This is a genomic window from Paraburkholderia guartelaensis (assembly GCF_004353905.1).
Lineage (GTDB): Bacteria > Pseudomonadota > Gammaproteobacteria > Burkholderiales > Burkholderiaceae > Paraburkholderia > Paraburkholderia guartelaensis.
This window is the reverse complement of the sequence record NZ_SMOD01000027.1, coordinates 1-112,538: the sequence shown is the minus strand read 5'-3', so window position 1 is coordinate 112,538 and position 112,538 is coordinate 1. Positions and strand designations below refer to the sequence as shown.

The 112,538-nt window shown below is 63.4% G+C and carries 87 protein-coding genes and 9 pseudogenes; 50 read left to right on the top strand and 46 right to left on the bottom strand.

The window, feature by feature from the left end; all coding sequences use genetic code 11:
• The 3 genes from E1N52_RS29490 to E1N52_RS29480 form a co-directional block, all read left to right on the top strand.
• A partial coding sequence (locus E1N52_RS29490; RefSeq protein ID WP_133184843.1) for a transposase occupies positions 1 to 228 on the top strand: 228 nt, incomplete at its 5' end.
• A 209-nt stretch (positions 229 to 437) separates the two neighbouring features.
• The gene (locus tag E1N52_RS45335) at positions 438 to 1,904 is read left to right on the top strand and encodes a methyl-accepting chemotaxis protein (protein ID WP_133186459.1); all 1,467 of its coding nucleotides are present in this window, start codon (positions 438 to 440) and stop codon (positions 1,902 to 1,904) included.
• A 52-nt stretch (positions 1,905 to 1,956) separates the two neighbouring features.
• On the top strand, positions 1,957 to 4,068 hold the full coding sequence (locus E1N52_RS29480; protein ID WP_133186457.1) for a putative bifunctional diguanylate cyclase/phosphodiesterase: 2,112 nt from the start codon (positions 1,957 to 1,959) through the stop codon (positions 4,066 to 4,068).
• Here E1N52_RS29480 and E1N52_RS29475 read toward each other — a convergent pair.
• From E1N52_RS29475 to E1N52_RS29460, 4 genes are read right to left on the bottom strand one after another with little or no spacing between them, the layout of a single operon-like run.
• Positions 4,065 to 5,087: a CaiB/BaiF CoA transferase family protein gene (locus E1N52_RS29475; protein ID WP_133186455.1), complete on the bottom strand. Its 1,023-nt coding sequence runs from the start codon at positions 5,085 to 5,087 to the stop codon at positions 4,065 to 4,067. The genes E1N52_RS29480 and E1N52_RS29475 overlap by 4 nt on opposite strands.
• A gap of 44 nt (positions 5,088 to 5,131) precedes the next feature.
• Entirely contained in the window at positions 5,132 to 6,262 is a 1,131-nt protein-coding gene (locus tag E1N52_RS29470; protein ID WP_133186453.1) for an acyl-CoA dehydrogenase family protein, read from the bottom strand.
• A gap of 41 nt (positions 6,263 to 6,303) precedes the next feature.
• On the bottom strand, positions 6,304 to 7,851 hold the full coding sequence (locus tag E1N52_RS29465) for an AMP-binding protein (RefSeq protein ID WP_133186451.1): 1,548 nt from the start codon (positions 7,849 to 7,851) through the stop codon (positions 6,304 to 6,306).
• A complete protein-coding gene (locus E1N52_RS29460; RefSeq protein WP_133186449.1) occupies positions 7,830 to 8,678 on the bottom strand; it encodes an IclR family transcriptional regulator in 849 nt (282 codons plus the stop codon). The genes E1N52_RS29465 and E1N52_RS29460 overlap by 22 nt, the downstream gene beginning before the upstream one ends.
• A gap of 341 nt (positions 8,679 to 9,019) precedes the next feature.
• On the opposite strand from E1N52_RS29460, the gene E1N52_RS29455 reads away from it, so the two are divergent.
• Genes E1N52_RS29455 through E1N52_RS29445 form a run of 3 tightly spaced genes read left to right on the top strand, consistent with a single transcriptional unit; the run spans position 9,020 to position 11,804 of the window.
• Positions 9,020 to 10,213 carry a thiolase family protein gene (locus E1N52_RS29455; protein WP_133186447.1) on the top strand — a complete coding sequence of 398 codons (1,194 nt, stop codon included), beginning with the start codon at positions 9,020 to 9,022 and terminating at the stop codon, positions 10,211 to 10,213.
• Positions 10,214 to 10,247: 34 nt separating this feature from the next.
• Entirely contained in the window at positions 10,248 to 11,027 is a 780-nt protein-coding gene (locus E1N52_RS29450; RefSeq protein WP_133186445.1) for an SDR family NAD(P)-dependent oxidoreductase, read from the top strand.
• A gap of 12 nt (positions 11,028 to 11,039) precedes the next feature.
• A complete protein-coding gene (locus tag E1N52_RS29445) occupies positions 11,040 to 11,804 on the top strand; it encodes a crotonase/enoyl-CoA hydratase family protein (RefSeq protein ID WP_133186443.1) in 765 nt (254 codons plus the stop codon).
• A gap of 13 nt (positions 11,805 to 11,817) precedes the next feature.
• On the opposite strand, the gene E1N52_RS29440 is transcribed toward E1N52_RS29445, so the two are convergent.
• Entirely contained in the window at positions 11,818 to 12,579 is a 762-nt protein-coding gene (locus E1N52_RS29440) for an aldolase (RefSeq protein ID WP_133186441.1), read from the bottom strand.
• A 59-nt stretch (positions 12,580 to 12,638) separates the two neighbouring features.
• Positions 12,639 to 13,118, bottom strand: a complete 480-nt coding sequence (locus E1N52_RS29435) for an Lrp/AsnC family transcriptional regulator (RefSeq protein ID WP_133186439.1) — start codon at positions 13,116 to 13,118, stop codon at positions 12,639 to 12,641.
• Positions 13,119 to 13,233: 115 nt separating this feature from the next.
• Here E1N52_RS29435 and E1N52_RS29430 point away from each other — a divergent pair, with 115 nt between their 5' ends.
• From E1N52_RS29430 to E1N52_RS29420, 3 genes are read left to right on the top strand one after another with little or no spacing between them, the layout of a single operon-like run.
• The gene (locus E1N52_RS29430) at positions 13,234 to 14,448 is read left to right on the top strand and encodes a diaminopropionate ammonia-lyase (protein ID WP_133186437.1); all 1,215 of its coding nucleotides are present in this window, start codon (positions 13,234 to 13,236) and stop codon (positions 14,446 to 14,448) included.
• Between the two features lie 19 nt (positions 14,449 to 14,467).
• Positions 14,468 to 15,643 carry a M20 aminoacylase family protein gene (locus tag E1N52_RS29425; RefSeq protein ID WP_133186435.1) on the top strand — a complete coding sequence of 392 codons (1,176 nt, stop codon included), beginning with the start codon at positions 14,468 to 14,470 and terminating at the stop codon, positions 15,641 to 15,643.
• A complete protein-coding gene (locus E1N52_RS29420; RefSeq protein ID WP_133186433.1) occupies positions 15,640 to 16,881 on the top strand; it encodes a Zn-dependent hydrolase in 1,242 nt (413 codons plus the stop codon). Before E1N52_RS29425 ends, E1N52_RS29420 begins: the two co-directional genes overlap by 4 nt.
• An 18-nt stretch (positions 16,882 to 16,899) precedes the next feature.
• On the opposite strand, the gene E1N52_RS29415 is transcribed toward E1N52_RS29420, so the two are convergent.
• The 3 genes from E1N52_RS29415 to E1N52_RS29405 are packed head-to-tail and all read right to left on the bottom strand — an operon-like array spanning position 16,900 to position 19,639.
• On the bottom strand, positions 16,900 to 17,928 hold the full coding sequence (locus E1N52_RS29415) for an acyl-CoA dehydrogenase family protein (RefSeq protein ID WP_133186431.1): 1,029 nt from the start codon (positions 17,926 to 17,928) through the stop codon (positions 16,900 to 16,902).
• A gap of 13 nt (positions 17,929 to 17,941) precedes the next feature.
• Complete coding sequence (locus E1N52_RS29410) at positions 17,942 to 19,108, bottom strand: acyl-CoA dehydrogenase family protein (protein WP_133186429.1); 1,167 nt, start codon at positions 19,106 to 19,108, stop codon at positions 17,942 to 17,944.
• Between the two features lie 60 nt (positions 19,109 to 19,168).
• Complete coding sequence (locus E1N52_RS29405; RefSeq protein WP_133186427.1) at positions 19,169 to 19,639, bottom strand: MaoC family dehydratase; 471 nt, start codon at positions 19,637 to 19,639, stop codon at positions 19,169 to 19,171.
• 310 nt (positions 19,640 to 19,949) lie between these two features.
• On the opposite strand from E1N52_RS29405, the gene E1N52_RS29400 reads away from it, so the two are divergent.
• From E1N52_RS29400 to E1N52_RS29350, 11 genes are all read left to right on the top strand, one after another.
• Positions 19,950 to 21,257 (top strand): MFS transporter, encoded by a 1,308-nt coding sequence (locus E1N52_RS29400; RefSeq protein WP_133186425.1) that lies wholly within the window; start codon positions 19,950 to 19,952, stop codon positions 21,255 to 21,257.
• A gap of 61 nt (positions 21,258 to 21,318) precedes the next feature.
• Complete coding sequence (locus E1N52_RS29395) at positions 21,319 to 22,674, top strand: CaiB/BaiF CoA transferase family protein (RefSeq protein ID WP_133186423.1); 1,356 nt, start codon at positions 21,319 to 21,321, stop codon at positions 22,672 to 22,674.
• Between the two features lie 96 nt (positions 22,675 to 22,770).
• Entirely contained in the window at positions 22,771 to 23,607 is an 837-nt protein-coding gene (locus tag E1N52_RS29390; protein WP_165979466.1) for an IclR family transcriptional regulator, read from the top strand.
• A 509-nt stretch (positions 23,608 to 24,116) separates the two neighbouring features.
• On the top strand, positions 24,117 to 25,073 hold the full coding sequence (locus tag E1N52_RS29385; protein ID WP_133186419.1) for a chemotaxis protein CheV: 957 nt from the start codon (positions 24,117 to 24,119) through the stop codon (positions 25,071 to 25,073).
• A 198-nt stretch (positions 25,074 to 25,271) separates the two neighbouring features.
• Positions 25,272 to 26,711 (top strand): DNA-binding protein, encoded by a 1,440-nt coding sequence (locus E1N52_RS29380; RefSeq protein ID WP_133186417.1) that lies wholly within the window; start codon positions 25,272 to 25,274, stop codon positions 26,709 to 26,711.
• A gap of 313 nt (positions 26,712 to 27,024) precedes the next feature.
• Positions 27,025 to 28,254 carry an ABC transporter substrate-binding protein gene (locus E1N52_RS29375; protein ID WP_133186415.1) on the top strand — a complete coding sequence of 410 codons (1,230 nt, stop codon included), beginning with the start codon at positions 27,025 to 27,027 and terminating at the stop codon, positions 28,252 to 28,254.
• An 85-nt stretch (positions 28,255 to 28,339) separates the two neighbouring features.
• Positions 28,340 to 29,551, top strand: a complete 1,212-nt coding sequence (locus tag E1N52_RS29370) for an ABC transporter substrate-binding protein (RefSeq protein WP_133186413.1) — start codon at positions 28,340 to 28,342, stop codon at positions 29,549 to 29,551.
• A 28-nt stretch (positions 29,552 to 29,579) separates the two neighbouring features.
• Complete coding sequence (locus tag E1N52_RS29365) at positions 29,580 to 30,452, top strand: branched-chain amino acid ABC transporter permease (RefSeq protein ID WP_069266856.1); 873 nt, start codon at positions 29,580 to 29,582, stop codon at positions 30,450 to 30,452.
• A gap of 5 nt (positions 30,453 to 30,457) precedes the next feature.
• Complete coding sequence (locus E1N52_RS29360) at positions 30,458 to 31,447, top strand: branched-chain amino acid ABC transporter permease (protein WP_133186411.1); 990 nt, start codon at positions 30,458 to 30,460, stop codon at positions 31,445 to 31,447.
• Positions 31,434 to 32,174 (top strand): ABC transporter ATP-binding protein, encoded by a 741-nt coding sequence (locus E1N52_RS29355; RefSeq protein ID WP_133186409.1) that lies wholly within the window; start codon positions 31,434 to 31,436, stop codon positions 32,172 to 32,174. The genes E1N52_RS29360 and E1N52_RS29355 overlap by 14 nt, the downstream gene beginning before the upstream one ends.
• Positions 32,167 to 32,868 carry an ABC transporter ATP-binding protein gene (locus E1N52_RS29350; RefSeq protein WP_133186407.1) on the top strand — a complete coding sequence of 234 codons (702 nt, stop codon included), beginning with the start codon at positions 32,167 to 32,169 and terminating at the stop codon, positions 32,866 to 32,868. The genes E1N52_RS29355 and E1N52_RS29350 overlap by 8 nt, the downstream gene beginning before the upstream one ends.
• A gap of 773 nt (positions 32,869 to 33,641) precedes the next feature.
• Here E1N52_RS29350 and E1N52_RS29345 read toward each other — a convergent pair.
• A complete protein-coding gene (locus tag E1N52_RS29345) occupies positions 33,642 to 35,228 on the bottom strand; it encodes an MFS transporter (RefSeq protein ID WP_425468152.1) in 1,587 nt (528 codons plus the stop codon).
• A gap of 145 nt (positions 35,229 to 35,373) precedes the next feature.
• Between E1N52_RS29345 and E1N52_RS29340 the strand changes: the two genes are divergently transcribed.
• The 4 genes from E1N52_RS29340 to E1N52_RS29325 all read left to right on the top strand — a co-directional run bounded on the left by E1N52_RS29340 (position 35,374) and on the right by E1N52_RS29325 (position 38,976).
• On the top strand, positions 35,374 to 36,264 hold the full coding sequence (locus tag E1N52_RS29340; protein ID WP_133186403.1) for a LysR family transcriptional regulator: 891 nt from the start codon (positions 35,374 to 35,376) through the stop codon (positions 36,262 to 36,264).
• A gap of 245 nt (positions 36,265 to 36,509) precedes the next feature.
• Complete coding sequence (locus E1N52_RS29335; RefSeq protein WP_133186401.1) at positions 36,510 to 38,009, top strand: SulP family inorganic anion transporter; 1,500 nt, start codon at positions 36,510 to 36,512, stop codon at positions 38,007 to 38,009.
• A 198-nt stretch (positions 38,010 to 38,207) separates the two neighbouring features.
• Complete coding sequence (locus E1N52_RS29330) at positions 38,208 to 38,651, top strand: MerR family transcriptional regulator (RefSeq protein WP_133186399.1); 444 nt, start codon at positions 38,208 to 38,210, stop codon at positions 38,649 to 38,651.
• On the top strand, positions 38,578 to 38,976 hold the full coding sequence (locus tag E1N52_RS29325) for a carboxymuconolactone decarboxylase family protein (protein ID WP_205965679.1): 399 nt from the start codon (positions 38,578 to 38,580) through the stop codon (positions 38,974 to 38,976). The genes E1N52_RS29330 and E1N52_RS29325 overlap by 74 nt, the downstream gene beginning before the upstream one ends.
• 101 nt (positions 38,977 to 39,077) lie before the next feature.
• Here E1N52_RS29325 and E1N52_RS29320 read toward each other — a convergent pair whose 3' ends face one another.
• Positions 39,078 to 40,241: an alpha/beta fold hydrolase gene (locus E1N52_RS29320; protein ID WP_133186397.1), complete on the bottom strand. Its 1,164-nt coding sequence runs from the start codon at positions 40,239 to 40,241 to the stop codon at positions 39,078 to 39,080.
• A gap of 115 nt (positions 40,242 to 40,356) precedes the next feature.
• Here E1N52_RS29320 and E1N52_RS29315 point away from each other — a divergent pair, with 115 nt between their 5' ends.
• Together E1N52_RS29315 and E1N52_RS29310 are read left to right on the top strand one after the other, a co-directional pair.
• Positions 40,357 to 41,274: a LysR family transcriptional regulator gene (locus tag E1N52_RS29315; RefSeq protein WP_133186395.1), complete on the top strand. Its 918-nt coding sequence runs from the start codon at positions 40,357 to 40,359 to the stop codon at positions 41,272 to 41,274.
• A gap of 132 nt (positions 41,275 to 41,406) precedes the next feature.
• Positions 41,407 to 42,174, top strand: a complete 768-nt coding sequence (locus tag E1N52_RS29310; RefSeq protein ID WP_133186393.1) for a class II aldolase/adducin family protein — start codon at positions 41,407 to 41,409, stop codon at positions 42,172 to 42,174.
• A 68-nt stretch (positions 42,175 to 42,242) separates the two neighbouring features.
• Here E1N52_RS29310 and E1N52_RS29305 read toward each other — a convergent pair whose 3' ends face one another.
• From E1N52_RS29305 to E1N52_RS29260, 10 genes are all read right to left on the bottom strand, one after another.
• The gene (locus E1N52_RS29305; protein WP_133186391.1) at positions 42,243 to 42,659 is read right to left on the bottom strand and encodes a cupin domain-containing protein; all 417 of its coding nucleotides are present in this window, start codon (positions 42,657 to 42,659) and stop codon (positions 42,243 to 42,245) included.
• Between the two features lie 100 nt (positions 42,660 to 42,759).
• On the bottom strand, positions 42,760 to 43,581 hold the full coding sequence (locus tag E1N52_RS29300) for an AraC family transcriptional regulator (RefSeq protein WP_133186389.1): 822 nt from the start codon (positions 43,579 to 43,581) through the stop codon (positions 42,760 to 42,762).
• A 101-nt stretch (positions 43,582 to 43,682) separates the two neighbouring features.
• Positions 43,683 to 44,072, bottom strand: coding sequence for a hypothetical protein (locus E1N52_RS29295; protein WP_246089255.1), 390 nt, complete (start codon positions 44,070 to 44,072; stop codon positions 43,683 to 43,685).
• A 36-nt stretch (positions 44,073 to 44,108) separates the two neighbouring features.
• Positions 44,109 to 45,041 (bottom strand): hypothetical protein, encoded by a 933-nt coding sequence (locus E1N52_RS29290; RefSeq protein WP_205965680.1) that lies wholly within the window; start codon positions 45,039 to 45,041, stop codon positions 44,109 to 44,111.
• Positions 45,042 to 45,163: 122 nt separating this feature from the next.
• A complete protein-coding gene (locus E1N52_RS29285) occupies positions 45,164 to 45,421 on the bottom strand; it encodes a hypothetical protein (RefSeq protein WP_133186385.1) in 258 nt (85 codons plus the stop codon).
• The gene (locus E1N52_RS29280) at positions 45,418 to 46,464 is read right to left on the bottom strand and encodes a DUF2955 domain-containing protein (RefSeq protein WP_133186383.1); all 1,047 of its coding nucleotides are present in this window, start codon (positions 46,462 to 46,464) and stop codon (positions 45,418 to 45,420) included. The genes E1N52_RS29285 and E1N52_RS29280 overlap by 4 nt, the downstream gene beginning before the upstream one ends.
• Positions 46,465 to 46,473: 9 nt before the next feature.
• Complete coding sequence (locus E1N52_RS29275; RefSeq protein ID WP_133186381.1) at positions 46,474 to 47,592, bottom strand: HlyD family secretion protein; 1,119 nt, start codon at positions 47,590 to 47,592, stop codon at positions 46,474 to 46,476.
• Positions 47,589 to 49,166 (bottom strand): TolC family protein, encoded by a 1,578-nt coding sequence (locus E1N52_RS29270; protein WP_425468149.1) that lies wholly within the window; start codon positions 49,164 to 49,166, stop codon positions 47,589 to 47,591. The genes E1N52_RS29275 and E1N52_RS29270 overlap by 4 nt, the downstream gene beginning before the upstream one ends.
• A 16-nt stretch (positions 49,167 to 49,182) precedes the next feature.
• On the bottom strand, positions 49,183 to 50,289 hold the full coding sequence (locus tag E1N52_RS29265; RefSeq protein ID WP_133186378.1) for an AI-2E family transporter: 1,107 nt from the start codon (positions 50,287 to 50,289) through the stop codon (positions 49,183 to 49,185).
• Positions 50,290 to 50,625: 336 nt separating this feature from the next.
• The gene (locus tag E1N52_RS29260; protein WP_246089254.1) at positions 50,626 to 50,997 is read right to left on the bottom strand and encodes a hypothetical protein; all 372 of its coding nucleotides are present in this window, start codon (positions 50,995 to 50,997) and stop codon (positions 50,626 to 50,628) included.
• Between the two features lie 503 nt (positions 50,998 to 51,500).
• Between E1N52_RS29260 and E1N52_RS29255 the strand changes: the two genes are divergently transcribed.
• A complete protein-coding gene (locus E1N52_RS29255; protein ID WP_246089253.1) occupies positions 51,501 to 52,229 on the top strand; it encodes a type IV pili methyl-accepting chemotaxis transducer N-terminal domain-containing protein in 729 nt (242 codons plus the stop codon).
• Positions 52,230 to 52,252: 23 nt separating this feature from the next.
• Positions 52,253 to 53,647 (top strand): MFS transporter, encoded by a 1,395-nt coding sequence (locus E1N52_RS29250; RefSeq protein ID WP_133186374.1) that lies wholly within the window; start codon positions 52,253 to 52,255, stop codon positions 53,645 to 53,647.
• Positions 53,648 to 53,703: 56 nt separating this feature from the next.
• Here E1N52_RS29250 and cobA read toward each other — a convergent pair whose 3' ends face one another.
• Positions 53,704 to 54,498 (bottom strand): uroporphyrinogen-III C-methyltransferase, encoded by a 795-nt coding sequence (gene cobA, locus E1N52_RS29245; protein ID WP_133186475.1) that lies wholly within the window; start codon positions 54,496 to 54,498, stop codon positions 53,704 to 53,706.
• Positions 54,499 to 55,126: 628 nt separating this feature from the next.
• Between cobA and nirB the strand changes: the two genes are divergently transcribed.
• From nirB to E1N52_RS29230, 3 genes are all read left to right on the top strand, one after another.
• Positions 55,127 to 57,718, top strand: a complete 2,592-nt coding sequence (gene nirB / locus E1N52_RS29240; RefSeq protein WP_133186473.1) for a nitrite reductase large subunit NirB — start codon at positions 55,127 to 55,129, stop codon at positions 57,716 to 57,718.
• 29 nt (positions 57,719 to 57,747) lie between these two features.
• Entirely contained in the window at positions 57,748 to 58,095 is a 348-nt protein-coding gene (gene nirD, locus E1N52_RS29235) for a nitrite reductase small subunit NirD (protein WP_133186372.1), read from the top strand.
• Positions 58,096 to 58,203: 108 nt separating this feature from the next.
• Positions 58,204 to 62,397 (top strand): bifunctional nitrate reductase/sulfite reductase flavoprotein subunit alpha, encoded by a 4,194-nt coding sequence (locus E1N52_RS29230; RefSeq protein WP_133186370.1) that lies wholly within the window; start codon positions 58,204 to 58,206, stop codon positions 62,395 to 62,397.
• Here E1N52_RS29230 and E1N52_RS29225 read toward each other — a convergent pair.
• On the bottom strand, positions 62,351 to 62,653 hold the full coding sequence (locus E1N52_RS29225) for a hypothetical protein (RefSeq protein ID WP_133186368.1): 303 nt from the start codon (positions 62,651 to 62,653) through the stop codon (positions 62,351 to 62,353). The genes E1N52_RS29230 and E1N52_RS29225 overlap by 47 nt on opposite strands.
• 140 nt (positions 62,654 to 62,793) lie before the next feature.
• On the opposite strand from E1N52_RS29225, the gene cynR reads away from it, so the two are divergent.
• Positions 62,794 to 63,729, top strand: a complete 936-nt coding sequence (cynR, locus tag E1N52_RS29220) for a transcriptional regulator CynR (protein ID WP_133186366.1) — start codon at positions 62,794 to 62,796, stop codon at positions 63,727 to 63,729.
• Positions 63,730 to 63,754: 25 nt separating this feature from the next.
• On the opposite strand, the gene E1N52_RS29215 is transcribed toward cynR, so the two are convergent.
• A complete protein-coding gene (locus E1N52_RS29215) occupies positions 63,755 to 65,143 on the bottom strand; it encodes an alkaline phosphatase family protein (RefSeq protein WP_133186364.1) in 1,389 nt (462 codons plus the stop codon).
• A 229-nt stretch (positions 65,144 to 65,372) separates the two neighbouring features.
• On the opposite strand from E1N52_RS29215, the gene ilvD reads away from it, so the two are divergent.
• Together ilvD and E1N52_RS29205 are read left to right on the top strand one after the other, a co-directional pair.
• Positions 65,373 to 67,232: a dihydroxy-acid dehydratase gene (gene ilvD / locus E1N52_RS29210; RefSeq protein ID WP_133186362.1), complete on the top strand. Its 1,860-nt coding sequence runs from the start codon at positions 65,373 to 65,375 to the stop codon at positions 67,230 to 67,232.
• Between the two features lie 456 nt (positions 67,233 to 67,688).
• On the top strand, positions 67,689 to 68,744 hold the full coding sequence (locus E1N52_RS29205) for a DUF535 family protein (protein ID WP_133186360.1): 1,056 nt from the start codon (positions 67,689 to 67,691) through the stop codon (positions 68,742 to 68,744).
• 114 nt (positions 68,745 to 68,858) lie between these two features.
• Here E1N52_RS29205 and E1N52_RS29200 read toward each other — a convergent pair whose 3' ends face one another.
• Positions 68,859 to 71,102 (bottom strand): NADP-dependent isocitrate dehydrogenase, encoded by a 2,244-nt coding sequence (locus E1N52_RS29200; protein WP_133186358.1) that lies wholly within the window; start codon positions 71,100 to 71,102, stop codon positions 68,859 to 68,861.
• Positions 71,103 to 71,535: 433 nt separating this feature from the next.
• Between E1N52_RS29200 and E1N52_RS29195 the strand changes: the two genes are divergently transcribed.
• Together E1N52_RS29195 and E1N52_RS29190 are read left to right on the top strand one after the other, a co-directional pair.
• Positions 71,536 to 71,952: a MarR family winged helix-turn-helix transcriptional regulator gene (locus E1N52_RS29195; protein WP_133186356.1), complete on the top strand. Its 417-nt coding sequence runs from the start codon at positions 71,536 to 71,538 to the stop codon at positions 71,950 to 71,952.
• A 60-nt stretch (positions 71,953 to 72,012) separates the two neighbouring features.
• Positions 72,013 to 72,261 carry a hypothetical protein gene (locus E1N52_RS29190; protein ID WP_133186354.1) on the top strand — a complete coding sequence of 83 codons (249 nt, stop codon included), beginning with the start codon at positions 72,013 to 72,015 and terminating at the stop codon, positions 72,259 to 72,261.
• A gap of 22 nt (positions 72,262 to 72,283) precedes the next feature.
• Here the strand turns inward: E1N52_RS29190 and E1N52_RS29185 are convergent.
• Positions 72,284 to 72,637: pseudogene (locus tag E1N52_RS29185) on the bottom strand (alpha/beta fold hydrolase); the annotation flags it as partial.
• A gap of 596 nt (positions 72,638 to 73,233) precedes the next feature.
• Here E1N52_RS29185 and E1N52_RS29180 point away from each other — a divergent pair.
• Entirely contained in the window at positions 73,234 to 73,677 is a 444-nt protein-coding gene (locus E1N52_RS29180; protein ID WP_133186352.1) for a hypothetical protein, read from the top strand.
• A 317-nt stretch (positions 73,678 to 73,994) separates the two neighbouring features.
• On the opposite strand, the gene E1N52_RS29175 is transcribed toward E1N52_RS29180, so the two are convergent.
• Both E1N52_RS29175 and E1N52_RS29170 read right to left on the bottom strand, forming a co-directional pair.
• Positions 73,995 to 75,560, bottom strand: a complete 1,566-nt coding sequence (locus tag E1N52_RS29175; protein ID WP_133186350.1) for a tyrosine-type recombinase/integrase — start codon at positions 75,558 to 75,560, stop codon at positions 73,995 to 73,997.
• Entirely contained in the window at positions 75,557 to 76,522 is a 966-nt protein-coding gene (locus E1N52_RS29170) for a DNA-binding protein (RefSeq protein WP_133186348.1), read from the bottom strand. Before E1N52_RS29170 ends, E1N52_RS29175 begins: the two co-directional genes overlap by 4 nt.
• A 252-nt stretch (positions 76,523 to 76,774) precedes the next feature.
• Here E1N52_RS29170 and E1N52_RS29165 point away from each other — a divergent pair.
• The 3 genes and pseudogenes from E1N52_RS29165 to E1N52_RS44910 form a co-directional block, all read left to right on the top strand.
• Positions 76,775 to 77,014 (top strand): annotated as a pseudogene (locus E1N52_RS29165) (ABC transporter ATP-binding protein); the annotation flags it as partial.
• A gap of 532 nt (positions 77,015 to 77,546) precedes the next feature.
• A complete protein-coding gene (locus E1N52_RS29160; RefSeq protein ID WP_133186346.1) occupies positions 77,547 to 79,424 on the top strand; it encodes a PAS domain-containing sensor histidine kinase in 1,878 nt (625 codons plus the stop codon).
• A gap of 248 nt (positions 79,425 to 79,672) precedes the next feature.
• Positions 79,673 to 79,861 carry a helix-turn-helix domain-containing protein gene (locus E1N52_RS44910; protein WP_425468154.1) on the top strand — a complete coding sequence of 63 codons (189 nt, stop codon included), beginning with the start codon at positions 79,673 to 79,675 and terminating at the stop codon, positions 79,859 to 79,861.
• Between the two features lie 133 nt (positions 79,862 to 79,994).
• On the opposite strand, the pseudogene E1N52_RS45560 reads toward E1N52_RS44910, so the two are convergent.
• The 3 genes and pseudogenes from E1N52_RS45560 to E1N52_RS29140 form a co-directional block, all read right to left on the bottom strand.
• Positions 79,995 to 80,102 (bottom strand): annotated as a pseudogene (locus E1N52_RS45560) (FUSC family protein); the annotation flags it as partial.
• Positions 80,103 to 80,108: 6 nt separating this feature from the next.
• Positions 80,109 to 81,065, bottom strand: a complete 957-nt coding sequence (locus tag E1N52_RS29145) for a LysR family transcriptional regulator (protein ID WP_246089257.1) — start codon at positions 81,063 to 81,065, stop codon at positions 80,109 to 80,111.
• A gap of 227 nt (positions 81,066 to 81,292) precedes the next feature.
• Positions 81,293 to 81,989 (bottom strand): annotated as a pseudogene (locus E1N52_RS29140) (IS6 family transposase).
• 122 nt (positions 81,990 to 82,111) lie between these two features.
• Here E1N52_RS29140 and E1N52_RS29135 point away from each other — a divergent pair.
• The 4 genes and pseudogenes from E1N52_RS29135 to E1N52_RS45325 all read left to right on the top strand — a co-directional run.
• A pseudogene (locus E1N52_RS29135) lies at positions 82,112 to 82,501 on the top strand (transposase); the annotation flags it as partial.
• 377 nt (positions 82,502 to 82,878) lie between these two features.
• Positions 82,879 to 84,324 (top strand): IS1182 family transposase, encoded by a 1,446-nt coding sequence (locus E1N52_RS29130; protein WP_133186344.1) that lies wholly within the window; start codon positions 82,879 to 82,881, stop codon positions 84,322 to 84,324.
• Between the two features lie 222 nt (positions 84,325 to 84,546).
• Complete coding sequence (locus tag E1N52_RS29125) at positions 84,547 to 85,992, top strand: IS1182 family transposase (RefSeq protein ID WP_028208235.1); 1,446 nt, start codon at positions 84,547 to 84,549, stop codon at positions 85,990 to 85,992.
• 301 nt (positions 85,993 to 86,293) lie between these two features.
• On the top strand, positions 86,294 to 86,560 hold the full coding sequence (locus E1N52_RS45325; RefSeq protein WP_281282755.1) for a sensor histidine kinase: 267 nt from the start codon (positions 86,294 to 86,296) through the stop codon (positions 86,558 to 86,560).
• 7 nt (positions 86,561 to 86,567) lie between these two features.
• Here the strand turns inward: E1N52_RS45325 and E1N52_RS29115 are convergent, their stop codons facing one another.
• From E1N52_RS29115 to E1N52_RS29060, 12 genes and pseudogenes are all read right to left on the bottom strand, one after another.
• The gene (locus E1N52_RS29115) at positions 86,568 to 87,842 is read right to left on the bottom strand and encodes an MFS transporter (protein WP_133186342.1); all 1,275 of its coding nucleotides are present in this window, start codon (positions 87,840 to 87,842) and stop codon (positions 86,568 to 86,570) included.
• A 37-nt stretch (positions 87,843 to 87,879) separates the two neighbouring features.
• The gene (gene poxB / locus E1N52_RS29110) at positions 87,880 to 89,604 is read right to left on the bottom strand and encodes a ubiquinone-dependent pyruvate dehydrogenase (RefSeq protein ID WP_133186340.1); all 1,725 of its coding nucleotides are present in this window, start codon (positions 89,602 to 89,604) and stop codon (positions 87,880 to 87,882) included.
• A gap of 395 nt (positions 89,605 to 89,999) precedes the next feature.
• Entirely contained in the window at positions 90,000 to 90,188 is a 189-nt protein-coding gene (locus tag E1N52_RS29105) for a hypothetical protein (RefSeq protein WP_133186338.1), read from the bottom strand.
• Between the two features lie 452 nt (positions 90,189 to 90,640).
• Positions 90,641 to 92,455 (bottom strand): FUSC family protein, encoded by a 1,815-nt coding sequence (locus E1N52_RS29100; RefSeq protein ID WP_165979465.1) that lies wholly within the window; start codon positions 92,453 to 92,455, stop codon positions 90,641 to 90,643.
• 586 nt (positions 92,456 to 93,041) lie between these two features.
• The gene (gene cydB, locus E1N52_RS29095; RefSeq protein ID WP_133186334.1) at positions 93,042 to 94,040 is read right to left on the bottom strand and encodes a cytochrome d ubiquinol oxidase subunit II; all 999 of its coding nucleotides are present in this window, start codon (positions 94,038 to 94,040) and stop codon (positions 93,042 to 93,044) included.
• Positions 94,041 to 94,068: 28 nt separating this feature from the next.
• Entirely contained in the window at positions 94,069 to 95,463 is a 1,395-nt protein-coding gene (locus E1N52_RS29090) for a cytochrome ubiquinol oxidase subunit I (RefSeq protein ID WP_133186465.1), read from the bottom strand.
• A gap of 128 nt (positions 95,464 to 95,591) precedes the next feature.
• Positions 95,592 to 96,200: a LutC/YkgG family protein gene (locus tag E1N52_RS29085; RefSeq protein WP_133186332.1), complete on the bottom strand. Its 609-nt coding sequence runs from the start codon at positions 96,198 to 96,200 to the stop codon at positions 95,592 to 95,594.
• Positions 96,197 to 97,573 (bottom strand): lactate utilization protein B, encoded by a 1,377-nt coding sequence (locus tag E1N52_RS29080; RefSeq protein WP_133186330.1) that lies wholly within the window; start codon positions 97,571 to 97,573, stop codon positions 96,197 to 96,199. Before E1N52_RS29080 ends, E1N52_RS29085 begins: the two co-directional genes overlap by 4 nt.
• Complete coding sequence (locus E1N52_RS29075; RefSeq protein ID WP_133186328.1) at positions 97,570 to 98,313, bottom strand: (Fe-S)-binding protein; 744 nt, start codon at positions 98,311 to 98,313, stop codon at positions 97,570 to 97,572. The genes E1N52_RS29080 and E1N52_RS29075 overlap by 4 nt, the downstream gene beginning before the upstream one ends.
• Positions 98,314 to 98,607: 294 nt before the next feature.
• Positions 98,608 to 99,396, bottom strand: a pseudogene (locus E1N52_RS29070) (crotonase/enoyl-CoA hydratase family protein); the annotation flags it as partial.
• A complete protein-coding gene (locus E1N52_RS29065) occupies positions 99,393 to 99,575 on the bottom strand; it encodes a DUF3331 domain-containing protein (protein WP_246089251.1) in 183 nt (60 codons plus the stop codon). The gene E1N52_RS29065 and the pseudogene E1N52_RS29070, both read right to left, overlap by 4 nt.
• A gap of 428 nt (positions 99,576 to 100,003) precedes the next feature.
• A pseudogene (locus E1N52_RS29060) lies at positions 100,004 to 100,660 on the bottom strand (IS110 family RNA-guided transposase); the annotation flags it as partial.
• A 229-nt stretch (positions 100,661 to 100,889) separates the two neighbouring features.
• Here E1N52_RS29060 and E1N52_RS29055 point away from each other — a divergent pair.
• Positions 100,890 to 101,696 (top strand): IS5 family transposase, encoded by an 807-nt coding sequence (locus tag E1N52_RS29055; protein WP_133186326.1) that lies wholly within the window; start codon positions 100,890 to 100,892, stop codon positions 101,694 to 101,696.
• Positions 101,697 to 102,199: 503 nt separating this feature from the next.
• Here the strand turns inward: E1N52_RS29055 and E1N52_RS29050 are convergent.
• Both E1N52_RS29050 and E1N52_RS29045 read right to left on the bottom strand, forming a co-directional pair.
• Positions 102,200 to 102,601, bottom strand: a complete 402-nt coding sequence (locus tag E1N52_RS29050) for a tautomerase family protein (protein ID WP_133186324.1) — start codon at positions 102,599 to 102,601, stop codon at positions 102,200 to 102,202.
• Between the two features lie 46 nt (positions 102,602 to 102,647).
• The gene (locus E1N52_RS29045; protein WP_133186322.1) at positions 102,648 to 103,604 is read right to left on the bottom strand and encodes an alpha/beta hydrolase; all 957 of its coding nucleotides are present in this window, start codon (positions 103,602 to 103,604) and stop codon (positions 102,648 to 102,650) included.
• Between the two features lie 32 nt (positions 103,605 to 103,636).
• On the opposite strand from E1N52_RS29045, the gene E1N52_RS29040 reads away from it, so the two are divergent.
• The 5 genes and pseudogenes from E1N52_RS29040 to E1N52_RS29015 all read left to right on the top strand — a co-directional run bounded on the left by E1N52_RS29040 (position 103,637) and on the right by E1N52_RS29015 (position 112,081).
• Complete coding sequence (locus E1N52_RS29040; protein WP_133186320.1) at positions 103,637 to 104,422, top strand: alpha/beta fold hydrolase; 786 nt, start codon at positions 103,637 to 103,639, stop codon at positions 104,420 to 104,422.
• 131 nt (positions 104,423 to 104,553) lie between these two features.
• Entirely contained in the window at positions 104,554 to 105,024 is a 471-nt protein-coding gene (locus E1N52_RS29035; RefSeq protein WP_133186318.1) for a MarR family winged helix-turn-helix transcriptional regulator, read from the top strand.
• 158 nt (positions 105,025 to 105,182) lie between these two features.
• Positions 105,183 to 105,611, top strand: coding sequence for a nuclear transport factor 2 family protein (locus E1N52_RS29030; RefSeq protein ID WP_133186316.1), 429 nt, complete (start codon positions 105,183 to 105,185; stop codon positions 105,609 to 105,611).
• Between the two features lie 301 nt (positions 105,612 to 105,912).
• Positions 105,913 to 106,115, top strand: a pseudogene (locus E1N52_RS29025) (hypothetical protein); the annotation flags it as partial.
• A gap of 455 nt (positions 106,116 to 106,570) precedes the next feature.
• The gene (locus tag E1N52_RS29015; protein WP_246089250.1) at positions 106,571 to 112,081 is read left to right on the top strand and encodes a trifunctional serine/threonine-protein kinase/ATP-binding protein/sensor histidine kinase; all 5,511 of its coding nucleotides are present in this window, start codon (positions 106,571 to 106,573) and stop codon (positions 112,079 to 112,081) included.
• Positions 112,082 to 112,365: 284 nt separating this feature from the next.
• Here the strand turns inward: E1N52_RS29015 and E1N52_RS29010 are convergent.
• A pseudogene (locus tag E1N52_RS29010) lies at positions 112,366 to 112,538 on the bottom strand (IS5/IS1182 family transposase); the annotation flags it as partial.

Genomic DNA, 112,538 nt, shown 5'->3' with positions numbered 1-112,538 from the left:
CGCAAAGTGATCTACACGACCAACGCCATTGAAAGCGTGAACGCCCAGCTACGCAAGATCGTCAAGACGCGTGGGCACTTCCCCACGGACGAGGCCGCGACCAAACTGCTGTGGCTGGCCTTGCGCAATATCACGGCTGACTGGAGCCGTGCCGCACATGACTGGAAAGCCGCGATGAACCAGTTCGCGATCCTCTACGAGGATCGCTTCACCAGGAATCATTTGTAGAATGCAATTGATGACCTGCCAGACGGCAGGTTTTTATCTGCCTTGCACACAAAAATTCAGACACTTCCGTCGAGCCCGCAAACGAGTCGCGCCGACGCCTTTACGGCGGCTCTTTTTGCAGCCGAATTCAATCAGGCGCATCAAGGTCCACCAGCCGCCGCCGCATTAACGCCTACCTGCAACTTTTTTTCCTCATTCAAGTGTCGTTCATGCTGGCAGATTCGCTGGGTCGCGCGCAGTCGCTTCGACCGTCCGGCTCGCAACCACGCGTGGCCATTCGCGCGCTCGATGACGTCGCGCGCGCCGCCGACGCGGTCATGTATTCCACGCTCGTTCTCTCCGCTATCGCGGCGGTACTGATCGGCTTCATCTATTACGAACCGCAACTCGCGCTCGTGGGCGCCGCGCTGTTCCTCGGCGCCGGCAGCTTCGTGTTTTTCTGCGCGCGCGGCACCGCGCTTTCGCGCGTCGTGCTCACGCTCGCCAATGCCGCGCTCGTCGCGCTGCATATCCAGGCGGCGCATGGCGTCACCGAATTCCATTTCGGCGTGTTCGTGCTGCTGGGCCTGTTGCTCGTCTATCGCGACTGGCGTCCGATCGTGCTCGCCGCGGGATTCTTCGCGGTGCATCACCTCGCGTTCGACCGGCTGCAGGCGCTCAACTTCGCCGTGTACTGCACGCGCGAGGCGAACTTGCCGCGCGTGCTGCTGCATGCCGCCTACGTGGTTGCGCAAACGGCCGTCGAGATCGTGCTCGCGCATCGTCTACGCGTGGCGGCCATCGAGGCGGCGGAGCTGTCGGACATCGTGCGCAGCGTGGTGCGCGAGCGCGAGGTGTGCCTCGCGGTGGACGGCATTCCGGCGAGCGCGCCCACGGCGGTTGCGCTCAAGGGGGCGATTGCCCAGATGGCGCGCGCCATGCAGGAGGTGAGCACGAGCACGGCGCACGTGGAGCAGGCCGCGCTCGAAATCGCGGAAGGCAACGCGAATCTCAGCGCGCGCACCGAACACCAGGCGGGCAGCCTGGAAGAGACGGTCGCGTCGATGGACGTCTTCACGCGCACGGTCAAGGCAAGTGCGGAGCATGCGCGCGAGGCGAGCGCTTTCGCCCGCGAAGCGTCGACGGTCGCGCAGGCTGGCGACGACGTCGTCGCGCGCATGACCACGACGATGGGTGCCATCGAAAGCTCGGCCAGGCGCATCTTCGAGATCGTCGATGTGATCGAGGGCATTGCGTTTCAGACCAACATTCTCGCTCTCAACGCGGCCGTGGAAGCCGCTCGTGCGGGCGAGCAGGGACGCGGCTTCGCCGTGGTCGCCGGCGAAGTGCGCAGCCTCGCGCAGCGCGCCGCGGCCGCCGCGCGCGAGATCCAGCAGCTCGTGGAGAACTCGGCGAACGAAGTCGGCGCGGGCACGCAGCTCGCCGGCGAGGCGCGCGCCGCGATGGAAGGCGTGGTGCGCAGCATTGGCCGCGCGGCCGACATCATGGGCGAGATCACGGCGTCGAGCCACGAGCAGGCGCAGGGCATCGAGCAAGTCAACGCCATGGTCGCGCAGATGGACGACACCACGCGCCGCAACGCCGCTTTGGTGAACGAAGCAGCCGCCGCGTCGTCGTCGCTGCACGCGACGAGCGCGAAGCTGCGAGAGGTGCTCGGCCTCGTCGCATTGTCGTGATAATGTCGTGCAACGCCCGGGGTGAACGAGTGGTGAACAAGGAGATCTTCCCATGATGAGCGTGGTGGGCTGCATCGTCTACAAACACAATCTGTGGCTCGTCGTCGTCGCGCTGCTGATCTGCGCCGCGGGCTCTTGGGTCACGGCACGGCTTGTCCTGCGCTCGTTCGCCACGCGATCGCTGCAGCGCATGGGCTGGTCGTTCATTGCGGCCGTCGTTGCCGCCGCCGATATCTGGTGCACGCATTTCGTCGCCATGCTCGGCTTCGAACCGGGCGTGCCGATCGCCTTCGACCCCGTGCTGACCATCACGTCGCTGCTCATCGCGCTGGTGGGCAGCTTCGCGGGATTCCTGCTAGCGACGAGTCAGGCCGCGAACCGTCTTACGCGCGCGGCGCCCGCGCTAGGCGGCGCAATCGTCGGGCTGGCGGTCGCGCTCATGCACTACGCGGGCATGCTCGCGTATCGCGTGGAAGGCATCGTGGTCTGGAATCGCGTCGGGATCGCCTTGTCGATCGTGTTCGCAGTCACGATCAGCGGCCTTGCGCTGCATCTTGCCGGCGTCGCCGCGAAGCGCCTGCAGGAGAACGCGGCCGGCGCGCGGGCAAGCGGCGATGCGTCCGCGCGCCTCGTAGCGGGCGTGCTCGCCCTCGCCATCGCCGCGCTGCACTTCACCGGCATGTCTGCGTTCGAGGTCGTCCCGATGCCGATCGACGGACACTTTTCGAATCCCGCCGCGCTGCATGCGCTCGCGCTCGCCGTCGCATGCATGGCGCTCGTGATCGCGGGCGCGGGCTGCGTGAGCTTTCTGCTCGACGACAGCGTGCGCGCCGAATCCGTCGAGCATCTGCGCACGATGGCGATGAGCGACATGCTCACCGGCCTGCCCAATCGCGCGAGCTTCAACGCACGCATCGACGCCGAACTGGCGCGCACGCAGGACACGCGCAAGCTGGCGCTCATCGGCATCGACCTGAACCGCTTCAAGGAAATCAACGACCTGCACGGCCATCACGCCGGCGACGAAGTGCTGCGCATTCTTGCGCGGCGTCTTTCGAGCCTGATGCGCGAAGGCGAGTTCGTTGCGCGCGTGGGCGGCGACGAGTTTGTGGCGCTCACGCGCTTCGCCTCGCGCGAGGAACTCGGCGATCTGCTCTCGCGCCTCGAAACCGCGCTGTACCGGCCGGTGCGCTACGACGACGCCGAAGTGCTCTCGGGCGCGAGCCTTGGCGTCGCCATCTACCCCGACGACGCCACCACGAAGACCGTGCTCATCAACAACGCCGACCTCGCCATGTACCGGGCGAAGGCGGACCTGGCGCAGTCGGTGTGCTTCTACGAGCCGGCGATGGACGAGATCGCGCGGGCGCGCCGCTCGCTCACGCACGACTTGCGCGAGGCGCTCGCGCGCGGGCAGCTGAGCGTGCACTACCAGGTGCAGACCTCGATCGCGAGCGGCGAAATTTGCGGCTATGAAGCGCTGCTGCGCTGGGAGCATCCGCGGCTTGGCTTCATCTCGCCCGCCGAATTCATTCCGCTCGCCGAAGAGAATGGCCTCATTCTCGGCATTGGCGCCTGGGTGCTGCGCGAGGCGTGCACGCGAGCCGTTTCGTGGGCGCCGCCTTACAAGGTGGCTGTGAATCTTTCTCCGGTGCAGTTCTCGCATGCGGACCTGCCGAAGCTCGTCGAGACCGTGCTGGTCGAGACCGGCCTCGCGCCCGAGCGGCTCGAACTGGAACTCACCGAGACGACCATTTTCGCGGACCGCGAGCGCTCGCTCGACGTGCTGCAGCGAATCAAGGCCATCGGCGTGAATATCGCGCTGGACGACTTCGGCACCGGCTACTCGTCGCTCGACACGCTGCGCTCGTTCCCCTTCGACAAGATCAAGCTCGACCAGTCTTTCATCAGCGAGGCCGAGTCGAGCCGCCAGGCCACCGCGATCATTCGCGCGGTGCTCGCGCTCGGCAAGAGCCTCGGCATTCCGGTGCTGGCCGAAGGTATCGAAACCGAGGCGCAGCTCACGCTGCTCGCCGACGAAGGCTGCGACGAAGTGCAGGGCTATCTGCTCGGCCGCCCGGCGCCGCTGAGCCATATCGTGGCGAGCGGGCAGCTGTCGCTGCTCGCCGACGACGAAGCAGCGCTGGGCGCGGTGCGAGGCTAACCGCCCTCGTTGCCATAGTCCACGAAACGCGGCGCGCATTGCGGCTGCCATGCGCCGCCGTTCTGGGCGAACGCGCCGCGCGCCGTGTTGTGCGCATCGAGCGGTGCCTCCGCAAGACTCAGCACCGGCGTGACGCACGCATCGCTGCCTTCGAACAAGGCGGTCCATTCGTCGCGCGTGCGCGTGGCGACCGTCTGGGCGATGCGTTCCTGAACGCGCGGCCAGTGCGCCCGGTCGCGCTGCGGTAGTTCGAGCAGGTCTTCGGCGCCGATCCCTTTCATGAACGCCGCGTAGAACTGCGGCTCGATGCAGCCCACGGCGATATAGCGGTTATCCGCGCAGCGATAGGTGCGATAGAAGGGCGCGCCGCCGTCGAGCAGATTCGTGCCGCGCTCGTCCTGCCAGTGCCCCGCCGCGTAGAAGCCGTACATCATGCTCATCAGCATGGCCGCGCCATCGGTCATCGCGGCGTCGACCACGCAGCCTTCGCCTGTCGAACGCGCGCGCAGAATGGCGGCCACCACGCCGAACGCGAGCAGCATGCCTCCGCCGCCGAAGTCGCCGACCAGATTAAGCGGCACCACGGGCTCGCCGCCCGCGAGACCCACCGCATGCAGCGCCCCCGAGATCGCGATGTAGTTGATGTCGTGGCCCGCCGTGTGCGCGAGCGGCCCCGTTTGCCCCCAGCCCGTCATGCGTCCGTAGACGAGCGAGGCGCGCCGCTCGCGGCACACTTGCGGGCCCAGCCCGAGCCGCTCCATCACGCCTGGGCGAAAGCCTTCGATCAATGCATCGGCGCTCGCGATCAGATCGAGTGCGCGTGCCATGTCGTCGCGGCTCTTGAGGTCGAGCGCAACATATTCGCGCCCGCGCGCGAGCGGTCCGGACGGCGCGGGAGCACCCTCGCGGCCGATGCAGATCACGCGTGCGCCCATTTGCGCGAGCAGCATGCCGCAGAACGGCGCCGGGCCCAGCCCCGCGAATTCCACGACGGTAACGCCTTCCAGAGGCTTGATCATGTGTGCTTTCCTGCCTGCTTGCTGGTGTGCCGTTTAACGCGCCTTCACAGCGTGCGCGCGATGATTTCCTTCATGATCTCGTCGGTGCCGCCGTAGATGCGCATCACGCGCGCGTCCACCCATGCGGTGCCCACCACATACTCGGACATGTAGCCGTAACCGCCGTGCAGCTGCAGGAATTCGTCGAGCAACTGGTTCTGCAGTTCGGTGGCATTGAGCTTCGCCATGGCGGCATCCACGGGCGAAAGCTCGCGCCGAAGGTGCCGCGCAATGCAGTGGTCGACATAGGTGCGCACCATCTCCGCCTTCGCGCGCGCATGCGCGAGCTTGAAGCGCGCATTCTGGAAATCGAAGATGGCCTGGCCGAACACCTTGCGATCGCGCGTATAGCGGATCGTGCGCTCGAGCATGCCCTCGATCGACGCGGCAGCGCGCACCGCGATCACGAGCCGCTCCTGCGCCAGTTCGCGCATGAGGTACGAAAAGCCCTGGTTCTCTTCGCCAAGCCGCTGCGTGACGGGCACGCGCACATCCTCGAAGAAAAGCTCGGACGTGTCTTGCGCGCGCAGGCCGATCTTGTCGAGCTTGCGGCCCTTGCTGAAACCGGGCGTGCCCTCTTCGACCACGATCAGCGAGACGCCCTTGCCGCCCAGTTCGGGCGCAGTCTTGCAGACCACCACCACGAGGCTCGCATTCTGTCCGTTCGTGATGAAAGTCTTCTGGCCGTTGATGACGTAGTGGTCTCCCTCTTTGCGCGCGGCGGTGCGCACGGACTTGAGATCGCTGCCGGTGCCAGGCTCCGTCATGGCGATGGCGCCGATATGCTCGCCGCGCGCGAGCTTCGGCAGCCACTCGCGCTTTTGCGCCTCGGTGCCGTACGCGAAGATATACGGCGCGACGATGTCCGAATGCAGCGGAAAGCCGATGCCGCTCGCATTCACGCGCGCCAGCTCCTCGATCATGATGGCCGCGTGCCCAAAGTCGCCGCCGCCACCGCCGTACTCTTCGGGAATCGTGCAGCACAGCAGGCCTTCCTCGCCCGCTCGCCGCCAGACCGACTTCGGCACGATGCCTTCTTGTTCCCATTGATGATGGAACGGCACGATTTCGCGCTCGATAAAGCGCCGGGCCTGTTCGCGGAAAATCTCGTGATCGTCACGGAATACAGTGCGCATTTGGGGTGTCTCCAGTGTCTCTTGCTATTTCGTTATCCGTATCAAGCCGCAGGCTGGCGGTAGCGTTCCTTGAGAAGGCGCCGGAGCAGCTTGCCGTTGTCGTGGCGCGGCAATGCCTCCTCGAAGTCGACCGAGCGCGGCACCTTGATATGCGAAAGGCGCTCGCGACAGAACGCAATCAGCTCTTCGGCGAGCTGCGGGCTCGCGGCGTCGCGCTCGCGCGGCTGCACGACTGCTTTCACGGCCTCGCCAAACTCGGGATGCGGCACGCCGATCACAGCGGCATCGGCCACGGCGGGATGCTCGGCGAGCACGTTCTCGATCTCCTGCGGATACACGTTCACGCCGCCGCTGATGATGAGGTCCACGCGCCGGTCGCTCAGATACAAATAGCCTTCCGCATCGATATGGCCGATGTCGCCGTAGGTCGCCCACCCGTGGCGGTTGTAGACGCTGCGCGTCTTCACCGGATCGTTGTGGTACTCGAAAGCGGGTCCGCCTTCAAAAAACACGCGGCCAATCTCGCCCACAGGCAGTTCGCGATCCTCATCATCGACGACATGGATCTGTCCGTATTTCGAGCGCCCCACTGACCCGCGATGCGCGAGCCATTCGCCGGAGTCGATCGCCGTGAGGCCCACGCTTTCCGAGCCCGCGTAGTACTCGTAGATCACCGGGCCGAACCACGCGATCATCTGTTCCTTGATGTGCGGTGGGCAGGGCGCCGCGGCATGAATCGCCACGCGCAAGCTGCTCACGTCGTATAGTGCGCGCGTGGTCCCGGGCAGATTCAGGAGGCGGATGAACATCGTCGGCACCCACTGGCTGTGCGTGACGCGGTAGCGCGCGATGGCGTCGAGCGCGGCCTCGGCGTCGAACTTCTGCAGCACGATGGCACGGCCGCCCGTGTGCAGCATGCGCATGAGGTAGCGCAGCGGCGCGGCGTGGTAGAGCGGCGCGGTGCTCAGGTAGACGGAATCGGCGTCGAATCCGAACGTCTTGCGCCATGCCGCGGTTTCGGTGTCGTCGGCGTCGCGCTGCTCGAACGGCACGAGCGGCTTGCGGATACCTTTGGGCAGGCCGGTCGTGCCCGATGAATAGAGAAAGTCGCGTCCGCGCGGAAGTGGCGCCAACGGCGCGCTCGCATCGACCCCGGCTAGCGCCGCTTCGAGCGAGGCGAAGCCTGGCAGCGTTTCAGCCGCGCCAGCAACGAAGCAGGCGACGCCCTGCGCGGCGCCTTCGGCCACGAGCGCGGCCGCGAGTTCGTGCATGGCCTGCGAAACGATCAGCACGCGCGCGCCGCAGTCCTTGAGGACGTGCGCGGCCTCGCGTGTTTTCAACTGGATGCTGATGGGGGTGTAGTAGAGGCCGGCGCGCTCGGCACCGATGGCGATGACGGCGAGCGCGGGGTGATTCTCGAACAGCAGTGCGATGCCGTCGCCGGGTTGCAGGCCGAGGCCGAGGAGCCAGTGCGCGATGCGGTCCGCGCGTTCGTCCAGCTCCCGGTAGGTGATGATCTGGTTGAGTGCGGGGAAGCACAGGGCTTCCCGCGTGGGTGCTGCTACAGCTAGTTCGCGGACACGCTCCACGGTCTCGTCTCCATGTCATGCGCGGCCCCAGTCATGCTGCCGAGCGCTGCCTCCACGCGCCTGACGAGCGACATCAGCCGAGGGGCGATGTCGTCGGTCAGCTGGTTGCCGCTGATGTTGAAAACTGCAATCGAACAGCTAAAAACCCAATACTCGTCGTCGATCGGGGCGGACAACGGAATCGCCACCGAATGGATCTCGCGCTGCATGTCGCCATGCGAGAGCGTGCAGCCGTGCGCGCGCAACTCCTGCTGCGCAAGCTCGAGGCGCTGCGCGAGCAACTCGCCCTTGGCGGGGTCGCGCGCTAGCGTTTCCTGCAAGTACTGCTCGCGCTCGGCGCCCGGCACGGTCCACAGATACGCGCGGCCCGATGCCGTGCGCGAAAGCGAGAGCCGCGTGCCCGTTTCCGAGCGATACACCGCGCTGCCATCGCCCTGAATCACTTCGGCGTACGCCATGTTCAGGCGGTAGCCCACCGCGAGCGTCACCTGGCCGTGGCAGTAGTCGGCCAGCTCCTGCATCATCGGCCGCGCGATCTGCCGGATCGTCATGCGGCCCAGCGCCGGGGCGGCGAGGCTCAGCATCTCCGTGCCGAGCACATACTTCGAAATGCGCTCCGAATAGCGCAGCAAGCCGAACTCCGCGAGCGTGTTGATGAGCCGCAGCGCCGTGGGCTTGGGCAGCCCCGTGCGCTCGACCAGATCGCGCGCCGACAGCTCCGCGTCTCCCATCGAAAAGCACTGCAGGATCCGGATGCCGCGCGCGAGCGCGCTCACGAGCTGCGAGTCGGCGGCGTCGTCGGTGCGGGAGTTGGCCTGATCGTGCATGTCGGGTCCTTCGTCGGGGTAAGGGCGCGGCGCGCCGGTGCGGCTCGCGGCAAACCCCGGATTCTAGCTTTCTGCCGCACGCCGGAACAATTTTTTAAGACGGCTGGTTCATTTTTCCGCCTTCTTGATGCCGCGCCGCTCGCGGCCGCGTGCTGATGTCTCCTTTTTCGATCTCTGGGGATCAAGTCACCCAGATAGTGTTGCGGATCGTGATCAATAAATCAATAAAAATGATCCAAGAGTACCGAAATATGTTTACCACTATTGAAATAGTGAGGCAGTGAGGTGTATTTTGAGTCAAGCGATTCATTTTCCCGTCACTTTCAACCGATGAGAGAACCATGACCAACAGCGCGGTAATCGTCGACGCAGTGCGCAGCCCGATGGGCCGGACCAAGGCGGGCGGCGCTTTCGTCGACCTGCATCCTGTGGATCTGCTTTCGCAGGTCCTGCAGCAACTGATCGTGCGCAACGACCTCGACCCCGGCAGCGTGGACGACGTGATGATCGGCTGCGTGAGCCAGGTGGGCGAGCAGGCCTCTACGCCGGGGCGCCTCGCGTGGCTCGCGGCGGGCTTTCCGCAGCACGTGCCGTCCACCACCATCGAGCGCAAGTGCGGGTCGAGCCAGCAGGCGATCCATTTCGCGGCGCAGGCGATCATGGCGGGCGTCAACGAGATCGTCGTGGCCGGCGGTGTCGAGTCGATGAGCCGCGTCCCGATGGGCTCCTCGCGCATCGGCCGCGATCCGTACGGCGCGCTGTACCACGCACGCTATCCCGAAGGCATGGTCGGGCAGGGCGTGAGCGCCGATCTCGTGGCGCAGAAGTGGGCGCTCACGCGCGAGGCGCTCGATGCCTACTCGGCCGAGTCGCACCGTCGCGCCGACGCCGCGCGCGCCGCGGGCCAGTTCGCGCGCGAGATCGTGCCGATCGATGTGCCAGGGCCCGAAGGCGTGCGTCGCGTGGACCTCGACGAAACCATCCGCGCCGGCACGACCGTCGAGCGGCTCGCGGGCCTCGCGCCCTCGTTCGAGAGCGCGGAACTGGCGGCGCGCTTTCCGGGCATCCGCTGGAACGTCACGGCGGGCAACGCCTCGCAAATCTCCGATGGCGCCTCGGCGCTCCTCATCATGAGCGAGCAGAAGGCCGCGCAATTGGGACTGAAGCCGCGTGCGCGCATCGTGGCGTTCGACGTCTGCGGCGACGATCCGCTGATGATGCTGACCGCACCGATTCCCGCCACGCAACGTCTGCTGAAGAAGCGCGGCCTCAAGATCGACGATATTTCGCATTTCGAAGTGAACGAGGCATTTGCCGCCGTGCCGCTTGCCTGGCAGAAGGCGCTGGGCGCGGATGCGGCGCGGCTGAATCCGGCGGGCGGCGCGATCGCGCTTGGGCATCCGCTCGGCGCCTCGGGTGCGCGCCTCATGACCACGATGCTCAATTCGCTCGAAGTGAGCGGCGGCCGCTACGGCCTGCAGACGATGTGCGAGGCGGGCGGCATGGCCAACGCGACCCTCATCGAACGCCTCTAAAGCGCGACCACGAACAACGAAGGAGAAACGACACATGGACGAACAGAACAAACTCGCCGGCACGGTAGCGGTGGTGACGGGCGGCGCTTCGGGGCTGGGTCTCGCGAGCGCGAAGCGGCTGCTGGCAAAAGGTGCACAGGTCGTGATCGCCGACCTCGCCAGCTCGCGCGGCGCGGCGGTGGCCGATGAACTCGGCGCGCACGCGAGCTTCGTGCCCGCCGATGTGACGAGCGCGGATGACATGAACGCCGTATTCGAGGCGGCTACGAAGCGCGGCACGCTGCGCTCGCTCGTGCATTGCGCAGGCCGGGGCGGCGCAGTGCGCCTGATCGAGAAGGACGGCTCGCCGGGCTCGCTCGAAGCCTATGAAAACGTCGTGCGCGTGAATCTCTTCGGCACCTTCAACGCGCTGCGCCTCGCGGCGGCGGCGATGGCGCGCAACGAGCCCGATGCGGGAGGCGAGCGCGGCGCTTGCGTGCTCACGGCTTCGGTAGCGGCCTACGAAGGGCAGATCGGGCAGGTGCCGTACGCGTCGTCGAAGGCGGGCGTGGTCGGCATGACGCTCGTGGCCGCGCGCGATCTGGCGAGCAAGGGCATCCGTGTGTGCACGATCGCGCCAGGCCTCTTCGACACGCCGCTGCTCGCACGTCTGCCCGAGGAGATTCGCGAATCGCTCGGTCGCATGGTGCCGTTTCCGCCGCGTCTGGGTGAAGCCGACGAATTCGCCGCGCTTGCGCTGCACATTCTCGAGAATCCGATGCTCAACGGCGAGACCATTCGCCTTGACGGCGCGATTCGCATGCAGCCGCGCTGAGTGAGGCCGACCATGAGCGACGAATTGCTGATCGAATTCCGCGACGGCATCCAGATCCTCACGATCAACCGTCCCGAGGCACGCAACGCCTGCACGAAGGCGGTGGCCGAAGCGATAGCCGCCGCGCTGGACGAACTGGAACAGCGCGACGATCTGCGGCTCGCCATCATCACCGGCGCGGGCGGCACGTTTTGCGCGGGCATGGACCTGAAGGGTTTTCTCAAAGGCGAGCGGCCGAGCCTGCCGGGCCGCGGCTTTGCGGGGCTCACTGAAGCGCCGCCGCACAAGCCGCTCATTGCGGCGGTCGAAGGCTATGCGCTCGCGGGCGGTTTCGAAGTCGTGCTGGCGAGCGATCTCGTCGTGGCCGCGAACAACGCGCAGTTCGGTTTGCCCGAAGTGAAGCGCGGGCTATGCGCCGCGGCTGGCGGATTGTTGCGGCTGCAACAGCAGTTGCCGGAGCGCATCGCGATGGAACTCGTGCTCACCGGCGACATGTTCGGTGCGCAGCGGGCCTTCGAGTTCGGCCTCGTCAACCGGCTCACCGCGCCGGGCGAAGCGCTGGCGGGCGCTGTCGAACTCGCGCAGAAGATCGCGGCAAACGGTCCGCTCGCGGTGGCTGCGAGCAAGCGTGTGATGCGCGAGTCGCGAGACTGGTCCAGTACGGAGATGTTCACGCGTCAGCGTGAGATCACGGACCCGGTGTTCGCTTCCGCCGACGCGCGAGAGGGCGCGGCGGCGTTTGCGGAGAAGCGCAAGGCAGTGTGGCAGGGGAAGTAGGGCGCCCCGTTCGTCAAGCGTGCGTGAGCGTTCTTCGCAGCGCCGCGAAGAACAACTCCGACTGCAATCGCTCGCCCTGAATCTGGTCGGCCACGCGCTGCGCGAGGTCGGCCGCCACGGGCCGCAACGCGCGCCCGGTGGAGCCCGCGAGCACCTGCGCGGCGCAGGCGCGCTCGAGGTAATAGAGGTCGTCGAACGCGTAGTCGATGCGCTCGCCGCACACCACTACGCCGTGGTTGCCGAGGAAGCCGGTGTCCCTACCGTCGAGCGCATGCGCAATGCGCTCGCCTTCCTCGGGGCCGAGCGCGAGCCCGTTGTACTCGCGGTCGAGGGCGACGCGGCCGTGATAGCGCATCGCGTTCTGCGACAAGGTCGTATCGAGCCCGCAGTCCTCCGTGAGCGTGAGGGCGGTGGCGTACGGCATATGGGTATGCAGCACGCAGGCCTTCTTCGCGATGCCGTGGATGGCGGCGTGGATGAACATCGCCGTCGGCTCCACGGCATGGCGGCCCGCCATCACGTCCCCCTGTGCGTCGACGATGACGATATCGTCGGCCATCACCTCGCTCCACATCAGGCCGCGCGGGTTCAGCAGAAAGAGGCCGTCTTCGCCGGGGAGTGCGACGCTGAAGTGATTGCAGACGCCCTCACCCAGCCCGAAGTGCGCGGCGGCACGCAGCGCGAGCGCGAGGTCCGCGCGCAGCGTCGCGACTTCCGGGTGATGGAACAGATCTTCGCTTTCAATGGCTCCAGCATGATGCACTGCGTTGCTCATGGATCGTGGCTCCTGTTGTTCAGATGACCGCGTTGCGTCTGCGTCGCAACCCGCGTTCCTCATTCGCCGTCCAGCGCGAGCGGCACTTCGAGCCCCACCTTCACGCGGCTCATGCTCACCAGCGTCTTGAACCGCTTCACGTTGTTGTTCGAGAAGAATAGCTCGCGCGTGAGTTCCGTGTACTGGTCCATGTTTTGCACCGCGAGTATGAGCACGAAATCCCACTCGCCCGCGACGTAGTAGCACTGCTGGATCTGCGGGCAGCGCGCAAACGTGCGCTTCATCGTGTCGAGCAAATCGATCTGCTCGCTTTCGACCTCGACGGTCGCGACGATCGTGATGGGGTGATCGACCTTCTCGGGCGAGACGATCGCCGCGTAATGGTCGATCACGCCTTCGTCGGCGAGACGGCGCAAACGCCGGTTCACCGCTGCCGTGGAGAGGTTCACGCGCGCGCCGAGTTCGTTTTGGGGAATCTGCGCGTCGCGCTGGACTTCCATCAGAAGTTTGCGGTCGAACGAATCGAGATGTGTCGCCATTTACGCGGGAGCCTGAAAGTCGATATTTTTTTGCGTGATGTGACCGCATTATGAGACTTTTTCGCAGGGGCTGCGCAATATCATTTCGACATCGCAAGTCCACCGGAGCCGACCCATGCTGTTCGCCAACCCGCGCGCCATGCGCCATGCCTACCCCGAAACGCTCGGGAACATCCTGAACGTGAAGTCGGGCGACGAGAGCCGGGCATGGCTCGCCAGTTGGGAGTTGATCAGCCCGGAGCCCACGCCGCTCTGGGACCTGAACGGTGCGGCGGCGCATCTGGGCGTTGCCCGCATTGGCCTGAAGGACGAATCGTTTCGTTCTCCTCTTGGCAGCTTCAAGGCGCTGGGCGCACCCATCGCGCTGATGCGCCTCATCATGCGCCTGTGGCCCCTGCAGGAGATCGATCCTCGCAAGCTGATCGAAGGTCGCTACGGCGAGATGGTCACGAACCTCACGGTCATCAGCGCGACCGATGGCAACCACGGCAAGGCGCTCGCCGCAGCCGCGCAATCGATTGGCTGCAACTGCGTGATCGTGCTTCATGCGAACGTCAGCGCGGAGCGCGAAGCGGCGATCGCCGCGTACGGCGCGCGTATCGTTCGAATCGCGGGCAACTATGACGAATCGGTCGAGCACGCGGCGCAACTCGCGAAGACGAACGGCTGGCACGTCGTTTCCGATACCTCCTACGACGGCTACGAGGCAATCCCGCGCGACGTCATGCAAGGCTACGGCACCATCGCGGCGGAAGTCATCGAACAGTCTGGCGGCGCGTGGACGCATGTGTTTCTGCAGGGCGGCGTGGGCGGTCTCGCGGCCGGCGTAGCCAGCTATCTGTGGGAGCATCATGGCGCCGCGCGTCCGCGTTTCATCGTGGTCGAACCGCGTCAGGCCGACTGCCTGTATCAAAGCGCTATCGCTGGCCGCGCCGCGAAAGCAACGGGGTCGGTCGATTCCGTGATGGCCGGCCTTGCATGCGGGGAGACGTCGCCGCTCGCGTGGCAGATACTCGAGCAGTGTGTCGACGACTTCATGCTGATCGACGACGAGGACGCGGTAGAAGCAATGCGTAGCCTCGCCACCGGCGCGGCAGGCGACGTGCCCATCGTATCGGGCGAATCGGGCGCGGCAGGGCTCGCGGGCCTCGCGACGCTCATGCGCGATCCCGCTCTTGCGCGTGCAGCAGGGCTCGACGCTACCTCACGCGTGCTGCTGATCAGCACCGAGGGTGCCACAGCGCCTGGCGTGTACGCGGATCTGGTCGGCGCGTCTGCAGAGACCGTGGCGGCCCGTCGCGACGCCTGGCTGAGCCAGATCGCGCAGTAACCGAAAAGAGGACACCCACATGGAAAGCACACTGCAAGGCCAACTCAAAAGCTGGCGACAGTATCTGCACCAACGTCCCGAAACCGGCTTCGAGGAGATCCATACCGCCCACTACGTGGCGAACATCCTGGAGACACTGGGGCTCGACGTGCACCGCGGCATTGGCGGCACGGGGCTCGTGGCGAACCTCACGGTGGGCAACGGCAAGCGCGTGATCGGTGTGCGCGCCGATATGGACGCGCTCAATATCGCGGAGCAGGCGCCGGGCCGAGCGCATGCCTCGTTGAACGCGGGAAAAATGCACGCATGCGGGCACGACGGCCATATGTCGATGGTCCTCGGTGCAGCGCGGCTGCTCGCCGAGCAACGCGATTTCGACGGCACGGTGCGGTTCATCTTCCAGCCGGCCGAGGAGCACGGCCGCGGCGCCAAGGCAATGATGGCGGACGGGCTGTTCGAACGCTTTCCCGTCGATGCGATCTTCGGCGCGCACAACATGCCGGGCATGCCGGCCGGCACGTTCGCCACGCGCGCGGGCGGCATCATGGCGAGCGAGGATAACTTCGTCATCCATATCAAGGGGCGGGGCACGCACGCGGCGCGCCCGCACATGGGGGTCGATCCCATCGTCATCGCCGCGCAAATCGTGCTCGCGCTGCAAACCATCGTGTCGCGCAATCTCGACCCGAGCCTGCAAGCCGTGATCTCCTGCACGGAATTCATCACCGACGGCATTCGCAATGTCATTCCGTCGAACGTGATCATCAAGGGCGATACGCGCAGCTATTCGAAGGAAGTGCAAGCGCTGCTCGAAAAGCGCATGCGCGAAGTCAGCGTCGGCATTTGTCAGACGCACGGCGCCGAATGCAGTTTCGAGTACACGCACGAGTTCGCGCCGACCGTGAATTCCGAGCAGTTCGTCGACATGGCGGTGAACGCCGCGCGCAACGTGGCGGGAGACGCCGCCGTTGACGCCAACGTGCAGCCGATGATGATCTCCGAGGATTTCGGCGCGTTCCTGCAGGTCGTTCCCGGCAATTTCATCTTCATCGGCAACGGCGACGCGCCAGAACGCGGCGGGATTCCACTGCACAACGCCGGCTACGATTTCAACGACGACATCCTGATGACCGGCGCACGCTACTTCGCGGAAATCGCGCGCCTCGCCTTGCCGGTCGGAACCAACCAATCATGAATACGCTGAAACTGAACGGCGAAGTGCTGCTTCGCCAACTGCGCGAACTGGGTGAAATCGGCGCCGATCCGCAAGCGGGCGGGCGCACACGCATCGCGCTCACCGACGACGAAAAGGCTGGCCGCGACCAGGTGGTCGCGTGGATGCGCGAACTCGATCTCGACGTGCGCATCGACCGTATCGGCAATGTGTTCGGCACCCTGCACGCAGGCACCGGTGCCGGCTCGCAACGCCCGCTGATGATGGGCTCCCACATCGACACCGTGCGCAATGCGGGTGCGCTCGATGGTTGTTATGGTGTGCTCGCCGGGCTCGCCGTGGTGCGCGCGTTTCGCGAAGCGGGCGTGAAGCCGGGCCGCTCCATCACCGTGGGCGCGTTCACGAACGAGGAGGGCGTGCGCTACCAGCCGGACATGATGGGCTCGCTGGTCTATGCCGGCGGTCTGGCCGTGGAAGAGGCGCTCGACGCGCGCGGCATCGACAGCACGCGTCTTGGTGACGAACTGGCCCGCATCGGGTACGCGGGTGAGATGGAGCCTGGCGCGATCACACCGCACGAATATTTCGAACTGCATATCGAGCAGGGACCGATTCTCGAAGCGGAAAACGTGCGCATCGGCGTGGTCGAGAATCTGCAAGGCATTTCGTGGCAGCGCGTGACCGTGCAAGGCAACGCCAATCACGCGGGCACGACGCCTACGCATCTGCGTCACGACGCGGGCTGGGTGGCCGCGGCGGTCTCCACGTTCTTGCGCGAACTCGCGGTTCAGAGCGGCACGACGCTCGCCACTATCGGCATGCTGAGCATCGAGCCGAACGTCATCAACGTGATTCCTCGCAAGGCTGTTTTCACGGTCGATCTGCGCGACCCCGATGAAACGCGTTTGCAGGACGCCGAGCGCCGCCTTGCCGATTTTCTGGCGGAGGTGGCGCACAAGGAGGGCGTGAAGATCGAGACTGAACGTCTCGTGCGTTTCGAACCGGTGGTGTTCGACGCGGCGCTCGCACGTACCATCGAAGCCGCCGCCGAACGCCGGGGTTTCTCGAACCGGCGCATGACCTCGGGCGCGGGCCATGACGCGCAGATGATTGCGCGTATCGCGCCGGCCGCGATGATCTTCGTGCCGAGCCGCGGCGGCATTAGCCACAATCCGCGCGAGCACACGGACGACGATCAGCTCATCGACGGCGCGAACGTGCTGCTGGATGTGGTCCTGGAGCGCGTTGGCACGGCGTGAGGCCAGCGTGTCGCGCGGTTACGTTCCCACCGCCGCGGCCTCGTCGAGCGCATCGTAAATACCGATGACCCCCGCGGCGACATTGTTCCAATGATCGATGGCGTGCGTGCCGACCACGTCATCCCAGAACGATTCCGATCCATATTGAAGACGTTGCGCGTGCAACCGTCTCGTGTAGAGCTGCAGGTCGAACTCTGCGGTGATGCCCATCGCGCCCACCAGCGCGTGTGCACCGTTCGCCACCAGCGGCGCGGCGCGGCTCGCACGCGCCTTCGCAATGGCAGCCGCGATGCGCTGTTCCGACGTGTGATGTCCCGCGCAACCCAGCTGCGCAGCGACGCGCGTGGCGGCCACGTGCTCGGCCATGACGCTCAACTGCTGCTGCACGGCCTGGAACTTGCCGAGTGAGCGGCCAAACTGCTGGCGGTCGTTTACGTAGCCTAGCGTGATGTCGAACACGCGCTGCATGCCGCCCGCCATCGTGGCGGCCGTGGCGAGCGCGCCCAGCTCGCCCACGCCACGCACGGTGGCGGGCAGCGCGCGCGCCGCGTGCGCGGGGTAGGTGAGCGTGGCGTCGAGGCTGTCGCCGTGCGCGCGCAGATCGGCGCTGGCGAGCTCGACGAGGCTCGCGCCATCGGCGGTTTCGACGATGAGCGTGTCGGCGACGAGACCGTAGGGCACGAAGGCCGCGCCGTGCCGCGACGCGTTGCCAAGCGCGATGGCGATGGGACCGCGCGGCGCTTCTACACCCGCACGTGCGAGCAGATCGCGCGCGATCATGGTGTGCGCGGCAGGCAGCGGCAGCGCGTGCGCGCCGAATTCGAACAGCGCGCCCGCCGTGGCGGCGAGACGCATGCCCGAGCCGCCTTTTTCCTCTGGTACGAGCGCGTCGAGAAAGCCGAGAGCGTCGAGCTGGTCCCACACGGCGCGTCCCGCGTTGCGGTCGCGCGCCGCTTCCACGGTGCGCACGAATTGCGGCGTGCAGTGACGCGCGAGCACGTGATGTGCCGATTCGGTCAGCATGTCATCCATGGTGTTCTTCTCCATGTTCGTCGTTCGTTTAGCGCAGCCCGAGGCCGCGCGCGATCATGCCGCGCAGGATTTCGCGCGTGCCGCCGCGCAGCGAGTACGACGGTGCGATCTTCGTCACGTAGTCGAGCGTATCGGCTAGCTCGCGTGCCACGGCTTGCTGCGGATGCGCGCCGAGCGCGTCGCCGATCAGCGTGGGCACGCTCTGCTCGAAGCTGGTGCCGAGATCCTTCACGAGCGCTGCCTGTGTAGCGGGGCTCGCCCCGTCGGCAAGCGCCCCCGTGACGGCCACGGACATGGCCCGCAGCGTGGCGAGTTCGGTCACGAACGCGCCGAGCGTGCGGCGCTCGCTTTCGCCAACCGGCGCGTGCGCCGTGCGTGCGGCATCGCGCAACGCATGCGCCCATTCCTCCAGCAGCACGATGCTTGAATAAATGCGCTCGGGACCGCTGCGCTCGAACGCCAGTTCCGCAGTGACCTGTTCCCAGCCCGCGCCTTCGGTGCCGATCAGTGCGCTCTCGGGCAATTCGACATCGTCGAAGGTGACCTCGGAGAAGTGCGCGTCGCCGGTGAGGTCGCTTATCGGCGCGACATGCACGCCCCGCAGCGACAAGTCGACGATCACTTGCGAGAGCCCGCGATGGCGGTCCTCGGGCGCGCCCGAGGTGCGCACGAGCGCGATCATGAAGTGCGAGTGCGGCGCGTTGGTCGTCCAGATCTTGCGGCCCGAGAGGCGCCAGCCGTTGGCCGTGCGCTCGGCGCGCGTGCGTACGCTTGCGAGGTCGGAGCCCGCGTTGGGCTCGCTCATGCCGATGCAGAAAAACGCCTCGGCGCGGCAGATGCGCGGCAAATAGAACGCCTTCTGCGCCTCGGTGCCGTAGCGTGCGATGAGCGGGCCGCTCTGGCGATCGGCGATCCAGTGGGCCGACACCGGTGCGCCGGCCGCGAGCAGTTCTTCCACGAGCACGAAGCGAGCGAACGGGCTGCGCCCGCCGCCGCCGTATTCGCGCGGCAATGTGAGGCCGAGCCACCCTTGCGCCGCGAGCTGGCGGCTGAAGTCGGCGTCGAAGCCGAGCCACGAGCGCGCACGCACGGCGGGCGGCACGCCTTTGAGCGCTTCGGCGAGAAATGCGCGCACCGGTGCGCGCAACGCCTCGTCTTCGGGGGGGATCGTTCGGAGTGTGAAAGGGTCGGTCATAGCGTGCTGCGCTTTACAGTGCAGTTCCTGGCAGTGCGAAGTCATCAGGCGCTTGCGCGCTCATTCGGGGCGGCCGGCGAGCATGCGCTTGACGGTGTACGAGAGCACGAGTTCGTCGCGCTGGTTGAGCACTTCCACGCGGCTCGTGACCACGGCGCGATTGTGCTTCGAGGTGGGCTTCACGTCCTCGACTTCCACCACGCCGTAGATCGTGTCGTTGACGAGCACCGGCGCGTGCGCCTTCATCGAGAACTCGAGCATGGCGAGCCCGGTGCCTTGCACCATGGTCTGGAACAGCAAGCCTTCGATCAGGCCGCTCGTGAGCGCGCCCGGAACGGGGCGCCCGCTCATGGCGCCATGCTCGAAATGCGCGTCGATGAAGATCGCCTCCAGCATGCCGGTCGCCGAAATGAAATTGACCAGATCGGTTTCCGTGACCGTGCGCCGGAACGTGCGAAAGCGCTGACCCGCTTGCAACTCCTGCCAGTAGAAACCACGTCCGAGCAGTTGGGCGTCTTCGTGTGTCGTCATGCCTGTCTTCCTCCGCTGTTGGATGGCGCGCTGCGCCAATATCGTGTTCCGATTCTAGAATCGTGTTTCGATATCGGCAACAGAGTTCGAATATCGGAACGAGGTGGCCTGCCCGTCTCGCGTCGCTAAGCCATTGTTTATAAATAACAATTGCCTGTAATTTGGGCGTTTAAAGGGTATACGCCAGGCACGTGCGTCGTTCGATATTCAGAATCCGGTGCTACATTCGGAACCCGAGACCGGTTCCGCCGGCCCGGCAGCCAGAACGATTCGAATAAACCTGAAAACAGGAATCAAGGAGACAAGCTGGATGAATGCCAACCCCGAGATCGCGCAGGCAGGCGCAGCGTCCGAAGCGGCGCCGCGACGCACGGCCAGCGTCATATTTGCCGGTAGCGTCGGCAACGTGGTGGAGTGGTTCGACTGGTCGGTGTATACGACCTTCGCGATTTACTTCAGCAAGCAGTTCTTTCCCGCAGAGAACGACACCGCCTCTCTGCTCGCAACCTTCGCCGTGTTCGCTGTGGGCTTTTTCATGCGGCCGCTGGGCGGCTGGGTGATCGGTGGCTTCTCCGACCGCTTCGGGCGGCGCGCCGCGCTCACGCTCACCATCATGATGATGGCGGGCTCCTCGCTGCTGATCTCAGTGCTGCCCACCTACGCGACGGTCGGTGTGCTCGCGCCCGTGCTCATGACGGTGCTGCGCATGGTGCAGGGCCTCTCGGTCGGCGGCGAGTACGGCGCAGCCACCACCTTCCTCGCGGAATCCGCGCCTGCAAAGCGCCGTGGGCTGTATGGCAGCTTCCTGTTTTTCAGCATCGCGGCGGGCCTGCTGCTCGCTTCCGCACTTGCCAGCGTGATGACGAACGTGATGTCGAAGGAAGCGCTCGTGGCGTGGGGCTGGCGCATTCCCTTCTTCATTGGCGGCTGCGGCTCGCTCGCGGGCTTCTGGATGCGCCGCAACGTGGGCGAAACGCACGCGTTCGAGCAACTGCGCCGTTCGGGACGTATCGAACGCCGCTCGCTGTGGTGGACGTGGACGCAACATCGCACGGCCGTGCTGCGCCTCGTGGGCATCAGCGTACTTGGGGCGTTCAGCTTCTATCTCTTCATCAGCTTCATGCCGATCTACGCGATCCGCCACGCAGGCGCAACGCCGGCAGACGCGTTTCTGGCCAGCACGCTGAGCATTGCCATCTTCATGATTGCGCAGCCGTTCTTCGGCGCGTTGTCGGATCGTTTCGGGCGGCGTCCGCAGTTGATGGTGTTCGCGACGGCTTATCTCGTGTTCCTTTATCCGGTAGTGCGCTCGATAGGGCCGAGCGTGACGTCGATGCTGCTCGTCGAATGCTTCGGCTTGCTCACTTATGGACTCTATTCGGCCATCGCGCCGGCGATCATGGCCGAGCTGTTCTCGACTGCGGTGCGCGGCATCGGCATTGGTGCGGCGTACAACCTCGTGGTCGCCTTGCTGGGCGGCACGACACCGTATCTCATGACATGGCTGCAATCGCAGCAGCGCGAAGGCTGGTTTCTCGCCTACGTGTGCGCGGGCGCGGCCGTGAGCCTTTTCGCTTACTGGCGCATGCCCGAGACGGTGGGCAAACCGCTCGAATGAGCATGGCGCACGCGCAGCGCATGAACGTGTAGTTCCGCAATCCAGGCAGAGGTCATTTCACATGCAGCAGCAGACGAGAGACGCATCGGCATCGCAGTCGACGAAAACGCAGGCGCACCAACAGGCGCAGCAACAAGGCGGCCAGCGTGGCCGGCCGCTGGAAGGCATACGGGTGCTCGATCTTTCCCGCGTGTTGGCAGGGCCATGGTGCACGCAGAATCTTGCCGATCTCGGTGCACAGGTGATCAAGATCGAACGGCCCGGCCCGGGTGACGAAACGCGTTCGTGGGGGCCGCCGTACCTGCGCGACGAAGCGGGCCGCGACACCGTGGAGAGCGCGTATTACCAATGCGCGAACCGCGGCAAGCTTTCGATGGCGGTGGACATTGCCGCGCCCGAAGGCGCCGCGCTGATCCGCGAACTGGCGCGTCAGTGCGACGTGCTGGTGGAGAACTTCAAGGTTGGCGGCCTGAAGAAGTATGGGCTCGACTATGAAAGCCTCGCGGCACTCAATCCTGCGCTCATCTACTGCTCGGTCACGGGGTTCGGCCAGAGCGGGCCGCTCGCGCACCGCGCCGGATACGACTTCCTCATTCAGGGCATGGGCGGGCTCATGAGCGTGACGGGCGAGCCCGACGAGACACCCGGCGGCGGCCCGCAGAAAGTTGGCGTGGCCGTCACGGACCTCATGGCCGGCATGTACGCGACAACGGGCGTGCTCGCTGCCGTGATCGAGCGTCAGCGCAGCGGCCTCGGCCAGCACATCGACATCGCGTTGCTCGACTGCCAGCTGGCGATGCTCGCGAACCAGTCGATGAACTATCTCTGCACGGGTGAGGCGCCGCGGCGCCTCGGTAACGCGCATCCCAACGTCGTGCCGTACCAGACCTTCGCGGCCAGCGACGGTCATCTGATTCTCGCGTGTGGCAACGACAGCCAGTTCCGGTCGCTGTGCAGCGCGATGGATTTGAACGAACTCGCGGCGGATCCGCGCTTCGCCACCAACAGCGCGCGTAGCGTGAATCGCGCGCTGCTGCTGCCGGTGCTCGAAGAGGCGTTTCGCACGCGTACGCGCGACGCGTGGATCGACGCGCTCGAAGCGTGCGGCGTGCCATGCGGGCCGATCAACGACGTGGCGCAGGCGTTCGGTTCCGAGCATGCGCGTGTGCGTGAAAGCGTGCGCCGCATCGCGCATCCGCTGGCGGGCACGTCGCCGAGCGTGGCGAGTCCACTGCGCCTGTCGGCAACGCCCGTGGAATACGACGTGCCGCCGCCCTTGCTCGGCGAGCACACGCATGAGCTGCTCGACGGCCTGCTCGGGCTCGACGCCGCGCGCATCGACGCATTGTGTGCGAGCGGTGCGATCGGCGCGAACGCGAAGGTGCACACGCGCGGCGAGCACGAGGAGGCCATTTGAGCAGGCACCGGCCACACCGTCGCGGCCGGTGCGCATCCCTTTCGGGAGCAGGGCGACATGTATAATTTTTCGCACCGTTCAACCGTCGATCGATCCATGGCGCACCTCCCCGAAGACCGCGAAGCGGGCACCGAATCCACCGCGTCGCCCGGGCCGCGGGCGACTACGCGCATCGTGCAGGTGCTGCGCATTCTCGCCGACCATCCGCAAGGCGCCACGCTCACCGAACTCGCGGACCTCAGCGCCACGCCGAAAACGAGCCTGCTCGCGCTGCTGCGCGCACTCACGCACGCGCACTATCTCACGCATAACGGCGGCAAGTACGCGCTTGGCGTAGAAGCGTTCAAGCTAGGCGCGGCTATCGTCGCGCAGCGGCGTTTTCCCGAGATCGCGCGCCCCGTGATGGAACGCCTCGCGCTCGAAGCGGGCGAAACGATCCTGATCGGTCAACTCGCGAGCGACCGGCCTTCCATGGTCTATGTGATGTCGGCCGAGAGCCGCAACGCTATCCGCTTCATTGCGGGCATCGGCGAGCGGCGCGAACTCTTTTCCTCTTCGGGCGGACGCGTGCTGCTGGCCGCGATGAGCGAGGCGCAGCAAACCGAGTATTTCCGCACGGCCGAATTGCGCGCTCACACGCCCGCTACGCGCACGCAAAAGCGCGAGTTGAAGGCGCTCCTCAAGGAAGTGGCCGAAACCGGCGTGGCCGCCACGGTCGAGCAGAGTTCCGCCGACGTGGTGGGTTTCGCCGCACCGATCCGCGACGAGTCGGGCACGGTGATCGCGGCGCTCGTGATGGGCACGCCGGTCAGCCGCGGCGTGCCGGGCATGGAACGCTTCAAGACGCTGATCGCGCGCGGCGCGGCGGAAGTGTCGGCGCTGCTCGGGTACGCGGGACCCACGACGCTGACGTTTTCGAAGCAGTCAGGATAACCCGCCTCGCTCGACCACACAGTGGCTGCTCGATCATCGAGCAGCCATTTGTCTAACCAAATGGTTAATTCGGATGACGAAATAACGATCGTGCTTTTTCGTTCGGATCTGTCACTTACAACCCTGTTGATGTTTCTTTCTGCGGCCCTTCATCGATGAGCGATGCCTGTAAGGTCTGGAACCAACCTGCTTGTTAACCAGATAAAAACGGGATACACGTGTAAATCGACTCAAGGTACAGGCGCCCAAGCCGTTAGTAGGGGAAAGCTCAGATGTCACGCGGAAAGCAGCCGCACACGTCGCCCATGGCGCCGGCGCCCGCGCGTTCTGGCAGGGCCCGCCGTTCGCCGACGACGTGCTAGCGCAAGTGGAGCAGAGCGAACGGCACGAGCAGGTCATGTCTCCCTTATTCGCCTGAGACCGCTGGAAATCCCCTGAGACAAGCGCAGCGGTATGCCGGATGACCGGTTCCCCAAGCCTGATCGCGACAGATCATTACGGAGTGCAAATTGAAATCAGTACAGCAGCATGGCGTGGACGAGCGTACCACTCTGACGAGCAATAACCGGCTCGAACTGCTCCTCTTTCGCCTGGGTTCGGCGCGCAAGGGGGCGGTGCGCGGCCTCTACGGCATCAACGTCTTCAAGATTCGCGAAATCGCGACCATGCCCGAACTCACGCCGATTGCGGGTTCGCCCGAGCATCTGGCCGGCGCGGTGGATATTCGCGGCCAGATCATTCCGGTGATCGATATCGGGTCGATGATCGGCTCCGTCTCGGAGAAGCCGCCCGGCATTCTTCTCGTGACGGAGTTTTCACGCGGCACGCAGGCGTTCGCCGTGGAGGAAGTGGAGGACATCGTCCGGCTCGAGTGGAGCGAGGTGCTGAGCGCGGAATCGAGCGGCACCACGGGCTATGTGACGGGCGTGGCGCGCATCAATCCGGGCACCGCGAACGCGCGACTCGCGCAACTGCTCGACGTCGAGCAGATCATGCGCGACGCCTTCCCAGAGCAGCACACCGAAGTGGGCGCCGATGCCGTGGGCGAAGCCGTGCGCCTTGCCGGCGGCCGTATTCTCGCTGCCGACGACTCGGGCTTTGCCCGCGCGCTGATCGGACAGGCGCTCACCGCGCTCGAAGTGCCGCACGTGATTGCCCACAACGGGCAGGCCGCATGGGAGATCCTCCAGCAGATGGCCACCGATGCGCAGAGCGAGGGCATTCCGATTCGCGACAAGGTTTCGCTCGTGATCACCGACCTCGAAATGCCCGAAATGGACGGCTTCATGCTCACGCGCAAGATCAAGGCAGACCAGCGCTTGAAGCACCTGCCCGTGCTGATCCACTCGTCGCTTTCGGGCAGTGCCAACGAGGCGCATGCGCGCAACGCTGGCGCGAACGGCTACGTCTCCAAGTTCGCACCGGCGGAGCTTTCGGCGGCGATCCGCAAGGCGCTGGCCGCCTGACCCGGGCCACAGAACCCCGGTGGCCAGTATGGAGGCGCTGACTTCGGGCTGCGGCAGCGGCTTGACGTGGAGCGCGTCTGGCCGCGCAATCCTGTGAACACCTCCCCTTAAACCCGGCTTTTCGAGCGATTAACCGGGAGGTGGTTGCCTGACAATCTCTAGAAACGCGGGGTGGGCTCGCACTTTCTCGAGGCAGATATGTCAAGCAGCATTACGATCACGGACGAACTGGTTGCTGAAATCGCGGACCGGATGGCCGACGAGGGCCAGAAGGTTTCTCCCATGGCCATCTGGTCCGAAGTTCATACCGGCTCGGTGGTCGCAGTGGCTGCCTCCCTGCGCAAGTGGCGCGAAGAGCGTGCGCCGCGCGTGCAGCAGGTCGTCGAGCGCCCCGGGTTGCCGGAAACCGTGACGGACACGATGCGCGACGCGCTCGACCGTCTGTGGACGTCGGCGCAGGACGAGGCCGAGCGCGCCGTGGCGCGCCGCCTTCTGTCGATGCGCGAGCGCGTCGAGGACGCGTGCAACGAGCGCGACAACGCGCTCGAAGAGCTGCAGAGCACGGTCCAGGAACTCGACGCCCTGCAAGTCCAGCTGGATAACCTGACGCGCGCCTACGAGACCAAGCCCAATGCCGGGTCGGGTCTGGAGGAAGACATCGCGGGCGCGATTGAGCGCGCCGACGCCGCGGAAAAGCGCGCCGAGGAACTGGCCGAGCGCGTTTCGGCCCTCGAGGCGGAACTGGAGCGCGCGGTCGCCGAACTGGCCGCCGAGCGCGAAGCGCACGCGGCCCAGGCCGCCGAAGCCGAAGCCGCAGCCGCCGCGGCTGCCGCAGAGGCGAGCGAACAGGCCGAGCCGGCAGCCTCGACGGAGCACGACGAAGCGGAGCGCGCAGCGCAGGAAGCGGCTCACGCGGAAGCGGTTGCGAAGCTCGAAGGCGAACTGGAGGCGATTCGGGCGGCGCTGCAGGCCGAGCAGGAAGCGCACGCGGCCCAGCGTGAGCAGGTCGCCGGTGCGCAGGCTGAGCGCGATGCCGCCGCAACCGAACTGCAGAATGCCCAGCAGCAGCTCGCCAGCCTGAGCGACGAGCGCACGGCCGACGCCTCCGAAATCGCGCGTCTCACGGCGAGCCTGACCGAGGCGCAGGAGCGCGCCGACGCCGCGCAGCAGCAGGCGACCGAACTCGCCGAACTGGGCGAATACGCCAAGCCCGCGGCGTCGAGCGAACCCGCCGAGGTCGCAGCCGAGGCACAGCCCGCGGCCGCCGATCCCGAAGAAGTCGAAGCGCTGAAGGCCCAGCTTGTCAGCGAGACGGCCAAGCACGCCGCCGCGATTACCGATGCGCGCGAGAACATCAAGCGCTGGTCCGAATACGCGAACGGCCTGAAGCAGCAACTGGCCCAGGCCAACGAAAAGGCGATCGTGGGTCTGGCCCGCAGCGCCGGCGAAGCCTCGCTGAGCCGCCGCCTTGCCGCCGAGCTGGGCCAGGTCGTGCCGGAGCATGAACTGCTGCGCAAGGAGTCCCAGCAGCAAGTGGTCGTCGAAGCGGTCAGCGCCCATCTCGAGCAACAGGGCTACGCCTACGACGCCAAGACCGGCATGGTGACGAAGCTGAGCACCGAAAACGCGCCGGCCTGAGCGCACCGTAGACCGTCCGTTTGATGGCGCATCGCGAATGCGGTGCGCCGAGCTGTTTCTCCATGCCCGCTGCCTCAGTGCAGCGGTTTTTTTTTGCCCCTTCCCGGTGGATCCGATGCCTGCACGCGCGCAGGCATCGGGACAAATGCCGACTTCCAGCCAGCCGAACGCCCGCTTTCCGGAAAACGAATTGTTGGCCTCGCGCACCTGAACCACACTGGCACCTGTCCAGTGGCGCGCACAAACGAATCAGGCGGCCGCCGCGCAGCAGACTCCAAAGCACACAAAAGCCCCCAAAGGCACAGGAGGAGACATGACGCGACCCAAGACGCAGCACGGGAGCATCGGCAAACCGGGACGCGAACGGCCCGCACAGACAAACCTGCGCGGCGCGCTGGCGGCGGCGCTGGCCATCGCACTCGCGCCGTCGTTCGCGCACGCCACGGAGTGGCGCGTGGGCGTGGAACTGCCGCTCACCGGCGCCCTCGCGCAGGCGGGCACCGAGATGTACCGCGGCATTCAGGTGGCGGCCGACATCTACAACCGGCGCCATCCGCAGGACAAGATCACGCTGGTTGCCGTCGACGACGAATCGAACCCGGCCAAGGCCGTCGCCGCCGTCGAGCAACTCGCCTCGCAGCACGTCGTCGCGGTCGCAGGTGCGGCCAATTCGAATTGCGCCGGCCCGGCATCGGAAGCCGCGAACAAGGCCGGACTCGTCTACGTGACCTCGGGCGGCACCAGCGACGACATGGTCACGCGCGGCCTGAAGAACTTCTTTCGCGTGAGCAACACGCCCGGCTACACGAAGGGCATGGTGGGCCTCTTCAACACGCTGGGCGTGAAGTCGGTGGCGATCGTCTACTCGACGAAGGACGCGACGAGCGATCTCGCGAGGCAGCTCGACACGGCACTCAAGGCGCAGGGCGTGAAGACCTTCCTGCATGCCTACGATCCCTCGATCAGCGACTTCAAGCCGCTCATCAACAAGGTCAAGCTGCAGGATAAGCCCGACGCCATGGCGATGCTCGGCTACGAGAACGACTACGTGGGCATTCTGCGCGCCTCGCGCGTGCTCAAGCCCGACCTGAAGGCGATTGCGGCGCCGTGGGCGTTCGCGAGCCCGAAGATGGCGCAGTCGTTCCCCGACCTCGTGCCGAACGTGTATGGCGCGACCGTGCTCTCCTCGCCGGCTGACTACCGCTCGGCGGACCAGCGCGACTTCTCCGATACGTACCAGCGGCTCTTCAAGACCAGCTCGAACTATCAGTCGCAGACGTCGTTCGTCTACGCGCAACTGCTGTTCGACGCGATCGCCAACGCGCAGAAAGCGGGCACGCTCGACAAGGGCGGTCTGGCCGACACGCTGCGCGCCACCCAGCGCGACGACACGTTCCTCGGCAAGGTGGCGTTCGACGCACGCGGCGACAACACGAACTACGTGGCGCATATGGGCCAGTTCGCGCACGACGGCAAGCTCGCGCTCGTGTGGCCCGCGACCTATGCGACGGCAAAGCCGGTGTATCCGGGCGTGCCGTGGTAACAAAAACATAGAAGAACGAAACAGGGCGAGCACCGCATCTGAACGGTGCCGCTTCCTATTACCGAGACTCAGGTTTGGAGGTTCGATGGACCGCTTCGCGACTCGCAGCAAGCCGCGCGCCCTCGTGCGCGCACTCTTTCGCATCGGTGCGGGCGCCGCAAGCGCCTGCGCGCTGCTCGCCCACACGCCCGCCGCATTTGCCGACACGCTGCCCGTGGGGGTGGAGTTGCCGCTCACCGGGTCGATGGCGCGCGCAGGCAACGCGCAGCTCGAAGGCATCCGGCTCGCCGCCGATCTCTTCAACAACGGTAGCGGCAAGCACAAGGTCGCGCTCACCGTGGTCGACGACGAGGCGCAGCCCGCCAAGGCCGTTTCGGCGGTAGAGAAGCTCGCCTCGCAAGGCGTGCTCGCCATTACGGGCGGCTACGGCTCCAATTCGGTGAGCCCGGCTTCGGAAGCGGCCGACAAGGCCGGCATCGTCTATATCACCTCGGGGGCCGTCGATAGCGCGATGACCACGCGCGGCCTCAAGCACTTTTTCCGCATCGGGCCCGCATCGGGCTATTCGAAGGCGGTGGTGGGGCAGTTGAACGCCATGGGCGTGAAGTCGGTTTCGATCCTCGCCTCGACGAAGCAGGCCACCACCGACCTCAGCAACGAAGTCTCCACGCAACTGCGAGGGCAGGGCGTGGCGGTGACGGTGCATGCGTTCGACCCGGCGATGACGGACTTCAAGCCGCTCGTGAACAAGGTGCGCTTGCAGGACAAACCTGAAGTCCTGCTGATGATCGCTTACGAGAACGACTATATCGGCATTCTGCGCGCAGCCAAGGTGCTGCGTCCGCAACTGAAAGCCGTGATGGGCGCGTGGTCCATCGTCACGCCGAAGATGACCACCGACTATCCCGACCTCGTGAACAACGTGATCGGCTGCGCAATGCTGCCGTACCCCGCGGACTTCGGCACGGCCGACGGCAAGGCCTTCGTGCAGGCGTACCAGGCGGCGTATCACAAGGAACCCGACTACCTGGCCGAATTCGCCTACGTGCAGTCGCGGCTGCTGTTCGACGCCATGGCGCGCGCCGCCGACGCGGGCACGCTCAAGCAGGACGGCATTGCCGCCGAACTGCGCGCGAAGCCGCACGACACGCTGATCGGCAAGGTGAGCTTCGCGCCGAACGGCGACAACCCCGCGTTCCTGAACAACATGGCGCAGATCCAAGGCAATCGCATCGTGCTCGTGTGGCCGAAGGAGCGCGCGACGGGCAAGCTGAACTACCCCGCGCTGCCGTGGTAATTGCGCGCGCAACGAAAGAGGAGCCGCGATGACGGACCTGCTGCTGCAATCGCTGTATTCGGGCGTGCTCGTGGGCGGCGCCTACGCGCTCGTCGCGCTGGGGCTCGCGCTGGTGTTCGGCTCGATGCGCATCATCAATCTCGCCCACGGCGAGCTGGTGCTGCTTGCCGCCTATATCGCCTACACGTTCGAGACGAAGCTCGGCCTCAATCCCGTGTTCGCGATTCCGGTGGCGATTCCGGTGGTCTGCGCGGCCGCGGCCGCCGCGTGGTATCTGGTTAGCCGCATCAAGCGCGACCGCGAGCTGAACTCGCTGATCCTGACCTACGGTATCGGCATCGTGCTGACCAACGCCGTGCTGCTGGGCTGGGGCGCCGACGTGCGCTCGACCGGCAGCGCATGGCTGCAGGACAGCGTGATGCTCGGCAACCTGCTTTCCATGCGCAGCGAAGTGCTCTCGTTCGGTATCAGCGTCGTGCTGATGCTCGCGCTCTGGTGGTGGCTCTCGCGCTCGTGGTATGGCCGCGCCGTGCGCGCGATTTCCAGCAACCGCGATGCGGCGCGCCTGATGGGTATCGACCCGCGCAAGACCGAACTGATCTCATTCGTCGTAGCGGGGCTGCTCGCTTCGTGCGCGGGCGTGTCGATCTACGCGTCGAGCGCGATCCAGCCTTCCATCGGCGAAGCGCTTACCGTGAAGGCGTTCATCATCACGGTGCTCGCGGGCGTGGGCTCGATCCCGGGCGTGCTGGCGGGCGCGATGTTGCTCGGCATTACCGAAGCGCTCACGGTCACGCTCGCCAGCTCGGCGTTGCAGGAACTCGCGGGCATGCTGCTGTTTCTGCTCGTGCTCTACGTGCTGCCGAACGGCTTGTTCGGTGTGGCGAAACGAAGGGGATGAGATCGATGTCGACTTTGAAAATCACACCGGCCTGGTCCGGCCCGCGTCTGGCCGGGCTTGCCGTGGCGCTGGCCGTGCTCTATGTCGGCGTGCCGCTCGTGTTCGGGCAGAACCTGTATCTGATGAGCCTGGCGGTCGCCTCGCTCACCATCGCGGGCGTGGCGCTCGCGTGGGCGCTGCTTGGCAACCTCGGCGGCATGGTGAGCTTTGGACACGCGGCGTTTTTTGGCGTGGGTTCGTATATCTCCGCGCTCCTCACGCTCAAGGCCGGTTGGCCCGTGTTTCCCGCGATGCTTGCGGGCGGCGTGGGGGCGGCAGTTGCCTCGCTTGCGATGGCGCCCGCGCTGCGTCTGAAGGGGCCGTACTTCGCGCTCGCCATCCTCGCCTATGCGCAGATCTTCCGCATCATCGCGACCGAATGGTCCGATCTCACGGGCGGCGCGAGCGGCCTTTCCAGCATTCCGGGCCTGCCGAAGGTCGCGGGCTTCGACTTCGGCAGCAAGAGCGGCGGCTATCTCGTCGTGCTCACGCTCGTGCTGGTGTTCGCCGCGATTTATGCGAGGCTGCGCGGCAGCCATGTGGGACTCGCGCTGCGGGCGATGCATGAGTCGGAAGACGCCACGCGCGTGGTGGGCGTGAACAGCGTGATGCTCAAGCTCGCCATGCTGATGCTCTCGGCGCTGATGACGGGGCTCGTCGGCGCATTCAACGCGCACTACATCAACTTTCTCGAACCCGATTACGCGTTCAACGCGAGCTGGGCCGTCGTGCCGATCATCGCCGCGATTTGCGGCGGCTATCGCACCATACTCGGGCCGCTGGTGGGCGCGGTGACGGTCTATCTGGTCGACCAGCTCGTGCTCAAGAGTCTGCTGCCGACGGGGCATCAGATCGTGCTGGGCATTTTGCTCGTAGCGATGATCATCGTGAGCCCCGCGGGTCTGACCGCGCTGCGCTTCAAACGTACCCGGCGAGGTGTCTATGCAGCAAGCTGAACAGGCGGCGGAACTGCGACTGCAGGATGTGTCGATCCGCTTTGGCGGCATCACGGCGGTCAACGGTGTTTCGCTATCGCTCGGCACACGCGACGTGGTGGGGCTGGTCGGGCCGAACGGAGCGGGAAAGACGACGCTTTTCAACGCGATTTCGGGGCTCGTGCGGCCCACGAGCGGATCGATTCGCTTTGGCGATGTGGATTTGTTGAAAGCGCCGCTCTATCGGCGTGCGCGCCTGGGCATCGGGCGCACGTTCCAGGTGCCGCAGCCCATGCACGAACTCACGGTGCGCGAGAACTTGATCGTCGCGCAACGCTTCGGCACAGGACGCGTGGACGAGGGGCGCATCGACGAGATCCTCGCGTTCCTGGGACTTGAAGGCAAGGCGCAGCGCGACGCGGCGACGGAACTCGCGCTCACCGAATTGAAGGCGCTGGAGGTAGCGAAGGCGCTCGCAACCGGGCCGAAGCTGCTGTTGCTCGACGAAGTGCTGGGCGGTCTCGAAACGGCTACCAAGCGCCGCTTCATGCAAACGCTGCTGGCGGTGCACGAGCGATACAGCGTAGGCATCCTGATCATCGAGCACGATATCGAAACCGTGATGAACCTGTGCAGGCGCGTATGCGTGCTCAACTTCGGCAAGCTGATCGCCGATGGGCCGCCCGCCGACGTGTTTCGCGATCCCGAAGTCGTGCGCAGCTATACGGGGGAGGCCGCCCATGCTTGAGGTCAGCAGCGCCCGCGCCGGCTATGGCGCGATCAATGTGTTATGGGACGTTTCCCTCAATATCGCGAGCGGCGAGGTCACGACCATCGTGGGCCCGAACGGCGCAGGCAAGACCACGCTGCTGCGCGCGATCATGGGCCTCGTGCCGCTTGAGCGCGGCCAGATCACCTTCGACGGCGCGCCGCTCGCGGGCGTGCCTACGTGGGACATGGCGCAGCGCGGTATTGCGATGGTGCCTGAAGGGCGCATGATTTTCCGCGACATGTCGATCGAGGAGAATCTGATGCTGGGCGCGTTTGCGAAAACGCGGCGCGCTGGGGCGAAATCGCAGCTAGAGGAGGTCTACGCGCTGTTTCCGCTGCTCAAGGAGCGGCGTGCGCTGCTTGCGGGCACGCTATCCGGTGGTCAGGCGCAGATGCTGGCACTGGGGCGCGGGCTCATGTCCTCGCCGCAGCTCATGCTGATCGATGAGCCTTCGCTTGGGCTTGCGCCTGTGATGGTGCAGGAGGTGTTTGCGATTCTGGATCGGCTCAAGGGGGCGGGGCGGACTATTGTGCTCGTGGAGCAGAATACCAATATGGCGCTGCGGCTTGCTGATCAGGTTTATCTTATGCAGGGGGGGAAGGTTACGTTTGCTGCGCGGGCTGTCGATGTTAATGTCGATGAGCTTCATGATATGTATTTTGCGCGTTAGGGTTTTTTGTTTTTTGCTCTTTGGGGCTTTGGCTTTTTCCTGTTTTCGCGGCGGTCTGCCTGGGTTGCCCCTGTGCGGGGCGGCACCTACTTTCTTTGCGGCGGCAAAGAAAGTAGGCAAAGAAAGCCGCTCAAACCGCCAGCGCCTGCCACAGTTCACATCTCGCCGTAAATGGTGAATGGCTCCGGAGCGTCTGTCACCCCGCACCTTCAAGGTTAGTGACAAGGCGCTCATCGTTCCGGCGGCGCTCCGCGCGCCGAAGGGCATAACCCAACCCCGTTGGGGCGCGTGCATTATCGCGAAGCCTGAAATGCCTTTTGGTTTCCCTTGCAGACCCGACCGCAGCGCGCGAAGCGAGCAGCGGGATAAATGACAGCCTTGTCACTAACCTGGGTGGTGCGAGGTGACAGACGCTCCGGAGCCATTCACCATTAAAGCCGCGATGTGAACCGTGGCAGGCATTGGCGGTGTGAGCGGCTTTCTTTGCCTACTTTCTTTGCCGCCGCAAAGAAAGTAGGTGCCGCCCCGCACAGGGGCAACGCAGGCATACCGACGCGAACACAAGGAAAGGCCAAAACAGCCAGGAACCACCACAAGTTTCATGAACCCAATACATAAGAGCATGCGCGTGTGGCCCAGCGCCGATTGCGAGACACCGAACTGCGCGGCCGCGCCGTGATGGGATTCGCTGTTGGGGGCGACGTGAAGCGAATCATATAAAACACGCGAGCCGCAAGCATGACAACAGCCCGCAGCAAACATAACCGCGATCATCACGCCCGGCCTTCTTCACGCACGATCGCCGCGGCATGCTCCAGCAAATCCCCCTGCACCGAGCTTGCACCGCGCGCACGCCCCAGAAACACGATCACCGCGATAGCGCAGCCAAGCGTCAGAACAGCGAGCCCCGTAAGCAGCACCGAAAACGCATCGGCATAAGCCGCACGCAACGCAGACACGTGCACGCCCGGCAGCCACGCCGCAGCCTGCGCGAGGTCACCCGTCGCGAGTCTCGCCGACGCCTGCGCAATCGCGCCCCCATCGACATGAACGTGATCCGCAGCGAGAAGCCGGGCTTGCGTGAGCGCAGCCAGCAGCGCGCTCACGCAGGCAAGCGCGATGCCTTCGCCCGCCACGCGCGTCGTGCTGAAAATGCCGGTGGCCATGCCCGCACGCTCCTTCGGCACGACGCTCACGGAGAGGCCGTCCATCAATCCCCAAGGCATTGCCGCGCCGGTGCCGATCGCGAGCATCGGCCCGATCGCCGACGCATTCGCACCGCCGCGCAACGCCAATCCGAGCGCGTACAGTCCCGCGGCGGCGATGGCCAGGCCAATGCCCGAGACCACGCCCGGCGACAGCCAGCGCGTAAGCACCGCAGCCGCGAGCGGCACGACCAGCATGGGCGCTGAGAGCGCGAGCATGAGCCAGCCCGCGTCGATTTCGCGGTAGCCCTCCACGCCGATGAGCCGCAGCGGCAGCACGACGAGCAGAACGATGTAGCAGAAGCAGGTCGCGATCGGCAGCAACTGAACGCCCACGAAGCGCGGATAGCGAAAGAGCGAGAGATCGAGCATGGGACGCGCGATGCGCTTTTCGATTGCCACGAAAGCGCACGCCAGCACAACCGAAGCGGCCAGCAACCCCGCCACGAGGGCATGGGTCCAACCGCGGCTGGGTGCTTCGATTACGCCGTACGTGAAGCACGAAAGCGCTGCGGTGAAGGTGAGCGTGCCGGCCCAGTCGAGTCCGCGCGCGTTCGGGTCGCGCGACTCGCGCATGCGTGGTACGCCGAATACGAGCGCGAACGCGCCCGCCACTGCGCCGGTCGCGAACACGGCGCGCCAGCCGATGCGCTCGATCAGGAGTCCGGCGATCACGGGCCCGAACGCGAGCCCGAGGCCGAACGTCGTGCCGAGCAAGCTGAATGCGCGCGTGCGGGCGTGGCCGTCGAACTCCTGCGCGAGCGCCGCGGTGCCGCCGGCCAGTGCCGCTGCCGCGGACAAGCCTTGCGCCGCGCGCAGCAGGTCCAGCGAGAAGAGCGAAGGCGCACATGCGAGCGCAAGCGAAGCCAGCGTAAAACCCGCCACGCCGAGTGCGAACACGCGCTTGCGCCCGTACTGGTCCGCGAGTGTGCCTGCCGCCATCAGCAGACTGCCGAAGGCGAGCATGAATGCATTGGTGACCCAGTTGAGGGCGGCGGGTGCGCTGGCGGCGTCGCGCACGAACGCGCGGCCAATCGCTGGGGTGGCGACGGCGCCGCCCGAGAAAGCGAGCGGCATGGCGAGGCCGGCGAGGCAGACGGCCGCCAGGATGGCGACGCGGCGCGACGCCTCGTTGTGGTTGGGGGATATCGTCACGGAATGGCTCCAGAGGTCGCCGGACGCGCGCCGGCTGGAGCGAACTACGATAATGCGCAAACGTGCGCGGAAAAACAGGCTGGCGTTCCGCAGATTGCGGAACGGGATTCGCGAATCGTTGCGCGCCGGACTACTCGAATACGCTATGGATAATCTCAACGGCATCGTCGCTTTCGTGCGCGTCGCGCAGGCGCTCAGCTTCGTCGAGGCGGGGCACGCTCTCGGCATCTCGGCCTCGGCGGTCGGCAAGAGCATTGCGCGGCTCGAGCAGTCGCTCGGCGTGCGCCTCTTTCATCGCACCACGCGGCGCATCACGCTCACCGAGGAAGGCCAACTCTTCTACGAGCGCTGCCATCGCATGCTCGAAGAACTGCGCGATACGCAGGAACTGCTTTCGGCGGCGGCCCAAACGCCGCGCGGGCGCCTGCGAGTGAGCCTGCCCGCCATCGGCTATCGCTTCCTGCTGCCGGTGTTGCCCGAATTCGCGCAACGCTACCCGGAAATCGAACTCGATCTGGACTTCAACGACCGGCTCGTCGATCTCGTGGAAGGCGGCTTCGACGCCGCCATCCGCAGCGGGGCGCTCAGCGATTCCAGCTTGATGGCGCGGCGTCTCGGGCCGTTTCGCTTCGTGCTTGCCGCGGCGCCCGCGTATCTCGCGCGCGCGGGCGTGCCGCGCACGCTGGGCGATCTCGAAGCGCACGCCTGCGTGCGTTACCGGTTTCCCACGACGGGCAAGCTCCAGCCGTGGGACCTCGCCACGGGAACGGAAGCGCCGCCGCAATTGCGCGCCGCGCTCGTCTGCAACAACATGGAGGCGTTGCGCGGGGCGGTGGAGGCGGGCTTCGGCATCGGCTACATGCCGGACTTCCTCGCTCGCGACGCGCTGGCGACGGGCACGCTCGCAACCGTGCTCGACGAAGCCTGCGAAGCGCCGGGCCAGTTCTCGATCCTCTGGCCCTCCAACCGGCACCTCACGCCGCGGCTGCGCGCGTTCGTCGACTTCACCTGCGAGCGGCTCTTCAAGACGCCCTGAGCCGGCCGCGCAACCCGCGGCCTCGTCGGCAACCTCACGGCAATCATGCTAGGATGCGCCCTTTCGTCCGTCCGGATCATGGCGCACGCTGACTCGCGAGCGCCCCATGGATCTCGCGGGCCCTCGAAGCGGCGCCACGCCGCCGCCTCGCATCCTGTCCTGTTCCCCGCCCCCCTTCGAGCCAACGCGACGCGCGGGGCGTGGCAACGACATCCAGCCAATCCGCTGCAAATCCATACCGCTACATGGAATCCGATCGTTCCGGCTCGCGCCGTTCTTCCCGTTCTTCGTTGCTGCGTAGCGAACTGCTCGCGGGCATCACGTCGTCGTTTGCACTCGTGCCCGAGTGCATCGCCTTCGCACTCGTCGCGCGTGTCAATCCGCTCGCGGGCCTGTACGGCGCCTTCTTCATCTGCACGATCACGGCGCTGTTCGGCGGCCGGCCCGGGATGATTTCGGGCGCGGCCGGATCGATGGCCGTGGTGATCGTCGCGCTCGTGGTTCAGCATGGGCCGCAGTATCTGTTCGCCACGGTCGTGCTGAGCGGCATCGTCATGATGCTGTTCGGCGCGCTGCGCTTAGGCAAGCTGATCCGCATGGTCCCGCATCCGGTGATGCTCGGGTTCGTCAACGGCCTCGCGATCATCATCGCGCGCGCGCAGTTCGAGCACTTCAAGGTGCCCGGCCCGCAGGGTCCGCAATGGCTGCACGGCCCGGCGCTCGCGCTCATGGCGGGGCTCGTTGCGATCACCGTGGCGATCGTGTTCGTGCTGCCGCGCGTGACGAAGGCCGCGCCGCCCGCGCTCGTGGCTATCGTCGGCGTAGGGCTCGCCGCGCAGCTGCTGCACCTGCCGGTGCGCACACTCGGCGACATGGCGCACATTGCGGGCGGCCTGCCCACGTTCGCGCTGCCGGCGGTGCCATTCGACCTGGCGACGCTCAAGATCGTGCTGCCCTACGCGGTGCTGATGGCGATGGTGGGGCTGCTGGAGACGCTCCTCACGCTCAACCTCACCGACGACGTGACGGCCACGCGCGGCCGCCCCAACCGCGAGTGCGTGGCGCTCGGCGCGGCGAATGTCGCTTCGGGCCTGTTCGGCGCGATGGGCGGCTGCGCGATGATCGGCCAGACCGTCATCAATCTCGGCTCGGGCGGACGCGCGCGTATCTCGGGCGTGACGAGCGGCGTGATGATCCTGCTCTACATCCTGTTCCTTTCGCCGCTGATCGAGCGCATTCCGCTCGCGGCGCTCGTGGGCGTGATGTTCGTGGTGGCAGCCCAGACCTTCGCGTGGGGCTCGCTGCGCGTGCTGCACAAGGTGCCGCGCAACGACGCCGTCGTGATCGTGGCGGTCACGGTCATCACCGTGTGCACGGATCTCGCGACGGCGGTGCTCTGCGGCATCGTGATCGCCTCGCTCAATTTTGCGTGGCAGCATGCGCGCGAATTCCGCTGCGATATCCGCGATACGGCTTTGGGCGAGCGCGTGTACGTGCCGCGCGGCACGCTGTTCTTTGCCTCGGCCGCGCACTTCCAGACGCTGTTCGATATGCAGAACGATCCCGCTCACGTCACGATCGACTGCGCGCATCTGCACGTGGCGGACCATTCGGCCATCGCCGCGCTCGAAGCGGTGCAGGGGCGCTACGAGCGCGCGGGCAAGCGGGTCGTGTTCGCACATCTCTCGCAGCGTTGCAGCGGGTTGCTGGCGCGCGCAGACGTGGAGGTGCGGGTGACCGCATGATGTGCCAAAGGCGGGGATTTCCCGCCTTTTTTGTTTGCGCTGATACGCTAGCGCCACACGGCAGTTTCGTGGAGTTTGCGGTCCGAGCGGGCGGGGCGGATTCCGCGATGAAAGACCCGCATTTCGCCCGCGCAAAAAAAGCTTGACCTGGAGTGCACTCGAAGTCCCACCATTCAGAACGTCGATGAGGAGAGGCGCATGAAGATTGGCGAACTGGCAGCGCTCACGGGCCTTTCGGCCCACACGATTCGCTACTACGAACGCATCGGGCTGATTCCCTATGCGGTGCGCAACGAGACGGGCCAGCGTGCTTACGACCGCTCGGTGCTCGAATGGATCGAGTTTCTGGGCCGTCTGAAGACCACCGGCATGCCGATTCAGGGCATGTTGCGCTACGCGCAGCTGCGCGCGGCGGGCAAGGCAACCGAGCGCGAGCGCGGCGAATTGCTGGCGGCGCATCGCGAAGCGGTGCGTGCGCAGGTGGCGGAACTCAACGCGTGTCTTCTCGTCCTCGACAACAAGATCGAAGGTTATTCCCACGCCATGCAAAGGAACGAGAATGCACACCATGATGAATCAGCACAACGACGCCCAGCAGGAAAGCCGCCTCGCAAGAGGCAAGCGCATGCTCACGGCGATTGACGGCAGCGGCGGCGAGCACGTGATCGACTCGCTCGCCGACATCGCGCCGGATTTCGCGCAGTATCTGCTCGAATTTCCGTTTGGCGATATCTACGCGCGTCCGGGTCTCGACCTGCGCTCGCGCGAGATCGCGACCATCGCGGCGCTCACGGCGATCGGCCACGCGCAGCCGCAGCTCAAGGTCCATATCGCTGCGGGCCTCAATGTGGGCCTCACGCGAGAGGAGATCGTCGAGACGATCATGCAGATGGCCGTGTACGCGGGCTTTCCCGCAGCGCTCAACGGCCTCTTCGCGGCACGTGAGGTGTTTGCTCGCGAGGGTTGAGGGGCCCGCGGCATGCGGCGGCTAACACCGCCGCGGTCTGGCCGTTTCTCCCGTGCGGTCACTGTGGCGGTTTGCCGGAATCTCTCGTCCTCGCGAACGGCTCAGTTCAAACCAGGTGGATTCGAAATCCGCAGCCTCCACCCACCGTCCACGCATTTCCCCATGACCTGCGTAGCGGTGCCGCGCTCTTCATGCGCCCGGCCGTCCGGCAGCGTCACGTTCAGAGTCCAGTCGAGCAAGACGAGCGCGATGTCGCCGCTCGTCAGCACACGGCGCACCTCGTTACGGATGCGCGGGCGCAATGTCAGCAACTGAGCCAGGGCGCTGCGCAGTTCGGCTGGACTCCCTTGCACCATGTCGCCGCTCGTCATTCGCATCGTGGCTTGATTGCTGAACAAGCCGAGCACTGCATCGAGATCGCCGGCGTTCAGCGCCGCATCGAACGCGACCGGGACCTGCTCGGGCGTGCTGCATACGGCGGAGTGCTCCTCGATTGCGCCGACGAATCGCGCAATGACCCGTGCCATGTCGGCCGGCGCTTCTAGCGGCGACAAGTGTCCCGTTCCGGGCAGGATATGCATCGCCGCGTGCGGGATGCGCGGCAGTAGTTCTGCCTGCAGCGTTGCCACGCGATCCACCTGGTCAAGCTCGCCTGAGATGACGATGGTCGGCACGTCGATCGACATCACCGCCTCGGTGATGTCTTCGCGCATGGCTACGTTCGGCCAGGCCGCCTTGGCCTGCGGCGCAGCCTTCAGGCTGTCCTCGATGACTTGCTCGCGGCGGCTGGCGTCGAGCGATTTTGCGGTCAGCACGTGATCGATGACGAACTCGACCGATTCGCGCGATTGATACGCACCGGTCAACGTCGTGCGCTGCTCGTCCGACAGGACCATCGGCGACGGCGGCGAAGGCGCCACGAGCACGAGACCTTCGAGCCCGCCCGGCCGACGCGATGCGATGAGTTGCGCAACCTTGCCGCCCATCGAATGCCCGACAAGAACATAGCGCTGCAGGCCGAGCGCCTCGATGACACCCTCGGCGTCGGCGGCGAGATCGGCGATGCGGTAGCCCTCGGCGGGCGCCTCGGAATCGCCCCAGCCGCGGTGATCGGTGGCCACGATCCGATACCGGTCGGACAGCTCGCTCGCGACGCCGTCCCATGTGCGCGACGAACCGCCGTAGTAGTGCAGGAACACCAGCGCCAGCGCGCCGCTGCCTTGCTCCTTGACGTGAATCCGTATGCCGTTCGACTTGATTTCCATTTCCAGGCTCCTTCCCGGTTGGGTGATGGATGCATGGTAGATTCAAGACTTGGGTTTGATAATTGCCGTTCCAGTGTGGTCAGTCGATAATCAGATTATCGAATTGGGGGATGCAATGGACCGACTGACGAGCCTAGGCGTTTTTGTCGCCGCCGTAGAGGAGGGCAGCCTCGCCGCGGCGGCGCGGCGCTTCGGACTGTCGGCCGCGATGGCCGGCAAGCACGTGAGCGCAATCGAGGCCGAACTGAATGCGCGGCTGCTGCAGCGAACGACGCGGCGCTTGAGCCTCACCGAGGTCGGCTACGCCTACTACGAGCGCTGCAAGCGGATTCTCGAAGCGTTCGACGAAGCGAACCGGGAGGCAAGCGACTCGCAGGGCACGGCGCGCGGCGTGCTGCGCGTCGCCGCGCCGGTGACGTTCGGCGCGATGCATCTGGGCGGGGCCGTCGCCCGCTATCTGGAAGACCATCCGCATGTGAACGTGGAAGTGCTGCTCGCGGATCGCTACGTTGACCTCGTCGATGCGGGCGTCGATGTCGCGATCCGGATCGGACGGCTGCAGGATCCGGGACTCGTGACGCGCCGGCTCGCACCGTGCCGGATGGTCGTGTGTGCGTCGCCCGCGTATCTCGAGCGCCATGGCACGCCGCGCACCCCCGACGACTTGCGGCGCGCGCAGCGCCTCGTCTTCAGCGAGGCCGTGTCGGCGGGCGACTGGACCTTGCTCGACGCGAGCAACCGCGCGCACGTCATCGACGGACCTTGCCGGATGGCGGCCAACAATACGCAGATGCTGCTCGGCGCCGCGCTGGCCGGAGCCGGCATCGCGTATGGTCCGACCTTCGTGTTCGGCGAGCACCTCGGGCGCGGCGAACTGGTGGCGCTGCTGCCGGACTATCGCGCGACAGAGTTGGCGATTCAGGCGGTGTATCCGAGCGTGCGGCGCATACCGCTCAAGGTGCACCGTTTTGTCGATTACCTCGCCGATACGTTTGGCGATGAGCCGCCGTGGGATCGCAAGGCGATGCCTTAAACGAGCGGTATCGAATGGCATGTGCCAGCCGTAGTTGAAAGGAGTTGTCGCCTGGCCGACAATCTTTCGGCGAGTTCGCCCGCATCATGAGGACTCCCTCGATTTCCCCATACCCAACCAAGGAGCGTCGACATGGCTTCACCGAGTGTCAATGTCAAGAACGACGTGTCACCCGCCGAATGGGAGGCGCGAGTCAATCTGGCAGCTGCTTATCGCCTCACCGCGCTGTTCGGCTGGGACGATCTGGTGTTTACCCACATCTCGGCGCGCGTGCCCGGCCCGGAGCATCATTTCCTGATCAACCCATACGGCATGATGTTCGAGGAAATCACGGCGTCCTCCCTGGTGAAGATCGACCTCGATGGCCGCAAGGTTAGCGAGTCGCCGTACGACATCAATCCGGCTGGCTTCACGATCCATAGCGCCGTGCATGCAGCACGTGACGACGCGCACTGCGTCATGCACACACATTCGATCAATGGCGTTGCCGTGTCGGCCCAGGAGGCGGGACTGCTGCCGCTCTCGCAGCAATCTCTCGGGGTGTTGGCTTCGCTCGGTTATCACGACTACGAAGGCCTTGCCCTCAACGAAGCCGAAAAGCCGCGTCTGGTTCGAGACCTCGGCGACAAAAATTATCTGATGCTGCGTAACCACGGGCTGCTGACCGTCGGCAATACGCCGGCGGACGCCTTTGTCGCGATGTACTTCTTCGAGGCGGCCTGCATGATCCAGGTGCGAGCGCAGTCGGGCGGTGCAAAGCTGACGCCAATCGCGCAGCCCATTCTCGACGGCTTCAAGCAGCAGATCGTGGCTGTGACGCGTGGCGTCATGCCAGGGGCGCTCGTCTGGCCCGGTCTGCTGCGCCGGCTCGATCGAGCCTATCCGGGGTATGCGGACTGACGCTGGAGGTTAGAGGTGATGCGATCCGCGCTCGATCGGCCAGTTCGAGCAGCGGATAGATGCGTCGCTCAGATCCAGAGATCGTTTTCTACCGTGCGTTCGCTGCGCGCGCCGTCGCCGGTGTTGGCCACGCCGCGCGGTTCGATCAGCAGGAGCTTTACTTCGCCGATTGCGCAGGGCTTGTGTTCGGCACCCTTCGGGACGACGGCCAGTTGGCCCGCGCGCACGACGATGGGACCCTCGCGCGTGTCGATGCGCAGTTCGCCTTCGAGCACGATGAACGTTTCGTCGGTATCGGCGTGGCTGTGCCAGACGAACTCTCCAGCGAGCTTCACGACCTTGAACTGGTAGTCGTTCATCTCGGCCACCACGCGCGGCTGCCAGTGGCCTTCGATCAGGGCGATTTTTCCGAGCAGGTCGATGGTCTGGCCCTGGCCGCGTGCGGCCGGGGCGTTGGGGTGTGCGGTTGTGCTTGCGGCTGACATACGCGGCTCCGTTGCGCTGATTAGCGCTCAGTCGTGGATATTGACGAAGCCGAGACTACGCCCACTCGCCGCACGTGTCTTGCACGATCGTGACGATGTTCTAGCGTGTTCCGCCCACGATCCGCAGCCAGCGCGCCGGCGCAATGCCGAAGGTTTTCGTGAAATGGCGCGTCATGTGGCTCTGGTCCGTGAAACCCGCACAAGCCGCGACAACGGCGAGCGGCATGCCGCGCAGCATCATCGTGCGCGCGGCGTCGAGACGCCGTTGCGTCAGGTAGCGGTAGGGGCTCGTGCCGTAGAACCTGCGGAAGTCTCGCGAGAGGCTCCAGCGGTCCCGCCCGACGGCCTGTTCGAGCGCGTCGAGCGAGACGGCTTGCTGGCATTGCGCGTCGAGGTATTCGCGCGCACGTTGCGCGCCGGCGAAGTCGCCTGTCGAGCGAGGCGGCGGCGTGCCCGCCACGGCGGCGAGCGCATGCGCGAGTTCCGCGAGTGCGTCGCTCTGCTCGAACGGGTCGAGGCCTTGCGAGACTCGTTGCAGCAACGCATCGGTTGCCGCCCATAAACGGGGATCATTCGTCACGCCGCCCTCGATGAAGGGCAGTGCGCGGCCGCCCAGCACTTGCTGGAACACGGCGGGCTGCACGTAGATCATGCGATAGCGAAAGCCCTCGCCCGTGCCGGCCTGGCCGTCGTGCGGCTCGTCGGGATGCAGCACCATCGTGTGGCCCGGGAGGCTGTGGGTCGTGCCGCGCCGGTATTTGAAGCTCTGTACGCCCGAGAGCGTGCGGCCGATCGCATAGGTGTCGTGGCGATGCATCGCATACGCCTTCCCCTGAAAGAAGGCTTCGATACGCTCTACGCCCGCAACGGGCTCGGCGCGCAGCAGCCAGTCGGCGCTGCGTTGTGGATCGATTGGATTCATGGAGGTTGTCCCGGTGCGGCGCAACGCGGCCAGAGGCCGATACGGGCCGGCGCGGCGTCACGAGAATTGTGGCACAGGCGCGCCGCGCCTGCAGGCGTCGCCTAGCGGCCCATGCGCCGGTCGTAGCTGCTCACGACCCGATGAATCAGCGTGGGGTCGCGCGCGTCGGCAGTGTTGAACTGCACGACCACGCTGCCATCTGATTGCTGGTGCACATTTGCCGTCACGGTGGCGCCGTCGAGCGTCCCGGCAATCGTGCCTGTGCCGGGATCCTGCACCGTGATCGTGAGCCCCTCGTCGCGCATCGCGCCCGCCGCGGCGGCGAATGACCGATCGTAGCTAGCGGGCGTCATGACGACGGTGCCGGGTGGCGCGGCATAGTACGGACATCCCGCCATTGGCAGCAGGCAGGCACAAACCCCTGCGAACACGAGACACCTCACGACTGAACCCGCCGTCGAGGAAACTCGACGCTCACCCCGTAGATTCATGGCAGTTCTCCCCAGTCCCACATAGCGTTCGACATCCTAGAAGCTGACCGCCAGGCCAAACGACACACCGTGCACGTTGTGGCCAAACACATAGCGCACCATCGCTCGCGTACGGGTAATGATGACGGGATACGCGCTGCTGTCGAGTTCCAGGCCCACGCCCAGCGATGTGAGTTCGTTGAAGCCGAGCACCCCGGCGCTGTCGCCAAAGTAATGCGAGTACGCGAACTCCAGCACGTAGCGCACCGGCTTGTCCAAAGCGTGCCAGCCCGTTGGCGCGCGCCAGCGCGTCCAGAGGCTCACCTGCTGCGCCATGGCGGAGCCCTGAACGGCTTCCGAACTGCCGCCAAAGCTGCGCAGGTAGATATCGGTCGCGCGCAATTCCGCATCGATTTCGTAGTTTTCCCGGTAGTGCTCATAGTCGAGCATGAGCGAGCCGCCGTAGCCATACGCGTCCAGATAGCCGTTATTGAGGAACTGGAGATTGCTGTCCGTGACATGGTTGAACAACGTTTGTCCGATGCGCAGATCGCTGGAAACGCGTCCAATCGTGCCGTTTATGATCGGGCGAAACACGAGTTCGTTAGTGATGCGAAAGTCCCAGCCAAGCCCCACCGTGCCGCTGAAGGTATTCCACCTCGTGGGCACCGCCCGCGTCTCGGTTCCATCGGTCGCGATGAACGTCGGGTCGTAGCGGCTATAGGCGAGTGTGCCTTCCATGTAGAGCGGGAACGTCCGGCTTAGCGTGAAGCCGCCGCCTAGCTGTGTCTGCCCGAAGCCTGGGTTGCCGGTGGTGCCGTTGTTGATCGATAGCGAACTGGTCGTGACGTCCGGAACGGTAGTGTAGGTCATGATGGACAGCACGGCGTCCGCATGCTGCTTGATGTTGCCGCCTATCACGGTTTGGTTCGACAGCTGGCCCGGTGTGCTCTGCGCGTGCGCTTGCCACGGCAGCACGGCCGCGAGCATCGCTGCGCCAGCCTTTACCAGCGCGATGCGCAGTCGCAGCCAACGGAGGGTGGTGTTCGTCATGTTCGATCCTGGCGGGTCCCGATGCCCGATTGGGTCTGATTACACCTGCTTGAGTTTGCTCACGTCCGGTTGCGCGCCTGGCGCGAGGCTTCCTGTCCGCCGCGTATGGCGGCGGCAACGATCAATCCGGCAAACACGAGGCCGATCAGTCCGAGCAGCACCGCGCCGCCGAAATAGAACATGCCGATCGTCAGGACGACGAATATCACTAGCAGACCGCACAGGAGCAGACGCATATACCAGATGGTCCGGCCCGACTCCAGCAGGATTTCGCGTGCTCTCGGCGCATGGTCCGCGCTTTTTAGCGCATCGTTCATGGCGTATCCCTCTCGAGCGCCGCCGCACTGCGCTGTGCGAAACGCTCGAATATCTGCAGCATCAGGCACGCGTAAGCGGTGACGGCAAGAAAGAGCGCCATGCGCACGGCGAACGCCCGGTAAACGTCCTTGCCCGCCACGCTGTCCTGTACCGACTGACCCAGCAGAATGATCATGGTGACGAGGCTGTTCAGCCAGAAGCCCGGCGAGTATCGCGTGGGACGGATGCGATAAAGCCTGCGCGCCACGAGCAAGCCGAACAGCAGCATCCAGAGATAGAACATCCAGATATTCACGAAGAGCCTGAGCGCGAACCAGAACGCGACGGCGAGCAGTCCGCCGAGCGCCGTGGAGCCGAGCAGTTCGCGCGCCGCGCCGCGTGCCGACGTGGTGCAGGTTTGCCTGCCGAGGCTCACGGACTTCATGATGATGGGCATATAGCTCGCGGGGTCGTTCATCGCCAGCAGCCAGGCGGGCATGACCACGAGTGCGGCCTGCAACGCGATGCGCGATGCCATCGCTTGCGGCATAACGCGCGGGGCGGGTTTGGCGCCCGCAACCGCGCCGCCGGGCTCGGGAAAGAGCGCGTGGCTCACGACCGAGACGAGCACGGCGAGCAGCACGCCTTTCACGAGCGCACCGACCACCGTGGCGGCGAGTTGCTGGTCGGCCACGCCTGCCGCGCTGATCATCGTGAGGCCCGCCGCGAGGAACGTCGCCACGAGATTGTTGCCGCCGCGCAGGCCGGAGCGAAACGCAAGGAAGAGACAAACGCCGACGAGCAACACGCCCGCGAACGCGTAGTAGCGCAGCACGGGCACGAGCAACAGGCCACTGCTCGTTGTGAGCGCAACGACTACGGCGAGAGCGAGCGCCGCCTTGAGTGAAAGCGGCCGGTTCTGCGTCGCCAGCAGAAAGACGGCGAGCACCGGCGCGATCACAGGAATCGGAAAGTCGAGCGCAAAGCTGATGGCAAGCGTGAGCGCCGTGCCTGTGGCAACGCGGAGCGCGCGGCGACCGGGAAGCGAGGGGCTCGTTTGCATAGGCGCCGGTCAGTAGACGAAGGAGAGCCAGCTCATCACGCGCAGGAACACGCGGCCGAGCGGATTGAGCGGGTTGCCTGCGCTCGGAAACGCCATCACTTCGGCTTGCCCGCCCACGCGAACGTTGCGCAGCCGCGCGCGCTCGTCGCTGTCGAACTCGACGATCACGGGAAAGCGTTGCGCGGGCCGCAGCCAGTCGCGGCTGTTCTGCACGGTGGGCAGCGTGCCGGGCGGCGTGCTCTGTCCCACGCTCACGCCGTAGCCGATGCTGCGGATGCGTCCGGCGAACACTTCGCCGGGCAGCGCGTCCAGCGCGATGGCGACGGGTGTGCCCGCATGCAAGTGGCCCAGATTGTTCTCCGTCATGTCCGCGCTGACCCAGACATCGTGAATGGCGATGAGCGTCATGACCGGATTGCCCGCTGCCGCGAACTGGCCAACTTCGGTGCGCAGGTCGGTGATGACGCCGGCCGAGCGCGCGCGGATGCGCGTATTGGCGAGATCGAGTTCGGCCTTTTCGAGCGCGCCCGCGGCGCTGCGCAACTGCGCGTTCTCGGCTTCGTTGCCGCCTTGCTGTTCGCGCGCGCGTTCGATTTCGGCGCGGGCGGCTTCGACCTGGCTTTGCGCCTGCTCGTGCGTGGCGCGCGCCACTTCGAGGCGCCGCAGCGAGACCGTGCCTTCGTCTTCGCGGTACAGCCGTTCCAGCCGGTCGCTATCCTGGCGCGCCTTGACCTCGTTGGCGAGCGCCGCGCGCAATGACGCTTGCGCTGACTCGATGCCGGCGGTGTTCGCGCCGATTTGCCGCCGCGTGGATTCGAGGTCGGCGCGCGCGCGGTCGGCGGCGATGCGGTATTGCTCGTCGTCGATTTCGAACAGCACGGCGCCCGCGTTGACCTTCTGGTTGTTGTGCACGAGCACGCGCGTCACGCGGCCTGACACTTCCGCGGCAACGGGCACGACGTAGGCCGCGATGCGCGCCTGCTGCGTATAAGGCGTGAAGCGATCGGCAAGCAGATACCAGATCAGGCTGATGACGATCAGGATGACGATCCACTTGAGCGCCTTGCCCGATGTGTCGGAAGCCGGCGGCGCTTGGGGCGGGCTGGAAGGTTCGGACGCGCTGCTCATCGTGTCGGCCCTTCCGGTTGAGTGCCAGGCGCTTGCGCGGCGGAGGGCGATGCCGGTTCGTCGAGCAGGTCGCCCCAGTCCGTGCGTCGCTGCATCTGGGCGCGGGTAGCGGGATCGATGAGCGGCTGATCCAGGTCCCAGCCGCCGTCCACGGCCTTGTACAGCGCAATCAGGCTGCTCACGGCGTTGCCGCGATTGACGACGAACGCGTCCTGCTGCGCGGAGAGCGCGCGCTGCGCGTCGAGCACGCGCTGGAAGTCCGAGTACCCTTCGCGGTAGATCGTGTTGGCGAGCGTGAGCGAGCGCTGCGCCGCGCCTTGTGCGTCGTTCAGGATCGTGTCGCGCTGCAGCGCCGCGCTCAGCGCGGTTGCGGCGTCGTCGGCCTCGCGCGCCGCTTCGCGCACGGTCTCCTGATAAGCGACGATCAACTGCTGCAGGCGGGCATCCTGCACGCGCACGTTGTTCGTGATGAGGCCGTGATCGAACAGGTTCCATGTGATGCTCGGGCCGGCCGCCACGCCAAGCGTGCTCGGCGCACCCGCAAGCGAGCTGGCGCTCCAGGCGAGTGTGCCGACGAGCGAAATGGACGGATACAGGTCGGCCTTCGCCACGCCGATCAACGCAGACTGCGCGGCCATCTTCTGCTCCGCAGCGCGTACGTCCGGCCGGCGCAGCAGCAGCTTCGCGGGCACGTCCTGAAGCACGGCGTGGTCGATGAGCGGAACGAACCCTGCCTTGGCCGGCTGCACGTCGAGTTCGGGCAGCGGGCCGGGCGGGCGCCCGAGCAGCACGCTAAGCGCGTGCCGCGCCACCGCGATCTGGCTTTCGAACACGGGAATGCTGCTCAGCGTGCCGAGATACTGTGTTTTCGCTTGCTGGAGATCGAGCTCGTCGGTTTCGCCGCTCTTGAAGAGCTTTTGCGTGATGTCGTAGCTGCGCTTTTGCAGCTGCGCGTTTTCGCGCGCAATCCGCAGACGCGCTTCGGTCGTGCGCAGCGTGAAATAGGTGTCCGCGACCTGCGCGTGAACGAGCACGAGCGCGTCCTCGCGGTTGTCCTGGGCGGCGAAGAACGAGGCGTCAGCCGATTCGATCGCGCGGCTAAAGCGTCCCCAGAAGTCCAGTTCCCAGCCGATGCTGAACCCAAGACCGTATTGAATGTAGGCACCCGAACGCGGGTCGAAACCGTCGTGGCGCTTGCGCGCCGAGGCCAGCACGTCGGCGTTGGCCTGCTGCACCTGCGGGTAGCGCCCCGCGAGCGCGATGCCGAGCTGGGCGCGCGCCTCGATCACGCGCAAGGCGGCGATTTTCAGGTCGCTGTTATTCGCGTCGGCTGCGGCAATCAGCTGCTCGAGATTTTCGTCTCCGAATACGCGCCACCATTCGCGCGCGTCGGGTTGCTCATTCGGTCGTGGAGCGATCGACGTGACCTGCTCGATCGACGCGCTGCTCCAATGCTCGCTCCAGCTCTCGTGTTGCGGCTGAAAGTCGGGGCCCACGCGCATGCATGCGCCCAGTAGCGTGCTCAGGCAGCAGGCGCCGAGCGGGAGCCAGTAAGGGCGCTCGCAGAGGATCACAGCGCGGCCTCGGGGCTCAAGCCCGCTGTTCTTCTCGTGCGTGTTCGGCTTGGGGCTGGTCTTTCACCCAGCGCCAGAACAGTTGATAGCCGACGGCGAGCATTACCGGGCCGATGAAAAGGCCGATCACGCCGCCTGTGACCATACCGCCGATCGCGCCGATCAGCACCACCGGCATGGGCACCGCCACGCCGCGGCCAAGCAGCAGCGGCTTGAGTACGTTGTCGGCGAGACCTGCAACGAACTCGTAGACGGAGAAGACGATGGTCGCCGTGCTCACGCCCTGCGTCATGATCACGAAGATGATGACGGGCACAGTGATGAGGGTGGCGGGCAGCTGCATGATGCCGATCAGCAGCACGGCCAGCGCGAGCAGGCCTGCGCCGGGAATGCCCATCACGATGAAGCCGACGCCGATCAACACCATCTGGATGAACGCGATGCCCACCACGCCCTGGGCGACGGCGCGAATCGTGGCGGTGCAAAGGTCGGCGATTTGCGGGCCGTTTTCCGGGCCGGAAACGCGCGAGGCGATCTGCACCGTGCTGCGATAGCCTGTCTCGCCATGGGCCATGAGAATGCCGGCAATGATCAGGGCTACGAAGAAAATCAGCAGTGCGGCGCCGAGTCCGGTGATGGTGCCGAGCAGCGCGAGGCCGGTTGCCTTCAGTTGCGGCGCGAACCGCTGCACGAGACCGGCGACGTCGGTCGACGCCTGCATCCAGAAGTCGTATACGCGCTGACCGACGATTGGCCAGTGAGCGATCGAGTCGGCGGGAGGCGGGATATGAAACGTGCCGCCCTTCGCGACGCTCATGGCATGCTCGATCGAATCGGCCACGGCGACACCGAGCAGCCAGGTCGGCGCGAGGATCACCGCGAACGCCACGAGAATGATGAGCGTGGCGATGAGCCCATCCTTGTGAGGGAAGCTGCGCTGGAGTTTCGTTTGTAGCGGATAAAGCGTGACCGCGAGAATCACGGACCACACCATGAGGTCGAGGAACGGGGCGAAGATGCGAAAGCAAAACATCGCCAGGACGGCAATGAGCGCGGCGCGAATCAGGACATCGAGCAAATCCCGGGACTGCGCCTTTGGCGTTGATGTAGTGGGCAGCAGCATCGTCTGTGTCTCCTCGCAGGCCAGGGCGCGCGATTCAGACGCCCCCAGACTCCTATAACGTTCCGGCGAGGACCGCCAGAACTAAAGGTGGTACGAGAAACTGTCCGCCGACGTTGCGTGCCTTCCCAGCATGACCCCGTGACCGGGAGCACAACTCCACGATGTTTGCAGTCGCCTGCGAGTTGTGCGAAGCGCGCCGTCGAACTGAGTCTATTACACGCTTTGAAAAGGGACAACGAACGCGCGGCCCACTTTGGGCCAGCGAGGAACGTGGTTAGCAGTACGCTGAAAATGGCGTCATGCGCGAGCTGCGTTTCTGATTCCTATTCGCAGATATCAATGCCCCGGACCACTCGAAGGCACGCAACTGAGAATGAGCCGATCGCCCTGACCCGCACCGGGAGCCAATGCAGCGTTGTGGAATTCGTGGCCGCCGCAGCGCCACTCGGCGAGATAGTCATTCCGGCAGCCGCCCGATTGCGCGGCGACCATCGACACCGGATAGCTGCAGGTTCGCAAACCGTCGCAGTGCGCGGCGAGATCGCGTGTGACATTGCCGTGTGGTGCGCCGCAGTTGCTGCCGTACGTGCCGGAGACGATTGCGATCGTCGCTTCATTCGCGGCGCTCGCCGCGGATGAAATGACGAGCCCGCCAAGGCCGACGACGGCGACGCATGCGAACGCGCGGCCGATTGCGCTTGGCTTCATGACACACCTCCCAGGCCGGCGCCGCGCATGCGCGCTCGCGCGGCCCACCAATCCATGTTTACAGAGTAGTGCTGTCGCGCCGAAGGGCAAGACGGTGCCCGGCGATGGTGCGGGGCTTCGCTGCAGTGCACCAGCAGCAGTCACCTGAAGCACACGATTGGTGGCGCGCAGCCGGTCTCCGCTTCGCGCGCCGCGAGCGCTGCGTGAACCGTGAAACCCGCGCCAGCCGGGCGTTGCGCGGGGCGTGCGGGCTGCCGGCGGATCGGATGGCATACCTATTGCTTTATCGCTATCGGGGGCCAATGAAGGCTCCAATGAATTGCAGCATCGTCCCGCCGTGTGCGGGATCATTCGATCGTGCGGGGCAACGGCGTCCCGAAGCGGCACTCCACGGCACAGCGTGCGTGGCGGGTGCGCTTCGGGACGCTTTTTTTATGCGCTTCGCGCAAGCACCCTGGTCTGGCAACACCTTCGCGACGCGATTTGTACAACTAAAGATGAACATGCGGGAAACGATACCTGACATCTCTGCGGAAATCGTCGGCGAGCTCATCAATCTGGCCGGTCGTCAGCGCATGCTCTCGCAGCGTGTCGTCCTGCATGCGCTGCTCGGCTTGCGCGGTGACGCGGCCGCGCTCGTCGTGGCGCGCGACTGCCTCGACACGTTTGCGGCTTCGCACGCACGGCTGGTGGAGGGCGACGACCACTTTCCCGGCGTGTTCTCAACGGCGTTGCGCGAACTCTATTTCGGCGCACGCAAAGCCGACGAGCGCATCCGGGCGTTCACGAAACTCGCGGCGCATGCGTGCGCGTGCCTCGAGCGCTCAATCGAGGCGTCGACGGCCGATAGCGTGTGCGAGGCAGCCGTGACGGAACTCACTACCGCCGCCACGCCACTGCTCGAACTGCTGCAAGCGCTTACCCAGGCGTACCAGGACGAATTGCGCAGCGTGGAAGCCGCGGCGGCGAAGCGGCAGGCGGGCATCGTCGACGAACTCGCCTCCATTTCGCTGCGCGCGAACATCGTCGCGCTCAATGCACGGGTGGCTGCCGCACGCGCCGGCCAGTTCGGCCGCGAATTCGCGGTGATCACGGCGGAGCTGGCGCACGTGATAGGCGAAATGGACAGGCTCGTGCAGGGCGTGGTCGGCAAGCCCGAAACGCGCAATAGCGCGCCCGAAAGACATTCTGGATTCCGAAATCAACGGATGCATGCCCGCCTGGCGGGTTGAGATCCACTACTGGAGAGAACCTCGTGAAAGACCTGGTAAGTTCGCTCAAGAGCGGTAACTGGCGCGCGCTGGTCGCGTGCTTCCTGTACTTCGACACCGGCTTCACGGTGTGGGTGATGTTCGGCCCGCTCGCGCCCTTCATCCAGAAGGACATTGCGATGACGCCGGCGGAACTGGGCCTGCTCGTGGCCGTGCCGGTACTCGGCGCGGCGATTTTGCGCGTGACGCTCGGCAATCTCTATCAGGCCTACGATGGCCGCCGTGTCGCGCTGATGGGCATCGCCCTCTCCGCCATCCCCGCCGCCGTGCTGTTGATGATGCCGGGCACGCCGTCCTATACCTTGCTGCTCGTGCTCGGCGTGTTGCTCGGCGTGGGCGGCGCGAGTTTCGCCGTGGCGCTGCCCATGGCGGGCAGCAACTATCCGCCGAAGGTGCAGGGCCTCGTGCTCGGCCTCGCCGCGGCCGGCAATATCGGCGCCGTGCTCGACGGCTTCCTCTTTCCCGGCCTCGCGACCCACTATGGATGGGCGCATGCCACGGGCGCGGCGCTGCCGCTGCTCGCACTTGCCGCGACGGCCGTGACCTTTTGGGCCCGCGATCTCGGCCAGAAGTCCGGTAGCGCGCTGCACGCATTGCGCTCGTTCGGCATCACGCTCGCCGGCTTGATCGCGCTCGTGCTTGCCGTGCATGCAGGCGTGTTCGGCGCGGGCAAGACCGGGGTGCTGCTGCTGCCGGTGTTCGGCGCGCTGCTCGCCATCGCCGTGTTGCCGCGCCACTATCGCGCGGTGCTCACCGAAGGCGACACGTGGGTCGTGATGCTCGTGTACAGCATCACGTTCGGCGGCTTCGTCGGCATGTCGTCCTATATTTCGACGCTGCTGATTTCGCTTTATCAAGTACCGAAGCTCGAAGCCGGCGTGGTGATGTCGCTGCTCGCGCTGACCGGTGCGATGGTGCGCCCGCTCGGCGGCCTGATCGCCGATCGCATTTCGGGCGTGCGTGCGCTCGTGGTGCTGCTTGCCGCGATCTCGGTATGCGACTTCGCATTCGCGCTGTGGATGCCGCCGTTCGCCGCGGGCATTGCGCTGCTCGCCTTCACCTACGTGTGCTTCGGTCTCGGCAACGGCGCGACGTTCCAGCTCGTGCCGCGCCGCTGGCAGGGCCGCACCGGGCTGATGTCGGGCATCATCGGCGCGGCGGGGGGAATCGGCGGCTTCTATCTGCCGGTCATCATGGGCATTGCCAAGGAGAGCACCGGCAGCTACCAGATGGGCTTCGCGACGTTCGGCGCGATCGCGGCGGCCGCATTCGGACTCGTGGTGCTGCATCGCGCACGCTGGCTCGAATGGGCGCTGCCTCAGGAGCCGGCGATGGCCCAAGCCGTCGTGCAGGGCGCTCAGGCGAGCGCAAGCAACTGAGATCTGGTTAGATAGGATGGTGCGGCCCGAGCGTGAGCGACGGGCCGCAAACGCGTTTACGCACGTCGACGCAGCCCCTCGCTGCCCGCTTCCTGTGAATGCACGCCGAACGACGCGGGCGAAATGGCGAACGATGCCGCTTCGCCAATCGCGTTGCCCACGAGAATGATGGCGGGGCTGCCAAGGCCTGCTGCACGTGCGTGCGCCGCGATCGTGCCGAGCGTGCCGGTGACGCGCCGCTCGCTCGCGCTGCCCGCCCACTGCACGACGGCGGCGGGTGTTGCCGTGGGGAGCGCTTCTACGAGCGTTGCGCACAGCGACTCGATCCGGCTCATGCCCATATAAATGGCGAGCGTCATGCCCGTCGCGGCGAGCGCCTGCCAGTCGGGTTCGCTGTGGTCGCGCAGATGCGCAGTCACGAAGATCACGCCCTGGCAATGATCGCGATGCGTGAGCGACACGCCGAGTCCCGCCGCCGCCGCGAACGCTGAAGAAACCCCGTTCACGATCTCCACCGTCACGCCCGCCTTGCGCAACGCCGCGAGTTCTTCCCCTGCGCGGCCGAACAGCAGCGCGTCGCCGCCTTTCACGCGCACCACGTGCAAGCCGCGCCGCGCGTAGCGCTGCATCAGTCGCTCGATGAAGGCCTGCGGCGTGGACCGGCAGCCGCCGCGCTTGCCCACGCGTATCACCCGGGCCTGCGGCGCGAGCGTGACGATTTCCGGATTCACGAGATCGTCGAGCAGCACGACGTCGGCGCTCGCGAGTACCTTCGCCGCCTTCAGGGTGAGGAGGTCGAGATCGCCCGGACCCGCGCTCACCAGCGTGACCTTGCCTTCGTTGCCCGTCATCATCGTCGTCTTCCTTTGTATTGCGCGCACCCACGTGGGGAGCGCCATAAAACAAATGGCGTCCGCTCGCCGCTTGCGACGAGGGGACGCCATTGTCCGGTGGGTTCGAATCGAGGCGCGAAACGCGGCCCCAGGTTGCATGCCCGGCAACGCTGCCGGCACTCAGGCTCACGCAAGTTCCAGACCAACTTGCGCGCGCTCGCACCGCCCGCCCGCTAGCGGGGCGCGCCTAGTGGGCCGCCCCCAATTGACACCCCCGCAACCTGCACGCTCACGGCGCACAGCGAATGTGCTGCACGGCACCAATCTTGTGCTGGCCTGCATCACGATGCGCGCGCGAGCGACGTACCGGCGGCACCGCACGCAAGCCGCGGAAGTCCGCCGGACGGGGCGTTTCGCGGGATACACGCAGATTGGCACAGTGCTTGCGTATTGGTTCGCAGCAAGTGCCAAGCGAATCAATGGGGATTCGGCCGCAAGCAGTAGCGCGGCGCACAAGGGTTTCGTATTCAGGGCAACGGCGTCCCCCGAATCTGGCTTCGCGCAAGCTGGAATCGCGGGACGCCTTTTTTATTGGCAGGGGCTCAGCATGGTGCAAGCAACGAACGAAGTGAACAGCTCGGCAGCGATGGAGATCGTCGTCGTCGGCCATGGCATGGTGGGCCACAAATTTCTCGAGTGCATCCTTGCGGACGGCGCGCCCAACGCGCGCGTGACCGTGCTCTGCGAGGAGCCGCTTCCCGCCTACGACCGCGTGCACCTCTCCGAATTCTTCGCGGGCAAGTCGGCGGACGATCTCTCGCTCGTGGCACCCGGCTTCTTCGATCGCGAGAACGTGCGTCTCGTGCTGAACGCGAAGGCGGTGTCGCTCGATCGCGAGGCGCGCACCATCGAGGTGTCCAATGGCGAGACGCTTTCGTATGACAAGCTCGTGCTGGCCACCGGCTCCTCGGCGTTCGTGCCGCCCATAGCGGGCAACGATCGCGCAGATTGCTTCGTCTACCGAACCATTGCCGATCTCGAAGCGATGCAGGCGCGCGGCGCACACGCGAAGTCAGGCGTAGTGGTGGGTGGCGGCCTGCTCGGTCTCGAATGCGCAAAGGCCCTGCGCGACCTGGGCCTCGAGACGCACGTGGTGGAATTCGCGCCGCGCCTCATGGCCGTGCAGGTCGACGACGACGGCGGCCGCATGCTGCGCGGCAAGATCGAAGAACTCGGTGTGAGCGTGCACACGCAGAAGAACACGCTGGCGATCGTGGACGGTAAAACGGTGGACGGCGCAACGGCCGCCAACCGCATGCAGTTCGGCGACGGCACGCACCTCGACGCCGACATGATCGTGTTCTCGGCCGGCATTCGCCCGCGCGACGAAATCGCCCGCGCCTGTGGCCTCGAAATCGGCGCGCGCGGCGGCATCGTAATTGACGACCAGTGCCGCACGAGCGACGCGAACATCTACGCCATCGGCGAATGTGCGCTCTGGCAAGGGCAGATCTTCGGCCTCGTCGCTCCCGGTTACGACATGGCGCGCATTGCGGCCAAGGCGCTGGCGGGCGAGGCGTCGACCTTCGCGGGCGCGGACATGAGCACCAAGCTCAAGCTGATGGGCGTGGACGTCGCGAGCATCGGCGACGCGCACGGCAAGACCCCCGGCAGCCGTTCCTACCGCTACGCCGACGAGCGCCGCCAGGTCTACAAGAAGATTGTCGTGTCCGATTGCGGCAAGAAGCTGCTCGGCGCGGTGATGGTGGGCGACGCGAGCGAATACGGCACGCTGCTGCAGATGATGCTCAACGGCATCGAGCTGCCCGAGTCGCCCGAATTCATGATCCTGCCGCAGGCCGACGGCAAGGCCAAGCCCGCGATCGGCGTGGAAGCGCTGCCCGACGCCGCACAGATCTGCTCGTGCAACAACGTGTCGAAGGCTCAAATCTGCGCGGCCGTGCAGGAAGGCGCGACGACCATCGCCGCGGTGAAGGGCACGTGCAACGCCGGCACGTCGTGCGGCGGCTGCGTGCCGCTCGTCACGCAAATCATGAAGTCGGAGATGAAGCGCCAGGGGCTCGCCGTCAACAATCACCTTTGCGAGCACTTCCACTATTCGCGCCAGGAGCTGTATCACATCGTGCGCGTCGAGGGCATCAAGACCTTCGGCGAACTGCTCGCGAAGCATGGCAAGGGGCTGGGCTGCGATATCTGCAAGCCGGCCGTGGGCGGGATTCTCGCGTCCTGCTGGAACGAATTCGTGCTGAAGAAGGAGCACGCGAGCCTGCAGGATTCGAACGACTACTACCTCGCCAACATTCAGCGCGACGGCACTTATTCGGTGGTGCCGCGCATGCCGGGCGGCGAGGTCACCCCGGAAGGTCTCATCGCCGTGGGTCAGGTGGCGAAGAAGTACGGCCTGTACACGAAGATCACGGGCGGCCAGCGCGTGGACCTCTTTGGTGCACGCGTCGAGCAGCTGCCTTTCGTCTGGGAAGAGCTGATCGCCGCGGGCTTCGAATCGGGGCACGCATACGGCAAGGCCCTGCGCACCGTGAAGTCGTGCGTCGGATCGACGTGGTGCCGCTACGGCGTGGGCGACTCGGTGGGCTTCGCGATCGAACTCGAGAACCGCTACAAAGGGCTGCGCGCGCCGCACAAGATCAAGTTCGGCGTCTCGGGCTGCACGCGCGAGTGCGCGGAGGCGCAAGGCAAGGACGTCGGCATCATCGCCACCGAGAAGGGCTGGAACCTCTACGTGTGCGGCAACGGCGGCATGAAGCCGCGCCACGCGGAACTGCTCGCTGCCGATCTCGATCAGGCCACGCTGGTGCGCTACGTCGATCGCTTCCTCATGTTCTACGTGCGCACGGCGGACCGCCTGCAGCGCACGAGCGTGTGGCGCGACAACCTCGAAGGCGGCCTCGACTATCTGATCGACGTGGTCGTTCACGACAAGCTGGGCCTTGGCGCCGAACTCGAAGCGGAAATGCAGCTCGTGGTGGACACCTACGAATGCGAGTGGAAGAAGGCCGTGACCGATCCGGAAACGCGCCGCCGCTTCCGCCACTTCGTCAATAGCGATGCGGGCGACCAGCACGTCACCTTCATCGAAGAGCGCGGTCAGATTCGCCCGGCTACGCCCGAGGAGCGCACGCAGGTTCCGCAAGCGGCGCCGCATTTCAAGCCACACGAAGCACTGAGCGCGATTCCCGTAGTCGTCGAAACCGTCTGATTCCCTTTCATCGAACCGAGGAGTACGAAATGAGCAACGAACATAGTCAAGGCAACTGGGTTCCCGTCTGCACGCTCAACGATATCGTGCCGAACACCGGCGTGTGCGCGCTCGTGAAGGGCGAGCAGGTCGCCGTGTTCCATGTCGACGACGGCGACGCGCGCGTGTATGCCATCGGCAACTACGATCCGAACTCGCACGCAGCGGTGCTCTCGCGCGGGCTCGTGGGCAGCTTCGGCGAGCGCATCGTGGTGGCCTCGCCCATCTACAAGCATCACTTCGATCTGTCCACCGGCGAGTGCATCGAAGCGCCGCAGCATTCGGTCAACGCCTTCCCGGCACGCGTGGAAAACGGCCAGGTGTGGATTGCCGCCTGATTGGCCGACTGAAGTGACAAAGGAAGTGACGAACCAAGTGCCAAACGCGCGGCGTGCAGGATGCGCCGTGCGCCCTGAATCTGTTTCAAGCTGATATCGATCGACCGCATGAGCAGCGAGAGCGTAAAGAGCGTTTGCCCGTACTGCGGCGTAGGCTGCGGGATGATCCTGCACGTCGAGGACGGCCAGGTCGCGAAGATCTCCGGCGACGCCGAGCATCCGACCAACTTCGGCCGCCTCTGCACGAAGGGTTCGTCGGCGCACGTGGCGCTGCGCAAGTCGGGGCGTCTCGAGCGCGCCTTCGTGCGCCACGCGCGTGACGAGGACCCGGTGCCGCTGCCGCTTGCGCAGGCGATCTCCGATACGGCGCGCCGCCTGCGCTCGACGCTCGACGCGCAGGGCCCCGACGCGCTTTCGTTCTACGTTTCCGGGCAAATGTCGATCGAGGCGCAGTACCTCGTGAACAAACTCGCCAAGGGTTTCGTGCGCACGAACAACATCGAGTCGAACTCGCGCCTGTGCATGGCGAGCGCGGGCAGTGGCTACAAGCTTTCGCTCGGCGCGGACGGCCCGCCGGGTTCCTATCAGGACTTCGACCGCGCAGACCTCTTCTTCGTGATCGGCGCGAACATGGCGGACTGCCATCCGATCCTGTTCCTGCGCATGATGGAGCGCGTGAAGGCGGGCGCGAAGCTCATCGTCGTGGATCCGCGCCGCACGGCGACCGCCGAGAAGGCGTCGCTGTTCCTGCAGATCGCGCCGGGCACCGATCTCGCGCTGCTCAATGGCCTGCTGCACTTGCTGCACAAGAGCGGCCACACCGATGCGGACTTCATCGCGCAGTACACCGAAGGATGGGACGCGATGCCCGCGTTCCTCGAAGACTACACGCCGGAAAAGGTCGCCGAGATCACGGGTCTGGCGGTCGACGACATTCGCCGCGCCGCGCAGATGATCGGCGAGGCGCCGGAGTGGATGAGCTGCTGGACCATGGGCCTGAACCAGAGCACGCACGGCACGTGGAGCACCAACGCGATCTGCAACCTGCATCTCGCGACGGGCAAGATTTGCCGTCCCGGCAGCGGACCGTTCTCGCTCACGGGGCAGCCCAACGCCATGGGCGGGCGCGAGATGGGCTACATGGGACCCGGCTTGCCCGGTCAGCGCACGGTGCTCGCAGAAGACGACCGCGCGTTCGTCGAAGCGGCATGGGGCGTGGCGCCCGGCACGCTGCCCGCGAAAGTGGGCGGCGGCACCATCGACATGTTTTCGCGCATGGCCGCGGGCGAGATCAAGGCGTGCTGGATCATCTGCACGAACCCGGTGGCGAGCGTCGCGAACCGGCAAACGGTGGTGGCGGGCCTGAGGGCCGCCGAACTGGTGATCGCCCAGGACGCTTTTCTGGACACCGAAACGAATCAGTACGCCGACGTGCTGCTGCCCGGCGCGCTCTGGGCCGAGGCCGAGGGCGTGATGATCAACTCCGAGCGCAACCTGACGCTCATGCAGCAGGCCGTCGAGCCGCCGGGCGAGGCGCTGCCCGACTGGCAGATCATCGCACGCGTGGCCTGCGAGATGGGTTTTGCAGAAGCGTTCAGCTACGCGAGCGCAGCCGAGGTGTTCGACGAAATCACGCGCTTCGCGAACCCGAAGACGGGCTACGACCTGCGCGGCGCGAGCCACGCGAAGTTGCGCGAAACGCCGCTGCAGTGGCCCATCGCGCCGGATGCCTCGAGCGACCGCAACCCGCTGCGCTATGTGAACGACGGCGTGAGCCAGCCGTTCAAGGAAAACGCGGATGGCACGCGCCCCCGCATCGCGTTCGCCACGCCGCACGGCAAGGGCGTGTTCTTCGCGCGCCCGCACGTTGCGCCCGCCGAATTACCCGACGGCACGTTCCCGGTCGTATTCAACACGGGCCGCTTGCAGCACCAGTGGCACACCATGACGAAGACCGGCAAGGTGCCGATGCTCAACAAGCTCAACCCGGGCCCCTTCGTCGAGATTCACCCCGAGGATGCCGCCGCGCTCGGCATTGCCGCGAAGGACCGCGTGGAAGTGCGCTCGCGCCGCGGTCGTGTGGTGCTGCCCGCCGTGGTGACCGAGCGCGTGCGTCCCGGCAACTGCTTCGCGCCCATGCACTGGAACGACGTGTATGGCGAGGAGCTTTGCGTGAACGCGGTCACGAGCGATGCGGTCGACCCTGTTTCCCAGCAGCCCGAATTGAAATTCTGCGCGGTTGCGCTCACGCGCGTCGGCCCGCAAGCCGCGCCGCGCGAGACCACGCGAAAGCCGGATGCCGCCGATGCCGCCATTGCGTCTGCCGAATACGACAGCGCGGCGCAAGCCGTCAACCCGTCTCAGGAACTCGACATGTCCCGTATCGATGCCTTTTCGACGCTACTCGGTCTCGACGACGTCGCCGCGCCGCAACTGGGCGACGTGCAGCGCCAGTACCTCGCGGGCTTCGTGGGCGGCCTGCGCTCGTTGAGGGCGGCCGAGCCCGTTGGCGTGCCCATGCTGCCCGCGCACGCACCGTTTCCCGCCGACACGCGCGTCTGGCTGGACGGCCTGCTGGCGGGCCTGTTCAGCCGCGGCGAACCTGTCGCGCGCACGGCAGCGCTCGCCGCGCCGGGCGCGCCAGAAGAAAAGCCGCATGGTGTGCGCATCGCCCACACGCGCCCGAAGGTCGTGCTGCTCTGGGCCTCGCAGACGGGCAACGTCGAATCGCTCGTCGAGCAATATGCGACGCAACTGATGGACTCGGGCTTCGAGATTCGCACGGCCTGTATGGCGGATTACCCGCTCGCGAACCTCGCAAAGGCGCAATACGTCCTCCTGATGACGAGCACATTCGGCGACGGCGACGCGCCCGACAACGGCGAAGCCTTCTGGAGCGCGCTCGCGGCAGACAACGCACCGCGCCTCTCTTCGCTGCGCTTTTCCGTGCTCGCCTTCGGCGACCGCAACTACGATGCGTTCTGCGGTCACGGGCGCAAGCTCGATGCGCGCCTCGAAGCGCTGGGCGCCACGCGTCTCATGGAGCGTGTGGATTGCGACAGCGAATACCAGGGCGCCGCCGACGCATGGCTCGACCGCATCGTCGTGCGCATCAAGCAGGAGGACGCGGCGCTGCACGCGGTGCCCTCGGACGGCTCGATTCCGGAGGTGCTGCCGGGCTGCGCGGCGACGAAGGCCCGCCCGGCCGCCTCGAAGCTGCTGAAGAACGCCCGCCTGAACATGAAGGGCGCGACGAAGGACACGCGCTACTTCTCGCTCGCAACGGGCGAAGCGGGCCTCGACTACGAAGCAGGCGATGCGCTCGGCGTGTGGCCGACCAACTGTCCTGCGCTCGTCGACGAGTTGCTGGGCCTCACGCGCCTCGCCGCCGACACGCCGGTCGCGGTGAGCGGCCACGGCGAGATGCGCCTTGCCGAAGCGCTCAGCAAGCACTACGAGATCGCGCGCCCGAACCCCGATGCGCTCGCGTTCATTGCGGCCCGCACGCGCTCACGGGGCCTCGAAGAGATGCTCGAAGAAACGCGCAAGGGCGATCTGCGCAACTGGCTCTGGGGCCAGCAGCTCGCCGACGTGCTCCACGAATATCCCGTCGACATGAACGCACCCGAACTGCTCGGCATGCTCAAGCGCCTGCAGCCGCGGCTCTATTCGATTTCGTCGAGCCCGAAGGCGCACGCGGGCGAAGTGCATCTGACGGTTTCGGCCGTGCGCTACAGCAACGGCCGCCGCGAGCGCAAGGGCGTGGCCTCCACTTTCCTCGCCGACCGCGCGCAGGAGGGCAGCGTCCCGGTGTTCGTGCAGAAGAGCACGCATTTCCGGCCGCCGCGCAGTGGCGACGCGCCGATGATCATGGTCGGTCCCGGCACGGGTGTCGCGCCTTTCCGCGCCTTCCTGCACGAGCGCCAGGCGCGCGGCGACACGGGCCGCAACTGGCTCTTCTTCGGCGAGCAGCACGCGGCCACCGACTTCTACTACCGCGACGAACTGGAGCAAATGCGCAAGGACGGCCATCTCGACCGCCTCGACCTCGCGTTTTCGCGTGACCAGAGCGAGAAGGTCTACGTGCAGGACCGCATGCGCGAGCAGGGCGCGCAGCTATGGGCGTGGCTGCAGGAAGGGGCGCACCTCTACGTGTGCGGCGATGCGAGCCGCATGGCGAAGGACGTGGATGTAGCGCTCAGGGAGGTGGTGGCGGGCCATGGCGGCATGAGCGCCGAGGCCGCGCACGACTACGTCAGTGCGCTCGGACGGGACAAGCGCTACGTACGCGACGTCTATTGACGGGGCGCGGCGCGGCTTCGGCCCGGCTCTGCGAGGGGCGGCCTGAGGCCGCGCGCCACGTTTGCAGCGCGCGAAAGCGGCGCGTGCGCGCCTGGTCCGCGCGCGCGAAATCTTCATCTTCGTTGCCGAGCCCGGCATAAAGGCCGCCTTGGGCGCCTTTGGTCACAACGGGTTCGGGCAGCAGGATGGCGATGAGAAACGTCAGGCACGCGCCTGCGAACACCGCCACCACACTCATCGAGATCGACTCGAACATCCGTTTGCTCCCCGGTAGAATGGTGTCCGGCGGGAGAGGCCGCGCGCATCGCGCCGCATCGCCGCCATCGCAAACCATTTTGCGCAGGGCGCGCGTCCACGTCCAAGACGATATTCGGATCGTCACGATAAGCGCGCCTTATGAAAAAAACCGGAGACATTCGGGAGGCAGCCATCTTGATGCTTCGCTCGATACGCTACGTGCTCACCGTGGCGGAGTTGAAGAATTTCACGCGTGCAGCCGAAGTGCTGCACGTCTCGCAGCCGGCGCTTTCACAGCAGATCCGCCAACTGGAAAACGATCTCGGCGGCGCGCTGTTCGACCGCAGCGGCCGCGCCATCAGCCTCACCGAATTCGGGCGCGTCTACATCGAACACGCGCGCCAGGCGCTCGCGCATCTCGATGCCGGCAAGCGCGCGCTCAACGAGGTGCGCGACCTCACGCGCGGCCTGCTGCGGCTCGCCTATACCCCGACCTTCGCGGAATATCTGATCGGCCCGGCGCTACGCGGTTTTCGCGAGGCGCACCCGGCGATCGCGCTCGACGTGAGCGAGCGGCCGCTCGAAGACATCGAAGGCGGACTCGAGCGTGACGAACTCGATCTCGGCATTGGCTTCACGGATGTGCGCTCCGACGAAATCGAAGTGCGTCCGCTCTTTGCCGAGCACATGGCGCTGCTCGTGGCCACGCGCCATCCGCTGGCGCGCCGCCGCGCGGAAGTAACGGCGGAGCAGCTGGGGACGATGCCGCTTGCGCTATTGAGCCCCGACTTCGTGGTGCGGCGCTTCGCCGATGCCTATTTCCGTGCGCATCAGTTGATTCCGCGCGTGATGCTGCAAGCCAATTCAGTGGGCACGGTGCTCAAGCTCGTGAAGGACGGCACGCTCGCCACGCTGCTGCCTTCGGCGGTGCTGCGCGAGCATCGCGGGCTCGTCACGCTGCCGGTCGCGCCGGCGTTGCCACAGCGCACCGTCGCGCTGCTCAAGCGGCGGCGTGCATCGAGCACGCTCGCCGCCAATGCGTTTTCGGACGTGCTGCTCGCGTTGATTTCACAGGAAAGGCTGGGCGAAGCCTGAGGCGGCTTTTGGTTTTTTCGTCTGCTCAGGGTTGGTCGGACGACAGCAGGTTGTGGAAGAAGTCCACTGCGTGCTGGCGAGTCGGCATCGTCCCGAGCGTGGCTGCCGGGTCGAGCCCCGAGCGCCGCGCCGTGCCGCTCACGAGACTCTTTTGCAGGTCATTGAGCGGGCGGGCGAGATTGGTGGCGATGAATCCGGAAGCCGGCGGCGCGGCGATAGCCGGCAGGTCGGTGCGCGGTGCGTCCAGCGTGAGCAAGGGAGCGAGCGTGGGCGCGGCCGCCACGCGCTTGCTCGGGAGCATGTCGGCGGGCGCGATGCCGAGCCAGTCGCGCAGTGTGGCGAGAATCGACGTGTGGTCGTAGGGTGTGGTGTTGGGCGAGCGGAACACGGTGCCCGGCGCGATATACGGCGAAACCACCACCGCCGGCACGCGCACACCGAAGCTGTCGAAGGCGAAGTTCTGGTCGCCCGGGTTGCTCGCGGCATCGGGCGCCACGGCGTTGGCGGGGGGCAGCACGTGGTCGTAGGTGCCTCCGTGCTCGTCGTAGGTGATGACGAGCAGTGTTTCGGGCCATGCGGGCGACGTGCTCAACGCATGCCAGATGTCGTAGAGAAAGCTTTCGCCCGCGTAGACATCGTGTGGCGGGTGCTGGTCGTTGGGATCGAGCAGAAAACGCGGCTCGATGAACGAATACTGCGGCAGCGTGTTGTTCTGGCAAGCCGAGACGAAGTTGGCGAAGCGCTGGAAGTTCGCCTTATATTTCGGATCCCATAACGTCGGGAACATCGTGAGCGTGAGCGAAGGCGCGACGAGCGCGGCGCTGTACACGGCCCAGCTCGCGCCCACGTCGCCCAGCACGTTGAAGATGGTGCGCACTTGCCATTCGAAGGGGTCGGGCGGCGAGCCGTTGTCGACGTGGCCGTTCGACGTGCCCGCGTGGGCGAATGCGCGGTTCGGCCAGGTCTGGCTCGGCACGGGGGCGAACCATGCGTCGGAGACGGCATATTCGCGCGCGAGTGTCGAGAGCACCTTCAGCTGATCGGGGCTATGGCACTGCATGACCTGGCTTGCGTCCGTCGTTGCGGTCGTCTCGTAGTCTTGTACGAAGCCCGACATGGGCGTTGCGCCTGCCGCGCTGCCAAGCAGTTGCACGCGCACGTTCGCGAACGTCTCCTGCGGGTCCGGGTCGGGCAGCGTGGCCGTGGTGGCCGGCGAGGTCGCGGCGATGGTGCCGCCTGCCTTCGTTGGATTGCTCAGGCCCGCCTTGAGCCCGTCGAATGGCTGTTCCGCGCTGGCGGCGGGCAGGAAACGCGTGGGGCTGCTGCCGTTCGTGTACAAGCCGCCAAGCATCGTGTCAAACGAACGGTTCTCGAACATCACGACAACGACGTGTTTGATGTTCTGCAGGGACATGGGCTCTCTCCGTCACGCGGGTTTGACGAAGAATAGTGGTGCAGGCGGGGGGATTCGGCAAGGTTCGGCAACCCTGATAAATCCTGCCCATCCGGCGGGGTGCGCATGCGTGTGGGATAATCGCAAGGTTTGCCCAGAGCGCAGCTCAAGAGGTTGTTCGCAAGGGCGTGCGTGGGGCCTTTATTCCCGTGGCCCGCTTCCTTTCTGCGATTTTTCTTCCACAGCCACAATGCCCGCATACCGTTCCAAAACCTCCACCGCCGGCCGCAACATGGCAGGTGCGCGTTCCCTCTGGCGCGCCACCGGCATGAAAGACGAAGATTTTGCCAAGCCGATCATCGCGGTCGTCAACTCGTTCACCCAGTTCGTTCCCGGCCATGTGCACCTGAAAGACCTCGGCCAGCTCGTTGCGCGCGAAATCGAAGCCGCGGGCGGCGTGGCCAAGGAATTCAACACGATCGCCGTCGATGACGGCATCGCCATGGGCCACGACGGCATGCTGTATTCGCTGCCGAGCCGCGACATCATCGCGGATTCGGTCGAATACATGGTCAACGCGCACTGCGCCGACGCCATGGTCTGCATCTCGAACTGCGACAAGATCACCCCGGGCATGCTCATGGCCGCCATGCGCCTGAACATCCCCGTGATCTTCGTCTCGGGCGGCCCGATGGAAGCGGGCAAGACGCGCCTCGCGAACCCGGTCACGAAGGCCATCGAAGTCAAGAAGCTCGATCTGATCGACGCCATGGTGATCGCGGCGGACAGCAAGTACTCCGACGCCGAAGTGGCCGAAGTCGAGCGCTCCGCCTGCCCGACCTGCGGTTCGTGCTCGGGCATGTTCACGGCTAACTCGATGAACTGCCTGACCGAGGCGCTGGGCCTCTCGCTGCCGGGCAACGGCACTGTGGTCGCCACGCACGCCGACCGCGAACAGCTCTTCAAGCGCGCCGGCCGCCGCATCGTCGAACTCGCGCGCCAGTACTACGAGCAGGAAGACGAGCGCGTGCTGCCGCGCTCGGTGGGCTTCAAGGCGTTCGAAAACGCGATGACGCTCGACATCGCCATGGGCGGCTCGACCAACACGATCCTCCACTTGCTGGCCATTGCGCAGGAAGCGGGCATCGAGTTCGGCATGACGGACATCGACCGCCTTTCGCGCGTCGTGCCGCAACTGTGCAAGGTCGCGCCGAACACGAATAAGTACCACATCGAAGACGTGCACCGCGCCGGCGGCATCATGGCGATCCTCGGCGAGCTTGCGCGCGCAGGCAAGCTGCACACCGACGTGCCGACCGTGCACACGCCGACGCTCGGCGACGCGCTGGAGCAATGGGATATCACGCGCACGCAGTCCGAAGCGGTCAAGACGTTCTACATGGCTGGCCCCGCCGGCGTTCCCACCCAGGTCGCGTTCAGCCAGAACACGCGCTGGCCGAGCCTCGACACGGACCGCGCCGAAGGCTGCATCCGCTCGTATGAGCACGCGTTCTCGAAGGAAGGCGGCCTTGCCGTGCTGACCGGCAACATCGCGCTCGACGGCTGCGTGGTGAAGACCGCAGGCGTGGACGACAGCATCCTCGTGTTCGAAGGCACGGCTCACGTGACCGAATCGCAGGACGAAGCGGTGGAAAACATCCTCGCCGACAAGGTCAAGGCCGGCGACGTGGTGATCGTGCGCTATGAAGGCCCGAAGGGCGGCCCCGGCATGCAGGAAATGCTCTACCCGACGAGCTACATCAAGTCGAAGGGCCTCGGCAAGGCGTGCGCGCTGCTGACCGACGGCCGCTTCTCGGGCGGCACCTCGGGCCTCTCGATCGGCCACTGCTCGCCGGAAGCGGCAGCGGGCGGCGCAATCGGCCTCGTGCGCGACGGCGACAAGATCCGCATCGACATTCCGAACCGCACGATCAACGTGCTGGTCTCGGACGAAGAACTCGCGCGCCGCCGCGAAGAGCAGAACGCCAAGGGCTGGAAGCCGGCGAAGGCGCGTCCGCGCAAGGTGTCGGCGGCGCTGAAGGCCTACGCCAAGCTCGTGATGTCGGCCGACAAGGGCGCCGTGCGCGACCTCTCGCTGCTGGACGACTGACGCTGTGACGGGCCTCGCCCGTCGATCGGCAGATCTGGTCTGCACGAAAGCCGCTCTTCGGAGCGGCTTTTTTTCGGGTGGTGCATTACGGATTCGCGGGAAATGGGACTTGGACGTTTGCTTGGAGGTTTCATAACGTTTACGAAAATGTAACGATTGGGCCCTCCGTTGAAAAATTCTGTAACGGTTCGTAATACTGTGATATGTTTCATGACCTCGACAGTTGGTCGAACCCTCGTAAGAGCGTTCGCATCGGCTGACCGAACGACTGCTATGTGACATCCCGTGTATCGAAGATCGGTGAGTGAGGCAATTTTTTTTAAGGACTGCGATGCATTTGCGCAGCAAATTTCACCCACCGGCAATCGGATCGTCATCGGGCGCCAGGCGCAACGCCGTCACGGCTGCATCGGTTGCCTTCGCGTTTAGGCCATTCATGAAAACGGATCGCGGACAATGAAATCGATTTCCGAGATTTTCCGCTTGCTGGCGAGGGTTATTCCTGGGAGAAGTCCTGGCGCCCTGTTTCGGAGGGGGCGTGTGCTCGTGTACGCACTGCTTCACCCGTTTGCGGCGCGCATCTGGCTGAGTGGATTGGCGGCAGACTCCCTGCTTGCCGATATTGTCGTCCGTAACCGGCGCTATCTCGAACGTCCCTTTCGCCGCTTCGTCCAGGCGGACATGCGTGCCTGCGCGCGTGCCGAGTTGCTGTGCGGACATTTTCGGGTCGTGCGGGAACGTTTCGGCGACGATCTGGTGCGCAGTCTTTATCTGAATTCGGCAGACGTGACTTTGGCATCGAGCGGCAGGTACGCCATCGTCGTGAGCGAGCCGGTACGTTGTTGGCGCGAAGGGTTGCTGACCGTCGCCTGGCGCGACGTGGTCGACCGCGTCGATCTTGCGTGGGCGACAATCAGTTTCGAGGGGCACGCCGAATCGGGGAAAACCGGGGCGCTGATCGGCGGCCTGCAAGGGCCATCCGGCGCGGCCAGGGAGCGGGTGCGCGAGGCCACGCGCGCATGCCATGGATTGCGGCCCAAGGCTGCTGTCATGGAGGCCGTCTGCGTATTGTCCAGGATGGCAGGGGTGGACGTGCTGACTGGCGTGACGAAGAAGACACACGTTTCCGACTCCAGGCGGGAACAGATACGCGCGGATTACGACGGCTTCTGGCAGGAATTGGGTGGCATTGAAGGCAATGGGCGGTATGTGCTGCCGCTTCACCTGCATCACCGCGACGTCAGTGAGGTCCCGTCAAACCGGCGCGCTGCATTCCGCAGGCGACAAGCGCTGATCGCAGATTTACTCGCGCAGATCCCCCGGGCCATAGAGGCGGGCCGGATTGAAGAGGCCATGCCGTCTCATCTGGGTCATGCAGATTCGAGCAAGCAACTTCTGGATCTCGCTGTGGCTCTGGCAGCCGATCGTTGTAACCTCGAGCCAGGCATTGCCCGCGAAGAGAGCGACCCGATGCGAGACGATCGGCCGGTCGAACAAAAACTCGCCGCCTGATATCGGCCATCACAATTAGCAGGGCAAAAAAAATCGAGCCTCCCACAGTGATGTGGGAGGCTCGATTCGTTTGGTGGAACGTCCCCCGCGCAACGCACGGGGGCGGTCCATCACTTACTTCGCAGCGGCTGCGAGTGCGGCATTGAACGTCGCGCTCGGGCGCATGACTTCAGCGAGCTTCGCGAAGTCCGGCTTGTAGTAGCCGCCGATATCGACCGGCTTGCCCTGAACCGCGGCCAGTTCGCCCACGATCTTCTGCTCGTTCTCGGCCAATGCCTTCGCCAGCGGCGCGAAGTGTGCCGCGAGTTCCGCGTCGTCCTTCTGTGCGGCCAGCTCTTGCGCCCAGTACATCGAGAGATAGAACTGGCTGCCGCGGTTGTCCAGCTCGCCGGTCTTCGGCGACGGGCCCTTGTTGTTGTCGAGCAGCTTGCCGGTGGCGGCGTCGAGCGTCTTCGCGAGCAGCTTGGCGCGCGCGTTGTTCGTCTTGATGCCGAGGTCTTCCAGCGAAACGGCCAGCGCGAGGAATTCGCCGAGCGAGTCCCAGCGCAGGTGGTCTTCCTGAACCAGCTGCTGCACGTGCTTCGGAGCCGAGCCGCCGGCGCCCGTTTCGTACATGCCACCACCGGCCATCAGCGGAACGATCGAGAGCATCTTCGCCGAGGTGCCCAGTTCCATGATCGGGAACAGGTCGGTGAGGTAGTCGCGCAGGATGTTGCCCGTGACCGAGATCGTGTCCAGGCCGCGGATCACGCGCTCGAGCGTGTAACGCATCGCGCGGACTTGCGACATGATCTGGATGTCGAGGCCGGTCAGATCGTAATCCTTCAGGTACGTTTCGACCTTCTTGATCACTTCGTTTTCGTGCGGACGGTACGGGTCGAGCCAGAACACGGCCGGCGTGTCCGAGTTCTTCGCGCGCGTGACGGCGAGCTTGACCCAGTCGCGGATCGGCTCGTCCTTCACGAGGCACATACGCCAGATGTCGCCTTGCTCGACGGGCTGCGTGAGCGCTTCGAGCACTTCGCCCGTAGCGTTGTCGACGATGCGCGCCGTGCCGTCCTGCGTGATCTCGAACGTCTTGTCGTGCGAACCGTACTCTTCAGCCTTCTGTGCCATCAGGCCGACGTTCGGCACCGTGCCCATCGTGCGCGGGTCGAATGCGCCGTTGGTCTTGCAGAAGTTGATGATTTCCTGGTAGATGCGCGCGAACGTGCTTTCCGGAATCAGGCACTTCGTGTCGGCCGGGCGGCCGTCGGCGCCCCACATCTTGCCGCCTGCGCGAATCATCGCGGGCATCGAAGCGTCGACGATCACGTCGTTCGGTGCGTGCAGGTTCGAGATGCCCTTGGCCGAATCGACCATGGCGAGCGCCGGACGGTGCTCGTGGCATGCGTGCATGTCGCGGATGACTTCTTCGCGCTGCGATTCCGGCAGCTTTTCGATCTTCGTGTAGAGGTCGACGAGGCCGTTGTTCACGTTCACGCCGAGTTCTTCGAAGAGCTTGGCGTGCTTCGCGAACGCGTCCTTGTAGAACACGCGCACGGCGTGGCCGAACACGATGGGGTGCGAAACCTTCATCATGGTCGCCTTCACGTGCAGCGAGAGCATGACGCCGGTCTTGCGCGCGTCTTCCATCTGGTCTTCGTAGAAGGCCAGCAGGTGCTTCTTGCTCATGAACATGCTGTCGACGATTTCGCCGGCTTGCAGCTTGACCTTCGGCTTGAGCACGATGGTTTCGCCGGCCTTCGTCACGAGCTCCATGCGGACTTCGCGGTCCTTGTCGTTCGTGATCGACTTTTCGCCGTGGTAGAAGTCGCCGTGCTTCATGTGCGCGACGTGGGTGCGCGAAGCCATGCTCCACTCGCCCATGCTGTGCGGGTGCTTCTTCGCGTAGTTCTTGACCGCGAGCGGTGCGCGGCGGTCCGAGTTGCCTTCGCGCAGCACCGGGTTCACAGCCGAACCGAGGCACTTCGAATAGCGCTTCTGGATAGCCTTTTCTTCGTCGGTCTTCGGATCTTCGGGGAAGTCAGGGACCTTGTAGCCCTTGCCCTGGAGTTCCTTGATCGCGGCGACGAGCTGCGGCACCGATGCGCTGATGTTCGGCAGCTTGATGATGTTCGTTTCCGGCAACTGCGTGAGACGGCCCAGTTCGGCCAGATTGTCCGGCACGCGCTGTTCTTCCGTGAGGAATTCCGGGAACTCGCCGAGGATACGGCCCGCAACAGAGATATCGCTGGTCTCGACGTTCACGCCGGCCGGCGCAGCGAAAGTGCGGATGATCGGCAGAAACGCGCTGGTGGCGAGCAGCGGCGCTTCATCGGTCAGGGTATAGATGATGGTGGGTTGCTGGGTACTCATCGGCTTCTTGGCGGGGTTCAAAAACGGGGTGATAACACCACCGGCTGCGCGCAGTCGGCGAAACACCTGGATTTTGCCTCAATTTACAGCGGGCTGGGGACCAAGCGTGCATGTATTTCATATCGTGGAAAGCGCTTGCGCAATGTTAATTGACCAGAAAGTCGGCGCGTTTGCCATGATTGGCCGGCCCGGCGCTGAAAACGTTTCCGCGCCGGAGGCCCGTTCCATAAGGCTTTGAGAGGTGATGCCAACGATTCGGTCGTGGTTCTCTGGTTTTGTGGATCGCACCCTAGATTGACTGTCAAGCTGGTAAAGACCCTTGTGAAAAGAGAAGTGAATCGGGGAGTCTTATATAAGAATTTTGTCCTGCGAGCCTCGCCGAAGTCTCTAAAAACGGTTGCCTTGCTAATCAATTCGTGGTTTCATTGGTGCCATGTTCGATCACTGCCTTTACTTCAATTCGTCGGCGCTCGCGCGGCTCGTCGAGCGCGAGTGGACCGCCGCGTATGCGCCGTTCGGCCTCACGCCGGCGCAAGGCTTCGTGCTGCGCGTTGTGCTGGCGAAGCCGGGGTGCCTCGCGAGCGATGTCGCGCAAACGCTCGGCATCGCGCGGCCCACGGCGACGCGTCTCGTCGACAACCTGTGCGAGAAGGACTTGCTCGAGCGCCGCCAGGGCGAGGCCGATGGCCGCGAATGGGGACTCTTTCCCACTGCGGGCGGCGCGGCGCTCGACGGCCCGATCAACGGCGCGAGCGCCGACGTGGCGCGGCGCCTGCGTGGACAAGTGGGCCCGGACCTCTTCGAGTCCACGGTCACCGGCATGCGCAAGATACGCAAGGGACTCGCATAAGGCGTTCGCGCTTTTTTAAAACTCAAATGATTGTCTTGCTAATCAATAAGGAGAAGAGCGATGAGCGAAGCGGCGCTAAAAGGGGCAGGGGAGGAAGCCTGGCGTTGGGCGATTGGGGTGGCGATCGCCGCGCTGGCGGTGGGCGGCGTGGTGGCGGCGATTCTCGTCATGCCACGCGCCGTGGAGGCGAACAACCGCGCGTGCGTGAACGCTTACGCCAACGATCTGCACGCGGATCTCGCGGCGTTCGCGCAGGACCCGGCGTGGCAGGCGCAATACGTGGAGGCGCTCACGGCGTGCTCGCGTTAGACGGGCACGCCGCGCCGCCACATTACTTGCGGTTCAGGAACGCGAGCAGGTCGGCGTTGACCTGATCGGCCATCGTCGTGCACATGCCGTGCGGGCCGCCCGGGTAGATCTTGAGCGTCGCGTCCTTGACGATCTTCGCGGAGAGCTTGCCCGCGTCGTCGATCGGCACGATCTGGTCGTCGTCGCCGTGCAGGATCAGCGTGGGCACGTCGATCTTCTTGAGGTCTTCCGTGTAGTCGACCTCGGAGAACTCGTGCACGCAGTCGTGCAGCGCGAGGATGCCGCCCAACATGCCCTGCTGCCAGAACGAATCGATCACGCCCTGCGAGACCTTCGCGCCGCTGCGGTTGTAACCGTAGAACGGCACGGCCAGGTCGTACAGTGATGCTAGTGATTTATGTAATATATTTTAATAATCAGCAAGTTATGTTTGTGTTTATCATATCATCGAGGCGCGAAGGCCAGCATTCGGCTATGCGGGCTGATGCGGTGGTGCGGCGGCCCGTGAAGAACTGGCAAATCGTTAATTGTGTGCAATGAAGAATTTCAGGGTAATTAGCACTTGGACTCGTAGTTCGAAGTGGGGTCAAGAACGACGCCCTTATCGTCGTTAGCCCGTGACCGTTTGGCGGCGCGCGCAGACTCCGGGGGGCTGGTTATGTCGGCCGAATTTGGGAGAGGCTACGGGCATGCTCGAGGGCTCTATTACGCCGCGCTGGCATTCGGCCCGCTACAGCGCGATCGTGCCTGCTCCGAATTGACCACCGCGACCTTGAGAGAATCGTTGGAACCGGCTTTGTTCGTGGGGATAGGCTCGCAGTTCGGTGCCATCGATATCCCCGGTGACAAAAAGCACTTTAGGGCGGCAGCGGACCGACAAGCGTACAGGATTGAAATTTGAACGCGGGATGTCTACGCTAGATCGATCAGCCTCACGCAGTGAGTCGAGTTCAATATCCTTAGGAGGGGTTCATGCTGCGAGCCATGATGGGGCACAACAGCCACACTCTGACGATGTATTACTTGGGCAGGTCGGGCATTAGGACCGAAATCGCTCAATATCTTTGGGACGCCTCTATTGCACTGGCGGACGAACCTGGGGAATCGTGGTCAGAAGGCGCGATCACTATGCCGTTCGACGATTGCGCTCCAAATGCGCCGGGCTTGCAGGCGAGTCACTCTCCGCGGTCGGTCGAAACAGGCATCTGCATCGCGCGGGCTCGTGATTGTCAAACCATGCAGTGTCTAGATGCGTCGCCTGTGGGTCATGCCCACCTCCGCGAGTTTCATAAAGTATCAATCGGCCGCGAGACCACTCCCGAAATCCAACGGTTGTCTCGTGTGTGGAATGATCTTGATCAGAGGGACGCGCTGACCGCACATCTCAGTGCCCTTGATGCGCAGCTTGCTTCGTGAGGCTTGAGCGGAGACTGTGCACCTGCTTCGCACGATGTACCGATGATGGGTTGTTTTCTGTGCGGTCCTCTCCGCAACTAGAGGACTTTGCCGCCGTTCTCCGAAACAATAGGGGTATTGACGCTGAGATGAGGTTGGTCTTCTTCGATCTCCAACTAGGAGGCAACTTGCCGAACGCTTCGCCGTCAGGTAGCGTTCTCGGAGTCCTTTCAGCGGATCATCCGTCAATTCCACGTCCCACGACCTGGGCTCGAATTCGTCGTCAGCTTGACGTTCGATCAACTTTGACCACTGTTCCTCGCTGGTTTTAAAGCGCGTCAAATAGCCGTTGCGAACAGAGCGTACAACGGCCTGGGAAAACTCCCCTCCACAAAGTCCCTTAACTGCGTACCGTCGGTCCGCGCATAGGCCGCCGTCGTCTGCACCGAGGCGTGACCCAGCAGCGCCTGCGCCACCGGCAGCGGTACGCGGTGATCGACCACCAGGGTGCGCGCATAGCCGTGCCGCAGCCAGTGCGTGGACGCCCCTTCGAGCGCGGCGCGCATGGCGCTTTCCCCCGGCGGCAGCCGGGTTGCTGCCAGCGCGAACACCGCCCGCACCTCGTCGTAGAGGCCGCTCGCGCCGAGCGCGCGGCCGCGTTCGCTGTGGACGAGCGGTAAACGCTCTCCGGGCGGCGGATCGCCGGGCAGGCCGCGCACCCGCCGGTAGGCGCGCAGCGCCGGCAGGCAGGCCGAGGGGAGCGGTATCGCGCGTTGTTTGCTGCCCTTGCCAATGATGTGCAGGGTCCACTGCCGGGCGTCGTCCACCTGGATACGCGGCAGCGCGAGTGCCTCGTTCCACACCAGTTCGGCAAGCCGCACGCCGGCAAAGCGGTACAGCGCCCAGATGGCGCGCCGTCTCGCCCAGACAGTGGGTAGTACATCGACGGGCGCATCGCCCGCGGCGACCGCATCGCAATGCGTCAGTGCGGCCGCGGGCAGGAACCGCACCGGCGTCCAGGTCATGCGCGCGCGTCGCCCGGCGGCGAGCCCCTCGGCCGGATTGATGCTGAGATACCCCGTGCGGTGCCACCAGGCATAGAGGCTCGAGACCACCGCGAGCGCGCGGGAGACGGTGGCCGGCGCCGCGCGCCGTGCGTTTCCGTCGGCGCCGGCATGCGGGGCCTGCACCTCGTCGCGGTAGGCCATCAGGTCCTGGCGCGTGAGATCGGAAAACGGGCCCAGTCGTTCGCGCGTGCACCAGGCGGCGAGCCGCCGCAGTTCCGTCACGTAGGCGCGCAGCGTGTGCGGCGAGTGCGAGGCCCGCTCGCGCAGGAACAGGCGCACCGCCTGCGCGTCATCGGCCACCCCGAGGGTATTGGTCAGCACCACCGCATTCGCGAAGCGCCCGGCGCGCGCGAGCCACGCGGGCGCCACCAAGGCGGCCATCAGCGCTGCCTCTTCGGTGACGGCGTGGGGCATTGATGACAGTGCTCCGTCCGGTGCATCACCGGGGGTGTCATTGGGCCCCGCCAGGCGGAAGCGCCGCCGGTGCTGGCGCAGCACGCGCTCGAGCACCGTGGCGGCAGAAGGGGCGGTACTTTCCGGCACGACGCGCAGGCGCCCGCGTTCCCAGTACTCCACCGCCGCGTCGTGTTCAAGCAGCAGCGCGAACACGGCGGGGTGTTCGCGCTTCGCGTCGGCGAGCGACGGGCAACCCCGTTTCAGTACCGTGAGCGTCCAGCGCGCGTACACGGGGTGGCCGAGCGCCTGCGCGACGTATTCGATCGCCGCGTCGGTCCCCTCCGGCACGCGCTGCGGCGGCCGGCAGCCGGTGTCGAGCCAGCGGGACGCATGGGACGCGTGAGACAAATCGGACGGTTCGGACGGACTGGACGGTTTCATCGCGCCTTCCTCGAAGCGCCCGTGGCTGCCTTGACTCCGGCCGTGCGGGCCGCGCTGCGCGCCGGACGGCGTGCACCGGCAGGGGGCTTGCTCGACGTCGTGGCGCCCACCAACGCCAGGGTCTGGCGCTGCTGTTCCACCACGGTGGTCAGTGCCGTCGCTTCGGCGGCGGCCTGCTGCCGCGCGTTGCGTTCCTCTCCCAGTTCGGCAAGCAGGCGCTCGCGCAGCGACTCGAGCGCGGCGAGCCGCTCGGCCGCGCGCGCCAGTTCCGCCTCGAGCCGCTGCCGTTCCGTCTGGAACGTTTCGCGCTGGTGCGCGGTTTCGAGCAGCAGCTGTTTCGCAAGGCCGTCGTAGCGGGCGCGCTCGGCAGCAAGCTCGCTGGCATGCTGCCGGGCGGCACCGGCGGCCGCCGTTTCGATGGCTGTCAGCTGCGCCTGCAGCTGCCCCGCAGCATCTTCAAGGGCGGCGGTCCGCTGCGTGGCCGCTTCAAAACCCGCACGGGCGACGGCCAGTTCCGCGTCACGGCTGCTGAGCTGGGTGCGCACGTCGGCGAGTTCCACCCGCAGCAGTTCCACCTTCAGCGCGGCGTTGCGCTGCGCCTCGGTGGCGGCCTCCACCATGGTTTCGGTTTCGCGGCGCAGCCGCACGATGCCGTCCAGCTGCGTGGCGACGGCGGCTTCCCACAGCGCGCGCATCTGCGCGGCGATCTCTTGTGGGACGTCGGGTACCGCGAAGCCGTCGAACCGGGCCAGCCCCGCCTGCACGACCTCCGCTTCGATGGCGTTCAGGTGCCGCGAGAGCGTGGCGGGGTCGCCAGCGCCGAGACGCGCCCGGAGCTTTCGCACCGAGACGATCTTGCGGAACCGGGCGTCGGACGCGGGGGCGGGGTCGCCCGCCTCGGCGAGCAGGGCGAGGACAGTGGCGCGGATGGCGTCGGGGGTGACGGCGGCGGGTCGGGCCATGGGGGCCTCCGGCAGCAGAGGAGGAGCAAGCGGGCAGCAGACGGGCAGCAAACGCGGGCGCGAGGCGGGGAGGTCGGGAAAGGCCGGCCGCGCGAAGCGCCAGGCGGGATTTCCAGAATAGATAACGCACAGACCTGACGCAAGACAACCCGATTCGGCACAGTTAAAAGCACACGTGCCGTGATAAACCTGATTATCGCGGCTAAACGACTCCGCGGTGGCGGTTTGGCGGTGCCTCCGTGCTGCGTGGCGGAAGCGATTTTTCTCGCCGACCGGATCCTCGTGCTGAAGGCCAATCCAGGCGAAGTGCAGGAACTGATCGAGGTACCGGTGCCGCGCCCGCGCAGCTATGCGCAGTTGACCTCGCCAGAATTTCTCGCGACGCGCGCACGGCTCGACGCGCTGATCCATCCACCAACTGCGGACGAACCGGAAGACGCGCGCATACATCCGAACATGATCCGACTCACCGACGTGATCGACTCAGCGGAGCAGCGATCGGTTATCGAGTTGCGACCGTCCAGCAATTGCATGCCTTCTGCGCGGAGTATCCGGTGAGGCTCAAGGGAGTTTGACAAGATCGCGGTTTCGCACTCGATCAAGCACGACACTTTCGTGTGCAGCTGGAGATTCTCACTGCTCAGAGGTGACGCTTGATCGCACGAGGACGAGGCTATTGGTGCGTGGGCGAACAACACCGTGGATTATCCTGCAAGCGCTGCGCACCATGGTGCGATGTCGATAACAATATCTTCGTCTTTCCGGTCTACTCAGTCACACTCATAAGCGCTCATGCGTAGCGTTGGGCCAATTCACTTTCGTCCGTCTATGCATCTGCGCATACACCTAAAGTATAGTTGTCGTCCTTTTCTGCTAACCATAGTATCGATACGTTAACCTGACATAGCACTGCAGATCGCAATGCATGGTCATTATTGTTTTGCATAGGTTGTCCAGAGTTCTTAAATGTCTGTCCGCAAGCGTTGGTTGTTGTGTGATGGAGCATCGGTAGGAAACGATAACGATGGATAATGAGCTTAGTCGCAGGGTGGACGCGCTCCCGGGCTTGGTATGGACCGCATTCCCTGACGGTCGCATCGAATTTGTGAATAGACGCTGGTGCGAATACACGGGGCTGTCTGTCGAGGAAGCATCGGACGACGGATGGCAGACGGCGTTCCATCCCGACGACCGGGCCGCGCTGCTCGAAACCTGGCGGGTTGCTGTCGCCTCCAACGCGCCGGGTGAAGCGCAAGCGCGGATGCGACGCGTCGATGGCGTGTATCGGTGGTTTCTCTGTCGCGTCAACCCGGTGACTGATGGGGCGGGCAAAGTCGTGACGTGGTGCGGAATCAATACGGATATCGAGGAGCGCAAGCAGGCCGAAGATACGGCGCGAGCGAACGAGCAACGTTTGCAGCTCGTAGTCGATGGCTTTCCTACCCAGGTTCTGATTTTTTCGCCAGCCGGCGAAGTGCTGCACGCCAACCGCTGCTTTTTCGACTACTTCGGCGTGACCCTCAGCGAACTGAAGCAATGGCAGACCAACGGCCTGACCCATCCTGACGACAGAGAAGCGGTTATAGCGCGATTTCGCGAGTCGATGAGCAATGGCAAGCCTTATGACGGTGAGTCCCGTCACCGCCGTGCCGACGGCGTCTGCCGATGGTTTCGCGTGCAAGGCGTTCCGTTGCGCGACAAGGAGGGGCGAATCGCTTTGTGGTATTTCTTGCAAAGGGATATCGATGACCGCGTGCAGACGGAAGCGCACTTAGGGAAAAGCGCGGCGCTGATGGCCAAAGTGGAGCAACTGAGCTTGCGCGGAAGCTTTTCCTGGCGTCCGACGACCGGCTCCATTACCTGGTCGGAGCAGCTCTACCGTATGTTCGGGATCGAGCCCGGTGCGCAGATAACGATGGACACCATCGCTGCGGGAGTCCACCCTGACGACCTTCATCTTCTGCATGAGATGATTGAGCGGGCGCAAGACGGCAAGGACGTGGAATTCGACCACCGCCTGCTGCTGCCCAACGGCTCGGTCAAGTACGTGCACATTCAGGCTCACGCCACGCGGGACGTGCTGGGCCAACTGGACTACGTCGGCGCGGTGCAGGATGTGACCGAGCGACGCAGGTCCGAAGACGCGCTTGCGTGCCTGCGCGCTGAATTAATCCATGTATGTCGAGTCAACAGCATGGGTGAGCTGACGGCCTCGATTGCGCACGAGATCAGCCAGCCGCTCACTGGCATGACGATCAACGCCGGCACCAGTTTGCGCTTGCTGAGTGCGGAGCCGCCGAAAGTCGAGGGCGCCCTCGAGGCCGTGCGCCGCACTATCCGCGACGGGCGCCGCGCTTCGGAAGTGATGAAACGCCTGCGCGCGCGGTTCAATAACCACGCCGTGAAGACTGATGCGGTTGACCTGAGTGAAGCCGCACGTGAGGTCACTGAGTTGCTGCGCGACGAGATCCGCGAAAAACGGATTGTACTGCAGTTGAAAGCTGCGGATGACCTGCCGCCGGTCGCAGGCGATAGGGTCCAGCTCCAGCAGGTCGTGGTCAACCTGCTTCTTAACGCCGTGCAGGCGATGAACGAGGTAGACGACCGTCCACGGCAAATGCTCATCACCATCGAACGGGAAGATGGCGATTGTGTGCGGCTCGCCGTGACCGATTCCGGAGTGGGCTTCGACCCGCAATACGCGTGCAGGCTCTTCGATGCGTTCTATACGACCACGAGGGACGGCATGGGCATCGGTCTATCGGTGAGTCGCCGCATCATCGAGAACCATGGCGGCCGCCTGTGGGCCACCCCGAACGAGCGCTTTGGGGCCACTTTCTCTTTCGTCGTCCCATCCTTGGGGGATCACCCGGCGAACGCGGGGCCTGTCGACCGAATTTGATACTAGTCCGGAGAATTTCGAGAACCGCGCTTCCATATGGGCCAGCGGGCCGACCGGCCTGCATCAACGGGCCGGACATAAGCGTGCTGCCTTGACCGGTGAACCAATGTGCAAAACCTGCTTGTCCACACAAGTGTTCCTGGTAAAACGGTTTGACTTTGGTTGACCTGGCGTCCTGGTCGGTGCCGGGGTCGTGGATAAAGTGTGTCGTAGTGTTGAAGGCCGTCGAGGAGCTGACATTGCAGCAGATGTCGATCAATCACCGTCATCGGGATATGCGCACACGCGCGGCGGGCCTGTTGATGCTCGGACTTGGCCTCAAGGCCCGTGCCATTGCGTCGCAATTGGGCGTGAGTGGGCAGAGCGTGTACAACTGGTTGCACGCATGGCGCGAGCGAGCATCAAAGGACTGGCTGCCCGCCTGCGCGTGTTCTTGAATCGATAATTGATCGCCATCTCCCGCAACGTGATCTCCTCAGCCTTTACAAGCACTACACGGCATTTCATCAACATCTCGACACCAGGAAAAAACCGGGGTACCGAAATCCAAGTAGTTTTACCACGAGCACTTATGTCGATCAGCGCTGCGGAATAGCCGGCCAGCACAAACGCGCACCAACGAAAATGCCGGCTTCGCATGCCGGCTGCCGTACGGGCGGCGATCCACACCGCCATCCCAGGAATCTAGAGTTTGGGCTCCTGGATAAGTTCGGGCTTCAGCTCTTCGAGCAGCTCCATATCGTGACAGATCAACTGCGGGAGGTGCCCACGCAGAAATTCCACCCATGTCTTCGTCTTCGCGTCGACAAACCGGCGCGATGGATACAGAGCGTACACACTGGTCCTCTGCAGAATGTGCTGCGGCAGAACGCGTATGAGCGTGCCGTTACGCAGACCTTCAATTGCCGAATACACTGGCAGCGTACCAATGCCCATGCCTTCACGAATCGCAGCTACCAGCGACTGTGCGATGTTCACCTGGACCGGACCGTCAACGTGCAAATCGAGACTGCCTTCGGGCCCCTCGAGCCTCCACTCGTGCACGGGATCCCTCGGCGTCTTGAGGATCAGGCAGTCGTGGCGCGTGAGATCGGCGGGCACGTCCGGTGTGCCATGCACACGCACGTATGCAGGTGAAGCACACAGAATGCTGCATGTAGTTCCGAGCTGAAGCGAGACGAGATCGGAGTCTGGCAATGACAACGCGGTAATGACCGACACATCGCTGCTGCCTTCGAATAGATCGGGCAGGCGTTGTGACAGAGTGAGGTCGACCGTCACTTCCGGGTGTAAGGCACGGTACCGCGAGATCGCGGGCAGGACGTACTGTTGGCCGATGCACGCAAAGCTGTGCATGCGCAGCACCCCCGTGGGACGCTCGTGTGCGCAACTGGCTTCTTCTTCCGCGATGCAGACGTCCGCGAGAATCTGCGAGCAGCGCTTCAGATAGCGTTCGCCCGCAGGTGTGAGTGCGAGCCGGCGGGTCGACCGGTTGAGCAACCGAGTGCGCAGATGCGCTTCCAGCTCCGAAACCGCTCGCGACGTGACGCCGATGGTTGAATCGAGAGACTCGGCCGCGGCGGTGAAACTGCCGGCTTGTACGACGCGGACGAACATCCGCATGCTTTGTAGCGTATCCATCAGCCAATAAACCTTCTCGTGAGTTCTCTTGATCGACACGAAGGCGATTTCGTCGCCCTCCGGGCCACGACATTGTTGAGTGACCAGGAGCGGAGATTCACCGGCCAACGCGTTAAATTGTCGCAATGAGTCTCCTAAAATCGATATCGATGCCCCTGCATCTGTGAACGGTTTCGTCGCAGTAACGATGAAGGGGGGGCGAGTGGAAACAATATGTGAAGTACTGCTTATGTCACGAGGGTGTAAAATTGCTCTGCGGCGGACGGATGGGTTCCGCGAGCACACTGCATTTGCCCTTTGGTGATCATATGCATCAATTCGATGCCGGCCAGCAAGCTCCGCGCACAGCGGAAAGTCTTGAACCCCAGCATGGGCCGCGTGCGTCGCTCGATGATCCTGCTCGACCACGTTGTTGAGATATTTTCACTGGCGAATCTTGATGGGCGCTTCACGATCGGCATTGATTGCTTCGAGCGCGGCGGGATGGGCGCCGCTTTTATCAATCGTCACGGTGTCCGGTCCGCCGTTCTGATCGATCGATTTCTCGAAATGCCGCCGCGCTGCGGCCTTGTCACGATTGGCCAGCAGCAGGAAATCGACCGTGTTGCCTGCCTTGTCGACCGCGCGGCATAAATATTTCCACTGCCCTTTGACTTCGATGTACGTTTCATCCATGCGCCAACTCTTGCCGGCCGGGCGCTTGCGACGGCGAAACGCTTTCTCCAGTACTGGCAACAGCTTCATGGCCCAGCGGTGTACGGTCGAATGATCAACCGCAATCCCCCGCTCGGCCATCATCTGTTCAAGACGACGCAGGCTCAGCGGATACGCCACTTACCACCGCGCACACAGCAAGATGACGTCGAGCGGGTAGTGCAGGCGTTTGAGTACCTTTGCGACGACCGGATTCGGGTTCTGTTTCATCGATCAAAGCGGATTACCTTTGCGATGCCAGCATGGCAGCTCGCCTTATCGCGACAAAACCACGCCACTTCGAAGGTTGCTGACTAATGTGAAGTTCCATTCTGGCTTGCCTCTCGCGTGCCGTAAATGATGCCTTGGTAGTAACTATGCAGCAGTACAGAAGCAGACAGGAAAGCGTAACGGGGGAAGTCGGCGTGATTGTGCATAGCGACCGTGGCGGTCAGTATTGCAGCGTGCTCTTCTAGGACACGCCCAAGGCGTACGGCATGCGTTCGTCGATGAGCCGGCGTGGCGATTGTTGGGATAATGCGCCGACCGAAAGTCTGTGGGGTTCGCGGGAGGTCGCACAACCGTACGGTCGGCACTTCGCGACGCGGCGTGCTGTGATGGATGAAGTCATCGACTGGCTGGGCCTCTACAATGCCCGCCGACTGCATTCGACATTGAACTACGTCGGCCCTATGACGTTCGAGAAGAATTGGACCGCCGCTCAGCAAGGGCAAGCGGCCTGATGGCCCCGGCTATGGGATTCGCGAAACAGGGGCAAGGTCAATCCGGCGTTCTGTGGTTGAGCGCTGGTGCGTGACTGACTCAGTCTGAAGGGTTCACAAGCCCTGAACGCTCCGTGGGAGACGTATCTTGAGCGCTGCGCCTGACGAGAGCGCACGCAACCCACAGCGGCCAGCGTGCGTGATTGACCGCGGATGTGGGGTGGGTAAGGACCGCGCCGTTGCGGTCGATCGGGAAGGCACTGACGACTGCTTTTCGATGTAACGCTGACACGTCGATGTCTTAACGATCGTACCTCTGAGTGTCGCTTGCTGGCCGAGGCCTTGTGAAAACGCATGGATCGCCTAAACTGAATCAACGCATGGTTACCGGGTGATTCATGAAGCGATTCGTTGAAGGCGATGACCGCAAGCAGGTCGCATTGCTTCCCGAATGCGTCGATGACTACATCGGGCAGGACAATCCGGTCCGGGTCATCGATGCCTTCGTCGATGAATTAGATCTTGCGGAACTTGGTTTCAACGGTACCACGCCTGCAGCCACGGGTCGCCCGTCCTACCATCCGGGCGTGATGCTCAAGATCTACGTCTATGGATATCTGAACAGGGTGCCATCCAGCAGGCGTCTCGAGCGCGAATGCCAGCGTAACGTCGAGTTGATGTGGTTGACGGGACGTCTGACGCCGGACTTCAAGACGATCGCCGACTTTCGCCGCGACAACGGCCCGGCCATTCGCAATGTATGCCGTCGCTTCGTCGAACTGTGTCGCGGATTGAAGCTGTTGTGCAGCGACATGGTGGCAATTGACGGCAGCAAGTTCAAGGCTGTAAACAGCCGTGACAGGAACTACACGGAAGGCAAGATCGACAAGCGTCAGCAGCAGATTGAGGAAAGTGTTCAGCGATATCTCGACATGATTGAAACCGCAGACCGGACCAGTCCGACGGGTTTCGATGTTAGGACCGAGCGGCTGTACGAGAAGATCGCAATCTTGCGCGAGCAGATGCGTGAGCTCAAGCGGATCAAGAGGCAACTGAAGAATGAACCGGACAGACAGTTGTCGCTTACCGACCCGGATTCCCGTTCCATGACCAGTGGCGGCAAAAGAACCGGAACGGTTGGCTACAACGTTCAGGTCGCCGTAGATACAAAGCATCACCTGATCGTCGAACACGACGTGACGAATGTCGGCGGTGACCACGGACAACTCGGCAGGATCGCTGCGTCGGCGAAGAACGCGATGGGCAAGCCCAAGCTGAAGGTACTGGCTGACCGGGGCTACTTCAGCGGTCCGGATATCCGCACATGCGAGCTGACCGGGATCACGCCGTATGTCCCGAAACCCCTCACTTCAGCGTCAAGGAAGAAAGGACTCTTTACCAAGCGCGACTTTGTTTACGTTCCAGGGAAAGACGAATATCGATGCCCCGCCGGCGAGCGCGCAATCCGTCGATTCACGACCGTGGAACACGGAATGACGCTGCAGGTGTACTGGCCGAGCGCCTGCCCGCGTTGCTCGCTCAAGGAACGATGTTCGCCCAGCGACTACCGCCGAATTCGACGATGGGAGCACGAACATATACTTGATGCCATGCAGCGTCGACTAGACCGCAAGCCTGACGCAATGACCATCCGCAGAAGCACTGTTGAGCACGTCTTCGGCACGCTAAAGCACTGGATGGGGGCCACCCACTTCCTGACCAGGACGCTTGGACGGGTGAGTACCGAAATGAGTCTTCAAGTGTTGGCCTACAACCTGAAGCGCGTCATAGAGATACTTGGGGCTGGCAGGGCAATAAATGCGATGAAGATGGTCGGAACGTAAGGCCCGGAGGGGCTTTTTACGCTCGGAAACCTACGTTAAGTCGGGCCGGAGTTCTCAAGCTTGATTGGTCGGACTGGCGAGCTCGACTCCGGCGCAAAGAAAACAGTTTCCACACGGCCTCGGCCGACTACGGCCCGACACGGTTGGCTGTAGCCGACCTAGGGTGTGTGAAAACACGCTGATCGCCTAAACTGGATTAACTCATTCAGCACGGGTGACCGGATGAAGCGATTCATAGAAGGTGAAGATCGCAAGCAGGTGACGCTGCTTCCAGAGTGCCTGGATGATTTCGTTGCCGAGGACAATCCGGTCAGAATCATTGAGGCGTTCGTTGAAGAGCTTGACCTTGCATCACTGGGCTTCGATGGAGCGATGCCGTCGACTACAGGTCGACCGTCCTATCATCCGGGCGTGCTGCTGAAGATCTATATCTACGGCTACCTGAACCGGGTCCAGTCGAGCCGGCGCCTGGAACGTGAATGTCAACGCAATGTTGAATTGATGTGGCTCACGGGCCGTTTGGCGCCGGATTTCAAGACCATAGCCGACTTCCGTCGTGACAACGGTACAGGCATTCGCAACGTATGTCGCCGCTTCGTCGTTTTATGCCGCGAACTGAAGCTGTTCTCGCAAGCGTTTGTTGCCATCGACGGCAGCAAGTTCAAGGCAGTCAACACTCGTGATCGTAACTTCACAGAGGGTAAGGTCGAAAAGCGCCAGAAGCAGATCGAGGAGAGCATCCAGCGGTATCTGAACGCGCTGGAGACTGCCGATCGTACGCAACCCGCCGAGCTGGAAGCGAAGACGACCCGATTGCAGGACAAGATCGCGCGCTTACGCGAGCAGATGCGAAACCTTAATCAGATCAAGCAGCAACTCAAGACGCAGCCTGATGGCCAACTCTCGATGACTGATCCCGACGCGCGCTCCATGGCGACGAGCGGAAAAGGCTCGGGGATGGTCGGCTACAACGTGCAAGTGGCCGTTGACGCCAAACATCACCTCATTGTTGCTCATGAGGTCACAAATTCTGGTAGTGACCGGGCGCAGCTTAGCCCGATGGCACGAGCCGCGCGCGATGCGATGGGCAAAACCAGATTGCAGGCAGTAGCCGATCGTGGCTACTACAGTGGGCCTCAAATCAAGCAGTGCGACGATGCGGGAATTGCAGTCATTCTGCCGAAACCGACAACATCGGGAGCGAAACACCACGGCCGGTTCGACAAGGCAGACTTCATCTACATTGCGCGGGACGACGAATACCAATGTCCAGCTGGAGAGCGGGCAATCTACCGTTACACCAGTGAGGAACACGGGATGCAGCTACATCGATACTGGAGTAGTGCCTGTTCGCAATGCAAGATAAAGTCACAGTGCACGCCCGGCGAACAACGACGGATAAGTCGATGGGAGCATGAGTCGGTGCTGGACGCAGTTCAACGTCGGCTGGACAAGACGCCTGATGCGATGACAGTGCGCAGGCGAACCGTCGAACATGTCTTTGGCACGTTTAAGCATTGGATGGGCTACACGCACTTCCTGATGCGCAGATTGCCTAACGTAGGTACCGAGATGAGTTTGAACGTACTCGCCTACAATCTCACTCGAGTGCTGAAAATCCTGGGCTTCAGCAAGACGATGAAGGCAATGCGGCGGATGGGCGCCTGAGCACCCCATAGGTCCAGAAACACATCTCTTCAATTCGCCAGAACGCATCGGAGAGGCTTGCCCTCTCGGGGTCGCCGTGATGACCTAAAAGGTAGCCAAACGCGCCGCTCGGGTCAGCGGTTATGCTTCGCATTGCAATTCCATCGGGTTTCCACACGGCCTCGACCCTAAGCCGCCGCTGGGCACGGCTTCCCAGCTATGGCCGCTTTTCAGTGCAAAGCTGAAACCTGCTCCCCAAAAGACTTTCTGCAATTCTTGCGATCCTCAACGGTCACCGGCCGAGGAACGCTTGCCGCGGGAATTGACGATCAGCACCGCCATGAGCGAGCCGAGTGCCGTCCTGGTGACGGTGCGCGATTCCGGGCCGGGTATCGCTCCCGAGAACTTCAAGCGCCTCTTCGAGCCGTTTTATACGACTAAGGCTAGCGGGATGGGGATGGGGATGGGGCTGTCGATCTGCCGTTCGATCATCGAAGCACACGGCGGACGATTGTGGGCGCGCGCAAACGTACCCTGTGGCGCGATCTTTGAGTTCACGGTGCCGGTCCATCCGGCTGTTTCATTATAATCGAACCTCATCCGGCGGCACGGCCTCGTGGTCCAGTTTCGCGCAGGAAAAACGCAAGGACGATCGCGATCGCGATACCGCCTAGCAGCCACGCGCCCGCACCGCGAAACACGGCCATGTCCATTGCGCCGCCGCGCGCAATATGGCCGAGCAACTTGCCATACAGGGGCGTCAGGCAGGCACTGAAGGTGAACACGAGGAAGTTGATCGCGCCGTTCGCGCTGCCCTTCACCTTGTCCGAATTGACCTCCTTGATCACCGTGTAGGGCAGCATGGCGGCGCCCGACCCAATCCCGAGCAACAGGCCGAGCACGTACGGCGGCGCCACGCCGGCAGGCAGGAAGAAAATGCCGGCGCACGACACGAGCATCAGGAGCGCGCCGCCGATCAGTACGGGCTTTCGGCGGCCAAGATGGTCTGCCAGATAGCCCAGTAGCGGGCAGCCGATGACCCAGCCGAGCGGTACCATACTGGCACGGTTGACAGCCTCGGCGTAGCTGACGTGGAGGCCATTGTGCAAGAACGGTATGCCCCAGATCATGTCGCCAATCGTCGTGGGCAAGAACAGCAAGCCGGCGCAGAAGCCGCAAAGGTACGACTGCGGATTGGAAAGCACCTCCTTGTATGGCGCGAACATGGTCAGCCACGAACCCTGGCTTGCAGCCGTGTCGCCCTGTTCTTTCGGTGTCGCCGCAAACATCAGGACCGCAATCACAAAGATCCCGATGCCCGACATCCACCAGAACTGCTGCCAACTGATCACGCTGTGAATCAGCCGCCCGACGGCGAACTGCCCCGCAGCGCCGCCGAGCATGCCAAAACACTGAGTAAAGCCAATGGCCGTCGCGAGATATCGTGGCGGGAAGCCGCGCGTGGCCAGGTATGCGGCGCCGATAAACGCGCACGACGAGCCCGCCCCTTGCAACAGGCGGCCGATCTGCGCGCCTTCCACGCTGCCGAGTCCAAACAGGGCCGCCCCGGCCGCGACCAGGACGATGCCACCGGGAATGACCGCCTTGCCGCCGAGCCGGTCAAGCGCCGCGCCGACGACGATCGAACACAGCGAATAGCTGTAGTAGAAAAGGCCGACGACCACGCTGACACCGACGACATCGCGAGCGAACGCCGAGCTCAGCTCGGGCATCATGACGCTCGGCGCGGAACGCAACGCATACTGCATGAAGTAGAAGACCGCGCACAAGAACCACGCAATGACAAAACCGATATGCACGGTCTCAATGCCGCGTGTCGAAGCGGGCGTGCTTGCCACGTTACTGGACATCGCTCATTCTCCTTGGAATAGGTTGACCGCTACCGGCTTACCGGAACAGATTGACCTTGGCGAGGTCGACAAGCTCGTGCCCACGGCCATCCATGACAGCGCGGAGCATGAACAGACCAAACTTGTATGCCTGGTCGGCGGTGGTCGTGGGCGGCATCACCAGCTCCTGGCGCGCACTGACCACGTCAACCAGCGCCGGGCCTGGGTGTGCGAATGCAGAACGCAGGGCGTCCTCCAGTTCCCCGGGATGCTCGACGCGCACGCCCTTGACGCCCATGGCGTTGGCCATCGCGGCGAAGTTTGGGTTCTTCAGGTCGCATCCCGTATCGACGAAGCCGCTGGCCTTCATCTCCATTTCCACGAAACCCAGCGTGCCGTTGTTGAGCACGACGACCTTGACCGGCAATCCCGCCTGAACGAGCGTCAGGAACTCCCCCATCATCATCGTGAACCCGCCGTCACCGGACAGCGAGATCACTTGCCGGTCCGGGAAAGCGGCCTGGGCGCCAATGGTATGCAAGAGCGAGTTGGCCATCGAGCCGTGGTTGAACGACCCGATCAGACGTCGCTTGCCGTTCATCTTCAGGTATCGGGCAGCCCATGCGACGGGGGTGCCGACATCGCAGGCGAAGATGGCGTCGTCATCCGCCAGTTCGCTGACCAGCCGCGTCACGTATTGTGGGTGGATGGTGTCGCTGCCCGCTTCCGGTGCCGCCAGTCCGTCCAGGCTTCTCCGAGCCTTTTGATAATCTTCGAGCGCGCTATTGAGGAAGGCGGCGTCGGTTTTCTCCTCGATCATGGGCAGCAGAGCGCCGAGCGTATCCTTGACGGTTCCCAACACGCCAAGGTCGATCGGACACCGGTTTCCGAGCGTCTCCGGACGGATATCGATCTGCGCGATCGCCGCCCCTTCCGGGTAAAACTGGCGATATGGGAAATCGGTACCCAGCATCAGCAGCATGTCGCAACTCGTCATCGCCGCGTAGCCCGACGTGAATCCGATGAGCCCGGTCATCCCCACGTCAAACGGATTGTCGTACTCGATGTATTCCTTGCCACGCAATGCGTGCACGATGGGGGCCTTGAGCTTGCGCGCGAGCTCGATGACTTCCGTGTGCGAATCCTTGCAACCCGCGCCACATAGCAGTGCCACTCGCGATGACTCGTTCAGCATCTCCGCCAGCTTGTCGACTTCGGCGAGCGGTGGGCGAACCAGCGACGGCGCCGCTGGTGCAATCCAGTTAGGCGCAGGTGCGGCAAGCGGGGCGAGCGCGACGTTGCCCGGGACGACGACGACCGCCACGCCTTTTCGCCCGATTGCCGCGCGCATGGCGCGGTTGAGAATCTGCGGGAGCTGCTCCGGGCTCGACACGAGTTCGACGTAGTGACTGCACTCCTTGAAAAGCACTTCGGGATGCGTCGCCTGGAAGTAGTCGATGCCGATTTCCGTGCTTGGGATGTGCGCCGCGATAGCGAGAACCGGGACACCGCTGCGATGGCAATCGAACAACCCATTGATGAGATGCAGGTTACCGGGGCCGCAGCTGCCACAGCATACGGCGAGCTCTCCTGTCAGATGAGCCTCGGCGCCAGCGGCGAAAGCCGCGCTTTCCTCGTGTCGCATATGGACCCATTCAATTGAGCCATCCCGACGCAAGGAATCGGTGAATCCGTTTAGCGAGTCTCCGACGACTCCATACACGCGCTTGACTCCCGCTTTCACAAGCGCATCAACCATGTAGTCGGAAGCAATCCTTGTCATTTCATTTCTCCAATGAAGTTGAACATATGTCGACCATGCCCCGGCTTTCGGCCAGCCAGGATTCCGTGATCGAACCGCGGCGCAAGGACCAGAATACGTAGCGAACGCGTGCCCGGCCCACGGGTACGCACGCTCGGCGATTGGCGCATGCGCATCGTCGACCGGAGCCCCCACCTCCCAAAGCACCCACACGCGGCCCGGTTTGAGAGGGATAACGTCGTTCGATGATTGGCGCTCAGGTTACCGGACCGGCAATGGGAAAAAAACTAGACCTTGGTGGTAGTCGCGACCGATCACCTCGGATCAGTTCTGGTCAAAGAAGCGAGAGACGATACCCTGACCCCACGCATTGAATACCCGTATTCGGCGAGGTAGAAGTCGATTCGCGCAGCGACCTATATTCGCTCCGCGTCGCGCTGTATCAGACGCTCAGCGGCGTCCAGAGCGCCAATGACGTAGACAACCGAGCGATGGGAAAGGCCCTCCGGCGTAATCGTGTCGAAGACCAGGCGCGTTGCGCGCGTCAGCGGACCACCGCTCAGGAAGATAACAAACGGCCAAATGCCGAGCGTCAGAAACTGCATCGACCAATCCCGAAGCCGGCATACCTCCAGGCTATACCACAGTAGTCCAAGCCCCTGTCGGCAGGGAACGCCGATAACCTACGCCGTTTCCGGGACGTAGTATTCGCCATGGACCCCATGACTGCTTCCGACAGCAAAACGGACGCTGGAGCGACCGCTAAGTGGCACGCGCAAAGGGCCGTTCCTGGCCCGATTGCCGCCCGATGTGGGTGACCGAAGTCACCCTTTCTCTGCCACTCGATCCTGGGCCCGTTGAATGGCCGTTACCGGAGCTTGATCCAACGCCCGAAGGACGGCAGATCGGTGGGCCGGTCCGACTGGGAGCATGCTTGGTGGACCGGGCCGCACTGAGGCCCGCATTTCGGTCAGTTGCGGTAGATAGCGTTTCTCCCAATTCGAGTCAACCACTCCCAACCCTAGGATCGCACTACCTACGTTTTTCTTATCGCGATCTACTGAACAAACGACAAGCGCGCAAGCAGGTCGTCTAGGCGCTTCATTTGATGCACTACATTCAGTTCCAGTGCTGAAAGTTGAACAGAACGAAGTATTGATGGTGCCAGTGGAAGCGATATACTTTGCCCTGCCGTGCCCGCATTCTCCGCAGCAGCAAGTATCCACAACACCAGCTGTTGATCGGGGGCTCGGCCCGGCATCGCCACCCGAAAGCGGCTCGCTGCGCCTGCCATGCTCCGCAGGATGCTACTCACCTTCTCGACGTCGTTCACTCGTTTCGCGAAACTCCACTGCTCGAAGCGAGCCAGTTTATAGACTTGCTCCAAGACGTTGCTTGAAAGTCCGGCTCCGCGACGGGCCTGCTCGCACTCAGCGTCAGAGGCTCCTGCTCCCTGCAAACACATCACGAGGTACTTCATATTTGCCCGAACAGCATCAGTCACCGCTATATCAAGTTCATTCGTGCTCCGTTTCGGCCACAGCAATGTAGATGCGAGAACGGCAAGTACTACACCAAGAACATTGTCTCCAAGTCTCGCCAAAGAGTTAAAGAGACCGGTGTCAGGCGAAGCCAGGTCGGCAACCAGTACGAATGCGGGAGTCAAAAATACAACAAACAGACCATAGCTCACCTTACGCATCGACATTGCAAGACACGTGAGCGGAAACACTGCTAAGGAGAGCTCCCAGCGTGTACTGGCGACATAGCCGATGACGATCGCAATTGCAGCACCCACAGTCGATCCGACTGCACGTTCAATACCCCGCGGCCATGTCGTGCCGACTGAAGGTTGCATAACAAGCAGCGTTGCCATAGTTGCCCAATATCCGTACGGTAAGTGCAAAATTCGTATGACCAGAAACGCCCCGGTGGTAGCTGTCGCAAGCCGAATGGCATGGCGAACGCCACTGGAATCGGCAGTCAAATTCCTTTGTAGCTTCTGGAGCGCCTCGCGGACAACGTGCACCCCAGCTCCCAGCCATGACCCGCCGTTCTTCACGGTGTGCGCAATCGTCCCCGTATCTACTGGAGGTCGTTCGAACGAAAGTCGACCCATTGCTGGCTCTTTCAGGTAAGCGGAAAGCCGCGAGAGGCGTCGCCTCAGTGGTACCGGGTAAGCAACCGGCGGTTCGGACAACACGTCCCCTATTCGACCGAGCAGATCCGACATAGCCGTCAAAACTCGGGCAGATCTGTCCCGGTTCAACTGTGCCAACGACGACTGCTCGGTCATGTGAGACACAGCTAGCAAGTATTCAAAGATCCCTTCCGCGTCTTCAATTGCGAACGACAAATCACTGAACAATTGCCGACCGTCGCTTTTCGAGCGAGGTATACGGACAAGGGATTTCCGCGCGGACTCGATGGCGTTTCTCACCAACATGCGCTTTTCCGCCGTACAACGCGCCCACTTTTCCGCATCAAAGTTAGCAGCTGCCAGCAGCCGAGCATTGCCTCTGGCCAATTCAGCAAGGCGACCGTATACAATCTTTGTAGCTAAACGTGCAGGGGCAAATGGGTGAATTCTCCAAACAGTAAAGCTAAGCAAGAGTGCAAAGCAGCAGCCCGTCAGGTAAATGAACAAAAAATGAAACCCGTCGCCCGCACGAAAAGCCGGGTGGTCGACCATGACAACGCAAGCAGTCGCGGCGAGAATGGCCACCTGATAGGCAGGTGCGGAGAAGATAATCGAAAGTCCGGCGAAAAAAACGAACAACGCAATCGCAATCGCCGCACTTACGGTGCCTAGATCCGATGCAAAGGCCGTTGCTCCTCCCACAGCGGTCGACAACACCGCAAAGCTTCCCATCGACGCCAATCTCCGAGCCGGGGACCCTGCTGCGTCTGCAAGGCACGTCCAAAACGCCCCTATTGCGGCCCACGCAAAATCTGGGCTATTTATCCTTACTCCAATAAGGAGTAGAACAGTCGCAGCGCAAGCCGCCCTCAAGCCCTCCGATAGATTGACCTCGACCGAAGACAGCGAAGTCATCCAAGGGAACCGCAATCGCTCTACAGCCCAAACAAAAGCAGTGGACCCGATGTGGAATCGATGTAGCTTCAACATAGTGTGATTCCACAGACCCTAGTCAGACCACGTTTCCGGTAACGCCAAGTGCGCGGTGCGGTACATGTTAAAGACATTGCAGAGCGTAGTCTTCATGTGGTCGTTACTTCGTATTCATATAAAATAACAAACATATCCGCTACCACACCGCATCAACCGCTTACCGCATGGCAACGCGGACGAGCAGCTCAAATGGAAGCGCGAGAAGCCCTGCGCCAGCAACGCCGGCCCCCCATAGTACAACGCACCAGTAAGCTCTTCGAAGCATCAATTGATGCCGCGTAGTCGACATTCCAACCTCCTAAATTGATGCAAAAGACTGCTCGGCCTAATGATACTGGGCGCCCCTCTCGACTTTTCCACGAAATACCCAATACCCCGCAGTCGTGTATGTGATGATAATCGGCAGAATGATCACAGCACCGACCAGCACGAATACCTGACTTGCTCGTGGCGCTGCGGCGTCCGACAGGGTAAGGGTATTCGGGATGGCATATGGCCAGATGCTGGTTAGAAGCCCAATATAGCCCAGCAAGACAAGTGCGACGGCGATCACAAATGGTGCGACATTCAAGCGCCTTTTGATGGATCGATACATCAGAACCGCAGCAATGGCGACTAAAAATGGGATCGGAATCAGGCGTGACATTAACCCAGAATCGAACCAGCGCGTTGCAATGGTGGAATCTGTCGCAGGCGTCCAGATCGACACAACCGCAATGAAAACCAGCAGTACGAGCGTGAGGGGCCAAACCAGCTTATGCAGCCTGCGCTGCAAATCGCCTTCCGTCTTGGCTACCAGATACGTAGCGCCCAGCAAAGCGTAAGTCGCCATTAGCCCCAAGCCAGTGACTAGGCTGAACGGCTGTAACCAGAAGAACGCATCGCCGCTAAAACTACCGCCGGACATCGGGATACCGTGCAGGTAGGCCCCCAAAATGACACCTTGGAAGAACGCGGCGCCGGCAGAACCCAATATGAACGCCAGGTTCCAAACGTTCTTTGTTCGCGTGGCCTTCCCGCGGATTTCGAAAGACACACCGCGAAATATCAAACAGATGAGCATGAAGACAATCGGCAAATAGAATGCCGACAGCGCAACAGCGTAGACCACGGGAAATGCCCCGTACAGCGCGGCGCCACCGAGGACAAGCCACGTCTCGTTACCGTCCCAAACCGGGGCAACCGCATGCATCATCATATCGCGCTCTTCCTCGCGCGGGAAAAAAGGAAAGATCAGCCCGATTCCGAGGTCAAACCCGTCGAGCAGCACGTACATGAATAGCCCAAAGGCTATGATTGCAGCCCATACAATGGTCACGCCCATTTCAACTCCTTAGTTTTCCGTGGGTGCGTTACTCAGCAGCATTGAGTGGCCTACGGCCGGCACGCGCAAAGCCCGGAAATGAAAGTACGCGGTTTGGCCCATTGGGCAACTCGGGCCCTTTCTGGATGAGCCGTACGATGTAATAGATCCCAGTCCCGAACACCAGGAAATATACGATGACAAATGCTGTTAGCGACAGCCCTGCGCTCTGAGCACTGAGCGGGGAAACTGCATCTGATGTCCGCAGCATCCCGTACACCACCCATGGCTGTCGCCCCATCTCCGTCGTAACCCAACCCGCGATAAGCGCGAGGAACCCAACGGGTCCCATAGCGAGTACAAGACGCTGGAACCATTTGCATTCGAACAGACGCCCACGCAGCCTAAGCACCAAGCCAATCACTGCCGTCAGGATCATCAGCATGCCGAGTCCAACCATCATGCGGAATGTCCAGAAAATGACGGTTGAATCTGGACGATCGGCCTTTGGAAATTCCTTGAGTCCGCGAATTTCGCCTGTCCAACTATGCGTGAGAATCAGGCTTCCCAAGTGAGGAATCTTAACGGCATAGCGCGTCACTTCCGCGTCCATGTCGGGCACACCCACCAAATTCAGCGAGGTACCTCCCGTCTCTGTCTCCCAGAGGCCCTCAATCGCAGCGATTTTAGCTGGCTGGTATTTACGGGTGTTGAGGCCGTGCTGATCACCTATCACCGCCTGAATCGGCGCGAGAATCAGTAACAGCCACAGCGCCATCGAAAACGTCGTCTTGATGGCTGGGTCACGGCGGCCCTTCAAGAGATGCCAGGCTCCAGCCGCCGCAACAACGAGTGCTGCCACCAGGAACGCAGCCATCGCCATATGAGCAAGTCGGTACGGAAACGACGGATTAAAAATAATCTTGAACCAATCCACTGGGACAACGTGACCGTTTTCAATTGCGATGCCCTGTGGAGTCTGCATCCAGCTATTTGAAGCTAGAATCCAGAATGCCGAAATCAGCGTACCGACAGCAACCGTCGCAGTCGCTCCGAAATGAGCTTTCGGCCCAACCTTATCCCAGCCAAACAACGCAATTCCGAGAAAACCCGCCTCCAGAAAGAATGCCGTCATTACCTCATAGGTAAGCAGCGGCCCCGTAACTGGTCCTGCGTATCCCGCAAAGCCGGCCCAATTCGTACCGAACTGATAGGCCATGACCACACCGGATACAACGCCCATCCCAAATCCTACGGCGAATATCTTCGACCAGTAGATGCAGAGCTGCTTATAGTGTGGCTTGCCTGTCCGCAGCCACGCGGCCTCGAGCACCGCTATGAAACTTGCCAGCCCAATACTCAATGCTGGAAAGATAATGTGGAACGAAACGGTGAACGCGAACTGTATCCTCGACAAGTCAAGGGCACTGAGATTCATGTCGATTACTCCCCGCGTGAGGCCTCGTAGGGCCACACGCGCATCACGGTGTCGTGGGATTCGCCCAAATGCTTAACCACAGGCACTGGGACGCCGGGCAGGTTCCCCGCCCGGAAGGTTGAAGCGCAACTAGATCACGTGTTCTGTTCAGCGTGCTCGCTTCGGGGCATCGGGACAACGGTCAGTGAACGAACTCCCTGCGCACCGCGGATCAAGACTCCCTGAATGTCCGCCGTAGCAGACGGGCCACTCATCAGCACGGAATAGTTAGCCTTAAAGAACTCCGGCCTGTGATACGTGTGGTGGAGATTGCCAACAATGTCACGAGGGTCGAGCAATGCGATCAAATGCTGCGACAGGTAACCCAGTGCATTAACACGGTATTCCGCCTCACTCATCCAGAGAGAGCCGGTTTCCGCAACCGCAAATGCAGCACGGACCACGCCAACGTCGACGTCATTCAGTTCATGCGGGTCGCCTACATCTTCGATCCGGCGCGTACCGGCCACTTCTGGGACAGCAGAGCACACTACCTTCGCGCTGGGAAACCTTGCGCGTATCAGCGCCTCGATATCTCCATCTGCCGGAGCATCTACCCAGATCCCGCCCATCACCGCAAGCAGTTCCGGAAACCGCTTTTGAGCATCCGGTAGGTGGGCGTCGTACATTGGCACCGACGGTAGATCAACCGGAGAGCGCTGCGCCCGCCGAATCTTGTCGAGGATGGCGTCACGACTGTTCATTTGCTCCCCCTGTTCTTCAAAAACCATTGACGAAAAGTTGCATCCGGCGCTTCTGGTAGTTCGCGCTGCTTGCCCCAGGCGTTGAATGGGTTGTAGAGCAACGCCCTTGGCAACTCTTTAACGGCCATCTCTGCGCCTTCGACGGCAATGCGAAAGATTTTTGGACTGGCCATCACCTTGCCCGCCGCACGCATCGCCTGGGTCTTGACAAAAGGCAATTCGTGGTCCTCCGAAACTATCTGTCTCCACTTGTAAATCTGCTCGTGAATATTGATTTTGACCGGGCACACGTTGGTACAGCTTCCGTTCATCGTCGAGGCGAATGGCAGCGCGCTGTACTTTTTCAGATCGAAGGTGGGGTTGATGATCGCCCCGATAGGACCAGAATAAACGCCGCCATAGCTCAATCCGCTGCTACGCCGATAGACTGGGCAAGTATTCATGCACGCGCCGCAACGGATGCATTTCAGCGAATACCAAAAATCATCCATTGCGAGGCGTTCAGAGCGACCGTTGTCAACAAGAACAAAGTGCATCTCAGCACCCTCGCGCGGACCCCGGAAATGAGATGTGTATTGCGTGATCGGTGCTCCCAGCGCGTTGCGTGACAACATCCGGATAAACACACCAAGATGTTCAAGCCGAGGAATCAGCTTCTCGATTCCAATCGACGCAATGTGCAGTGGCGGAACGTTAGCCGACAAGTCGGCGTTCCCTTCGTTCGTGCACGTTACGACAGTTCCCGTTTCGGCGACCGCAAAGTTGCACCCTGTCATCCCTGCGTCCGCGTCGAGGATCAACGGTCGCGTCCGCTCGCGCTGCGCTTCTGCAAGGTGGTGAATGTCGTGGTCTCGGGGATCGGTGCCAATAGTTCTCGCAAAGACTTCGGCCACGTCTGACGCAAGCTTGTGCACCGCGGGCACGACGATATGACTTGGCTTCTCATTATCGAGCTGCTGGATCTGCTCGCCGAGATCGGTTTCAATGACCGAGATTCCGCGTGCCTCCAGGTACGGACGCATCTCGCACTCTTCGGTGAGCATCGATTTGCTCTTGACGAGTTTCGTCGCACCTCGCTCTGCGAGGATCTGGTGAACAATTCGATTATGTTCTTCTGCGTCTGCAGCCCAATGCACGACGACGCCGTTACTGGTTGCGTTGCGCTCGAACTCCTGTAGGTAGTCCGTCAAATGAGTCAACGTGTGCTCTTTGATCGTCGATGCCAGAACGCGGAGTTCCTCCCACTCTGGAATCGCATAGGTTACCTGATCCCGATTCTGGCGCAGCTGCCAAAGACGCTTATCGTGAAATTCCAGGTGCTCTTCGTGGTCGATAAACTTCTTCGAAAGCTTTTCATGGTCAACGCGGCTCATGAACGTGCTCCATTGAGTATCTGCGCGATATGGATAAATTTCAGGTCGAGTCCAAGCCGCTCGGCACAACCCTTCTGGTGCATCAGACAAGACGAGTCGGCGGACACGATGTACTCGGCACCAGCACGGTTGTGGTCTCGTACTTTGTCGTAGCCCATCCGCGCTGAAACCGGCTCTTCCGTTACGCAGAACGTACCGCCAAACCCACAGCACTCATCCGGACGTGATGGCATCACAAACTCGATTCCTTTCACCTTGGACAAAAGATCGAGTGGCTTGGAAAACGCGGGTTCGTTGATTTCCGACATCTTCGCCGTACGTAGTCCGCGCAAGGTCCCGCAACTGTTGTGCAGGCCAACCTTGTGTGGAAACTCTGCCCATGGGAATTCGTTGACCTTCAATATATCGTGCAGGAACTCGACAAGTTCGAAGGTCTGTCCACGGACCTTTTTGACCGCCGCCGTCTGCTCGATTCCCGTCATGTGATCGCGCACATGGTGGACGCAGCTACCGCTCGGAGCAACGATATGGTCAAAGTCAGAGAAATTTCTGACAAACAACTCTTCCGTCGCTGCAGCGTCCCGCTCACAACCGCTGTTTCCCATTGGTTGACCACAACACGTCTGGTCAAGCGGATAGGTTACGTCGCAACCGAGCCGTTCCAGCAACTCCAAGGTCGCGATGCCGACGTCAGGGAAAAACGAATCGATAAAGCAGGGGATAAACAACCCGACGCGCATACCACCTCCAAAAGAATCTATGACTCACGGGCCACGCAAAACTTCTGTGGACTAGGGAAAGCGACCTTAGCTACCGAAATAGATGTCAATATTACTAACACGTGCGGCCACAATAGCGGGTCGGCAACAGGGAAACCATAGAACTTTGGTGGTAGCTGGAGCGGAGCCGGTGGTGAAGTGTGTAACGAGTGGTTGACCGCCCGAGCGTGCCGGCCTCGCCCTCCGCCAATGGCTACGCCTTAAATTGGTCCGCCGACGAGGGTCCGATGTCCGGCTCAGAACCGACATTCGAATGTACGCCACAGCGCGACGTTCGAAGGTGGCGGCCAGAGCCTCGCGATGATCTGCCGTTCGATGCGCGATACCCTGAAACGCCGCCGACAACTCCAGCAAGCTAGGCAAATCCATCCGCTGTCCTTCGCGCACGAGCCGTTTGGACATGCGCAGGACGTCGGGCGGATTGCTGGCGATACTGCGTGCGAGCGTTAAGGCCGATTCCATCAGCTCCCCGTCGGGCACGACACGGGATACGAGGCCCCACTCGGCGGCGCGCCTTGCATCGATCGGTGTGCCAGTGAAGATCATCTCGCTCGCACGCGAGAGGCCAATCGCGCGCGGCAGCAGCCAGGCGCCGCCGTCACCGGGAATGATGCCTACTTTTGCGAAGCTCTCCGCGAAAAGCGCACTTTCCCCGGCGATGCGGATATCGCACATCAATGCGAGGTCACAGTCCGCGCCGTGTGCGGGACCGTTGACCGCTGCGATGCACGGCACGTCGAGCTTATGAAACGCGCGCGGAATGCGCTGAATGCCACGCCGATAATTCTCGCGGATATGACCCGCGCCGCCAGAGAACGTGCCGACTTCGTCGCGCATATGCTTGATATTGCCGCCCGACGAGAAAGCCGGACCCGCGCCTGTCAGCACGATCGTACGCACTGACATATCGCCTTGCGCGCGCGCCAGACTGTCGACCAGCGCATCGACTACCTCCATCTCGGTGATGGCGTTGCGGGTCTCGGGGCGGTTCAGCGTCAGCGTGACGACGAAACCTTCCTGCTCGTACAGTACCGGGTCACTCATGGCGAATCGCCGGGATAAATGCGCATGCCTCTCAACGCGCAAAAAGACGGTCTGCGTGCGACGCCTTTCCGCCACACCTGATCAGCGCAATGTCCGGATTGCGGATGGCTCCAGTAGACACTCAGCGTTTGCGAAGTAAGCTGCTCGACAATGGAAATGCGAGCGGGGACCGGTTCCACAACGATAAGCTCACATGTCCTGGTTGCCCTGCAACCGCTTCGGCGAGATTTCTTATTGCGGATGTACTGTTCGCCATGGACTCCGACGCAAACGATTTAGGAGTCGAAAGAGCAATCAGTGCGCGTCGAACGATGGCGGGTACATTTCGAAGAGTCGTAACCCTTTCAGCATCAGACAAGAGCAAAGACAAACACGAAGTCTCGCATCAGAATGTTCTCCGCGGAACGGAAACCCGGCCGTTCCGTGAACAACCCCGGGTGAGCTGGGCCACCGGCGCGACGTTCGGGTAAGTCATGGATTCGCAGCACCAATAGCTGCGACGGGGCGAGGGCCCGCACTCGCCAGCCATGGATCTTTCGACAGTTGCCGTTCAGGAAGCAAAGTTAGGCGAAGGCGGTGCAAAGCACAATTGCACAATGGTGTTAGCACCTGGCATCGCCGCGATTGCCTGGCACGCAGCTTCCTGCTTGTTCCAGCCACTAATCTGCTTCTCAAGCTGGTCGATATCCTGCTCGATTCCGTCGATGCGCCTCAACTGGTCGCACAGACTGCTGAACATGGTTCCCGGCAGCACATCCTCAAGCTCTGGCATGCGGGTACGCATCTCGGTGAGACATGCCGCGCGTCCTGCCCGGAATGACACACCAAATTCGTAGAGGAGGCCTCGCAACTGGTTCACTTGCATGGTACGGAACTTGATCAGCAGCGAGCGCATCCGGTGGAGACCGAGCATCGCCTGCTGGTCTTCTGTTTTTGTAGCTACCGTTCGCATCCCCGGCTGCTGTACCGCTGTCCAGATTGCCCTCGCATCCGCCGCGTCAGTCTTGTTTGTCTGGACAAATGGTCGGATGAACTTCGCATGCAGCAGCACCACCTCGTGCCCGATCGCCTTGATCTTGCGTGCCCACCAGTGCGCGCTGCCGCATGCTTCAAGCGCCACTCGGCCTGCAGGTCGCTGCGCGAGAAACGCGATCAGCTCGTCGCGTCGAAATCGTCGATTGGCTATCTCGCCGGTTTGAACGTCGACCCAGTACATCTGGAACACGTGCTTTGCAACATCCAGTCCGTATGTCGTAGCATTCATTTGGGCCCTCCGTTCCTCAAGTGGACGTGTCGAAACTCCACTCTGGCACATTGATGCCGTTCGGTTCTGGGGGGGCCTCCGCTTTGCTGCCGGACCCTGCGTCCCCGAAGGGAGGGTGGTGTCCATTCCATCTCGGCCATAAGGCGTCGTTCGCCTGCAGCGTCGCTCGGACATTTAGAGCGGCTAACACAACCTGGACATCGGGCTATAGGTTTCGTATCCTGGGCGCATGTCCAGAAGAAAAATCAGCAACGAACTGTGGGCGACGCTGGAACAGTTGATTCCGGCATTTACGCCGTCTCCCAAAGGCGGTCGTCGGCGCGCCGTTGATGACCGCGCAGCACTGAACGGCATCCTGTATGTCCTGCAAACGGGTATCCCATGGGAAGACCTCCCGCAGGAACTGGGTTTCGGCAGTGGCATGACATGCTGGCGACGTCTACGAGACTGGCAGGCCGCGGGAGTGTGGAAACTACAGCATCTGGCAATGCTTCGCCGGTCGCGTGAACACGACCAGATTGATTGGGAGCGGGCGAGTCTTGATGCGGCCAGTGTGCCGAGCCCCCCGGGGGGCCAGCAAACCGGCCCCAATCCGACAGACAGGGGAAAGCTCGGGTCGAAACGGCACATCGTCGTAGACGCGCGCGGCGTTCCACTGGCCGTCACGGTCACGGGTGCCAATCGACACGACTCGATGGCATTCGAGCCTACGCTCGATGCCATTCCGGCAGTCTCGGGCCTGGGTGGCCAGCCCCGCAAACGCCCGGGTAAGTTGCATGCGGACAAGGGCTATGATTTTGCACGCTGTCGGCGTTATCTGAAGCAGCGCGGTATCACGGCTCGTATTGCCCGTCGCGGCGTGGAAAGCAAGGAGCGACTTGGGGGACATCGCTGGGTGGTTGAGCGCACGCATGTCTGGTTTGCCGGTTTCGGCAAACTGCGCATTCGTTTCGAGCGGCGTCTCGACATTCATAGTGCTTTGCTTTCTCTGGCTGCTGCCGTTATCTGCTCGCGCTTCGTTGAGGACTTGTGTTAGCCGCTCTTAATTGAAATCGCACATCGCTTTACAACTTTAGTTGACGACGCTGACCTGGGAGTTTCAATTTTAGTTGAAACCGGAAACAACCGCTGCGCCTTGAGTGGCAAGGGGCCGAGCGGATATTGCAGATGCACACCGATAGTTACAACTTTAGTTTCGAGAGCGGTGAGTGCAAACGACGAGACCACGGCTGGCATGTATCCCCTGCGGTGACGACATTCGTCTTGACGGAACGACTGTGGTTGCGAGACTGATAGTCGCATTGCGAACGAGGGCTTCAGCGACCTACGGCTTGCTCGCAGGAGGACACGCGCGAGGGTGCAGGGCAGCCATCCCGTCTGAATGACGCACGAATCTTACGGAAGACAACCAGCTTTGGTGGGTTAGTCAAACGTCCTTATCACGGGCAGACCGTTCTAAAAAGTGGCGCCCTCGTCTCAACGGAATGCGGCTGAACCGCCACCGATGCGAAATTGTCTCGCGCGGCGCCCCCCCCACGATCACCACCTGGGCGCGATGTCTGCCAACTGCGCAATACCGCGGCCGAACGAAAAATTCTCATTTGGCACCGGGACAAGAGCAATGAATACGTCGTCCGGGGAGATGCCCACGTCCGCTTCCAGCAGGCGGGGAATGGCGGCGAGTAGCGCCTTCTTGTCGGCGGCCGGGCGATGGGCCCCCATGAGCACCGTGACAATCATCGCATTTTCGGTTCGGTTCATCTCCATGAAAGTCGGGTGAATGAACAGCTCGTCCTCGCCATGCTCGCTCAGGATTACGAATCGATCTTCCTTGGGGATATTCAGCGCTTCGACGAGCGATTGATTCAGGGCGTTACCCATTGCAATCTTCTGCTCTTTGGAAAAACGTCCCTTCGGGATATGGGCATGAAATACCGGCATGTTTGTGCTCCAGTCTCTTGAATAGGTGATTACAACAACACTCGATTTAACCGTTCAGGGCAGCCAGATGCTCCACGAACCAGCGGGACGCGGCGCTGCTGGCCAACGCGAATTGCGCATCGTACGGGTCGAAGTGATTGCCCGGCACCAGCGTCAGGCGCTTGGGCTCCAGTGCACGCTCGTACGCTTCCAGTTCGAGATCGGTCATTGTCACGCGATCGTCGTTGGCGATGACCATCAGTAAGGGTGTTGGCGAGATCCGGCTCACCCATGCACCCGGTTCATATATGCGCGCGGCGAACGTCGATCGCAGGGTAACCGTGTTCTGCCAGGATGCATCGCCGAGATCCAGCAGGTAGAAAGCGACCGCTTCCGGTGCGCGGTACGCTGCCGGCTCGGACAAATCTGCACTGGCGATTGCCTGCGCGCGGGGAGGTGCGCCACGGTGCTGATCACGCAAATCGTCTGTCAATGATGCGAGGAATGCCTGCATCGCATCAGGCGAAACCCGGCGGCGGGTTTGTTCGAACCCGCTAATCGTTGGGACTTGCGATACGACACATTTCACACGGCGATCCGTCGCCGCAAGCACCAGCGCGTGACCGCCGCTAAAGCTGGACCCCCAGATTCCGATTCTGCTGGCGTCGACCTCCGGTCGCGTTTCGAGAAAGGAAATGGCCCGCCGCCAGTCTGCGATCTGCGCCCATGGGTCGATATCGTGCCGCGGTGTTCCATCGCTCGAACCGAAATTACGGTGGTCGTGGACCAGCACAACAAACCCCGCTTCAGCGAAAGCGGTTGCAAACCGGTCAAGCCGATGTTCCTTGACGGCGGCAAACCCGTGGCACATTGAAATGGCAGGGTGGACACCTTCGCCAGACGGTACGTATAGCCACCCTCGCAACGTTACATCGCCTTCGCCCGGGAAGGCGATGTCTGTCCTGCTGATCATCATGTGATCTCGCTTTACATTAGGAGCATATGCGCATAGTATGGTTTGCATGGAAATTTGACAAGCACTGTTTGAGGGTAACGATGGGAACGACTTCTTATATCGGTGGGGCTTCGGTGAATGCGACACCAGCAGTTCGACCGGAGGTCGACGCTCTGATTTTCGTGCACGGTTTTCTCGATAGCCACACCGCCTGGTCGCCGCTGATCGGCGCGCTGGCTTACGCATCGGTTCCCGCTATCGCGCCGGACCTAAGAGGGGCCGGGAGTCGGCGCAAAGACGACGATCATTGCACCCTTGCGCAAGCGGTAGCCGACATTTCCCAGTTGATCGACGAACTGCGCCTTTCGCGTGTGGCGCTCGTTGGACATAGCATGGGCGCGCAGATTGCGGAACTGGTTGCGGTGGAGCGCGCTGACCGGGTGGCGTCCCTCACACTCATAACGCCCACGCCGTTGCGGGGGAACACGTTGCCGGACGAGGTGCGGGATCTGCTGAGGGAGAGCGGGGCAGACCCGGATGCACAGCGTCAGATTCGGGCGGCGTTCTCAAAGAATCTGAACGATGCACAACTGGATGCGCTGGTCGCACCGGCGGTGCTGATGGGCAAGGAAGCAGTGCGTCAGTATTACGATGCTTTTACTACGGGTGATCGGCGCGGTGACGCGTCGTGTGCATTCCACGGTCCCGTTCTGCTAATCGGCGCGCACGACGATCCGGTCATTCCGGCAGAGCAGGTTGCCGCAACCTGCCGCGACCGGTTTCCCGGCGCCGAATATCGGGTCATAGACGAGTCCGGTCATTGGCCGCATCTGGAGCAACCGCGGCAGACGGCCGACGTAATTGCGCAGCACCTCGGCTGGTCATAATTGCTCCCCCTTTGAGGGGAAGGTTCGATCCCTTATGGCAGAGGTCAGCGCACAGAGGCAGGTACCCGCTGCCGGAAACGCGTAGATGCGCGTATATTATTGGCTTCAGCAAAAGGTGGGTAACTCGGGAAATGTCGAAGCGCAAAGATTGGGTAGAGAATATCGACGGCCGTTGCAGCTGCCTGGCCGCGCGGCAGGCGTCACGCTATTTGACTGCGGTATATGACCAGGCGCTGGCGCCGGCAGACCTGCGTATCACGCAATTCTCGATCCTGTATAAGCTCGCAAAGAGTGACGCACTGACCATCGGCGAACTGGCGACTGCGATGGCGATGGATCGGACAACGCTCGCCTCGAATCTGAAGCCGCTGGAGCGTGAAGGCTTGATCGATATGGTGCCGGGGGAAGACCGTCGCGTAAAGAAGGCCATGATTACAGAAGCAGGCGTAGCGCGCTTTCGAAAGGCTCTTCCGCTTTGGCGAGTCGTTCAGGAGCGGTTCGAAAAGAGTTTTGGAGTCAAGAATGCGGAAGAGCTGCGCAATTCCTTGCGCACGGTGCTCGGCAGCGGCTTTGATCCGTGGGCTGAAAATGGAGTGAATTAGGCCGCCCGCCAAAAGAGAGGGGCAGTGAGCGCTGCTAGCGCGGGCAACTGAACCTGGAGTCGATGGACAATTCGTCGAACAGGAGGTGCTGTTCGGACAAAAAAGGAGTATATGCTCATATACAGCAGCAGTTTTTATTCGAATTAAGGAGATGAGACATGAAATATCCGGAAATCATCGATGCGTGCAGGACGGCGTTCACAGGTTTCGAGCGCAACGATAAGACTGATCTTGTGGCGTTACTGGCGGACGACGTTGTCTTCGAGTTTTCGGACTCGCTGCCGTACGGTGGAACCTACCACGGAAAGGCCGAGTTCCTTGCGTTCTGGAAGCACGTCTACCATGAATGGGAATACTTCAACTACGACGCGAGAGCGGTGCTGGAAGCGGAGAACTACATCATTGTCCCGGTGATTGCACGGGCAAAATCCAGAAACGGCTTTTCTATGGAAAACGAGCATCTCTTCCTGTTTCAGGTGCGGGACGGGCAGATAGTCCATGGTCGGATCTATGCGGATACTGCACGAGGGCGCGACATCATTGAAGGGCAGGCGCCACGAAGTTTTCCAAAAGTGATTCTCGGTTGAGCGCAGTGCCAAAGCCTTAGTCCACTGCGTCATTGAATTGACACCGCCCGAATCCGACGCGAAGGAGAGGTGGTCGCGCAAGTTCGGACAGTCGGATAAGTGGAACGCTCGGGGCGACACGGCATGCTCAAGGCTAGGATTGGTAAGGCCGTTTTGGATTGAGTGGTTTTGGAGAAGAGTCCATTGCAAATTATGGCTTTGTCACGTTGCGACAGACGTGTTGCAGGGCTCGAGGGCGAACAAGGCGAAGTTGTGTTGTCACGACCGCCGGATTCCGGTGGCGCCAATTTCCCCTTATTTCCAATGTGCCCAGGCATACATGCGTGGTCTGGATAGACGCACCGGCCGGCTCGCGGACTGAGAACTCGGCGTCATTCAAACGTGGTTGCGTGCGCCTTGGCAAACAAGCTTGCGCGCACCGCACGGGCACTGGCAACCCGCAACGCCACATTCGATGCGAGAGGCCATCATGCCTGCCTGATCCGCCCATCCCGCTTTCCCTAACATTGAAGCCAATCATCTGGTTTTGCGATCGCTGAATTTTGATGACGTGAACGGCACAACGGCCTGACGAACAACCTGCCTGTTGAATTGGCTCCCGAAGCCGGGAGTTTTTCCAGGATCGTCAGGCGCGACTCTCATCGTGGCACGGGGAATCGTCCCCACAACGACGCTGGATAGATTTATGCAAGCCAACTACGCCGTCAAAGATTGAGGTTGCAAAAAAATGGCATGGATTTCAACACTATCCAGTGCAAAGCCGGCACCTGCTCCCCAAAAGGCTTTCTGCAATTCTTGCGATCCTCAACGATTACCGGCCGAGGTTCGCTAGCCGCGGGATGCGGGACGCGAATCTTGTCGTGCAAGCGCTCCGCGCGAGCCGGACCTGTCTCGCCTCAAAGACCGGGCTCCTTTATAATTCGCCGCGTGTATTCTGACGCGATGGCGCAAGGCGATGGATGAATGCTACCCATGGTTACGGCGAGATGGTCAACGGCCTCGAAGCCTTGTGGGAAGATGGCGAGCGCGTCTTCAGCCGGGCCCGATGGCAGACCGATGGTGGCGAAGAGACGCTGCTGATTGCGCGGCCCGCCGTCGAGCAGCCCCCGCCTGCCTGCCTCGAACGGCTCGCTCACGAATTCGAACTGAAGGACGAACTCGATGGCGCGTGGGCCGTGCGGCCGCTCGCGTTGGTGCGCGATGGCGGCAGGACGCTGCTGGTGCTCGCGGATCCGGGCGGTGAGCCGCTCGAGCGGCTGATCGGCGCGCCCATGGCGGTGGGCCATGCGGTGCGCCTCGCCGTCGGCATCGCCGCAGCACTGGGCAAGCTTCACCAGCGCGGCCTCGTCCATAAGGACGTGAAGCCTGCCCATATCCTCGTGAACTGCACGGACGGTCAGCCGCGGCTCACCGGCTTCGGTATCGCCTCGCGGCTGCGACGCGAGCGGCAGGCGCCCGAGCCGCCGGAGACCCTTGCCGGAACGCTGGCCTACATGGCGCCTGAGCAGACCGGGCGCATGAACCGCTCGATCGACGCCCGCAGTGATCTCTATGCTCTCGGCGTCACGCTCTACCAGATGCTCACGGGTTCACTGCCGTTCACCGCGGCCGATCCGATGGAGTGGGTGCACTGCCATATCGCACGCGAGCCGGTGCCGCCCGGCCAGCGGCGGGAGGGGGTCCCCGCCGTGGTGTCGGCCATCGTCATGAAGCTGATGGCCAAGACGGCCGAGGCACGATACCAGACCGCTTGCGGCGTCGAACGCGACATGCGGCGCTGCCTCGCCGGGTGGGAAGCCCAGGGTTACATCGACGACTTTGCACTCGCTCAGCAGGACACGCCCGACCGGCTGCTCATCCCGGAAAAGCTCTACGGGCGCGCCAGCGAGGTCGAGACCTTGCTGACCGCTTTCGATCGCATCGTCAAACACGGCGCGCCGGAGCTGGTACTCGTTTCCGGCTATTCGGGCATTGGCAAGTCCGCGGTCGTCAACGAACTGCACCGGGTGCTGGTGCCGCCGCGCGGGCTCTTCGCCGCGGGCAAGTTTGACCAGTACAAGCGCGACATCCCGTATGCGACGCTCGCGCAGGCTTTTCAGGGCCTCGTGCGACCGCTGCTCGGCAAGCCCGATGCCGAGCTCTCCGGCTGGCGTGACGCGTTTCTCGAGGCGCTCGGGCCGAACGCACGGCTGATGGCCGACCTCGTGCCCGAACTCAAGCTCATCATCGGTGAACCGCCCCCGGTCCCCGTGCTTGCGCCACAGGATGTACAACGGCGTTTCCAGCTGGTGTTCCAGCGGTTTATCGGCGTCTTTGCCCGGGCAGACCATCCCTTGGCACTCTTTCTCGACGACCTGCAGTGGCTCGACGCGGCCACGCTCGATCTGCTTGAGGATCTGTTGACCCGGTCCGATCTGCGGCACCTCATGCTGATCGGCGCCTGGCGCGATAACGAGGTGAGCCCCGACCATCCGCTGATGCGCAAGCTCGAAGCCATCAAGGCTAACGGAGGCAGGGTCACGGAGATTGCGCTGGCGCCGCTTGGTCACGTGCATCTGCGGCAGTTGATTGCAGACGCGCTGCGCTGTGAGCCCGCACGCGCCGCACCGCTCGCGGAACTGGTCCACCAGAAGACCGGCGGTAATCCGTTTTTTGCCATCCAGTTCCTGTCGTCGCTCGCTGATGAGGGGATGCTTCTCTTCGACCACGATGCCGGCCGCTGGTGCTGGGATCTGGAGCGCATTCGCGCGAAGGGCTATACCGACAACGTCATCGACCTCATGGTCGGGAAACTCACGCGCCTGCCGGGCGATACACAGCAGGCGTTGCAGCAGCTGGCGTGTCTTGGCAACAGCGCCGGGACGGCGACGCTCGCACTGGTCATCGGGATTCCTGAGGAAAACGTCCATGCGACGCTCTGGCCTGCCGTGCGGCTGGAACTGGTCGAACGCGGCGCGGCTGGCTACCGGTTCGCCCACGATCGCGTTCAGGAAGCCGCGTATTCGCTGATTGCCGAAGCGCGCCGAGGTGAAACCCACCTTCGAATTGGCCGACTGCTGGCGAAGCACACACCAGCCGAGACGCTTGACGAAGCGATCTTCGAGATCGTCAATCATCTTAACCACGCGATCCCTTTAATTACGTCACGCGGGGAGCGGGACGAACTCGCCGGGTTCAACCTGATCGCCGGGAAGCGCGCCAAGGCATCCACCGCCTACGCTTCGGCGCTCAAGTATCTGGTTGCCGGCGTGACACTCGTGGGTGGCGATGCCTGGGAGTGCCAACGGGAACTCGCCTTCGCGCTGGAGTTGCACCGGGCTGAATGCGAATTCCTGACCGGTGCGCTGGTGGTGGCGGACGAGCGTCTGGCGGCACTGGCAGCGCGCACGAAAGATCCGATGGAAGCCGCGCGCGTCGCGTGTCTGCACATGGACGTGCACGTGACCCGCGATCAGAGCGGCCGCGCGGTTGCTGTCGGTATTGAATACCTCCACAACCTGGGCATCGAGTGGTCGTCGCATCCGACGGAAGAGGATGCGCGCGGGGAGTATGAGCGGATCTGGTCCACCCTCGGAGACCGCCCGCTTGAGGCACTGGTCGATCTGCCCCTGATGAATGACCCGGCATCCCTCGCCACTGTCGATGTTCTGGCCAAGCTCGCGGAGCCTGCGTTGCATCACGGTCCGAACCTGCTTTGCCTCGTGACCTGTCGCATGGTCAATCTCAGTCTCGAGCGCGGCAACGCTGACGCGTCCTCTTTCGCCTATGCGTCGCTCGGCTTGATCGCCGGGCCGCGCTTCGGCGACTACGAGACAGGATATCGAGTCGGCCGGCTGGGCTACGACCTGGTCGAGCAGCGCGGGCTGAAGCGCTTCCAGGCCCGGACCTATCTCCTCTTCGGAAACCTGGTCCTGCCGTGGAAGCGACCTGTCCGGGCTGGCCGTGAGCTGCTGTGTCGCGCGTTCGAGGCGGCCAATCGAAGCGGGGACCTGACTTTCGCGGCGCACTGCTGTAACCAGCTGAATACGAACCTGCTTGCGGCCGGCGATCCGCTCGAGCAGGTGCAAGGCGAAGCCGAACGGGGTCTCACGTTCGCGCAGAAGATACGATTCGGTGCCGCCATTGACGTCATCAGTACCCAGCTCGGCCTGGTACGGACGCTAAGGGGGCTCACGCCGACCTTTGGCCGCTTCGACGATGCCAATTTCGATGAGCTGCGGATCGAGCGCCGCTTCACGGAGAACCCGAATCTGGCCCTTGCCGAGTGCTGGTACTGGATCCGCAAGCTGCAGGCGCGGTTCTTCGCCGGCGACCATGGTGCGGCGGTCGATGCCGCATTGCGCGCGCGACGGCTGCTTTGGGTGTCGCTAACCTTCGAACTGGCCGAATATCACTTTTACGGTGCGTTGTCCCGCGCCGCCTCATTTGACACAGCAACGGCTGAGGTGCGACAGGCCCACATGGAGGCGCTGGCTGAGCATCAGGGACAACTCGAGATGTGGGCGGCTCATTGCCCGGAGAATTTCGGGAACCGCGCGGCCCTCGTCAGGGCGGAGATCGCCCGGATCGAAGGCCGCGCATCCGATGCCATGACTCATTACGATGAGGCGATTCGCTCGGCCCAGGCAAACGGCTTTGTGCACAACGAGGCGCTTGCCAACGAACTGGCTGCGCGTTTTTATTTGACGCGCGGCTCTGAGAAAGCCGCGCGCGGCTACCTGCAGGATGCCCATGACGCTTATCTGCGTTGGGGAGCCCATGGCAAGGCACGACAGCTCGAACAGCGCTACCCCCACCTCAAACCTGATGCCGACCATCCGCGCCAGACGGCCATACCCGGCATGCCAATCGAGCAGCTGGATCTCGCGACAGTGCTGAGCGTCTCACAGATCGTGTCGGGCGAAATTGTGCTCGGGAACCTGATCGAAGCGCTGATGCGCACCGCCGTGGAACACGCGGGTGCGCAACGCGGCCTGCTCGTGCTCCCGCGGGGTACGGAGCTATGGATCGAGGCGCAGGCCGATACCGACGGCGACTCAGTCACCGTTGCGCTGCGCGAGGCAACGATTGCTGCCGCCGAACTGCCCGAGTCGATTCTCCAGTATTGCGCGCGGACCCAGGAGAGCGTCATCCTCGACGATGCCTCAGCCCGGGGCAGCTTCTCCAGCGACGCGTACATTGCCCGCGTGCAGGCGCGATCGGTCCTCTGCCTGCCACTCGTCAAACAGGGGAGGCTGATTGCCCTGCTTTATCTGGAAAACCACCTCGCCGCCGGTGCCTTTACCCCGGCACGGATTGCGGTCCTGAAGGTACTGGCTTCGCAGGCGGCGATGACGCTGGAGAACGCCCGTCTGTACCGCGATCTCGCGGAACGCGAAGCGAAGATCCGGCGCCTCGTCGACGCCAACATCGTCGGGATCTTCATTGGGAATCTCGAAGGTCGGATCCTCGAAGCCAATGACGCGTTTCTTCGTATTATCGGATACGACCGTGACGATCTCCTGGCGGGACGTCCGCGCTGGAGGGACCTTACACCACCTGAGTTGCTCGAGCTCAGCACGATAGAGTGGGAGAGGATGAAGACGACGGGGACATTGCCGCCCTACGAGAAAGAGTACTTCAAGAAGGACGGCAGTCGCGTGCCCGTGCTGGTCGGCGTTGCGATGCTGGACGAGCGCGGGACGCAATGCATCGCGTTTGTGCTCGACTTGAGCGAGCGCAAACGGGCGGAAGCGGAGGCACGCCAGATGCAGCTCGAATTCGCGCATGCCAACCGCGTCACGGCGATTGGGCAACTCGCGGCCTCGATCAGCCACGAAATGAAGCAACCACTCGCTGCGATCAATGCCTCCGGCGCTGCTGCGCTGCGCTGGTTAGACCGGGAGCGGCCGGTGATCGACAAAGCACGTGGCATGCTGGAATTGGTCGTGTCTGAAAGCACGCGAGCTGGGGAGATTATCCGGGGCATTCATGGCCTGGTAAAGAAGGCCCCGACTTGCAACGAGATCCTGCAGATCAACGAGGCGATTCGCGAGGTCATGACGCTCACGTCGAGTGAAGCCAGCAGAAGCGACGTCTCGGTGCGGTGGCGGCTTGCAGAGGACTTGCCGCTCATCAAAGGCGACCGGGTGCAACTCCAGCAGGTGATGCTGAACCTTGTTCTCAATGCCATTGACGCAATGATCGCCGTTGACGACGGGCTGCGGGAATTGACGATCAGCACCGCCATGCATGAACCGGGTGCCGTCATGGTGACGGTGCGCGATTCCGGGCCGGGCATCGCTCCCGGGCACATCGAGCGCATCTTTGAGCCGTTTTATACGACGAAGGCTAGCGGGATGGGCATGGGGCTGTCGATCTGCCGCTCGATCATCGACGCACACGGCGGCCGGTTTTGGGCGGTCGCAAACGTACCGCGCGGTGCCAGCTTTGAGTTCACGGTGCCCGTCCATCTGGCTGTTTCAGCGTAACCCGGCCTCGCATTGCGCACCCCAGGGTGTCGCGTTGCCGGCCTCCGCCCTCCGTCAATGGCTACGAGTTACATCATGGCCGGCCGGCGAGCGTTCGATGTCTGGCTCAGAGCCGAAGTCCGAACGTACGTTATGGCGCGCGGTCGGAGGGCTGAAGATGGCCGAGGCCGTGTGGAAACTGTTTTCTTTGCCCCGGAGTCGAGCTCGCCAGCCCGACCAATCAAGCTTGAGAACTCCGGCCCAACTTAACGTAGGATTTCGAGCGTAAAAAGCCCCTCCGGGCCTTACGTTCCGACCAGCTTCATCGCATTTATTGCCCTGCCAGCCCCAAGTATCTTGATGACGCGCTTCAGGTTGTAGGCCAACACTTGAAGACTCATTTCGGTACTCACCCGTCCAAGCGTCCTGGTCAGGAAGTGTGTGGCCCCCATCCAGTGCTTTAGCGTGCCGAAGACGT

What these genes read in the sequence shown, in the direction of transcription:
- E1N52_RS29085 (WP_133186332.1), bottom strand. Translation starts at nt 96,200, where the DNA reads ATGAACAGTCGTGACGCCATCCTCGACAAGATTCGGCGGGCGCAGCGC.
- E1N52_RS29370 (WP_133186413.1), top strand. Translation starts at nt 28,340, where the DNA reads ATGGACCGCTTCGCGACTCGCAGCAAGCCGCGCGCCCTCGTGCGCGCA.
- E1N52_RS29035 (WP_133186318.1), top strand. Translation starts at nt 104,554, where the DNA reads ATGTCGAAGCGCAAAGATTGGGTAGAGAATATCGACGGCCGTTGCAGC.
- E1N52_RS29170 (WP_133186348.1), bottom strand. Translation starts at nt 76,522, where the DNA reads ATGGCCCGACCCGCCGCCGTCACCCCCGACGCCATCCGCGCCACTGTC.
- E1N52_RS29350 (WP_133186407.1), top strand. Translation starts at nt 32,167, where the DNA reads ATGCTTGAGGTCAGCAGCGCCCGCGCCGGCTATGGCGCGATCAATGTG.
- E1N52_RS29395 (WP_133186423.1), top strand. Translation starts at nt 21,319, where the DNA reads ATGCAGCAGCAGACGAGAGACGCATCGGCATCGCAGTCGACGAAAACG.
- nirD (WP_133186372.1), top strand. Translation starts at nt 57,748, where the DNA reads ATGAGCAACGAACATAGTCAAGGCAACTGGGTTCCCGTCTGCACGCTC.
- E1N52_RS29130 (WP_133186344.1), top strand. Translation starts at nt 82,879, where the DNA reads ATGAAGCGATTCGTTGAAGGCGATGACCGCAAGCAGGTCGCATTGCTT.
- E1N52_RS29255 (WP_246089253.1), top strand. Translation starts at nt 51,501, where the DNA reads ATGCGGGAAACGATACCTGACATCTCTGCGGAAATCGTCGGCGAGCTC.
- E1N52_RS29475 (WP_133186455.1), bottom strand. Translation starts at nt 5,087, where the DNA reads ATGATCAAGCCTCTGGAAGGCGTTACCGTCGTGGAATTCGCGGGGCTG.
- E1N52_RS29030 (WP_133186316.1), top strand. Translation starts at nt 105,183, where the DNA reads ATGAAATATCCGGAAATCATCGATGCGTGCAGGACGGCGTTCACAGGT.
- E1N52_RS29180 (WP_133186352.1), top strand. Translation starts at nt 73,234, where the DNA reads ATGCTGCGAGCCATGATGGGGCACAACAGCCACACTCTGACGATGTAT.
- E1N52_RS29425 (WP_133186435.1), top strand. Translation starts at nt 14,468, where the DNA reads ATGGAAAGCACACTGCAAGGCCAACTCAAAAGCTGGCGACAGTATCTG.
- E1N52_RS29460 (WP_133186449.1), bottom strand. Translation starts at nt 8,678, where the DNA reads ATGCACGATCAGGCCAACTCCCGCACCGACGACGCCGCCGACTCGCAG.
- cydB (WP_133186334.1), bottom strand. Translation starts at nt 94,040, where the DNA reads ATGGGCGTGACCATTGTATGGGCTGCAATCATAGCCTTTGGGCTATTC.
- E1N52_RS29340 (WP_133186403.1), top strand. Translation starts at nt 35,374, where the DNA reads ATGGATAATCTCAACGGCATCGTCGCTTTCGTGCGCGTCGCGCAGGCG.
- E1N52_RS29295 (WP_246089255.1), bottom strand. Translation starts at nt 44,072, where the DNA reads ATGAATCTACGGGGTGAGCGTCGAGTTTCCTCGACGGCGGGTTCAGTC.
- E1N52_RS29175 (WP_133186350.1), bottom strand. Translation starts at nt 75,560, where the DNA reads ATGAAACCGTCCAGTCCGTCCGAACCGTCCGATTTGTCTCACGCGTCC.
- E1N52_RS29205 (WP_133186360.1), top strand. Translation starts at nt 67,689, where the DNA reads ATGAAATCGATTTCCGAGATTTTCCGCTTGCTGGCGAGGGTTATTCCT.
- cynR (WP_133186366.1), top strand. Translation starts at nt 62,794, where the DNA reads ATGAAAAAAACCGGAGACATTCGGGAGGCAGCCATCTTGATGCTTCGC.
- E1N52_RS29410 (WP_133186429.1), bottom strand. Translation starts at nt 19,108, where the DNA reads ATGACCGACCCTTTCACACTCCGAACGATCCCCCCCGAAGACGAGGCG.
- E1N52_RS29195 (WP_133186356.1), top strand. Translation starts at nt 71,536, where the DNA reads ATGTTCGATCACTGCCTTTACTTCAATTCGTCGGCGCTCGCGCGGCTC.
- E1N52_RS29190 (WP_133186354.1), top strand. Translation starts at nt 72,013, where the DNA reads ATGAGCGAAGCGGCGCTAAAAGGGGCAGGGGAGGAAGCCTGGCGTTGG.
- E1N52_RS29265 (WP_133186378.1), bottom strand. Translation starts at nt 50,289, where the DNA reads ATGCTGCTGCCCACTACATCAACGCCAAAGGCGCAGTCCCGGGATTTG.
- E1N52_RS29260 (WP_246089254.1), bottom strand. Translation starts at nt 50,997, where the DNA reads ATGAAGCCAAGCGCAATCGGCCGCGCGTTCGCATGCGTCGCCGTCGTC.
- E1N52_RS29420 (WP_133186433.1), top strand. Translation starts at nt 15,640, where the DNA reads ATGAATACGCTGAAACTGAACGGCGAAGTGCTGCTTCGCCAACTGCGC.
- E1N52_RS29390 (WP_165979466.1), top strand. Translation starts at nt 22,771, where the DNA reads ATGGCGCACCTCCCCGAAGACCGCGAAGCGGGCACCGAATCCACCGCG.
- E1N52_RS45335 (WP_133186459.1), top strand. Translation starts at nt 438, where the DNA reads ATGCTGGCAGATTCGCTGGGTCGCGCGCAGTCGCTTCGACCGTCCGGC.
- E1N52_RS29400 (WP_133186425.1), top strand. Translation starts at nt 19,950, where the DNA reads ATGAATGCCAACCCCGAGATCGCGCAGGCAGGCGCAGCGTCCGAAGCG.
- E1N52_RS29405 (WP_133186427.1), bottom strand. Translation starts at nt 19,639, where the DNA reads ATGACGACACACGAAGACGCCCAACTGCTCGGACGTGGTTTCTACTGG.
- E1N52_RS29125 (WP_028208235.1), top strand. Translation starts at nt 84,547, where the DNA reads ATGAAGCGATTCATAGAAGGTGAAGATCGCAAGCAGGTGACGCTGCTT.
- E1N52_RS29435 (WP_133186439.1), bottom strand. Translation starts at nt 13,118, where the DNA reads ATGGCGACACATCTCGATTCGTTCGACCGCAAACTTCTGATGGAAGTC.
- E1N52_RS29040 (WP_133186320.1), top strand. Translation starts at nt 103,637, where the DNA reads ATGGGAACGACTTCTTATATCGGTGGGGCTTCGGTGAATGCGACACCA.
- E1N52_RS29280 (WP_133186383.1), bottom strand. Translation starts at nt 46,464, where the DNA reads ATGCAAACGAGCCCCTCGCTTCCCGGTCGCCGCGCGCTCCGCGTTGCC.
- E1N52_RS29145 (WP_246089257.1), bottom strand. Translation starts at nt 81,065, where the DNA reads ATGGATACGCTACAAAGCATGCGGATGTTCGTCCGCGTCGTACAAGCC.
- E1N52_RS29455 (WP_133186447.1), top strand. Translation starts at nt 9,020, where the DNA reads ATGACCAACAGCGCGGTAATCGTCGACGCAGTGCGCAGCCCGATGGGC.
- E1N52_RS29375 (WP_133186415.1), top strand. Translation starts at nt 27,025, where the DNA reads ATGACGCGACCCAAGACGCAGCACGGGAGCATCGGCAAACCGGGACGC.
- E1N52_RS29440 (WP_133186441.1), bottom strand. Translation starts at nt 12,579, where the DNA reads ATGAGCAACGCAGTGCATCATGCTGGAGCCATTGAAAGCGAAGATCTG.
- E1N52_RS29380 (WP_133186417.1), top strand. Translation starts at nt 25,272, where the DNA reads ATGTCAAGCAGCATTACGATCACGGACGAACTGGTTGCTGAAATCGCG.
- E1N52_RS29225 (WP_133186368.1), bottom strand. Translation starts at nt 62,653, where the DNA reads ATGTTCGAGTCGATCTCGATGAGTGTGGTGGCGGTGTTCGCAGGCGCG.
- E1N52_RS29200 (WP_133186358.1), bottom strand. Translation starts at nt 71,102, where the DNA reads ATGAGTACCCAGCAACCCACCATCATCTATACCCTGACCGATGAAGCG.
- poxB (WP_133186340.1), bottom strand. Translation starts at nt 89,604, where the DNA reads ATGACAAGGATTGCTTCCGACTACATGGTTGATGCGCTTGTGAAAGCG.
- E1N52_RS29300 (WP_133186389.1), bottom strand. Translation starts at nt 43,581, where the DNA reads ATGAATCCAATCGATCCACAACGCAGCGCCGACTGGCTGCTGCGCGCC.
- E1N52_RS29330 (WP_133186399.1), top strand. Translation starts at nt 38,208, where the DNA reads ATGAAGATTGGCGAACTGGCAGCGCTCACGGGCCTTTCGGCCCACACG.
- E1N52_RS29335 (WP_133186401.1), top strand. Translation starts at nt 36,510, where the DNA reads ATGGAATCCGATCGTTCCGGCTCGCGCCGTTCTTCCCGTTCTTCGTTG.
- E1N52_RS29055 (WP_133186326.1), top strand. Translation starts at nt 100,890, where the DNA reads ATGTCCAGAAGAAAAATCAGCAACGAACTGTGGGCGACGCTGGAACAG.
- E1N52_RS29050 (WP_133186324.1), bottom strand. Translation starts at nt 102,601, where the DNA reads ATGCCGGTATTTCATGCCCATATCCCGAAGGGACGTTTTTCCAAAGAG.
- E1N52_RS29160 (WP_133186346.1), top strand. Translation starts at nt 77,547, where the DNA reads ATGGATAATGAGCTTAGTCGCAGGGTGGACGCGCTCCCGGGCTTGGTA.
- E1N52_RS29045 (WP_133186322.1), bottom strand. Translation starts at nt 103,604, where the DNA reads ATGCAAACCATACTATGCGCATATGCTCCTAATGTAAAGCGAGATCAC.
- E1N52_RS29320 (WP_133186397.1), bottom strand. Translation starts at nt 40,241, where the DNA reads ATGGAAATCAAGTCGAACGGCATACGGATTCACGTCAAGGAGCAAGGC.
- E1N52_RS29100 (WP_165979465.1), bottom strand. Translation starts at nt 92,455, where the DNA reads ATGGGAAGCTTTGCGGTGTTGTCGACCGCTGTGGGAGGAGCAACGGCC.
- E1N52_RS29360 (WP_133186411.1), top strand. Translation starts at nt 30,458, where the DNA reads ATGTCGACTTTGAAAATCACACCGGCCTGGTCCGGCCCGCGTCTGGCC.
- E1N52_RS29015 (WP_246089250.1), top strand. Translation starts at nt 106,571, where the DNA reads ATGAATGCTACCCATGGTTACGGCGAGATGGTCAACGGCCTCGAAGCC.
- E1N52_RS29230 (WP_133186370.1), top strand. Translation starts at nt 58,204, where the DNA reads ATGAGCAGCGAGAGCGTAAAGAGCGTTTGCCCGTACTGCGGCGTAGGC.
- ilvD (WP_133186362.1), top strand. Translation starts at nt 65,373, where the DNA reads ATGCCCGCATACCGTTCCAAAACCTCCACCGCCGGCCGCAACATGGCA.
- E1N52_RS29285 (WP_133186385.1), bottom strand. Translation starts at nt 45,421, where the DNA reads ATGAACGATGCGCTAAAAAGCGCGGACCATGCGCCGAGAGCACGCGAA.
- E1N52_RS29430 (WP_133186437.1), top strand. Translation starts at nt 13,234, where the DNA reads ATGCTGTTCGCCAACCCGCGCGCCATGCGCCATGCCTACCCCGAAACG.
- E1N52_RS29325 (WP_205965679.1), top strand. Translation starts at nt 38,578, where the DNA reads ATGATGAATCAGCACAACGACGCCCAGCAGGAAAGCCGCCTCGCAAGA.
- E1N52_RS29415 (WP_133186431.1), bottom strand. Translation starts at nt 17,928, where the DNA reads ATGGAGAAGAACACCATGGATGACATGCTGACCGAATCGGCACATCAC.
- E1N52_RS44910 (WP_425468154.1), top strand. Translation starts at nt 79,673, where the DNA reads ATGTCGATCAATCACCGTCATCGGGATATGCGCACACGCGCGGCGGGC.
- E1N52_RS29215 (WP_133186364.1), bottom strand. Translation starts at nt 65,143, where the DNA reads ATGTCCCTGCAGAACATCAAACACGTCGTTGTCGTGATGTTCGAGAAC.
- E1N52_RS29105 (WP_133186338.1), bottom strand. Translation starts at nt 90,188, where the DNA reads ATGCAGTTTCTGACGCTCGGCATTTGGCCGTTTGTTATCTTCCTGAGC.
- E1N52_RS29355 (WP_133186409.1), top strand. Translation starts at nt 31,434, where the DNA reads ATGCAGCAAGCTGAACAGGCGGCGGAACTGCGACTGCAGGATGTGTCG.
- E1N52_RS29310 (WP_133186393.1), top strand. Translation starts at nt 41,407, where the DNA reads ATGGCTTCACCGAGTGTCAATGTCAAGAACGACGTGTCACCCGCCGAA.
- E1N52_RS29445 (WP_133186443.1), top strand. Translation starts at nt 11,040, where the DNA reads ATGAGCGACGAATTGCTGATCGAATTCCGCGACGGCATCCAGATCCTC.
- E1N52_RS29365 (WP_069266856.1), top strand. Translation starts at nt 29,580, where the DNA reads ATGACGGACCTGCTGCTGCAATCGCTGTATTCGGGCGTGCTCGTGGGC.
- E1N52_RS29275 (WP_133186381.1), bottom strand. Translation starts at nt 47,592, where the DNA reads ATGAGCAGCGCGTCCGAACCTTCCAGCCCGCCCCAAGCGCCGCCGGCT.
- E1N52_RS29315 (WP_133186395.1), top strand. Translation starts at nt 40,357, where the DNA reads ATGGACCGACTGACGAGCCTAGGCGTTTTTGTCGCCGCCGTAGAGGAG.
- E1N52_RS29450 (WP_133186445.1), top strand. Translation starts at nt 10,248, where the DNA reads ATGGACGAACAGAACAAACTCGCCGGCACGGTAGCGGTGGTGACGGGC.
- cobA (WP_133186475.1), bottom strand. Translation starts at nt 54,498, where the DNA reads ATGACGGGCAACGAAGGCAAGGTCACGCTGGTGAGCGCGGGTCCGGGC.
- E1N52_RS29480 (WP_133186457.1), top strand. Translation starts at nt 1,957, where the DNA reads ATGATGAGCGTGGTGGGCTGCATCGTCTACAAACACAATCTGTGGCTC.
- E1N52_RS29080 (WP_133186330.1), bottom strand. Translation starts at nt 97,573, where the DNA reads ATGAGCCGCGTTGACCATGAAAAGCTTTCGAAGAAGTTTATCGACCAC.
- E1N52_RS29115 (WP_133186342.1), bottom strand. Translation starts at nt 87,842, where the DNA reads ATGTCCAGTAACGTGGCAAGCACGCCCGCTTCGACACGCGGCATTGAG.
- E1N52_RS29075 (WP_133186328.1), bottom strand. Translation starts at nt 98,313, where the DNA reads ATGCGCGTCGGGTTGTTTATCCCCTGCTTTATCGATTCGTTTTTCCCT.
- E1N52_RS29290 (WP_205965680.1), bottom strand. Translation starts at nt 45,041, where the DNA reads ATGCTCGCGGCCGTGCTGCCGTGGCAAGCGCACGCGCAGAGCACACCG.
- E1N52_RS29470 (WP_133186453.1), bottom strand. Translation starts at nt 6,262, where the DNA reads ATGCGCACTGTATTCCGTGACGATCACGAGATTTTCCGCGAACAGGCC.
- nirB (WP_133186473.1), top strand. Translation starts at nt 55,127, where the DNA reads ATGGAGATCGTCGTCGTCGGCCATGGCATGGTGGGCCACAAATTTCTC.
- E1N52_RS29305 (WP_133186391.1), bottom strand. Translation starts at nt 42,659, where the DNA reads ATGTCAGCCGCAAGCACAACCGCACACCCCAACGCCCCGGCCGCACGC.